This is a genomic window from Phaeobacter sp. JH20_34 (assembly GCF_048056095.1).
Taxonomy (GTDB): Bacteria; Pseudomonadota; Alphaproteobacteria; order Rhodobacterales; family Rhodobacteraceae; genus Phaeobacter; species Phaeobacter bryozoorum.
The window spans coordinates 1-111990 of the sequence record NZ_JAYMWT010000016.1 but is presented as its reverse complement, the minus strand read 5'-3'; the positions used below and the strand labels follow the sequence as shown (position 1 = coordinate 111990).

The following is a 111990-nucleotide window of genomic DNA, read 5'->3' as shown; positions in this document are numbered from 1 at the left end:
GCGGATTTTTCCAAGGTCAGGCCGATATCATCCAGCCCGTTCAGCAGACAGTGCTTGCGGTGAACGTCGACTTCAAATGCGACGACTTCGCCGTCGGAGGTGGTGATTTCCTGTGCTTCCAGATCCACGGTCATACGGGCATTCTCACCCTTCTCCGCGTCCTTCATCAGCAGATCAACCTGCTCCTGCGGCAATACGATGGGCAGGATCCCGTTTTTGAAGCAGTTGTTGTAGAAGATGTCCGCAAAGGAGGTCGAGATCACGCATTTGATACCGAAATCTTTGATCGCCCAGGGCGCATGTTCGCGCGAGGAGCCACATCCAAAGTTGTCGCCTGCAACCAGAATCTCGGCGTTGCGATACTGCGGCTTGTTCAGTACGAAATCCGCAATCTCAGACCCATCGCGGTTGTAGCGCATCTCATCGAAAAGATTCTTGCCAAACCCGGTGCGCTGAATGGACTTCAGAAACACCTTCGGGATGATCATGTCGGTATCGATATTGACGAGCGGCATCGGTGCGGCGACGCCGGTGAGTTTTTGAAACTTATCCATTGGGCGTATTCCTTACATCAGCTCGCGAATATCGGTCAGCTTGCCGGTCAGCGCGGCAGCGGCAGCCATGGCAGGCGACACCAGATGTGTGCGGCCCTTGTAGCCCTGACGCCCCTCGAAGTTGCGGTTCGAAGTGGCGGCGCAACGCTCGCCCTCGGACAGCTGATCGGGGTTCATAGCCAGACACATGGAACAACCCGCAAGGCGCCATTCAAACCCGGCCTCGGCAAAGATCTCGGCCAGGCCTTCCTCCTCGGCCTGAGCGCGCACCAGACCGGAACCCGGTACGATCATCGCCCGCATGCCTTCCTTGATCTTCTTGCCCTTCACCACCTCGGCAACAGCGCGCAGATCTTCGATGCGGCCATTGGTGCAGGAGCCGATGAACACGGTGTCGATTTCGATGTCAGTGAGCTTCTGGCCGGGGGTCAGCCCCATGTATTCGATCGAGCGGCGCGCGGCTTCAACCTTGCCGCCCTCGAAATCCTCGGGGTTCGGCACCACGCCGGTGATCGGCAGCACGTCCTCAGGGCTGGTGCCCCAGGTCACAACCGGCTCGATATCTTCGCCCTTCAGGGTGACGACCTTGTCGAAATGAGCGCCCTCGTCGGTGTAAAGCGTCTTCCACCAGTTCAGCGCCGCTTCCCACTGGGCGCCCTTCGGGGCGTGCGGGCGACCTTTGACATAGTCAAAGGTGGTCTCGTCCGGTGCGATCAGGCCCGCGCGAGCGCCGCCTTCGATTGCCATGTTGCAGACGGTCATGCGGCCTTCCATCGACAGGTCGCGGATCGCTTCACCGCAGTATTCGATGACATAGCCGGTGCCGCCGGCGGTGCCGGTCTCGCCGATCACCGCCAGGGTGATGTCCTTGGCAGTCACACCCGGCTTCAGCTTGCCGGTGATCTCCACCTTCATGTTCTTGGACTTTTTCTGGATCAGCGTCTGGGTGGCCAGCACATGCTCCACCTCGGAGGTGCCGATGCCATGTGCCAGCGCGCCGAAGGCACCGTGGGTGGCGGTGTGGCTGTCGCCGCAGACCACGGTCATGCCGGGCAGGGTCCAACCCTGTTCCGGGCCAACGATATGCACGATGCCCTGGCGAATGTCATCCACCGGGTAGTAATGCACGCCGAATTCGCGGGCGTTCTTGTCGAGCGCCTCGACCTGGATGCGGCTTTCCTCGTTTTCGATGCCTTTGGCACGGTCCAGTGTGGTCGGCACGTTATGGTCCGGCACCGCGATGGTTTTTTCAGGCGCGTGCACCTTGCGACCCGCCATGCGCAGGCCTTCGAACGCCTGCGGGCTGGTCACTTCGTGAACCAGGTGGCGGTCGATATAGAGCAGGCAGGTGCCATCCTCTGCTTCATGCGCGACATGCGCATCCCAGATTTTATCGTAGAGCGTCTTGGGGGACATGAGTCCTCTCCCGTAGTTTTTGGAATGTAGCTGGCAAAAGGGCTTGGCGGCAGCCTTATAGCCGCGCCAGAACCGTGCGGGCGGCGCCAAAGAACCGTTCGCGCAGGCGCGCGCGGTCTTGCAGTTCGATATGATGGGCCAAAACGAGCGTCATGAGCGCTGGGATACCGCGCTACGCCACGGCAATCAAGATTCGTTCTGAGCGGCCAGCCCGTCATGACCGCGCCATTCGCCCGGCGCGCGTCGTGCCAATGGCGGTCAATGAAGCTCCTGTCGCCGGGTGGGCGGACCTACCGCGTTGCAAAAACAACCAAATCTTTGACAGGCCTGGCCGCGACCCCTTGCTTTTGGCAGGTCTCTATCGGCATCCTGAAAAGCAGGAGGCGCGTCATGGAAGAACTGGAACTGCCAGCAACGGTGGTCACGCTTTGGGATCAGATCCTGCATGTCGTGGAGTTGGGGCTGACGCCCGGCTGGCGGCAGTATCAGATCGCCATCATCATATGTCTCTTCATCGTCGCCTATGTTCTGAGGCTCGTGACGCAGCCGGGCTGGGACCGCTGGGCCAGATCCAGAAGCGGCTGGCCCAAGTGGCGCTTGCGGGTTCTGGTGCAGGTACTGCGGCGCATCACCCTGATTTACTTCGTTATTCTTTGCTGGGGCACCTATGTCGTCATGCAGCAGATGACCTGGCCCTCGCGAAGTTACCTGATCGGTGTTGCGGCAACGCTGGGGGTGGCCTGGCTGATGATCGGGTTTCTGGCCCGATTCGTGCATAACCGGACATTGCGCCGCCTGGTGACATGGTCGCTGTGGATCTACGCCACGCTGGTCGCGCTCAACCTTGTCGATGACGTGGCGCAGTTCCTCGATGGGGTCGCGCTGGATATCGGGTCCATGCACCTGTCGTTGCTTGCGGTCCTGAAAGCCTGTGTTCTGGGGGCGGTGCTGCTGACGATGGCGCGGCTCGGGACGCAGGCCGCAGCCGGTGGCTTGCGCCGGAACGAGGATATCTCGCCGTCGATGCAGGTCCTGATGGGCAAGGCTGTGCAGGTTGTGCTCTATGGTTTGGCTTTGCTGTTCAGCATTCGCGCCATCGGATTCGATCTTACCGGGCTCGCAGTCCTGTCCGGCGCGATCGGTGTCGGTATCGGGTTCGGCCTGCAAAAAGTGGTGTCGAACCTGGTCTCGGGAATCATCATCCTGATGGACCGGTCGATCAAACCGGGTGATGTGATTTCGCTGGGCGAGACCTTTGGCTGGATCAATGCGCTTGGCGCCCGTTACGTATCCGTGGTGACCCGCGACGGGCGTGAATATCTGATCCCGAACGAGGATTTTATCACCAGCCAGGTGGTCAACTGGTCCCATTCGGACCGATTCGTACGGCTCGATCTGAATTTTGGCACCGGTTACAATGATGACCCGCATGAGGTGCGCCGCGTCGCCATCGAGGCCACAAAAACGGTGGGTCGGGTGCTCAGCGGTGGCAAGCGTGCCCCCGTCTGCCACATCGTCGGCTTTGGCGACAGCAGCGTGGATTACGTCCTGCGTTTCTGGATCAGCGATCCGACCGGCGGTCTGACGAATATTCGCGGCAATGTCTATCTGGCGCTCTGGGACGCCTTTAAAGGCGCCGGAATCTCCATACCTTTCCCACAACGGGAAGTGCGCGTCCTGAACGACGCACTGCCGGTCGCAATGCAGGATACGGAGGCACGGCGGGGCGGCGGCACAGTGGATGGTTCGGGGGCAGGCCCAGAAGCCGCCGCGCGGCCAATTCAGGACTGACATCACCCGGCCGCCCGACCATGCGTTTCGCGCTGCTTTCACGCCTGCACAAGACGCATAGCCGCCGACCATCAAGCTTCATTGAAAAACCGCTTGTAGCTTGCTACATTAACTCAACCCCAGCGCCGGGGGACCGGCGGCGCGCTACAAGGAGGACAATGTCCTGTCACCCGAACCTCAGGCGGCCCCAGATGCTGGTCGCGGAGTGGCCGTAATGGCTACCACATCACAGCCAACCAGCGACGAGCTGCTGGCGCGTGTTCTTTCCTCGCTGAATGACGACAAGGCCGAAGATGTTGTGCAGATCGACCTGCGCGGCAAAACGGCTATTGGCGACCATATGGTCATCGCCTCGGGTCGCTCGACCCGTCAGGTGGCGTCGATGGCTGAAAAGCTGGCCGACCGCCTGAAGCAAGACTATGGCATGGTCTGCAAGGTCGAAGGCAAGGACACCGGCGACTGGGTGCTGATCGATACCGGCGATATCATCGTCCATCTGTTCCGCCCGGAAGTGCGCGAATTCTATCAGCTCGAAAAAATGTGGTTGCCCGCAGGCACGTCACCAGCCCAGAGCGAGAACTGATCCAGCGACGGGATCCGGTTCCAAGAGATCGGTCCGCGCAGCTCGTCCTTTGCGTCTGGCGCGGACCCGTATCGAAAGTTCCTCATGCGACTCCATTTCTGTGTGGTCGGGCGCCTCAGGGCCAGCCCGGAAAAGCAGCTGATCGACGATTATATCGAGCGTTTTGACCGTACCGGTCGTGCGCTGGGTCTGGGTCCCTGCCGGATCGTTGAAGTTGAGGACAAGAAAAACGCAGGCATGGCCGCTGAGGCGGAACTGCTGCGCAAGGCAATCCCCAAGGGGGCTGTCATCTGCGTGTTGGACGAGCGTGGCAAGCTGCTCAGCTCGCCGGATTTCTCCAAACGTCTGTCTGATTGGCGCGATACCGGCCGTCAGGATGTTGCTTTTGTGATCGGCGGGGCGGACGGCATTGATCCGAGCCTGCGCGCTGAAGCCGATTTTTCAATTTCATTGGGCAAGATGGTCTGGCCGCATATGCTGGTGCGGGTGCTGCTGGCAGAACAGGTCTATCGTGCCGCAACCATACTGGCGGGCAGCCCCTATCACCGGGTTTAGCAGGCGCAGAGCGTCTGGTGCGCAGGCACCGGCCACCGCGCGGTGTTCAGCATGAGGTGCAGGTCAGGCGGAGCGTATATGTCGTCTCAGCCCAGCCGTCGACATTGCAGCGCGCCTGAATGAGGACGCTGTCCAGCCCGTCTGGTATCGCCACCCCGGCCAGTGATCTGGTGAATGGCTGTTCGTTGACATGCGGATGCGCCAGTTCCCTCAGGCCCAGCACATTCCCGTCCATATCGAGCACCCGCCAGCCGTCGGCATAGTGACCCCAGCCGGTATCGGGGTGGCGCAGGGTGACGCTGATGCGCCAGCTGCCAGCTGTCTGCTGCGCGACAGCATCAGTTATTTGCGGATCATCGGCCAGCGCCGCCGCAGGCAGGCTTACCGCCACGAGCAAGGCGAAGAGTTTTGTCATGGCGCGAGCATAGGTCCGAAGCCTGCCGCGGTAATGTCACAACTCTGTGTTGGCAGCGGATCCTGAGGGTTCGTTTAAGGGTGGGGTCGCGTTTGCTGGGACCCGCTGCAGAATCTGGCGGGACTGCGAGGCAAATTCCCGCCGATAAAGCACCGCAAAGGTCACGATTGTCGCCGCAACCAGCGCCCATGGTCCGATCAGCCATGCCACGGCGGCGAGCGCGAAATAGGTGGACCGCATGGCGCGGTTGAAACTGCGCGCGGCCGTGATGCTCAGGTCTGCTGCCTGTCGCGCGCGGGGATAGGCACGGGGGTCGGCGTCGGTATTGGGCACAGCGGCCATCAGCACAAAACAATAGCCGAACAGCCGATGCGCCCAGACATATTTCAGGAACGCATTGGACAACAGCAACAGCACCAAAAGGATTTTGACATCCCAGACAAAGGCAGGCGCGCTCTCCAGACTGAGATCCTGCGCCACACCGGCCAGTTGATCGGTATTGCCGATCAGTGCCAGCCCTCCGCCGATGGCGATCATCGAGGCAGAGGCAAAGAACGCGCTGCCTTGTCGCAGATTTGCGATCAGCTGGGCGTCAAAGATGCGGGGATCACGCTGCACCATCTGAATCATCCAGGCATGGCGGAACTCGGCCATCAGGCCAGAGACCGAGGGATGCTCCGAAGTGGCGTGTTCAATGCGCCAGCCGATGCCGATCCAGCAGAGCATCAACAACAGGCAGGCCGCCAGATCTAGGGGCGAAAACAGGGCGATACGGTCAAGCAGTGTCATGGCTCGACCCTACCTCCGGAACTCGGGGCTTGCCAGATCGGATAATTGGTAATATTAGTTTACCAAATTTAGCAATCCACAGGAGAGCCCCATGGAGATGCCAGCCCCGGATCAGACCGTCCTGTCGCGCAAGGCTGAACTTGTTTCGCGTCTTTCTGCCGTGCTGCCTGCGGATGCTCTGGTCGAAGATCCCGCAGAGACGCGGGCCTACGAATGTGATGCGCTGACCGCCTACAAATGCCCGCCGATGCTGGTGGTGCTGCCGCGGAGCACGCAAGAGGTCTCGGATGTGCTGCGGATCTGCCACGAGGCAGGCGTGCCGGTGGTCCCGCGCGGGGCCGGGACGTCGCTGGCCGGCGGGGCGCTGCCAACGGCCGATTGTGTCCTTCTGGGCGTCGCGCGGATGAACGCGGTGCTGGAAACGGATTACGACAACCGCATTATCCGGGTGCAAACCGGCCGCACCAACCTGAGTGTTTCGGGCGCGGTGGAGGAACAGGATTTCTTTTATGCTCCTGATCCGTCCTCGCAGCTGGCCTGCGCCATCGCCGGCAATATCGCGATGAACTCCGGTGGCGCGCATTGTCTCAAATACGGTGTGACCACCAACAACCTCATGGGTGTCACCATGGTGATGATGGATGGCACGGTGGTCGAGATCGGCGGCGCCCATCTGGATGCGGGCGGGCTGGATCTGCTGGGGGTGATCTGCGGCAGTGAAGGGCAGCTGGGCGTGGTGACCGAGGCGACCCTGCGGATCCTGCGCAAACCCGAAGGCGCGCGCCCGGTGCTGATCGGTTATGACAGCAACGAGGTGGCGGGGGCCTGCGTCAGCGATATCATCAGGGCAGGGGTTCTGCCGGTTGCGATCGAATTCATGGACCGGCCCTGCATCGAGGCCTGCGAGGCCTTTGCCAAGGCGGGTTACCCGATGTGCGAGGCGCTGTTGATCATCGAGGTCGAAGGCAGCGATGCGGAAATTGAACTCCAGCTGAGCCTGATCACCGAGATAGCCCGTTCGCACAATCCGGTGGAGCTGCGCGAGGCGCGTGACAGCGACGAGGCCGCGCGGATCTGGCTGGGCCGAAAATCGGCCTTCGGGGCGATGGGGCAGATCAACGACTATATGTGTCTGGATGGCACGATCCCTGTCACCGCGCTGCCGCTTGTCCTGCGCCGCATTGGGGAAATGAGCCGGGAGTTCGGACTGGACGTTGCCAATGTGTTCCATGCGGGCGATGGCAATATGCACCCGCTGATCCTGTTCGATGCCAACAAGCCCGGCGATCTGGAGACCTGCGAAGCCTTTGGCGCCGAAATCCTGAAGCTCTGTGTGGAGGTGGGCGGATGCCTCACCGGAGAGCATGGCGTGGGGATCGAAAAGCGCGATCTGATGCTGCATCAATACCGGCCCGCCGATATCGAGGCGCAGCTGCGGGTGAAAGATGTGTTCGATCCGAAATGGCTGCTCAACCCGGCGAAAGTGTTCCCGCTGTCCACAACGCAAAGCAGACGCGCGCCCGCAATCGCGGCTCAGTAACAGATGGTAGTCGATAGGCCCCGATGCGGGCCTGTTGCGGGGGCCTTGCCCCCACACCCCCAGAGTATTTTTGAAAAGGTGAAATCATGACACCTCAGAGTGAGGCCGAACTGGCCGAGATTATTGCGGGGGCCAAGGGGCCTTTGAGTATCCGAGGCGGCGGCACCCGCGGTATCGCCGACAACGGCGCGCCGCTGTCGGTCGCGGGGTTGAGCGGTGTCACCCTTTACGAGCCGGGAGCGTTGACGCTTGTTGTGCAGGCGGGCACACCGGTTGGGGAGGTGAAGCAGATCCTGGCAGGTGAAAACCAGCGCCTCGCCTTTGAGCCGATGGACCATCGCGGACTGCTTGGAACCGATGGCGCGCCCACTATGGGTGGTGTGTTTGCCGCCAATATCTCCGGTCCCCGCCGCATCCAATGTGGTGCGGCGCGCGATTTCCTGTTGGGGGTGCGGTTTGTGGACGGCCGCGGTGACGTGCTGAGCAACGGTGGCCGGGTCATGAAGAATGTCACCGGCTATGATCTGGTCAAGCTGATGGCCGGTGCCCATGGCACCCTGGGTGTGTTGAGTGAGCTGTCGTTGAAAGTCTTGCCCAAGGCTGAAGCCTGCGGAACCGTGGCGGTTGACGTCGTCGATCTGGCAACAGCAGTGGCGGCCATGTCGGTTGCGCTGGGCTCTCCTTATGATGTGACCGGGGCCGCCTATGATCCGGATGCGCGAAGGGCCTATATCCGGCTTGAGGGGTTTGAGGCCTCCGTTGCCTACCGTGCCGAAGCCCTGGCGAAGGAGTTGGCTGGATTTGGCGCCCCGGAGATCTCTCTTGGTGAGAGCACCGCATTGTGGGAGGGGGTTCGCGATGTGGCAGCTTTCCACGACAAACCGGGCGATGTCTGGCGTATTTCGGTGAAACCCTCCGACGCGGTGGCGCTGGCGCCCGCGCTGCGGGCGGAGGCTTTGCAGTTTGACTGGGGCGGCGGGCTGATCTGGGCGCTGGTGCCCGAGGGGACTGACCTGCGGGCGCGGATCGGCGTGCCGGGCCATGCAACGCTGGTGCGGGCGTCTGCTCAAACCCGGCAGCAGCTGGGACAATTTCATCCGCAACCTGCCACGCTTGGTGCGATATCTGCGGGGCTGCGCCAGCAGTTCGATCCGCGCGGCATTCTTAATCCGGGACTGATGGGGTAGATCATGCAAACCACGTTTACCGAAGAGCAACTGCGCGATCCCGGCACCCAGCGGGCCAATGAGATTCTGCGGACCTGTGTGCACTGCGGCTTTTGCACGGCGACCTGCCCGACCTATCAGGTTCTCGGCGATGAGTTGGACAGCCCGCGCGGACGGATCTATCTGATCAAGGACATGCTGGAGAACGAGCGCAAGCCCGACGCCAAGACGGTGAAGCACATCGACCGCTGCCTGTCCTGCCTCGCCTGCATGTCGACCTGCCCGTCGGGTGTGCATTACATGCATCTCGTCGATCACGCCCGTGCCTATATCGAAAAACACTATGACCGGCCCTGGAGCGATCGTGCCCTGCGCTGGCTGCTGGCGCGGATCCTGCCCTATCCCGGCCGCTTCCGGCTGGCGCTCGTCGGGGCGAAGCTGGCACGGCCGTTTCGTGCATTGGTGCCCGACGCGCGATTGCGGGCGATGCTGGACATGGCGCCGAAGCGCATTCCGCCGGTCAGCCGCAACGATGATCCGCAGCGATTTGCACCAATTGGACCGCGCAAGAAACGCGTGGCCCTGATGACCGGGTGCGCGCAGAAGGCGCTCAACACCGATATCAATGATGCCACGATACGCCTGTTACGCCGTCTCGGCTGCGAGGTTGTCGTCGCCGAAGGGGCGGGGTGCTGCGGGGCGCTGACACATCACATGGGTCGCGAAGACGAAAGCCATGCCACCGCTGCCAAGAACATCCGCGCCTGGTGCACAGAGATGGACTGGAAGGGCCTCGATGCGATTGTGATCAACACCTCCGGTTGCGGCACGACGGTGAAGGACTACGGGCATATGTTCCGAAATGATCCTCTGGCGGCAGATGCGGCGCGGGTGTCGGCCATTGCCATGGACATATCGGAACTGCTGATGCAGCTGGAACTGCCAGAAGGTGAGGACAAGCAGCTGACCGTGGCCTATCACGCGGCCTGTTCACTGCAACATGGCCAGCAGATCAAAACCCACCCCAAGACCCTTCTGAAACGGGCAGGTTTCTCTATTGTTGAACCTGCGGATCCACATCTGTGCTGCGGGTCGGCCGGAACTTACAATCTGATGCAGCCGGAAATTTCGGCAGAGCTGAAGGCGCGCAAGGTCAAGACGCTTGAGGCGAAGAAACCGGATCTCATCGCGGCCGGGAATATTGGCTGCATGATGCAGATCGGATCGGGTACTGAGCTGCCTATCGTGCACACTGTTGAGCTGTTGGACTGGGCGACAGGCGGGCCCAAGCCGCGCGCGCTCCAGCTGGGCGGTAGCGTCACTGACACACGGGCCGGTGAGATCCCGATCTTGCGCTGACGCGGTCGGCAAGAAGCCGCCGCAGGCGCCAAACTGCCCGGGTGCATTCCAAGTCCGCTTGCCGTAATTTTGCCCCAAGCAGTGCTTACCCTCGGAGGCGAGCGATTGGGACATGGGGCGGCGAAATGATGAGCGCGGGAATACGGATCAGGCAGCTGGTGCTGTCGCTGGCAGCTGCGCTGTCGGGCGTTGCTGTGCCCTCGGCAACGCTTGCCGATGACAGCCGTCTCCAGCGCCTCGAAACCACAGAGGCGGGCCGTGACTGGCAGGCGGTTGGTCGGCTGGACGTCAATGGCGAAGGGTTCTGTACCGGTGCGCTGATCGCGCCGGATCTGGTGCTGACGGCAGCGCATTGCCTATATGATCGCGACAGCCGCACCCGGATCGAGCCACAGACCATCGAATTTCTCGCCGGGTGGCGCAATGGTCGGGCCTCGGCCTACCGCAGCGTGCGTCAGGCGGTGATCCATCCAAGCTACATCTACGATGGCAAGGTGTCGACCGACAGGGTGCGCAACGATATCGCACTCCTGCAGCTGCAACGACCGATCCGCAACACCACAGTGACCCCGTTTGAAACCGACCAGCGCCCGGAGAAAGGCGCCCGGATTGGCGTTGTCTCTTATGCGCATGACCGATCGGAGGCGCCGTCGCTTCAGGATGTCTGTGCCGTCATGGCCCGGCAGGAGGGGGTGCTGGTGATGTCCTGCGATGTGGACTACGGCTCCTCCGGTGCGCCGGTGTTTTCCTTTGATGCCGGTCGGCCCAAGATTGTGTCGGTCGTCTCTGCCAAGGCCGAGGTCTCAGGCCAGCAGGTTGCACTCGGGGCCGCCCTGGCTGAGGAACTGGCGCTGTTGCGCGCGCAGCTGGCCGGAAGCCGGATCGGTGGCCAGATGCCGCCCGGTGTCGGGCGTGTAACTGTGGGCGAACGGGGTACGACCTCAGGGGCCAAGTTCATCAAGCAATGAGATTTCGCGCCGCTGGCCGCAGCCGGTCGGTAGATCGGCGGTTCAGGCGCATTTCGGCGGCTGTCGGCAACCGGATGAAAGCTGAGAAATTTGTGCGCCCCAGAGGGTGGACGCCCTCTTGAACCGGCAATTCCAGTCCTTATCTCAGTGCTGTTCGGATCGCCGATGAACGGGGTCCGACGCTTCAGACGCCCGTCCCGATTGGGAGGGCAGGTTGAAATCGCTCACTGATGAGGATGACACATGCGTAGTTTTGATTTTGCACCGCTGCACCGGGCCACCATTGGCTTTGACCAGATCGCCGACCTGATGGATCGTGCACTCAGCTCTGATGTCGCGCAGCCGAGCTATCCCCCTTACAATATCGAAAAAACCGCCGCTGATGCCTATCGGATCTCGATTGCCGTTGCGGGCTTCTCCGAAGCCGATCTGGGTGTCGAGGTGAAGGAAAACGCGCTCGTCGTTTCGGCCAAGAAATCCGAGGATGACAGCGACCGCACCTACCTGCATCGCGGTATCGCGACCCGCGCGTTTGAGCGCCGGTTCACCTTGGCCGACCACGTGCGCGTCACCGGCGCCAGCCATTCCGACGGGATGCTGCATATCGACCTGCAGCGCGAGGTGCCCGAGGCGCTGAAGCCGCGCCGGATCGAGATCACCTCAAACAAGACCCGCGAATTGGACGCCAAACCGGTCAACTGATCCGCGCTGATCGCTGAGTTCGGTCAATCCAGAAACACAACAGCCCCCCGGATCCGCCGGGGGGCTGTTTGATTTTGTGTCGGGAGTCGGCTCAGTTCACCTTGAGCTGGCTGACCATCCCGATGGAGAAGAACATGGTCTCGCCGGAGGCATCATCGACGCCGTCGTTGTCCGTCACGACAAAGCCTTCTCCCTCGGCAGTGATCGCGAGGCCTTCGACCTTGTCCAGCACGTAGCCACCGGTTGCGGTCAGATCGGGCAGCAGATCGCGGACCAGCTCCTTGCTGACAACCGGCAGATCGCCGCCCAGCGGTGCAGGCTGCATCTCAGCCAGCGGAATGCGGTAGATCTTCTTGGTGATGGCGCGGAAATCATGCTGGTTGTCGCGTTCGATCACATAGACATAATCGCCATGCGCCACGATCTCCGACAGGCCGGTCCAGCCGGTCTGCGGCTCAGCCTTGGGATAATGGACCGCCCCCCATTCCTTGGTTTCCAGATTGTAGGCCACAAGTTTGACGTGGTTCTTGGGATCGTCTTTCCACTCGCGCTGAACCGCCATCCAGAGCGTCTCGCCGATCCTGGTGATGCCTTCAAAGCCAAAGCGTTTTTCAACCGCCATCAGTTCGGCGGGCAGACCGATTTCACCCGTCTTTGCCTTTATCAGACCATCCTTGGAAACGTGATAGATCGCGTGCGGGATGACGCGATCGCTGCGGCCTTCGGAGGCCACGTAAAAGCCGCCTGCGCCGTCAAGCGTAATGCCTTCCAGATCCAGTTTCTGGGCGGGGTTGCCGTCCTGCCGATGGATGCGGATCACATCGACGATGCGGGCCGGTGTCTGGCTGGGGTCAATCTTGAAGATCGAGGGCTGGAAGCCATAGAAACTGTCGTTGACCGCGTAGATCATGCCATCGGCATCCGCGACCATGCCCGATAGCGCGCCCCAGCCGATCAGTTCATCCGCCCCGGCAGAGGTCAGATGCGGATAGACCGGCGCGCCATCCTGTAGCGCGTACATCATCACGTGGGCGCGGGGGCCCTTGTCGTCGATCAGGTCCTTTTCATTGGCGGAGACCAGCAGATTGCGCTCAGGCAGTACAGCGTAGCCTTCCGGGCCGACGCCCGAGGGCAAGAGCTGTGTCAGCACCGGGTTGGCAAGATCGCTGACATCGTAGACGCCGACAACAGACGCCCGCTCAGCCCCGACAAATACATAGGGTGTGCAGTCGAACTCCGCGAAGATCACGCTTTCGGGTTCCACTCCTTTGGCGTCAGAGCGTTTGTCAGGGTAGTGGCCGATCTGCACGATTGCATGTTCGAAGGAAGTGCCACTGTCATAGACGACGGTGCCGTCCTTGTTAAAGATCGTCCAGCCGCGCGATCCGCCCTGATAGTCGCCTTCGTTTGCGGTGGCGAAATGGGCGTCATCAATCCAGGTCACCGCATCCGGTTCGCGCAGGCGACCCTTCTGGTTCTCTTCAAAGATCAGTGCACCGCGTTCGTCCGTGGCGTCGATACCCTCCAGATCGACAGCCCCTGCCGAGAAATTGTTCACGATCTCGCCGTCCCTGGAGACGATCACCAGATGATTGTTCTCCTGAAGGGTGACGACGCTTTCCCCCAGCCCATTCACAGAGACATACTCTGGTTCCGGGTCCTCGCCTGCGATGTCAGCAAGGCCTGTCAGGTTCACCATCTTCATCGACGCGCAATCAAGGCCTCCCTCGGTGGTGTTCACCAGCACCAGATTGCCCGCAGGCATCTGCGGCAGCATGCCATCATTCAGATCCTCGTCCCGCTCGTTTTCGATCGCCACGGCGAGGAAGGCGCCATCTTTGGACTTGGCGAGTGAATCCGGCTGACCACCCAGGTCGCAGGATCCGGTTTCAGCGCCTGTTTCCGTGTCAAAGGATGTCAGAAGGCCCGAGGGCTGCGTGTAGCTCTCAGAGGTGTTCACGCCCACATAGGCCGTGCTGCCAACAACCGCGACCGATGTCGGCTCACCTGGCAGGGCGATATTGCCCTTGGGGGACGGATTGGCCGGGTCGGTGATATCAATCAGCCCCAGCGCGCCCAGCGGGCTGTCGGTATAGACCAGCGTCATGCCATCCGCTGTGGCGTCGATGATCTCGGGCGAGGTCTCGCGCGTCTGATCCTCACCGGCGGCCATATTCTGGACGACGGGAAAGGCGGCGACGCGGTTAAAGGATTTCTCTGCCTGGGCGACACCAGCGGTGAGGGCCAGCACAGAAGTCAGGCACATGAGACGCGGAAACATCGGCTACTCCGAAAGTTGGACAATTGACTGCCCATGCTCCTGCCCGTTCTGCCTAACGGGAATGTGACGGTTCGATGTAGTTTTGATGATGCAAGAAGGCCCCGACAGCGATCTGCCGGGGCCCTATGTCGCGGATCAGACCGACATGCAGATGTATTTCATCTCCAGATAGTCCTCAATGCCATGGTGGCTGCCCTCTCGGCCCAGTCCCGATTGCTTGACGCCGCCAAACGGCGCCACCTCGGTCGAGATGATGCCGGTGTTAACGCCGACAATCCCGTATTCCAGCGCTTCGGCCACCTTGTAGACCCGGCTCAGATCCTTGGCATAGAAATAGGAGGCAAGGCCAAAGATGGTATCATTGGCCATCTCGATCACGTCGTCCTCGGTCTCGAATTTAAACAGAGGTGCCATCGGGCCAAAGGTTTCGTCCTGAGAGAACACCATATCCTGTGTGGCGCCGGTGATGATCGTCGGCTCAAAGAAGGTGCCGCCCAGCTCCGAAGGATTGCCGCCCAGGATCACCTCTGCGCCTTTTTCCTTGGCATCGGCAATATGGGCCTGCACTTTTTCGACAGCTTTCTGGTTGATCAGCGGCCCGAACTGTGTGCCCTCAGTCAGGCCATCACCAACCGTCATCTTGGCCACGGCCTCCTTCAGCTTGGCAGCAAAGGCGTCATAGACACCGGCCTGCACGTAGATCCGGTTGGCACAGACACAGGTCTGGCCGTTGTTGCGGAATTTGCACATGATCGCGCCTTCGACAGCCGCGTCGAGATCGGCATCGTCAAACACGATAAATGGCGCGTTGCCGCCCAGTTCCATCGAACATTTCATGACGGTATCTGCCGCCTGCCGCATCAGGATACGACCAACCTCGGTGGAGCCGGTAAAGGTCAGCTTGCGCACGGCTTTGTTCTCGCAGAACTCCTTGCCGGTCTCAGACGCATTGGAGGAGGGGACGACATTGAACACACCAGCAGGAATGCCGGCGCGCTCCGCCAGAACCGCCAGAGCGGTCGCCGACAGCGGGGTCAGCTCGGCGGGGCGGGAGACAAAGGCGCAGCCAGCCGCCAGCGCCGGGCCCGCCTTGCGGGTAATCATCGCATTGGGAAAATTCCACGGCGTGATGGAGGCTGCAACGCCGATCGGCTGTTTCAGAACGGTGATGCGCTTGTCACGCTGGTGGCCCGGAATAGTCTCGCCATAGATGCGTTTGGCTTCCTCGGCGAAGAACTCGATGAACGATGCGCCATAGGCGATTTCGCCGCGCGATTCCGCCAGAGGCTTGCCCATCTCGGCGGTCAGGATCACCGCCAGATCCTCCTGGTTTGCCATCATCAGGTCGAACCATTTGCGCAGCACGCCCGCGCGCTCCTTGCCGGTCCATTTGGCCCAGTCCTTCTGCGCCGCCTCTGCCTGGGCGATGGCGCCTGCCACCTGGCTGCGGCTGACATCGGCCACCTGCGCGATCACATCGCCACGGGCCGGGTTGATCACGTCAAAGGTGCCGTCGTCGCCATCAACGAACTGGCCGCCGATATAGGCCCGGCTTTCCAGCAGGCTGGGGTCTTTGAGCAGGGATTTCAGATCTGTAGTCGCGTCAAGCATGGCTTGCCTCCCGGATGTCGTTTGCTGGGAATGGAAATCAGCTGTCACTTGATATGTCCAGAAAGAGTGATGAGTCCAGAATTTGATCAAATATACCGGCGGTATGTGGCTCGCTATTGCGCCGCCGGTTGCCGTGGGCCGTTTGACATGTCCGACCCAAGGTAGTCAGGTAGGGCAAATACCAAAAAAGGGGAGGTCCGGCATGGAACTGGACGACGCATATTCCAACGGGGCCTATATTGAGAACGCTGAAAGCTATCCGCCACGCTGGGCGGCCTCGGCCGAGGATTTCCGCAACGCCATGCGGGAGCGGTCGCGTATTGACGTCTCCTATGGGGACAGCGAACGCCAGAAATATGACCTGTTCTTCCCGAAAGGAGAGAGCAGGGGTCTCCTTGTCTTTGTCCATGGCGGCTATTGGCTCGCCTTTGACAAATCCAGCTGGTCCCATCTTGCGGTCGGGGCGCTGGCCCATGGCTACGCTGTCGCCATGCCCTCTTATGACCTCTGCCCCGAGGTGCGCATTGCCGATATCACCCGCCAGATTGCGGCGGCGGTGACGGCCATTGCAGCAGAGGTGCCCGGCCCGATCTCGCTGGCCGGGCATTCGGCTGGGGGGCATCTGGTGGCGCGGATGCTGGACAGGGCGCTGCTGCCCGCCGAGGTGGGGGAGCGCATCCAGACGGTTGTGCCGATTTCGCCTCTTGCGGATCTGAGACCGCTTCTGCGGACCTCGATGAACGACAAGTTCAAGATGGAGGCAGCCAGTGCGGCGGCGGAAAGCCCGGTGGATATGCAGGACCGCTATCCGGCGGAGGTCACCGTCTGGGTTGGCGGTGAAGAACGCCCGGCGTTTCTGGATCAGGCGGTCTGGCTCACCGAAGCCTGGGACGCAGATCACGTGATCGCCTTTGGCAAGCACCATTTCAACGTGGTCGAACCGCTGGCCGATCCTGAAAGCGATCTGGTGAAGCTGCTGACCAGGTAGCCGATCCGAAAGATCGCGATAACCGGGCCGCAGAAATTTGCGGCCCTTATCTTTCCAGGGGGCGTTTCGGCAGCCCGTGTCGAGGTCGCTTTTGGGCGATAGCTGGTGATTTCGAACCAGCGCCGTGGTGGCGCTCGGCCTATCGTGGTGTTACGGGTAAGGCGATGGCGTCGCCGCATGCACAGCATATTGCCCATGATTGATCTCAAAAAACACGTCCTGAACGCCGGGACCTTTCTTGTAAGATGGAAGGGTCGACTATGACTTCACGTCCTGAAATGTATCGTTTTCACAATGGTGAAAAGGCACCGCTGCAATTTGCCGTCTCCGAATATGAGACGCGGATCGCAGGCCTGCGCAAGATCATGGCAGACACCGGTGTGTCCGCCGCGGTCTTCACCTCGATGCACAACATCTCCTACTACTCTGGCTTCACCTATTGCGCCTTTGGCCGCCCCTACGGTCTGGTGGTGACCGCAAGCGAAGCCGTAACCATCTCGGCAGGTATCGACGCGGGCCAGCCCTGGCGTCGTTCGTTCTGCGACAACATCACCTATACCGACTGGCAGCGTGACAATTTCTGGCGTGCCATCAAGTCGGTAAGCGGCGAGGGCGTGGTGGTCGGCTATGAGAGCGACCACCTGACCCTGCTGCAGAAGGCCAAGCTGGAGGGCTTCCTGAAGCCGTCGCAGCTGGTGGACCTTTATGAGCCGACCATGCGCCAGCGGATGGGCAAATCCGCAGCTGAACTGGAGATGATCCGGGCCGGTGCTGCGGTGGCGGACGTCGGCGGCTTTGCCATCCGCGACGCGGTCAGGGAAGGCGCGCGGGAGATTGACGTGGCGATGGCGGGCCGTGACGCGATGGAGCTGGAGATTGCCAAGCGTTACCCGGATGCCGAATACCGCGATACCTGGGTCTGGTTCCAGTCCGGCATCAACACCGATGGCGCCCATAACCCGGTGACCGGTCGCACCCTGCAGCGCGGAGATATCCTTTCCCTGAATACTTTCCCGATGATTTCAGGATATTACACCGCGCTGGAGCGGACCATGTTTGTAAAGGAGGTGGATGCCGACTCGCTGCGCATCTGGGAGGCCAATGTGGCGGCTCATGAGCTGGGCATCTCGCTCTTGAAACCGGGGGCAAGCTGTGCGGAGATCACTCATCAGATCAATGCCTTCTTTGAGGAACAGGACCTGCTGCAATACCGCACCTTCGGCTATGGTCACTCGTTCGGCGTCCTGTCGCACTACTATGGCCGCGAGGCCGGGCTGGAGTTGCGCGAGGACATCGACACGGTGCTGGAGCCGGGCATGGTGATTTCTATGGAGCCGATGCTGACCATCGCCGACGGCCAGCCCGGCGCCGGCGGCTACCGTGAGCATGACATCCTGATCATCCACGAAGATGGCAACGAGAACATCACCAAATACCCCTACGGGCCGGAGTTCAACGTCGTCGGCTGACCCCGGCGCTGGATGGGCTGAAATATTGTCGGCAGGCGAGTGCTCCCGCCTGCTCCCCGCCTCCCGAAGGGAGGCCGTCCCAGTTGGGCGTGGCACCGTGCAAGGCACGGTGCCACATCGCACTTTCGAAGGTCTCCCCCGATCTGCGAGCGGCGGGGTGCCGCGCGTCTTCGCTGCGGGTGTCGGATGATCCTGCCGTCAGACCGGACCGGTGTGTCGCAAAGATTGCGCTGGCGTCCGGCATGAGGCATATGTGCGCTAAGGCGACATCTGATCCAGCGATCACGCCCGGTTCCCGGCTTGTGCGGGGCTGCGGTGGATCCCGGTCGTGAACAAGGACATATCACAGCCATGCACCACCCCCCGGAGAAGCGAAAATCCGAATATGCGCTGATCCAGCTGTTGCCGAACATGATGACCATCGCGGCCATCTGTGCGGGGCTGTCTGCGATCCGCTTTGGGGTGCAGGGCAATTACACGCTGGCGGTTCAGCTGATCCTGGCGGCTGCGATCCTTGACGGGTTTGACGGGCGTCTGGCGCGTATCCTGCGCAGCGACAGCAAGATGGGCGCTGAGCTCGATTCGCTGGCGGATTTCCTCAACTTCGGCGTCGCCTCACCGCTGGTGATCTACTATTGGGCATTGCAGGATATGCGCGGCCTCGGCTGGCTCGCGGTGCTGGTGTTCTCGGTCTGCTGCGTGGTGCGTCTGGCGCGCTTTAATGTCTCCACCAAGTCCGAGCAGAAAGTCACCGCAAAAAGCGTCTATTTCGAAGGCGTCCCATCTCCGGCGGGGGCGCTACTGGCCATGCTGCCGATGTTCATCTCATTTGCCTTCGCCGACGCGCCGGTGGTCCCGGACATTCTGATTTGCCTTCACATGGTTGTCATTGGATTGCTTATGATCAGCCATGTGCCAACCTGGTCGCTGAAGGCTGTCAAAATTTCGCGCGAAAACGTGAAGTACTTTCTGGTCGGTTTTGCCTTTGCGGGGGCAGCCGTCCTGATTTACGCATGGATTACGTTGGTGATCCTGTGCCTTGGGTATGCCGCGATGGTGGCCTGGGGATTGGTTAAGAGGAAAACGCCGGAGACCGGCGCATAAAAGAGTAAGGGTGGAGAATTGGATATAAAGGCTGTTGAAACGTCGTATGCCCGTTGGGCGCCCGTTTATGACAAGACCTTCGGGGCGATCACCAATGTCGGCCGCCGCCGCGCTGTTGGGTACGTCAACGAACATCGCAGCGGTCGGGTTCTGGAGGTGGGCGTTGGCACCGGCCTCTCTCTGCCGCTCTACAAATCCCACCTGAAAGTCACCGGTATCGACTTCAGCGAAGACATGCTGCGCAAGGCGAAAAAACGTGTCGCCGAAAATAAGCTGCATCATGTCGAGGCACTGCGCCAGATGGATGCGCGCGCGCTCGATTTCCCCGATGCCACCTTCGACACCGTTTCTGCCATGCATGTCCTGTCGGTTGTACCCGATCCAGAGAAGGTGATGGGCGAGATTGCCCGTGTCCTCAAGCCCGGGGGCAAGGTTGTCATCACCAATCATTTTCTGCGCGAACAGGGGGTGCTGGCCTTCATTGAACGGGTTTCGGCGCCCTTTGCCAATGTGCTGGGCTGGCATTCGGATTTTGAACTCGACACGATCCTCGGTGAAGATCATTTGTCCGTTGAGCATCATCAGCCCTTGCCGCCCTTTGGCCTGATGACGTTTCTGGTGCTGTCCAAAATTCAGTCCGTCTGAGCCGCCATGCCGCACGGTGGGGGCGTCATCTGACGGCAAAGACCGATCGGGGAGCCGGTCGGTCTTTTCATTGCGGGGTGGCTCTGCAAAACTATCGCCAACCGGCCTGATGTCTGGTGCCTGATGACGGCACGGCAGTCGGGTTTTCTTTATCCGGGGGATGTAAATTCTGTTCACATTCCCCATATGACACATAAGACATTGCAGAAAGGGCACTTTATGAGCCAATCACAATTTGACGAGATGGTACGCGCCTCCCAGGACAAGGTGCGCGAGTCGCAATCCAAGATCGAGGCGCTGACCTCGCGCATCGAGGTGGCGCGTAGCAAGATCGAGGCGGGCGAGGATGCCAGCATCGACATCGAAAACGCGACGCTGGAGGATGTTCACGCCCACACCGAGGTGATGAACGCCAATATCGCCGAGCTGATCATGGGCCTCGACGATGTGACAACAGCCTTCTCCAGAGATTTCGACGAGATGCGCTCGAAAACCGGCTGGGAGAGCTTTGTCGGCTTCTTCTCCAAGGGCAAATCGGACTCGATGCGCCAGGAGCGGATGCGCACCGCCAGTATCGACGACAAGCTTCAGGATCTGATCGCCAAATCCGACGTCATCGTGAAACTCTTGGAGGGCCAGCTGGCCACTCTGGAAGAGCAGCGCGAGAAGGTACAGGTGAACCTCTCGGTCACTCTGGACGACCGCGAGTTGACGGTGCAGGAGTTGGAAGGCGTGCGTGCAGAGATTGTGGCGCTGGACCCGCAGATCATCGAGCTCGAGAACAAAATCTCTGTTGAGCAGGACGCTGCGGCACGCACCAAGCTGGAGACAGAGCTGGCGGAGATCAACGCAAAATACAACGCGATGGTGCAGGACGAGCAGGTAAAACTGGCGAAATCCCAGACGCTGGAGCGCTATATCGAGAAGGGCAAGACCTGGGTCGACTCCCTGCAAAACCAGGCGGCGACGCAGATGGTGCTGATCAACAAGCTGCAGACGGACACCCAGCAGCGGGTGGTGCTGTATGACGCGCTGACCAAATCGCTGAAGACCGCGCAGCAGCAGGATGTGGCGCACCGGATCAACGAGATCGGGGTGCAGACAGATAAAGAAGCCCAGACCGCAATGGCGGCGATCGGCACCGCGACCAACCAGAAGATGGCCGACATGCTGGAAAGCCACGAGGACAACATGGTGTTCGCCCGCGACGTGCTGGAGAAGAAGGCCAAGGCCGATGAACGCTTTGCTCGCCGGTTTGCGACGATTGTCGAGAAGCACGACAAGAACCTGTATGGGGGGTGAAGTTGCGTTTTCCATTGTTACAAAACCCGAAGAACTGGCGTGACTGGTGGTTGGACTTCGGCTGCCTTGTTCTGCTTTTGGTGTTGCTTGGGGTATATACCTCCCTTTCCAAAGCCACACTGTTTGGGGCAGGAGCAGGCAGTATGATCGGCACGGCACTTCATCTGAGGTCACGCTTGAAGAAAGCTCAAAGTGAAAAACCCATTGAGGGGGCAGGCTGAGTCCTTCGCGCCGCTGAACAACCTGAGAAAGCCGGAGCAAGATGCCGCCATTGAAATTGAAGAATTACAGAGGATCGCGCCCGGCCCTGGCGTGGGCGTTCGCGCCCGCCGTTTTGCTGGAGGCAAACCTTCGGTTTGACAGGGGCGGAGCGGGCGCGATCCGGGCTGTTGCGCACCCCGGAGATTTTGCATGACCGACCCCGCCAAGGACCACACAGGCCTCAGCGATACTTTCGCCTCGCGCCGGTATTTCAAGAAGTTCGAGACCATCATCCGGCATCTGACCCGGGTGGCGGCGGCGATGCAGGCGGAGGGGCGGCTGTCGAAATCCGATGTGAAGGTGCTGACCGCCTACCTGATGCGGCTGAACTTCACCTTCCGCGCGCTGTCGATGAAATACCTGATGGCGGGGCGCGACACGGGCCGCTTCTTTGGTAGCCTGGCGATGGACAAGCGCGACAGCGGATTTCCCGTCGCCGCCGAGCTGATGACCATGGCCAATGACGCCCAGCAGGCGGAGCGGCACCTGGCCAATATGGCCAGTGAGGCGCAGCTGAAGGACGATATGGTGCGCACCATCATCTCGGAGCGCACAACGCCATCAAAACTGCAATTCGCGCTGTCGCAACGGCTTTATTATCAGGAGCTCATGAAGGGGCAGCTATTTTGGACCCAAAATGATCCGGTCTGCGAATGGCTGGAAAACCTTGGCCCGCGCCGTCGGCGCTTCCTCTTGCATTGGGCAGCCTACGACAGCCAGGTGAACCTGCCGGTGATCTACCTGATGGAGCTGGAGGACAGCGGCAAGGTGGCGCTACCCAAGGATGAGCGCCGCTGGCCCGAGGTGCAGGCGCATCTGATGGCACAGGCCTTGGCCGGGCTGAAGCTAGTGACCATCGCCAAGGGGTTTGACGAAGATTTCGACGACCTCCACCCCAAACATCTGCGCCGCTACCATGTGGGGCCGATGTATTCCTCCGCCTATACCGATCAGTCCGGCCCGCTGCACCGGGTGCTGGAGGAGGCGGAGGCGCCCGCGGGCCAGGACTGGGCCTTGGCCTGGACGCTGGAGGAGCTGGAGAGCGAAGACGTGCGCGAGGAGCGCGCGGGCTGGTTCGGCACCGTGGAACGGGAGATCTTCGCGCTCGACCCCTTTGGCGGCCGCGGCGCCGATACCGGCGCAACCCGCACCCAGCGCGCTATCATCCTGCCGCAGCGCCCGTTCCAGGTGCTGGCAGAGCTGGACCCGCCGGGGTTCGGCGATGTGCAGAAGTTTGTGGTGAGCGATGCCGGGCAGGTGCTGCGGTATTGAGCGGCTGCGCGAGCCGTGAGTGCGGGAGCCTCCGGCGGGGATATTTTGAGCCAGAAGAAGTTTGGTCGGGATGGAGGGGTAATGCGCATTGAGAGAATGCTTTTGCTGCTGGCTTTGACAGCGGGTTGCAGCGGGTACTTGGCTCAGGACCTGGATGAATTCAAATCGGAGACTTTGAGCCGTTATCCCGTCGGCAGCAATGTTGAGGACCTGCAACGCGGACTTAAGGGGCGCGGTTTCAAAGAAAGTGGCTCTGCTTTCAAGCCAGCGCCGCACCGGCCCAAGCCCTTGCCGCATTGTATGCGAAAGGGGCTGACCTATGGCTTCTGGGCGGGAGGAAGCCGTTTGGTGTGCTACCGTGCCGACGCGGGGATAATTGAAGAAATTGAAATTTATCAGCTGGTCGCGGGCCTCTGAAGGAGAAAGAAATGAGCATTTCAGGCAATCAGATGGAGCTGCGGGAAGAGGATATCCGCAAGCATTACGCGGCTGCGGCGGCGCTGCTGGAGGGGTTTGACCACACCCCGCGTATCGCCAAGGCAGCGGTGGAAGGCAAGGCGCCGGAGCGGTCCACAGGTATTGGCACGCGGCGGCGGTTCCGCTCGACGACGCCGGGGCTGGTGACGCGCTCCACCGCGCGCCCCGAGGGCGTGCATCTGATTGCCAGGATTGAAGCGGCGGATGAGGATGATCCGCTGACCTCGCCGTTGCAGGCGACCTTGCAGCACGCCTTGCGGCGGGCGCTGGCGGTCTCCCTGGCGATGGGGGAGGCTTATGCGGATGTGTCCGGCCTGGGCGACCTGAAGCGGGCCAATCTGGCGGGGTCCTTGGACGCGGCGCGCAAGGGGGAGTTCACCGAACTGCTTGCGGCGGAGGCGCTGATTGCGGCGCATGTGTTTGCCAATGCCGCGGCCTTCCTGCTGGCGCCGCACGGGTCTGAGGTGCAGGCCGAGGTGGGTGAGGCGGAGGAGCTTTTGACCGATAATGCACCGCAGGCTTTGCATGGGGCGCTGTGGGAGCTGGACCAGAAGCTGGCGCTGCACGCGCCCGATGATGCGCATCTGATTGCGGCCACGGCAGCTTATGCCGAGCAGCTGATGGAGAAGGCCGCCCTGCGCGCGCAGAACGCGCCGCGGCTGGGGGCCTTTACCGCTGCCGCCTGGCGGGTGGAGGCGGATGACCTGACCCTCAGCGGCTTTGAGCCGGCGGCCAAGGCGAAATCCACCACGCTCACCATGGCGTTCAAGAAACCTCATGAGGTGGTCGGCAACCATATCGCCAAATACCAGGCACTGCGCCTGTCCAAAATGCTGATGGCCTATGATTTCGACCGCCGTTTGAACCCGTTTGCTGAGATGGGCGGCTTCATCTTCACCTTCATGGGGGATGGCAAGCCCGGGACGGGCAAGACCACTCTCATTCAGATGATGGCCGGCCTCATCCATGATTATTGCCAGAATGCGGGCTATGCCTTCCGCTACCAGAATTTCGGCATCGACAATATCGACAGCTATCAGGGCAAGTCAGGGCAGAACGCCAAATCCTTCATCCAGAATGTGATCGACCCGCATGTCATCGGCTTTGGCACCATCGACGACATCGACCAGATCGCAGGGAAACGCGGCGACCGGCAGTCCAGCGCGGGCCAGCAGGAGGTGACGGCGGTGTTCATGGAGGCCTTTGCCGGCGCCAACACCGTGGTACGCGGCAACTGCACCTTTGGCATGTTCTCCAACTACCCGGAAAATGTGGATGACGCCCTGCGCCAGCGGGCCGGCGCGCGGTTTCTGGTGGACGGGCCGCAGACGCGGGAGGATTACATCGACATCCTGACCCTCCTGATGGGCAAGAACCACAGCATTCCGCTGGGCGACCATGACCTTTACGGCGCGCAGGAGATCAAACAGGCCGTTGCACGGTCGTTCGAGGCGCACAACCGCCCGCAGGAGCCGGGGCTGATGGAGGTCTTTGGCCGGGTGCATGACCAGATCGGCGAATTGGACAGCCTTGCCAAGCTGGGCACCTATCTGAAGGCCATTCAGCAGGCCGATGAGCGGTTCACCGGCCGTGCCATCAAGAACATCACCGATGCGGTCAAGGTGCGGGCGATGGATTTTGAGCTGCCGGACGACTGGATGGAGAATCCGGAGCTGTTCCTGTTCAAGGATTACGAGACCAAATCCGCAATGATTGCGGAGCTGCGGGTGCCCATCACGGTCGACATGGTGGTGCAGGAGATCAACCGCTACGCCGACAGCGAGTTCCGCTATGCTGACAAGTCGGATGAGGTGGCGATTGAGAACATGGTGCGTGACTTTGGGCGGCAGGAAGAGGCCAAGCGGCGGTATCTGGAGGGGCAGGGGTGAATAGTAGGCGTTTCATTATTGAGGCTGAGGGCTTTCCTGATCTCCCGGGGATGATGCTTGCGACTGTAGACGCTTTGAAATCAATGGGCGGTTCTGCCTCAATTCACGAGTTGGACGAAAAAGTCGCTGAACTTGAGGGCGTGTCAGAGGCAGAGCAGTCATTCATGATGACCGGCTCCAATAGTAGTCAGCCGCGATTGAACTATTACCTAGCGTGGTCTCGCACGTTTCTAAAACGTGGAGGTGCCCTTGAAAATTCAGCGCGAGGTGTCTGGGCGTTGACCGAGGCGGGTTACGACATTCATAGTTATGACGAGACCAAGAAGATTGTAGACCTCGTAAATGAAGAGGAGAAAGCGCGTGCTCGCGAACGGCGCCGTCAGTCGAAACCTGCTGCAACTTCAGGAGAAAATCTGGAGCGTTTAAGCTCAGAAAATGATGGAGAGGCTACAGATCCTAGTACCGAAAGCTGGAGAGAAACACTTCTCGAAGTGCTAAAGGCGATGGATCCCGCGGCGTTCGAGCGCCTCGCTCAGCGCCTTTTGCGCGAGGCTGGGTTCACCAAAGTTGAGGTTCGCGGTAAATCGGGCGACGGCGGGATAGATGGCGTCGGCGTCCTACGGGTAAATCTTGTGTCTTTTCAAGTGTTTTTCCAATGCAAGCGTTGGAAAGGAAGTGTGGGGTCCTCAGAAATTCGGGATTTTCGAGGTGCGATGATGGGAAGGGCGGACAAGGGCCTATTTATCACGACAGGTAATTTTACCGCGCAGGCATCGGATGAGGCGACGAGAGATGGCGCAACCGCCATCGATTTGATTGATGGCTCGAGACTGTGCGAGCTCTTGAAAGACAACAAGTTGGGTGTCGCGACTGAGATGATCGAAAGTGTGAAGATTGATCCCAACTGGTTCGGGACAATTTAGTAATGAAACGCCTCATCCAGCATGGCCTGATGTTCGGCAATCTCTTCCATGTGGCCTCGCCCGCGCTGGTGGAGCGCTATAACCGCGCGCTGAAGCATCTGACCGGCAAGACAACGGCTCTGACGGATTTCCACGTCGATATCTCTGGCTACTCGCCGGAGGTGGGCGATGAGCTGGGCGATGATCACTATCTGAACCACGCGGGCGTCAACCGGCAGTTCATCCTGCTCAGCACCGAACAGAAGCGCTGCCCGCTCCTGAATGTGAAATTCTCCACCAGCCGGGACATTCTGCGCCGGTTCATTGCCGCCAATGAAAGCCAGCTTTTTGCACTGACGGCCACGGATGCGGTGGCGGGCGAGCTGGTGAATTCGGTCTTCGAGGTCACGACCCCGGCCAAATTGTTCGATATCCGTCAGGTGCGGATCGAGGCCGACACCACGCGGGCCACGCTGCGGCAGGCGGATCGGCTGGCGGAGCTGGTGGAGCGGTTCAAGAGTGAGGAAGACGGCTGGTTCGATGACGCGCTGATCGCCGAGATGATCGAGACGGCGGAAAAAACCGGCGATGTCACCCGCAACCCGGTGCGGCTGAAGCATGAGGTGTTTGAGCAGCAGAATTTCTGGACCGCGCATTTCGGCGGGCTTTACGTGTTTCAGAAGGTGGAGCACCCGGCGGTGATCGCCAGCGGCGCCAAGCCCGAGGGCGTGCCGCTGGACCATGTGTTCGACCTTGGCCAGAAGAACGCCATTGCCAAGTTTCTGGAGCTGAACGGGCTGGTGGAGCCGATCATCCGTGCACGCGGTGTCGATGGCGCGGCCATCCTGCGCCAGAAGATGGGATTTCTGGCGATCAGTGTTCTGGCGGATAAGGGCATGGACCTCTCCGGCCTGTCGCGCAGCGATCTGCGGCGGCTGGCAGCGCGTCACGCCAGTGATCTGCCGGCGGAGTTCGAGGGTATGGCGGCCATGGTCCGCTGGGCAGATAGCGGCGGCGCATGGCCCCAGATCAAATCGGACCATCCCGCCTATTTCTATTGCCTGCGGGCAACCAATACGCCGGATCGCGATCTGGTCAACATGCTGCTGGCAGAGCTGACCCCGCTGGATTTCCGCCAGCTGTTCATCTGCCACAAGGAGGCGTTCTATCAGCAGTATCGCGGCTGGCCAGAGAACAAGAAGGATCACGTCGTGACCTTCCTTGCGCGGGAATATGCCGTGGACAAGGCCGGCGCGCGGGCTGCTCTCTTTGGCCATGAGCCGGATATGAGCGGTCGCAGCCCTGCGATTGAAGCCCGCCGTCGGGGGGCCGAGCAGGCGCCTTCCCCGGATCGTCTGGTCGAGCGGGTCGGCCCCTGGGGGGCGGTAGGTCGCCGGGGCAACACGCGGGGGCGGCGCTGATGTTTGCCTTCATTCGCCTGATGGCGATCCTTCTTGTGGTGCTGACGGTGATCTATGCCCTGGTGTCGCTCTACTCGCGCGAGGTACGTCGGGCCAAGCTGAAACGCCGCTGGACCGAGAAGGGGTTGACCGGAGACCGTTCCGCCTTCATCCAGCGCGGGCTGCACCAATATGACCGCTCGCTGCGGCGCAGGCTGATCCTGCTGGTCTATATCGTGCCGCTGGGGGCCATTGCGCTTCTGGTTTATGTCATGAATTTCATGTGAGGTCGCTGATGCGTTACGTAAAATGGGTGTTCATTCTCACCTTCTGGCTGCTGGCGGGGGCCTTTCTGCATTACACGCTGCCGCAGAACGACGTGGTGCGCGTGGTCAAGACCGAGGTGCGCCGGGTCGATTTTGGTGAAAACTCGATCTTCTGGGCACAGCAGGATACCGCGCAGGAAAGCGCGACCAGCGTCAACCGCGACGTGCGCTTTGTCGAGGCTTTCTTTCCCAATGGTCGCCCCATCGTCTATCGCAACGAGGACACCGGCTGGGGCTGGCCGCCGTATTTCAAGCTGGACAGCTCCAATCTTCAGGCCGAGCTGACCGATCTCGCGTCCACCAAATCAGACCCGCAGTGGGTGCTGGTCCGCCACTATGGCTGGCGCAATGAATTCCTGTCGATCTTTCCCAACGCGGTTGCGGTCAAACCGGTTGACGGCCCGGATCATACCCAGGTGAACTGGTTCAACATCATCTTCCTCACGCTGCTGGCAGCAGTGGTCTGGGCGATATATGTGCGCTGGCGCCGTTTCCGCCGGGCGCGCATCGACCCGATGGTCGAGAATGTCGAAGACAGTCTCTATGCTGCCGGTGATGCGCTGTCGGAACGCCGTGGCCGGTTGCGCCGCTGGCTGGACAGCTGGAAGCAGAAATAGCGCAGCCCCAGATGGCCCCCTAGTCAGAGAACAGATGCTCGGTCCGGGCAAGGTTCAATGCGGCGTCTTGGTCCAGCGCCAGAAACAGCATCAGCTGTTCGGCTATCTGCTCGTCACTGTCGCTTTCGCGGATCAGGCTGAGGTGATCAAATCCCACATCGCGGATGCGGTCGGATTCATGCTGGATATCGTTGCGGATCGTCGGCAGCAGCCGCTCCAGTGCGGCGGCTGAGGTTTGTTGACCGGCCAGACCAATGCGTTCGGCATGACCGGTGAGATAATCGTCGCTCAGGTTGCATTCGATCTGTAGCAGACGTGTCACCGCCCGGTCCGCGCAGAAATCCTGCATCAGCTCCAACGCCGAAGGGTCAAGGCAGATCACCAGCCGGTCGGTCTCATAATAGTCAAACAGCATCCGAACCAGCGCGCGGCGGTGGCGGGTGCGTTTCCATAACGTCGCCTCGATACCGCCGAGGTCGGGCATCTCGGTGCCTTCTTCGTCAAACAGATAGGCGAGCGCCGGGATGTTGCTGACCTCACGCAGCCGCTCGATCAGACGTTTGGCCACATGCCATTTCTTGCAGGTGATGATCAGCAATTCGCGGTTGCGCCCGAGCGTGCTTTCGGTTTCCCAGAAACGGGGGGCAAAGCGCAGCCCGTTGCGTCCGCGTTTGGTCAGAAACTCATAGAGCTTACGACCCTCGTTGGAGATCTGAAACTCAACCCCCTGTGCGGCATAAAGCGCGCCGAGCCGGGATTTCAGCTCCTGTGCCTCGGGGCTGATCTTGCGGGCAAAGAGAAAATCCTGCCCCATCAGCATGTCGTAATGGTCGTTGTAGAACTGGACCGGCATTCCGTAGTCAGAGAACATCAGCAATGTCAGCGTGCGGCTCTCGATCTCCCTGGCGGGAACCAGATGGCGCACCAGGGTCTGAAAGAAGGTCTCATCCGGGATCCAGGTGGTGCGAAAGAACCGCAGCACATCGCGGCGGTCCTTCAGGAACGCCAGGATCCATTCCACGGTGCGGCGGCGCAGGCACCACCACTGGCTGCCGATCTGGATCTGCATATCCTCGGGCAGGACGCGCGTCAGGCCCAGCCGTTTCTGCACCATGTGGGTCAGATCAAAGAGGCGTTTGTTCCTGCGTTCGTTGAAGATATGGCGATAGATCAGCCGGTCTTCCTTCATGCCGGTCTTGATCCAGTCGCTTTCAAAAAAATCGAAGCTCTCGATGTAATCGCAATCCTGCGCGTCCAGCAGCTGGCGCGCGTATTCGGCCGTCTTGATCGCCATGCAGTCGCCGGACACCATGTAGAAATGCGTCGCCCGAGGGAAGGTGGCGACGGCGCTTTCAAGCGCGTGGAGCGTCGCCTGAACCAGAGACCATTCGCCCCAGCCGCATTTGACCCGCTTGCGGGCAAAGCAGACATTCGGGTTGTCCTTCAGCGCGGCTCGGATCTGCTGGAAATCACGCGCAGGAGACCGGCCATCGAAGTGGATCGCCATGTAATCCCCGGCGGCAGTCAGTTGCTCTGCCTGCTGGATAATCGCCTCTGGGTCCTTATGGCACAGCAGAACATATGCGATTTTTGCCATGACGACGCCCCGGGGTCTTATTTTGATTGATTGTTTCCTTGATACTGACGAATTCTCACTGAATAAACCGCATTATTTAGCTTTTAACGACTAGGCTGGCAGATGGCGCCTATTGCAGCGCATCGGACTGGGAGAGCAAGAATGGGATTTCCGGGCACTTGGATGACAGAGAGCGAAAGCGTGGTCTACCGCGTGGTGCCCAAATGTGCCTGCTCGACCATTGGTCAGATCATGTATTACTCAGATCATGGCCGGTTCTTCGATGGCGATATCCATGATGCCACCAGCGGGCTGCATAAATGGGCTCTGCCGGACAGCCAGCCGCTGATTACCGGCAATGTGCAGTCGCAGAAATCCTATGCGTTCACCTGCGTGCGCAACCCTTACACGCGCGTGCTGAGTTCCTTCTTCGACAAGATTTGCGGCATCCAGCGCAATGGCAAACGCTACCGGGGCAATCTGGTGCCGCGGCTCACCTATGACTACGGGATCGAAGTGGGCGGTGACGATGGCAAGCAGCCCTTTGACCAGATCAAGAGCTTTCGCCGTTTCCTGCTGTTTGTCCGCGACACGGTGAAGTTTCGCCGCCCGATGGATCCCGATATCCACTGGTCCGCAACCTCGGGCCATGTTTCCACCTTCATCTGCAACGGCGGGCGCTACGACAAGGTGATCTGGACCGAAGCCTTCAATGAGGGCATGCAGGATGTACTGGACGCCATCGAGACGCCGCATCAGGTCGATCTGGCGCAGATCCCGCGCTTCAACGAAAGCGAAGGTCACGGTCCCAAGCGGGCGCATCCGGTCGAGGAGTACTTTGACGATCTGTCGATGCATCTGGTCTATGAGATCTACAAGCGCGATTTCGAGGTGTTCAAATACGATTTTGAAAACCCCGCCAACAAGATGCCCATCGGCGAGATCGACCTCGATGAGGTGCATGCCAAACTGGGCGAGTAGGTCACACCCGACCATCAGCTCCCGCCCGGGCTGCAATCATTGACATGATCTTGTCCCGGTTGGGCGTGGCGCCGCTGGCGCGGCGCGCCTCCGGCGGGAGTATTTCGGGAAAGGTGAGGGGTTTTGTGCCCTATACGCGGGTCGGGGACCCCAGATCTTGCAGCTGGGCTTGCAATCCGGTTGGAAACAAATCAATCCCGCCAGTCTCCAGCACATCAGGATGCACCCATCTGGCAATAGATTTCAGGCCGTTGTCTTCGTAGAACTCAATCGTATCGCCTGCCAGATGCGGGGTCTCTGGCCAGGTGACCTGCGCGGCGAAGATGATTTCATGGCCGGTCTGGCCTTCGTGCCGATAGATGTTTTCCAGCACCACCGGCGCGCCGATGATGGTGATTTCCACAGCGAGCTCTTCCTGAAACTCCCGTCGCAGCGCCTGTTGCCAGGTTTCACCAAATTCAACGGTGCCACCCAAGGGGCGGACGCCTTTGGTCCGGCCGCTGTCATCGGGCACCTCCGCCGCGAGGAAACGGCCATCGCGCCAGGGCAGACCAATGGTTTTCACGCGAATGGACTGGGCCGGGCGCCAAATGGTCATGTCGGATCTCCTGCGGTGCCGCGGTGGGTCGAGTAGGGCTGGATCTCTATGAAAGAAAAAGCCCCGACATCCAAGATGCCGGGGTCTTCAAAAGCGGACTCACTGACAGCGCTGATTATTCGTCGTCGGGCAGGGCGCGCACGGCGCCTTTTGCGGCGGAGGTGGCCAGCAGGGCATAGGCCTTGAGCGCGGTGGAGACCTTGCGCTTGCGCGGCTTCACCGGTTTCCAGCCTGCTGCGTCCTGGGCGGCGCGCCGTGTCGCCAGCTCCTCGTCGGAGACCGCCAGGTGGATGGTGCGGTTGGGGATGTCGATCTCGATGGTGTCGCCCTGGTGCACCAGGCCGATGGTGCCGCCTTCAGCTGCCTCAGGCGAGACATGGCCGATCGACAGCCCGGAGGTGCCGCCGGAAAAACGCCCGTCGGTCAGAAGCGCGCAGGCTTTGCCCAGCCCTTTTGATTTCAGATAGGAGGTCGGGTAGAGCATTTCCTGCATCCCCGGACCGCCGCGCGGGCCTTCATAGCGGATCACCACCACGTCGCCTTCCTTGACCTTGCCGGTCAGGATGTCGTTCACCGCCTGATCCTGGCTTTCGCAGACATAGGCCGAACCGGTGAATTTCAGGATGTTTTCATCCACCCCTGCGGTTTTCACGATGCAGCCGTCGCGGGCGATATTGCCAAACAGCACCGCCAGACCGCCGTCCTGGCTGAAGGCATGTTCCTTGGAGCGGATCACCCCGCCTGCACGGTCGGTGTCCAGCTCCTTGTAGCGGTTGGACTGCGAAAACGCTTCGGTGGTGCGCACGCCGCCGGGGGCGGCCTTGAACAGCTCTTCGGCCTCGGGGTTGTTGGCAACCTTGATGTCCCATTTGGCGATTGCCTCGCCCATGGAGCTGGAGTGGACGGTGGCGCAATGGTCATGCAACAGTCCCGCGCGGCTGAGCTCACCCAGGATGGAGAAGATGCCACCGGCGCGGTGGACGTCTTCCATATGAACGTTTTCGGTGTTCGGTGCGACCTTGCACAGGCACGGCACCTTGCGCGACAGGCGGTCCATATCGGTCATGGTGAAATCGACCCTGCCTTCATTGGCGATGGCCAGGAGGTGCAGCACCGTATTGGTCGACCCGCCCATGGCGATATCGAGGCTCATGGCGTTTTCAAACGCATCAAAGGTGGCGATTTCGCGCGGCAGCAGGCCTTTCTCCTCGCCCACGTAGTGGCGCTTGGTGATGTCGACGATCTTGCGGCCCGCCTCAAGGAACAGGTGTTTGCGGTCGGCGTGGGTGGCCAGTGTCGAGCCATTGCCCGGCAGCGCCAGACCCAGCGCCTCGGCCAGACAGTTCATCGAGTTGGCGGTGAACATGCCGGAGCAGGAGCCGCAGGTGGGGCAGGCGTTTTCCTCGATATGCTGCACCTGCTCATCGGTGAGGTTCTCGTTGGCCGCCGCAACCATCGCATCGACGAGGTCGATCTTCTTGGCGTCGAGATCGGCAATGTCGATCTTGCCCGCTTCCATCGGTCCACCGGAAACGAAGATCGCCGGGATATTCAGCCGCATCGCTGCCATCAGCATGCCGGGAGTGATCTTGTCGCAGTTGGAGATGCAGACCATGGCATCGGCACAATGGGCGTTGACCATATATTCGACGGAATCCGCGATCACCTCGCGCGAGGGCAGCGAGTAGAGCATCCCGTCATGGCCCATGGCGATACCGTCATCCACCGCGATGGTGTTGAATTCCTTGGCGACGCCGCCGGCCGCCTCGACCTCGCGGGCGACCATCTGGCCCAGATCCTTGAGGTGGACGTGGCCGGGTACGAACTGGGTAAAGGAGTTGACGATGGCGATGATCGGCTTGCCGAAATCATCGTCCTTCATCCCTGTGGCGCGCCACAATCCGCGTGCGCCCGCCATATTGCGGCCATGGGTGGAAGTTCTGGATCGGTACATTGGCATCTGGCTGGTTCCCTTGTCTTTGCCCTCAGGGACACGATTTGCGCAACAAAGGCAACATGTCGGGGCGGTCTTCGGTAATTATCTGGTGGTTTCTGCCGGTTTTCGCAGGCTTTGGCGGGGCGGAGTGGCGAACCGGGCGGTCAGGATCGGCATCCGGGACATCAGCGACAGGCCGAGGCTGTTGAGCCCTATGCCCACACCCATGCCCATAACCAAGACCAGAATCCAGCTGTCGGCCTGCGCCAGATTGGCGCCGGGGGCGCGGCAGGCCTGAGCGATGATCACGACAGATCCGGTGTAGCCCAGCAGCACGGCAACAGCGCCGGCAACACTATGCGACAGTTTCAAGGGGCTGAGCATCCGGGTTTTCCTGAGCTGGCGGATCCGCTAGAGATCGCAGGCCTGTGCGTTATAGCGCACAGTAGCGTTTGTGCGTTATAACGCACAAGAGGTTTTTGAAGCGCGGCATGAACCAATCCGCATCAGGCGGACCAGAAACGGGCAGCAGGCATGAGCGAAGATAGCATCACTCTGAATTTGCGGGACATTCGCCAGGGCGCAGGGCTAAGCCTGTCACGGGCTGCCGAGGTCACCGGCGTCAGCAAGGCGATGCTGGGCCAGATCGAGCGCGGCGAATCAAGCCCGACGATTGCCACCCTGTGGAAAATTGCCAAGGGGTTTCATCTGCCGCTCAGCGCGCTGATCGGCGAGGCGGCGGCCCCGGATCTGGCCGCCAGCGGCGAGCGGGTGTTCCGCTCGGTCCAGTTTCCCGGTTCGATCGCGGTGAAGATGGTGTTTCCCTTTGATCCTGCGCTTGCGGCCGAGACCTTTCACGTGAGCCTGCGTCCCGGCCAATGCCACCTGTCCCAGCCCCATGACAGCGGCGTGACTGAAGAGGTCTTCGTGCTGGAGGGCGCGATGGAGGTGTTGCGGGGCGACGATTGGGTGGCGCTGGATACCGGGCAGGGGCTGCGCTTTGCGGCGGATCAGCCACATGGCTATCGCTGTGGCGACAGCGGTGCTGCGTTCTTGAACATGCACCACTACCGCCGCGTGGCCTCTCGCGGCTAGCGGCAGCCGGATCAATTGGCCGCAGCGGCGCGGCTTGTCGCCGGGGCAGAGGATGCCTAATGCTGGTGGCATTGATGACGAGGCGCCAGACCCTCCGGGGTGCGCGCGTCTTGCCCCTGTTTCCATTGACCTATTGCCGGAGAGTTTTCCACCGGCCTTATTACGAAAGCGATCTGATCCATGGACACTCTGCGCGGCAGTCTCCTGATGGTGCTCGCTATGGCCGCCTTTGCGCTGGAGGATATGTTCATCAAATCCGCGGCCCGAAGCCTGCCGGTCGGGCAGATCCTGATCCTGTTCGGGGCCGGGGGCATGGTGATCTTTGCCATCATGGCGCGTGCACAGGGGCACCGCCTGTGGACCCCGGTGTTCTGCACGCGCGCGCTTGTGCTGCGCTCTGTCGCCGAGGTTGCAGGGCGGCTGTGCTACACGCTGGCAATTGCGCTGACGCCGCTTTCTTCGGCCTCCGCAATCCTGCAGGCGACGCCGCTGGTGGTTGCTGCCGGCGCGGTGGTCTTCTTTAACGAGCATGTGGGCCTGCGCCGCTGGCTGGCGATTGCGGCGGGTTTTGTCGGCGTCTTGATGATCCTGCGCCCGGGGGCCAGCGGGTTTGAGCTGGCCTCGCTCTTTGCGGTGGCGGGAACGCTTGGCTTTGCAGGCCGCGATCTGGCCACCCGCGCGGCTCCGGCCGGGCTGTCGAACGCGCATCTCGGGCTGGTCGGATTTGCCATGCTGATCGTCGCGGGGGTCTTGGCGCAGCCCTTTGGCGCGCCGATGGTGATGCCGGATCTCGCCACCGGGGCCGGTCTGGTGGCTGCAACCGTGGTGGGGGTGGTGGCCTATCACGCCCTGACCGGCGCCATGCGGAGCGGCGAGATTTCGGTCATCGCTCCCTTCCGCTACACCCGGCTGGTGTTTGCCATGGTGCTTGGGGTGGTGGTCTTCCACGAGCGCCCCGACCTCTGGACCCTGATGGGCAGCACGGTCATCGTGATCAGTGGCGGCTTTACCCTGATGCGCAGCCGTCGCCGTCAGCCTACCTGAATCCGGTCGGTGGGGCGGGGGCCAATCCTCCGCTGCATCACCATCTTGCACCTCTCCCCCCGGCAGCTTACATCTGCGCCCATGGCCAAGCAAAAATCAGACCCGAATTACAAAGTGATCGCAGAGAACCGCCGCGCGCGGTTTGACTATGCGATCGAGGACGATCTGGAATGCGGGATCCTGCTGGAAGGATCCGAGGTCAAATCCCTGCGCGCCGGCGGTACCAATATCGCCGAGAGCTACGCGACGGTGGATGATGGCGAACTCTGGTTGGTGAACTCCTATATCGCGCCTTACGAGCAGGCGAAGATGTTCAAGCATGAGGAGCGTCGTCGCCGCAAGCTGCTGGTGTCGCGCAAGGAGTTGTCGAACCTTTGGAATGCAACCCAGCGCAAGGGGATGACCCTGGTGCCGCTGGTGATGTATTTCAACCATCGCGGTCTGGCCAAGGTGAAGATCGGCATCGCCAAGGGCAAGAAGAACCACGACAAGCGCGAGACCGAGGCCAAACGCGATTGGTCGCGCCAGAAGCAACGCCTGCTGAAAGACCACAGCTGAGTGCGACGCATTGCAGCTGCGGTGGGACAGGGCCACGTCTGGATCTGCCGCCGGGCCTGCGCCCGACCTACGACCGTCGCTTCCCGGCCACCCTATCCTGTCCGGCAGTTGCACCGGGTAACGCGTGGCCATTGCAATAACTGACTAAATAAGTCAGATAAGCCCAACCCAGCAGACACATCCCTCGGTCAGGCCCGGCATCTTCTGTTTTCCTCCCTGTGACAAGGATGATGCCGATGCCTGAGGCCCTTTCTGATTCGCGACCTCTGACCCCTGCGCCCGCCGCTGACATGCCAACTATGCCCGCAGAAACCGCGCTTGCGGGACTGGGGCTTGATCCGTTTGAGGTCGCGCTGCTGCCTCAGCTGCGCCATTTCACCACCTGCCTGCGAGAGCCGCAGAGCCAGGCCTGGCAGCACGCCTGTTGCAGCGCGGCTGAGCGCTGGGGTGAGAGTTTCGGCCTGGGGGTCGCGCATGCGCTGTTCAAGGTGGTGCGCTGCCTGCATGACCTGCGCGGCGAGCTTTATCAGGGGCATGACGCGCTGACCCTCTCGACCCGAGCCAGTGTCACCGCGGATGAAGCGGCTTGTCTGCGGATGCTGCATCACATGCGCCGCGACAACACCCCAGCGGCCCGCGACGCCGTAGCCGATCTGACCGGCGGCTGGATGGACCCGCATGTGATCCGCGCGGCGCTGTCCTTTGCCCATCGCTTCCCGGCGGGCAAGACGGATCCGGCCCCTCGGTCACAACCTGCCACCGAATCCGCGCGCCCTCGGCTGCGGATTGTCCGCTGACAGGGAGTGCAGATGCCCGGCGCAGCGCCTCCGATCCGGCCCGGTGGGACAGATTGTTGCGCCGCAGGCCCGGCCTCCCTTGCGACTCTGTCCGCGCGGTTGTACGGATGCCTCAGCACATATGAGGGGAGGCGGTAACGTTGGATGATCCTAAAACGCTTGTGTCGACAGACTGGCTTGCTGCGCATCTGAAGGACCCTGATCTGCGGCTCCTTGATGCCTCGTGGTACATGCCGCACGAAGGGCGAGACGCCAAGGCGGAGTATGACGCAGCTCATATTCCCGGCGCGCGCTTCTTTGATATCGACGATATCGCCGACAATCGCTCCGAGCTGCCGCATATGGTTCCCCCGGTGGAGAAATTCATGTCCCGCCTGCGCGCGATGGGGGTCGGTGACGGCCATCAGGTTGTGGTCTATGACGGCACTGGGCTGCGGTCGGCGGCGCGGGTGTGGTGGCTGTTCCGCCTGATGGGGCAGACCAATGTTGCGGTGCTGGACGGTGGTCTGCCGAAATGGCAGGCCGAGGGCAACCCGGTCGAAGATCTGCCGCCGGTCATCCGCGACCGCCATATGACCGTGCGGGTGCAGAACCATCTGCTGCGTGATGTGACGCAAGTGTCCTCCGCCGCCAAGCTCGGCGATCACGAGATCATCGACGCCCGTGCGGCCGCGCGGTTTCAGGGCACGGTTGCCGAACCCCGCGAAGGTCTGCGGTCGGGTCATATCCCCGGCTCCAAGAACCTGCCCTATACCGAACTGCTGAACGCTGATCAGACGATGAAAGCGCCGGACGCGCTGCGTGCCGCCTTTGAACGGGCTGGTGTCGATCTCAGCAAGCCTGCCATCACCACCTGTGGGTCAGGCGTGACCGCCGCAGTCCTCAGCCTCGCCATGGAGCGGATCGGCAAGACCGATCATTCGCTTTATGACGGCTCCTGGACTGAGTGGGGCGCCTTCCCAACCCTTCCCGTTGCAACCGGAGAGACCTGATGTTCGAAACCCTGAAACCCCAGCCGGCGGACAAGATCCTGATGCTGATGCAGACGTATCGCGACGACCCACGCGATGACAAGATCGACCTTGGCGTCGGCGTCTACAAGAACGCCGAAGGGGTGACCCCGGTGATGCGCGCCATCAAGGCGGCAGAACATAAACTGTGGGAAGAGCAGACCTCCAAATCCTACGTCGGCCTGGCCGGTGATCCGGCCTATTCCGACGCGATGATCAAGCTGATCCTTGCGGATAGCGTCGAGCGGGGCAATGTCGCGGCAGCCGCCACCCCCGGTGGCACCGGTGCCGTGCGTCAGGCGTTTGAGCTGATCAAGATGGCCAACCCGGGCGCGCGGGTGTTCGTGTCGAACCCGACCTGGCCCAACCACATCTCGATCCTGAACTATCTGCACATCGAAACCGTCGCCTATCGCTATTTCGACCGCGAGACCTGCGGCGTTGATTTCGATGGCATGATTGAAGATCTGAAAACCGCCAACAAAGGCGACGTGGTGCTGCTGCATGGCTGCTGCCACAACCCGACCGGTGCCAACCTCAACATCGTGCAGTGGCAGGAAGTGGTGGCGCTGCTGAACGAACGCGGTCTCATTCCGATGATCGACATTGCCTATCAGGGCTTTGGCGATGGTCTGGAAGAGGACGCGCAGGGCGTTCGCTATGTGGCGGCCAACACGCCGGAATGTCTGATCGCGGCCAGCTGTTCAAAGAACTTCGGCATCTACCGCGAACGCACCGGCCTGCTGATGGCAGTATCGCAGGATGCAGGCGCACAGGGGCTGAACCAGGGCACGCTGGCGTTCCTGAACCGGCAGAACTATTCCTTCCCGCCGGATCATGGCGCGCGTCTGGTGACCATGATCCTGAATGACGACGCGCTGCGCGCCGATTGGGCGGCGGAACTGGAGGAGACCCGCCTTGGCATGCTGAAACTCCGCCAGCAGCTTGCGGATGAGCTGCAGCGCCTGACCGGGTCTGACCGCTTTGCCTTCCTGGCCCAGCATCGCGGCATGTTCTCACTGCTCGGCACCACGCCTGAAATGGTCGAGAAGATGCGCGCCGACAGCGGCATCTACATGGTCGGCGACAGCCGCATGAATATCGCAGGTCTGAACACCCAGACGGTGCCGATCCTCGCCCGGGCGATTGTCGACGCTGGTGTCTGATCCTGCCTGGCTGATCCCGCCTGTCTGATTCAGGCTGTCAGAACCGATGATCACGCCCCGCTTCGGCGGGGCGTTTTTGCGACGGCTCACCAGACTTTCTCAATTCGTCTGGGCAAAAGCCTTCAAAGACTTTTGGCTGCGGCCCGGGGGGCACCCAAATGAAAACGCGGCCCCCGGAGGCACCGGGAACCGCGTTCAGTGTCAAGCCGGGTTCGGATCAGCTGGGGGAAAATTCGGGATAGGCTTCCATACCCAGTTCCGCCATGTCCAGACCGTTGACTTCGTCCTCTTCGCCAACCCGGATACCGGTCACCGCCCGCAGGATCAGCCAGACCACGGCGGAAGAGATAATGACGAAGAGCGCGACAACCACGATCCCGGTCAGCTGTGTGATCAGGCTCGCTTCGGGGTTGGTCAGCACAACCGCGATGGTGCCCCAGATACCGGCCACCAGGTGAACCGGGATGGCGCCGACCACATCGTCGATTTTCAGCTTGTCCAGCAGTGGCACCACAAAGACCACGATGATGCCGCCAGCAGCCCCGATCAGCGTCGCCATGCCCAGACCGGGCGTCAGCGGTTCTGCGGTGATCGACACCAGACCCGCCAGCGCGCCGTTCAGGATCATGGTAAGATCGGGCTTCTTGAACAGCAGCTGCGTCAGGATCAGCGCGGCCACGGCGCCGCCAGCTGCGGCTGCGTTGGTATTGGCAAAGATCCGGCTCACGTCCGCGACATCCCCGACAGTGCCCATCGCCAGCTGCGAGCCACCGTTAAAGCCGAACCAGCCCAGCCACAGGATGAACGTCCCAAGGGTGGCCAGCGCCAGGTTGGATCCGGGCATCGGGACGGTCTTGCCGTTCTTGTACTTGCCAATGCGCGGGCCAAGGATCAGCGCGCCGGTCAGAGCCGCCCAGCCCCCAACGGAATGCACCACGGTGGAGCCTGCAAAGTCGAGGAACCCCATTTCGTCCAGGAAGCCGCCGCCCCATTTCCAGCTGGCCTGCAGCGGGTAGATCACTGCGGTCAGCACGATGGTAAAGGCGAGGAAGGGCCAGAGTTTCACGCGCTCGGCGAGGGTGCCGGAGACAATGGAGGCCGTGGTTGCACAGAACATCAGCTGGAAGAAGAAATCCGATCCGGTGGAGGCATAGGAGTAATCATCCGCCTGCTCGGCGGTGATGCCCACCGCCTCCAGAACGCCCGGACCCCAGACACCGGAGAGGACGCCCTCAATCGACCAGGTGCCCAGCGGATACATCAGGTTATAGCCGATCAGGTAATAGAAGATGGCCGCCAGAGAGAACAGCGCAACGTTTTTTGTCAGCTGCATGGTGACGTTTTTCGACCGCACCAGACCCGCTTCCAGCATGGCAAAACCGGCCGCCATCCAGAACACGAGGAAGCCGCCGACCAGAAACAGCAGCGAGTTGAGGATAAACACCGTGTCGGTGGCTGCCGCTCCGGGCGCCGGGGCCGCAGCGGCGGTCTCCTGGGCGAGGGCGAGGCCGGGCAGGGCCAGCGTCGCCACCGCTGCAAGGGAAAGGGTTGATTTACGCATAACTGATTTCCTTCCTTTGCGCGTTTTCACAGCGCGTCGTGATTGGTTTCGCCGGTGCGCACGCGGATCGCCTGCTCAACGTCGAGAACAAAAATCTTGCCGTCACCGATCTTGCCGGTGCGGGCGGTCTGGGTGATGGTGTCGACGACCTGATCGGCCAGCCCCGAGGGCACCACCAGATCCAGCCGCATCTTGGGCACGAAATTCACCTCATATTCCGCCCCACGATAGATCTCCGTATGGCCAGACTGGGCGCCGAACCCCTTGATTTCCGTGACCATCAGCCCGGACACGCCGATGGATGTCAGCGCCTCGCGGACCTCCTCCAGCTTGAACGGCTTGATGGTTGCTATGATCATTTTCATGCCCGACCCCCTGTGATGATGGCGGCGCGTGGTGACAGCGCCTGAACTGTTTGCAGGTGCAGCAAATCCGCAGAGCCGAGTCGGTGGAACGTTCGGGGCCAGGTTTTGAGGGCGGTTGCGGCAGGACGGCTAAAAAATAGGCGATCTTTTGCCAGTCCGCCTAAAAAACACCCGGCTTTCAGAGGGGAAATGTCGTGAAACTGCCCCTCAACAAACCGTCGTAGACGCGGTATGGTCCGCAAAACGGGCAAACCGGGCAGGATCTGGAAGATGGCACAAGGACCGCGGCGCCGACCTCTGGTCGCAGACAAGCGCTACGCGACAGCGGGGCGCGGCACGCAGGGCAAAGCGCCCGCGCGCAAGGCCAAACCACGGCCGAAATCAACCGCAAGGCCGCGTAAATCGGGCTGGCTTGGCCTGTTCGGCGGCGGTCGCAAAACGGGGGGCACCGGGGGCGGCGGAAGAGGCCCGCGCAAACCGCAGAAACCAAAGACCCTGCTGGGCAAGATCCTCGCGCTGCTGCTGGCACCATTTCGCTGGGCGTTCCGGCTGGCTTGGGGATTTGCCTGGCGGATCGGCATGATCTCGACCGCGCTGGTGGCGCTGGCGGTGGGCTACCACTACATGAAACTGCCCGAGGTTGCTGAACTGTTGGACGGGCGCGCGCGCGGCTCTGTCACGCTCACCGATCGCAACGGCGAGGTCTTTGCCTGGCGGGGGGATCAATTCGGCGGCGTGGTCACCAGCGAAACCGTCTCGCCCTACCTGAAGAACGCCATCGTCGCGACAGAGGATAAACGGTTCTACCGCCACTTCGGTGTATCGCCGCGCGGCGTTGCCAGCGCTGTCCGCATCAACCTGAGCGAAGGGCGCGGCCCGCTGTCCGGCCATGGCGGCTCCACCATCACGCAGCAGACCGCCAAGCTGCTGTGCCTCGGCGTGGTCTATGATCCGACCGAATGGGAGAGCGAGCGCGCTTATGAACGCGACTGCCGCCAGGGGTCGCTGTGGCGCAAGGCCAAGGAAGCCATCTTCGCGATGGCGATGGAGGCCAAATACACCAAGGATGAAATCCTCTCGATCTATATGAACCGCGCCTATCTGGGCGGCGGCGCCTATGGGGCCGAGGCCGCAGCGCAGCGCTATTTCGGCAAATCCGCCAATCAGGTGGATGCCGCAGAGGCGGCGATGCTGGCGGGTCTGCTGACAGCCCCTTCAACGCTGGCACCGACCAATAATCTGCAACGCTCGCAGGATCGCGCCGCCACCGTGCTGCGCCTGATGCAGGAGCAGGGGTATCTGACCACCGCTGAAATGCGCGCGGCGCAGAATACCCCTGCGGTCCTGAGCGAGGCCGCCGCCGCCCGCGCCGGTGGCTATTTCGCCGATTGGGTGATGGACACCATCCCGGATTTCTTTGGCAATGAGACAACCGAGGATGTGGTGATCCGCACTACCATCGACCAGCGCCTGCAACGCGCAGCCGAAGATGCGCTGAACCATGTCTTTGACACCAAGGTCCGCGAAGGCTCCAAGGCGCAGGCCGCCATTGTGGTGATGAGCGCGGATGGCGCGGTCCGGGCCATGGTGGGTGGGCGCAAATCCCGTGTCTCCGGTGTGTTCAACCGCGCGACCCAGGCCAAGCGTCAGACCGGCTCGGCCTTCAAACCCTTTGTCTATGCCACGGCGCTTGAGCTGGGGTATTCGCCGCTCGACCGGGTGCTGGACGCGCAATATTGCCTTGATGTTCCGGGGTCCGGCCAGTGGTGCCCAAAGAACTATACGCGGAAATTCTATGGCGAGGTCACCCTGGCGCAGGCCCTGCGGGATTCGCTGAACGTCCCGGCTGTGAAAGTGTCCGAGGCGGTGGGCCGCGATCTGGTGCGTCGCGTGGCCGGTGATTTCGGACTGGACAGTGAGCTGGCCGCCGGCCCGGCGCTGGCGCTGGGTGCCTCCGAAAGCACGCTGCTTGATATGACCGGAGCCTATGCGGGCATTCTCAATGGTGGCTCCTCGGTGACCCCATATGGCGTGACGGAGCTGACGATCATTGGCGACAACACCCCTCTGATGGGCGCCAGCGGCGGTCTGGGCGAGCGGGTGATCCAGACCAAGGCGGCGCGGGAACTGATCTGGATGATGGAACAGGTGGTGTCGCAGGGCAGCGGTCGGCGGGCGCAGATCCCCGGCTGGCAGGCGGCAGGCAAGACCGGCACGACACAGGCGGCCCGTGATGCCTGGTTTGTGGGCTTCACTGCCGATTATGTCGCGGGCGTCTGGATGGGTTATGATGACAACACGCCGCTCTCCGGCGTGACCGGTGGCGGTCTGCCCGCCGATATCTGGCGCGAGGTCATGGTGCGGGTGCATGACGGTCTGACACCCAAACCGCTGCCGATGATCGCACCGCAGCCCATCGCACCACCGCCACAACCGCAGCAACAGCGTCGCCAGCGGCCCAACGTCGGGCAGGAACTGGGGCGCGCGGTGGACGGTCTGCTGCGTGACATCTTCGGCAACCGATAGCGCATCACGCCGGATCAAGCCGGGCCAATATGGGTCTTATGTCCCGCATGTCTCTGCGCTGTCACCGTGCAGCGTTCCGGCGCGGTCGTCGGCGGTCAGTCACTCCGTTTGGTGACCGCCGGTAGCCCCGTGTGGTGTCGCACCGCGCTGGGGATCATCGCGCGACCTTATGCGCGCTGACCGGGCGCGGCGCACAAACTGCAATCCTGAAATAGAAAAAGGGGCCGCCGGGCCCCTTCTTCGTGATCTGTCTGACGCTGCGGTGGCTGAACTCAGCTCAGCCGCTTCAGCTCGGCGATCAGCTTGTTGATATCACCCTTGTTGCGGTCAAGGATGGCCCCGATCTCGGTGCGTTCGGTCAACAGCAGGTTCACGCCTTCGATGAACATGTTGTAGAATTTGTCGCGACCGGATTTATCGGACACGAGGAAGGTCACCTCAAACGGCGCCTGACCTTTCAGCTTGGCCAGCGATTTGATCTCATAACCCGCCTTGATCTTGCGCGCGGATTGCACCTCGACCGAACCGCCGATGAACTCGCGGAACCGCTTGCCGTATTTGCGGGAGATATAGCCCTGGAACGCATCGGCAAAAGCGTTCATCTGCGCGCCCGAGGCGCGGCGGGCATCCACACCCAGCGCATAGCGCGCCATGATGTTCACATCCGCATAGCGCACGAAAATCTTCTCGAAATCACGGATCATCGCACCTTCGGACTTGCCGGAGGCGATGACCTTGTTGATGTCGCCAACGACGCTGCCGACAAGGCTGCGCGCGGCGGCTTCACTCAGGGCAAGCACTTTACCGGGCAGGGCGGCCAGCCCGAGAAAGGCAACGCCAGTGGCCAGGAAACTGCGGCGGGTCAGAAAATTACTCGGCATAGATGTCCTCATACGGATCTGAATAGGGATCGCCATAGACCCCTTCGTATTCACTTTGATCGCCGCCCAACTCGAAGCGGCGGTTCTGAAGGTAGATCAGCCGCGCCTGCGCGTAGCTGTCGGCGCTCTCATACAAAATCGAGTCGATGGTGTCGGAATATGTGCCACGATCCCCCAGACGACGCACCACCTCGGCATAGATGCCGATGTTGTCGGCTGGATTATGCCGAGCGTAGCTGATCGGATTGGTGAAGAAATCCACGACGATGCCAGCCCCGTCGCGGGCGGTGGAGGGGCCAAAGAACGGCAGCTCGACATAGGCGCCTTCGCCAACACCCCAGACATGCAGCGTCTCGCCGAAATTGGTGTCCACACGCGGCACGTTGAAGTCAGAGGCCGGATCGCCAAGGCCGCCAATGCCAAAGATCGTATTGATCACAAAGCGCGATACAGCGATGCCCGATTCCTTGAAATTGCCCTGCAACAGCGCATTCACCGCCTGACCCGGCATCGACAGGTTCTCGGCAAAGTTGTTGAAACTGGTCACCATATCCGGCGGCACAATCGCGACATAACCCTTGGCAGCGGGGCGAAAGGCAAAGCGGTCAACACCACGGTTGAAATTGTGAATGGACCGATTGGTGTTCTCGTAAGGATCGAACACCTCACCCGACGCGCGCGAGACACTATCTTGGGTTGCGCAGCCTGCCAGTGTCGACGTAACAGTTACCAGGGCCATAATCAAAAAAGGTCGCAGCGGGAAGGTCATTCGCTTCGGTGTCCAATCTGTCTGCTGTGGGCGCGTTGGACCCACTTAGGGTGTTTCTCAGCTCTGCCTAGTCAGAGACTGGGCTTGTTTACACAGTTGTGGCAGATTTGGAACATATGTGGTCCGGTTTTCTGCGCGCGTGGCTGATACATAGGGCATATTGACAGGGAATTGCAGACCTCTCATGACGAAAACTACTAATAAATCCGGCTTCGATGAGCTGCGGGCGCATCGTCGCCGCAGTCGTGGTCTCTATTGGTCGGTCGGTATCTTCAGCTTCTTCGTGAATATGCTGATGCTGACGGGACCGCTATACATGATGCAGGTCTATGACCGGGTGCTGGGCAGCCGGTCGGTGGCGACGCTGATCGCGCTGTCACTGCTGGTGGTGTTTCTCTACGGCACCATGGGTATTCTGGATTATGCGCGCGGTCGCATTCTGTCGCGGGCCGGGGCGCGGTTTCAGGCCGGGCTGGACCAGCGCGTGTTCGATGCCATGATCCGCCGTTCCGCGGTGGCTCAGGATCCGGTGGCGCAGACCGGTCTCAGCGATCTGGAATCGGTGCAACGTCTGATCGCCTCGCCGGTGCTCGGTGCCGCATTCGATCTGCCCTGGACGCCGATCTTCCTGTTTGGCATCGCGCTGTTCCACCCCTGGCTCGGGCTGCTGGCGCTTGGCGGTGGTGCGGTTCTCATCGCCATCGCGGTGCTGAACCAGTTCCTGTCGCGCCGCCCGCAGATGCAGGCAGGCATTTCCGGCCATCGGGCCAATCTGATGTCCGAGGAAATCCGCACCGAAGCGGAGATGATCCAGTCGATGGGTATGCGCCGCGCCGCGTTTCAGCGCTGGAAAGCGGGCCGCGATGCCGCACTGGTGGACAGTGTCGCCGCCAGCGACGTCGGCGGCGGCTTCACCACATTGACCAAAACCCTGCGCCTGTTCCTGCAATCGGCGATGCTGGGTCTGGGCGCGTATCTGGTGCTGCAGAACGAGGTGACCGCCGGCGCGATGATTGCAGGCTCGATCCTGATGGGCCGGGCGCTGGCGCCTATCGAACTGGCGCTTGGTCAATGGGCGATGGTGCAGCGCGCGCTGAAGGGCTGGCGCAATCTCGCCGAGCTGCTGGAGAAAGTCCCGGAAGAGCCGCAGCGCACCGAATTGCCCAAACCCTCCGCCAATCTCGAAGTACAGGCGCTGGCGGTGGTGCCGCCGGGGGACAGCCGTCCGCAGCTGCGCAATGTCAGCTTCCGGGTGCAGCCGGGTCAGGCCATCGGCGTGATCGGTCCTTCAGGCTCCGGCAAATCCACCCTCGCGCGGGCACTGACCGGCGCCTGGCGCCCGGCGGCGGGCACGGTGCGGCTGGATGGCGCCTCGCTGGAGCAATACGCCCCCGAGGTGCTGGGCCAGAACATCGGCTACCTGCCGCAGCGCGTGCAGCTGTTTGAGGGCACCATTGCCCAGAACATCGCCCGGCTGTCGTCCAACCCGGATTCCGAAAAAGTCGTCGCCGCCGCGAAAAAGGCTGCGGCCCATGATATGATCGTGCATCTGCCCGATGGCTATGACACCCGGATCACGGCTGGGGGCGGGCGGCTCTCCGGCGGTCAGATGCAGCGTGTCGCCCTGGCGCGCGCGCTTTATGACGATCCGGTGATCGTCATTCTGGATGAGCCGAATTCGAACCTCGACAACGACGGGTCGGTGGCGCTCAACCGGGCGATCAAACAGCTCAAGGCCGATGGCAGATCGGTGCTGATCATGGCCCATCGCCCGGCGGCCATTCAGGAATGTGACCTTTTGCTGGTCATTGATCAGGGGATCCAGACCGCCTTTGGCCCCAAGGACAAGGTCCTGCGGGAAATGGTTTCGAACCACCAGAGCATTCAACAGGCAGCGCCAGGAGGTGTGCGATGAACCAGACCGATGCCGGGGCCACATCCTGGTCCGCCCGCCGTCCGCTGCTGATCGGCCTGTTCGGCGTTGTGATCCTGCTCGGGGGCTTTGGCACCTGGTCGGTTGCCACCTCCATCGCCGGTGCCATTGTGGCCTCGGGCCGGATTGAGGTCGACCGCAACCGGCAGGTTGTGCAGCACCTCGACGGCGGCATCGTGCAGGACATTCTGGTGGAAGAGGGCGACACCGTGGCCGAGGGCGCGGTGCTGCTGCGGCTGGATGCCAAGGAGCTGTACTCGCAACTGGTCATCACCGAAGGTCAGCTGTTTGAACTGATGGCACGCCGCGCGCGCCTTGATGCCGAGCGGGACAGCGCCGAGACAGTTGAGTTCGACGCCGAGCTCTCCGAACTGGCCGAAACCCGGCCAGAGGTGGCCGATCTGATGCAGGGCCAGCTCCGCCTGTTTCAGGCGCGCAAGGATTCGGTGGCGCGCGAAATCGACCAGCTGGAAAAACGACGCTCGCAGATACAGGATCAGATCAAAGGCGTTCTGGCGCAGCAGGCCTCGCGCCGCACCCAGCTCGAGCTGATCGAGGAGGAACTGGCAAACCAGCAGTCGCTGCTGGATCGCGGGCTGGCGCAGGCCGGCACGGTTTTGAACCTGCGCCGGACCGAGGCCGACCTGCAAGGTTCGCTGGGCGAGCTGATTGCCACCGAGGCCCAAGCCGAGGGGCGCATCACCGAAATCGACATCGAAATCCTCAAACTGGGCACCCAGCAGCGCGAGCAGGCCATCACCCGGCTGCGCGATCTGCGCTATCAGGAGCTGGAACTGGCCGAGACCCGCCGCGCGCTGAAGGAACGTCTGGCGCGGCTCGATATCACTGCACCGGTCTCCGGCATCGTCTATGGTTTGCAGGTCCATACGCCGCGCTCGGTGATCCGGGCGGCGGAGCCGGTGCTTTATCTGGTACCGCAGGACCGGCCGCTGGTGATTGCCGCGCAGGTGGCCCCCACCGATGTCGATCAGATTTATGTCGGTCAGCCGGTAACCCTGCGCTTCCCGGCTCTGGATCAGCGCCTGACGCCGGAACTTTTCGGTACGGTGAAACAGGTCTCTGCCGATGCGTTTGAGGATCAGGCGAGCAAGCTCTCCTACTACCGCACCGAGATCGAACTGGATCCCGGCCAGCTGGAAACCCTGCCCGAGGGCACGGTGCTGATCCCCGGTATGCCGGTCGAAGGATACATCCGCACCGCCGAGCGCACGCCGCTGGCCTATCTCGTGAAACCCCTTGCCGACTACTTCGTCAAAGCCTTCAGGGAAAGCTGACGGGGCCGAGCAGCGCGAAGCCGCGGACACGTCGCAAAACCGCCCCACCCGGGGCGGTTTTTTGCTTTCCGCCCTGCCGCTTCCCGGTTAGCGTTCCGCAAAACCTGATGCAAAGGACTGCACCCATGGATATCGAAGCCAAACTCAAAGAACTGGGCATTCAGCTGCCGAGCGCACCGGCCCCGGCTGCCAATTACGTCCCCTATGTCGTGGTCGGCGATATGGTCTACATCTCCGGCCAGATCTCGGCCGGCCCCGAAGGGCTGATCACCGGCAAACTGGGCGCCGACATGGATGTGGCCGCAGGTCAGAAAGCCGCCCGCCAATGTGCCATCGCGCTGCTGGCGCAGCTGAAAGCCGCCTGTGATGGCGATCTCAATCGCCTGAAGCGCGTCGTCAAACTCGGCGCTTTTGTGAATTCCACCGATAGTTTCACCGACCAGCCGCAGGTGGTGAACGGCGCTTCCGATCTGATGGTCGAAGTGCTGGGCGATGTCGGCCGTCATGCCCGTGCCGCCGTCAGTTCGCCTTCGCTGCCGCTGGGGGTCGCTGTGGAAATCGACGGCGTGTTCCAGATCTCATGAGAGCTGACCTGCCTGCCGCACTCCTGCGCCAGCCCATAACCCATCGCGCGCTGCATGATGTGCGCGATGGCCGCCCGGAAAACAGTCGCGCCGCCATCCGCGCCGCGATCGAGGCTGGCTATGGTATCGAAATGGATTTGCAGCTGTCCTCGGACGGCTGCGCCATGGTGTTTCACGATTACGCCCTGGACCGGCTGGCCGAAGGCACCGGTCTGGTGGCGGATCACACCCGCGATCAGCTGCGCGCGATCCCGCTCAAGGGCGGCGACGGTGAATGTATCCCCGATCTGGCAGAGATCCTTGATTTGGTGGCAGGCCGCGCGCCGCTGCTGATCGAGCTGAAGGATCAGGACGGCGATATGGGCCCCAACATCGGCGCGCTGGAGGCAGACACCCTGCGCCAGTTGCAGGGCTACAAGGGCGATGTCGCCCTGATGTCCTTCAACCCGCATTCCGTGGCAGAGCTGGCACGGCTGGCGCCCGAGGTGCCGCGCGGACTGACCACCAGCGCCTATGATCCGGTCAGCTGGCGCGAATTGAGCACGCCGACCTGCGACCACCTGCGCGCGATCCCCGATTTCGACCGCGTCGAAGCCAGTTTCATCAGTCACGAAGTTCAGGACCTCGGCCGGGATCGCGTCACGCAGCTGCGTGATCAGGGAGTGCCGATCCTGTGCTGGACGGTGACCTCTGCCGCGATGGAAACCGAGGCACGCAAAATTGCGCATAATGTCACCTTCGAGCGCTATCTTTCTGATATTCCGGGTTGAACCCGTCCGCGACGGACACAGATACTGTCTGTCGCGGAGGCATTGAATGGAACAGGCGCAGATCGAAATCGAAGTGCTGGCTGCGCTGTCGCAGCTGGAGGCTGCGGAATGGGACGCCTGCGCCTGTCCCGAGGCCGCTGATGGCGGCCCACCGCTCGACCCCTTTACCACCTACCGGTTCCTGTCCGCGCTGGAGGACAGCGGATCGGTGGGGCGGGGCACCGGCTGGCAGCCGCAGTATCTGACCGCGCGGCGCGACGGCCTGCTGATTGCCTGCGCCCCTATGTATGTGAAATCCCACAGCCAGGGCGAATATATCTTCGACCACAACTGGGCCCATGCCTATGAACGCGCGGGCGGGCATTACTATCCCAAACTTCAGATCGCGGCCCCCTTTACCCCCGCGACAGGCCGCCGCTTTCTGATCAGGCCCGGGTATGAAGGCGTGGGCCAGTCCGCGCTGGTACAGGGCGCCGTGCAGCTTGCCGCCAATAACCGCGTCTCCTCGCTGCATGTCACCTTCTGCACCGAGGATGAGGCCGCCATGGGCGCCGAAATGGGTCTGATGGCGCGGGTCACCCAGCAGTTTCACTGGCTGAACGACGGCTACCGCAGCTTTGACGATTTCCTCGCCGCGCTAGCGTCGCGCAAACGCAAGACCATCCGCAAGGAACGCGCTCAGGCGCAGGGCTTCGGCGGCGAGATCCGCTGTTACCACGGCAGCGATCTGCGCCGCGAACACTGGGATGCCTTCTGGACCTTCTATCAGGACACCGGCGCGCGCAAATGGGGCTCGCCCTATCTCAGCCGCGCGTTCTTCGACATCGCCCATGACACCATGGCCGACGACATGCTGCTGATTCTTGCCGAACGCGACGGGATACCGGTGGCCGGTGCACTGAATTTCCTAGGCCGTGAGACGCTTTACGGTCGCTACTGGGGGTGCACCGAACACCACCCCTGTCTGCACTTCGAACTGTGCTACTATCAGGCTATTGAACACGCGATTGCGCGTGGTCTGACGGCCGTCGAAGCAGGCGCGCAGGGCGAACATAAACTGGCGCGCGGCTATCTGCCCCGGCAGACCCACAGCCTGCATTGGGTGGGCGATCCCGGCTTTGCCGATGCAATTGCCCGCTATCTGGACGCCGAACGCGGCGCCATCGAGGAAGAGATCGAGATCCTGACGGACTACGGTCCGTTCCGCAAACCCCATGTGGAGGAGCAACAATGACCGAGAAACTTTCTGAAGCCACCCGTGGCCCGCTGCTGGACCCGCTGTTCAGCGCCGGATGGGAGGTGGTCGAGGGCCGCGACGCCATCACCAAGACCTTTAAATTCGCCAGCTTCGTCGATGCCTTTGGCTGGATGACGCGGGCTGCAATCTGGGCCGAAAAATGGGACCACCACCCGGAATGGAGCAATGTCTACAATACCGTTACAGTGACCCTGACCACCCATGACGTCGGCGGTATCAGCGCGCTGGACGCCAAGCTGGCGCGCAAGATGGAGAGCCTTGTCTGACAGGCGCCGTCTTCATCCCCGGTAGAATGACAAGAGAGGCACGGGTATCCGCGCCTCTCTTGGTGTTTCTAGCGCCCCGATCTTGGTCTGGGGCAGGGGCTCAGCCCATCGCCTCCAGCAGGGCCTCGCCTGCCGACAGCTCACATTTGCCGGGCGAATCCTCGGCATTCATGATCTCGACCTTGCCGTCGCGGGCCAGCATCGCATAGCGCAGAGAGCGCCCGACCAGCCCCGCCGCAGGCGCGTCCAGCCGCATCCCGATCGCATCGGTAAAGCCGCATTCGGCGTCCGACAGCATGGTAATCCCCGCTGCACCGGCACCGGTCGCCTCTGACCAAGCCTGCATCACAAAGGGATCGTTGCCCGCAATGCAGATGATTTCATCCACGCCCTTGGCCGCCAGCGCCTCGGCGTTGCGCACGAAACTGGGCACATGGGCGGAATGGCAGGTCGGCGTAAACGCACCCGGCACCGCAAAGATCGCCACCGTGCGCCCCTTTGTCAGATCGCTGATCGCGACCTGCTCCGGCCCGTCCTTGCCCATCCGCGTCAATGTCGCCTCCGGCAGGCTGTCCCCTTGTGAAATCATGCTGTGTTCCTCTCCGTGCTGATTGTGTTTTATGTTCCCCCACATATAGGGTTCGGCAACAGCCTGACCAGCACGCAAACTGGCAATGGCATTTCCGAAAGACAGCAGAAGGCACAATAGCAAATGACCCATTTTGTCGTGATCGGGGCAGGCCAGGCGGGGGCCTCGCTGGTGGCGCAGCTGCGCAAGCAGGGTTTTGACGGAGAGATTACGCTGATTGGCAGCGAACCCGTTGTGCCCTATCAGCGCCCGCCTCTGTCAAAGGCCTATCTCCTGGGGGAGATGGAGATGGACCGCCTGTTCCTGCGGCCCGAGAGTTTTTATGCCGAGGCCAATATCACCTTGAAACTTGGCCAGCAGGTGCAGGCCATCGACCCGGCGGCGAAAACCGTGACGCTGGCGGATGAGGTGCTGCACTACGATCAGCTGGCGCTCACCACCGGCTCCACCCCCCGCCGCCTGCCTGCGGCCATCGGCGGCGATCTGGGCGGGGTCTACGTCCTGCGCGATCTGGCGGATGTGGATGCCATGGCCCCGGCGGTCACGGATGGCGCGCGCACGCTTATCGTCGGCGGTGGCTACATCGGGCTGGAGGCCGCAGCGGTCTGCGCCAAACGCGGGGTTGCCGTGACGCTGGTCGAGATGGCGGAGCGCATCCTGCAACGGGTCGCAGCTCCCGAAACCTCGGATTATTTCCGCGCGCTTCACACAGGCCACGGTGTTGATCTGCGCGAAGGCGTGGGTCTTGTGCGGCTGGAAGGTGAGGGCCGCGCCGTCAAACGCGCCGTGCTCAGCGATGGCAGCACGGTCGAGGTGGACTTCGTCATTGTCGGCGTCGGCATCACCCCGGCCACCGATCTGGCAGAGGCGGCAGGCCTCGCGCTGGAGAATGGCATCCGGGTGGATGAACAGGGCCGCACCTCGGATCCGTCGATCTGGGCGGCGGGCGATTGTGCGTCCTTCCCCTATCACGGCAGCCGCATCCGGCTGGAAAGCGTGCCCAACGCCATTGATCAGGCAGAGGTCGCCGCCCGCAATATGCTCGGCGCGAATGAAACCTATGTGGCCAAACCCTGGTTCTGGTCCGATCAATACGACATCAAACTGCAGATCGCGGGCCTCAACACAGGCTACGACAACGTGGTCACCCGCACTGGCAGCGATGGCACCATGTCGTTCTGGTACTATACCGGCGATCAGCTGGTGGCGGTGGACGCAATGAATGATCCGCGCGCCTATATGGTTGCCAAACGTCTGATCGAGGCCGGGCGTACCGCTGACAAATCCGTCGTGGCGGACGCTGACGCGGATCTGAAGCCGCTGCTGCGCACATGAGGATCATCGCCGGCGAGTTTCGTGGCCGCGCGCTCACCAGCCTGGGCAAGGGCGACGCGGGCGCGCATCTGCGCCCCACCACCGACCGTGTGCGCGAAAGCCTGTTCAACGTGCTGGGCCATATCGTCGATTTCGACGGCGCGCGGGTGCTGGATCTTTTTGCAGGCACAGGTGCCCTGGGGCTTGAGGCGCTGTCGCGCGGCGCGGCCGAGGCCGTGTTTGTGGATGATGGCCGGGTGTCGCAGGGGCTGATCACCAAGAACATCGACCTGCTGCGCATCAAGGACCGCGCCCGCCTCATCCGCCGTGATGCCACCCGCCTGCCGGTCAATGACGCTGCGCCTTACGATGTGGTCTTTCTCGATCCGCCTTACGGCAAGTCGCTGGGGCAAAAGGCGCTGGCGGCGGTGACAAAAGGCGGCTGGCTGGCCGAGGAGGCGCTGGTTGTCTGGGAAGAAAGCAGCCCCATGCAGCCCCCCGAAGGATTCACTCTGCACGACAGCCGCAAATACGGGGACACCCATGTCACCCTTCTGTGGCGCGAGAGCTGAGCATCAGCCCAAAAGGACAGCACCATGCCGATTACATATCCCACGCCGAAACTGGTGATTTTTGATTGCGACGGTGTGCTGGTCGATAGTGAAACACTTAGCAATCAGGTGCTGGTCGACAATCTTGGACGGTATGGTCTGCAACTGTCGCTGGCGGAGTGCATGGACCTCTTTGTTGGTGGCACCATGGCGGATGTCCGAACCAAGGCCATCGCGCGCGGTGCGGATCTGCCCGAGAACTGGGTGGCGCAGGTCTATGATGAAACCTACGCAAGGCTGCGGCAGGGTGTGGATCTGGTGCCGGGTATCCCGGATCTGCTGGCGCTGTTACAAGCCCGCGGCATCGCCTTCTGCGTCGCCTCCAACGGCAGCGAGGAAAAGATGCGGATCACCCTTGGTCAGAATGGCCTCTGGGACCTGTTCCATCCCCATGCCATGTTCTCGGCCCAGACGCTGAAGACCGGCAAACCCGATCCCGATCTGTTTCTTGCGGCGGCCTGTCATTTCGACGTGCAGGCGCGCGACTGTCTGGTGATCGAAGACAGCGAAAACGGCGCCCTCGCCGCCGCCCGCGCCGGGATGCGCTGCCTTGGCTTTGACCCGCAGGGCAACGCCAGCCGCCTGACCCGCCACAACGCCGAACATATCACCGCCATGTCAGAGGTTCCGCGCCTGATTGGACATATTCCCTAAAGGCACCCTCAGGTAGAGTGCGACATTTTCACAGCAATCTATACGCTTTGTTCAGCGGAACACCCCACGATCCAACCGCAGGATTTACACCGTTCGATGCAGGCAATATCCGGCCTGTGAAACGGACGATCAATCGTTTCGTTCAGCACTTCATTTCAGATGCTCAAAATTGACGTAGGACACAATATGAAATTCAATCTCCGTATTGGCCTGGCGCTCGCCAGCGCCTTGGCCCTGTCGGCCTGCGTGTCGCCTGATGTTGTCACCAAAACGCAGGTGGGGGATGCCAAGCTGACCTGCACCGAAATCGCGGTGCAGCTGAACCAGCTGGAAGAGATCCGCAAAGAAGCCAAGAAGGGCAAGAGCATGTCCGGCGAGAATATCGCCGCCGCGCTGTTGTTCTGGCCGGCTGTTATCGGCAACCATTCCAACGCCAAGCAGGCGCTAGAAGCCGCGAACGAGCGTCACGAGGTTCTGGTAGCCCTGGCAGAGCGCAAACGCTGCAAGCTCTGATACCGGTACGGGGCAACCCGTATCGCAGAACGACAAAGGGGCGCGCCACAAGGCACGCCCCTTCTTTGTTAAATGATACGGCATCAGCCGTAGGTCGGGTGAAACTTCCCGCCGGGCGACAGGGTAAAGATCTCGGCCCCATCAGCAGTCACCCCAACAGAATGTTCAAACTGCGCCGACAGCGATTTATCGCGGGTAACAGCGGTCCATTCGTCCGCCAGGATCTTGGTTTCCGGTCGGCCAAGGTTCACCATCGGCTCGATGGTGAAGAACATGCCTTCCTCCAGCACCGGGCCGGTGCCCGGGCGGCCATAATGCAGCACATTGGGCGGCGCGTGGAACACCTGACCCAGACCATGGCCGCAGAAATCCCGCACCACGCTCATACGCTGCGCTTCCACATAGGACTGGATCGCATGGCCAATGTCGCCAAAGGTATTGCCGGGTTTCACCGCCTCGATCCCCTTCATCAGGGAGTCATGGGTCACCTGGATCAGCCGCTCGGTCTTGCGCGACAGCTTGCCTGCCACATACATCCGGCTGGTGTCGCCAAACCAGCCATCGACGATGACGGTGACGTCGATATTCAGGATATCGCCATCCTTCAGCTTCTTGTCGCCGGGAATCCCGTGACAGACCACATGGTTCACGCTGATGCAGCTGGCGTGCTGATAGCCCTTGTAGCCGATGGTGGCTGAGGTCGCGCCTGCGTCCTCCACCATCTGGGTGATCAGCCGGTCCAGCTCGCCGGTGGTCTGACCGGGGACGACATGGGCAGCGATATCGTCAAGGATCCGTGCCGCCAGCGCCCCGGCAGCGTGCATTCCGGCAAAATCGCCGGGCTCATAAATGCGAATGCCGTCTTTGGTGGTGCGGCCGTCTTTCGATCTCATCAGATGAGGCTCCATCGGGTGTCTTTGACATAGCTATCTACGCGCTCCGCGCCAAAAGGGCCAGAGCCGGCACCACCGCCTGCCGGGAACTTTTTACCACCCGGATGCGTTCCCCTCCCTGACGAATTGCAATCGCACCACGGAGGAACCCGCAGCCATGGACAGCATGAACGCCCTGATGCAGACCGAAATCTACAACGGAAAAGCGCTGGCCGATCTGATCACGCTAGAATTTCTGGCTCAGGCCATGGGCAGCGTGCTCGCCGCCATGCTGATCCTGATGGCTGGCTTCATCGTCGCGGGCTGGGTCAAACGACGGATCGTTCAGATCGGCGACAGCCATGCCAGCCTTGATGTGACGCTGTTCCACTTCCTCGGCAATCTGGCACGCTATGTGATCCTTGCCTTTGCGGTGCTCTTTGTTCTCAACACCTTCGGGGTCCAGACCACCTCGATCATCGCGGCCATCGGTGCCGCGGGTCTGGCCATCGGTCTGGCCATGCAGGGCGCGCTGTCCAATGTGGCAGCTGGCATCATGCTGATCCTGTTCCGCCCGTTCAAACTGGGTGATTTCATCGAAGTGGACGGCGAAATGGGCACGGTCAAGGAAATCACCCTGAACAACACGGTGATCGCCGACCTGTCGAACCTCAAGGTGATCATCCCCAACTCCGAAGTCTGGGGCAACACGATCACCAATTACTCCGAATATGACACCCGCCGCGCGGAATGGACCTTCGGCGTCGGCTACGGGGCCAACCTTGCCACCGCCGAGCAGGTCATCCGCGACGCCATCATGTCCGACAGCCGCTCGCACGCAGAGCCGGAACCCTTCATCCAGGTCAATAATCTCAACAGCAGCTCGGTGGATTTCCTGGTCCGTGTCTGGGTCGATGCGGCGGAATATTTCCAGTATCAGGCGGATATGAAACGCCGGGTGAAGGAAGCACTGGATGCGGCCGGAATAGATATTCCTTTCCCGACCCGGACGCTGGTGCAGGCCAGCCCCGACAGCTCGGACAGCTCGGATAGCGCCGAGCAGAGCAAAAGTGGCGCCACCGACACGCAGAGCGAAGCAGCCTGACAGGCGACCCGCAGCGCTCAGCCCGCGCCTGCGCCAATCGCGCCCGCAATTGCAACACCCTCCGGGGTGATGCGGGTGGCGATCACCAGCCGCTCCACCCCCGCAGCCGCCGCCGCATCCCAGGCGGCGGCATAGGTCGGGTCGATATCGCCGGCGATCTGAAACCGCTCACAATCACCGCGCTGCACCAGATAGAGCAGCACCGCCCGGTGACCGGACCGGCACATGTCGGCCAGGTTGCCCAGATGCTTGGCCCCGCGCGCGGTCACGCTGTCGGGGAACTCCGCCAGACCGGGCTGGCGTGACAGCGTCACGCTTTTGACCTCAACATAGCAATCGGGCAGGCCGGGCTGGCTCAGCAGGAAATCAATGCGGCTCTTCTCGGCATATTTCACCTCGGCCCGGACCGTTTCATAGGCCGACAGCGCTGCGATCTGGCGTGCCTCCAGCGCCGATTTCAGCGCGCGGTTCGGCACCGATGTATCCACACCCACCAGGGTGCCACCGGCAACCTCGACCAGCCGCCAGCCGTATTTCAGCTTCTTCTTCGGATCGTCATTCGGCTCCAGCCAGACCGTGCTGCCCGGGTCCGCCAGCCCCATCATCGAGCCGGGATTGGCACAATGCGCGGTTATTTCGCGCCCATCCGGCAACTGGCAGTCCGCCAGAAACCTCTTGTAGCGTCGGATCAGCGTGGCGGGCAGCAGAGGGGTTTGAAAGCGCATGTGACAGGGCCTATACCTGCGCTATCATTGGTTCAAGAGGAGGAGCGCAGATGGCCACCCCAACCGGCGCCATGCCAACCGCAGCGATGCTTGTCATCGGTGACGAGATTCTGTCCGGGCGCACCCGCGATGCCAATATGTATTACCTCGCCGGCGAGCTGAGCAAACATGGCATCGACCTGCAGGAAGTGCGCGTCGTCAGCGACAATGAGGCCGCGATCATCGCCGCCGTCAGGGCGCTCTCGGATGGTTTTGACCATGTCTTTACCAGCGGCGGTATCGGCCCCACCCATGACGACATCACCGCCGATTGCATCAGCAAGGCCTTTGATGTGCATCTGGACGTGCGCGAGGATGCGCGCGCGCTGTTGCAGGCCCATTACGACAAATCCGGGCAGGAGCTGAACGCGGCCCGCCTGCGCATGGCCCGGATCCCCGATGGCGCCACGCTGATTGAAAACCCGGTCTCCACCGCGCCCGGTTTCACCCTGCGCAACGTGCATGTGATGGCCGGGGTGCCCAGCGTGTTTCAGGCCATGGTCGCCTCGGTCCTGCCGACGCTCACCGGCGGTGCGCCGCTCTTGTCGCAGACCCTGCGAGTGCAGCGGGGCGAGGGCGACATTGCCCCTATCCTGACCGCCATTGCCGAGGCCTATGATGACCTCTCCATCGGCTGTTACCCGTTCCAGCAGAATGGTGCGTTTGGCGCCAATGTGGTGGTGCGCGGTGCCGATGGCGCGCGGGTGGATGCGGCGATTACCGCGCTGGCGCGGGATCTTGATCTTTGACTGCCACGCCGTCGCTGACCGACCCGAAATACTATGACGTCACCGACCACACCTGGCCTGCCGCCGAGGTCCGCCAGCTGGGTCCGGTCACCCTGCGCCGGGGCGATGGCGGCGGCAGCCGGGTCTCCGCAGCAACCGTCATCACAGGCCACGCAAGCGAGGCAGAAATCACCGCCGCCGAACTGGCGATGTCGGAGATGGGGCAGGATCATCTGTTCATGATCCGCGACGGTCAGGACGCCCTTGATGCGCAGCTGGCGGCACGCGGCTACGTGATCAAGGATCCGGTGGTGCTCTGGACCTGTCCTGTCGAACAGCTCTGCCATGTTGAAATCCCGCCCGTGACCGCCTTCTGCGTCTGGGAACCCCTTGCGATCCAGCATGAAATCTGGGCCGCCGGTGGCATCGGTCCCGAGCGCTTTGCGGTCATGCAGCGCACGGCGGGGGCCAAGACCTCGCTGCTGGGCCGCTGCGATGATTCCCCCGCGGGCACCGGTTTTGTGGCGATCCACGACGGCACCGCCATGGTGCACGCGCTGGAAATCCTGCCGCACCAGCGGCGCAAGGGCATGGGCGTCTGGCTGATGCACCGCGCTGCGCAATGGGCCGCCGATCAGGGCGCGCGCGAACTGGCGGTTCTCTGCACCGAAGCCAACGCCGGGGCAAACGGTCTATATGCCTCACTTGGCATGCTGCGCGCCGGGCGTTACCACTATCGCCACAACCCAGAGGGAGTGTAACCGATGACCCGCGACGCTGATGCCCCAACCGCATTGGACCTGCCGATGGTGGACCCGCTGCCGCCGGAGACGCAGAAATATTTCGACATCTGCCAGGACAAACTCGGCATGGTGCCCAACGTGTTGCGGGCCAATGCCTTCGACATCGACAAGCTCAACGCCTTTACCGCGATGTATAACGACCTGATGCTGGCGGACAGCGGCCTGTCAAAGCTGGAGCGCGAGATGATCGCGGTGGTGGTCTCCGCCATCAACAGCTGTTTCTACTGCCTCGCAGCCCATGGCGCGGCCGTGCGTCAGCTGTCGGGCGATCCCAAGCTGGGCGAAATGCTGGTGATGAACTACCGGGTTGCTCCGTTGGAGCCCCGCCAGCGCGCCATGCTGGATTTCGCGGCCAAGGCGACCAAGGCCAGCGCCGAGATCGAAGAGGCCGACCGCCAGACCCTGCGCGACCACGGCTTCAGCGACCGCGATATCTGGGATATCGCCAATGTCACCGGCTTCTTTAACATGTCCAATCGGGTTGCCAGTGCCACCGGCATGGTCCCCAACGACGCCTATCACGCGCAGCACCGGTGATCCGTCGCGCTGTCCTTGCCGCCCGGCGGCTGACGCCTGCGGTGGCGGGGCTGCTCTGTGCGGCCCTGCCGTCCCTTGTGGCAGCCCAGGGTATCGAGCTGCCGCCCGGCGCGCGCCAGCTGGCCGAACGGCCAACCGCCCTTGGCAGCTACGCGGTACCGCTAGGTGCGGCCAGCGACGACGGCGTGCCCGAACGCCAGGTTGAAGGTCAGATTCTGCGCCGCAGCTGGCGGATTTCCGGCGATTCCACGGTTTTACAGGTGCTGGCGCCATTGCGCGCGCAGCTGGTCGATGCCGGCTATGACCTGCTGTTTCAATGTCCGGCGCGCAGCTGCGGCGGCTTTGATTTCCGCTTTGATATCGAGGTGATCCCGGCGCCGGATATGACGGTGGATGTCAGCAACTTCAGCTTCCTCTCTGCCGAACATCCCGACGGGCGGATCGTCACCCTGCTGGTTTCCCGCTCCGGCAATGCAACCTTTGTGCAGATGATCGAAGTCCGCCCCGCGGAAACCGCCAGCGCGGCACCGCGCGACGACACCGCCACCACCGCCAGCCAGCCAGAGGAGGCGCCGATCGTGGCACCGCCGCTGGTCGGCGCGGCAGAGCTGATCGAGCGCCTGCGCCGCAATGGGCGCGCGGTTCTGGCGGATCTCGAATTTGAAACCGGCGCGGTGGCGCTTGGGGCCAAACCCTATGCCAGTCTGGCGGCGCTGGCAGAGTTCCTCAGCCAGAACCCCGACTATTCCGTGCTCTTGGTGGGCCATACCGATACCGTCGGCAGTCTTAGCCAGAATATCGCGCTCTCCGAACGGCGCGCCGATGCGGTGCGGACCCGCCTGCTGGAGGAGGGCGATCTGGAGCCTGGTCGCGTGTCGGTGGCAGGTGCGGGCTTCATGGCGCCGCTGACCAGTAACCTCAGCCCCGAGGGGCGCGAGGCCAACCGCCGGGTCGAGGTGGTTCTGATCGCCCGCTGACAGGCCGCTGACAGGACGCTCACAGGAAGCCCGCAGATCTCCCATGGCTACCGCCCTGAGGCCCGGAACGGGAAAACCCGGCACAATGGCCGGGTCCTCTCCAGTTCCAACGGGGCGCGCGGCTCACCAGGTGATGCCATCCTTATCGGCAAAGGCCTCAGCGAGAAAGTCGATGAACGCCCGCACCTTGGGCTGGGTAAAGCGGCCAGGAGGGTAGACCGCATAGATGCCTTGGGTTTCCATCGGCAGCGAGGGCATGACGTCCTCGACCAGGCCCTCGGCCATGGCATCTGAATAGAGATAGCTTGGCAGATAGGCGATCCCGAGGCCGGAAATGGCCGCATTCAGCAGCGACTGCCCGTCATTCACCGACAGCCAGCCAGAGGTCCGCACCTGCCGTTTTTCGCCCGACGGCGCGGTGATTTTCCACATGCTGCCGCTGGACTGGTTCGAATAATGCAGCAGCTTGTGCATGTTGAGATCGTCGATCTTCTGTGGACGACCGAATTTCTCCAGATAGGCGGGGGAGGCGATCATCCGCTTGGTGGTTTCGGTCAGCTTGCGCGCACGCAGAGAGCTGTCTTCTAGCTCGCCGATCCGCAGCGCCATATCAAACCCTTCGGAGATCAGCTCCACATAGCGGTTGTTCAGCACCATGTTGACGGTGATATCGGGATAGTCGCGCAGGAAGTCCGACAGCACCGGCGACAGGTGATTGACGCCGAAATCCGTCGCCACTGAAATCCGCAGCAGCCCCGATGGCGCCGATTGCATGGAGGTGACCAGCGCATCCGCCTCACCGGCATCATTCAGGACACGGCGGGCGCGGTCATAATAGGCCAGCCCAATTTCTGTGGGCGATACCCGCCGCGTGGTCCGGTTCAGCAGCCGCGCGCCCAGACGGGCCTCAAGGCTTGAGACATGTTTGGACACCGCCGATTTGGAGATCCCCATCTTCTTTGCCGCATCGGTGAATCCGCCCTGGTCCACCACATTGGCAAAGGCCTCCATTTCGGTCAGTCGGTCCATAGCACTCGCGTCCTTGTTTACCCGTGTTGCCTCAAATGTCGCGGGCAAATCGGGCAAGAACGGGGCGAGGGTGGGATAATTGCAGGGTTATTCACCCATAGTTTACCAGCTGGAAACACCTGCGGCTCGGCCCGAAGATCGCAATAGCAGTCAAAGCCACTATGTTGAGAAGGGCTTACATCAATGGGAGGACAACTTATGACTGCGATCATCAGGTCCACGATGAGAACCACGCTGGCGGCCCTCGTCGCCTGTGCCCTGCCGGTTTCCGCGGCCCTGGCCGGCGGCGAAACCCCGTCGCCGGAGGGGGCGGAGGTCTACTTCGTGATGCCCAGGGATGGCGATACCGTCTCATCCCTGGTCACCGTGGTCTTTGGCCTGCGCGGCATGGGGGTGGCTCCGGCGGGCACCGAAAAGGAAAACACCGGTCACCATCACCTGCTGATCGACCGCCCGCCGCTGGGCGAGGGCGAGGATGGCGCGGATGAGCTGTCCTACGGTCTGCCATCGGATGAAAACCACATCCATTTTGGCGGCGGCCAGACCGAAACGACACTGGATCTGGCACCGGGCGAACATACGCTGCAACTGGTGATGGGCGATTACGGCCATGTGCCGCATTCCACCCCGGTGGTATCGCAGGTGATCACCATCACGGTCGAATAGGCGAGGCAACGGGCGGCGATACTTCGGCGCAGGGCGAAGCATCGCCGTCGGGCCGGCTGCTAGATCAGGGGCGTATTTCTCAACGAAGGACGCCCCATATGCTCACCTGTGTCATCCGCTACCATATCGACCCCACCAAACGTGAGGATTTCGCCACCTACGCCCGCAACTGGGGGCAGGCGATCCCCCGCTGCGGCGCCGATCTGATCGGCTATTATGCCCCGCATGAAGGCTCATCAACGCTGGCCTATGGCATCTATGATGTGGCAAACCTTGCCGAATACGAAGCCTACCGCGCGCGTCTCGCAGCCGACCCACTGGGCCGCGAAAACTACGCCTTCGCCCAGGAGCGCCGCTTCATCCTGCGCGAGGATCGCACCTGGCTGAAAAAAGTTTCCGACCAAGAAGGATCCACAGGATGATCGCAGTCATATTCGAGGTTGAAATCAAGGATGGCGCCAAGGACCGCTATCTTGAGATCGCAGCCAGTCTGAAGCCGCTTCTGGAACAGATCGAAGGCTTCATCTCCGTCGAACGGTTCCAGAGCCTCACCACGCCGGGCAAACTCCTGTCGCTGTCCTTCTGGGAGAGCGAGGACGCCGTGGCCAACTGGCGCCAGCTCAGCGCCCACCGCGCGGGGCAGAAAGAGGGCAGGGACCATGTGTTCAGGGATTACCGCCTGCGGGTGGCAGGCGTGCTGCGCGACTACGGCATGGATCGGCGCGACGAAGCCCCCGCCGATGCCCGCGCGGCCCACGACCCTGTTGCCACGTGAAACACGAGGGACGCAGGCTACACCTCTGGGGCTTTGCCGTGATCGGTATGGCCCTCTTCACCTCTCTTGTTGGGGCGGAAGAGGCGCGAATACCCGGCGCGGCGATCCTGTCGCCCCGAGATGGCGATATCGTCGCGTCGCCCATCACTGTTGGTATCCGCGTACCCGCAAAGGGCGCATATCACCTCTATGTCGATGGCGACCCTGTCGGTTCCGATGGGTTGCCCATGGGCGACATCCGCCTGACATTGGATGTGCCAACAGGGGTCCACGAACTCGACGTGCGCCAGATGGGCGCCGCCGTCAGCGGTCAGGCTATAACCGTGCTTGTTGACCGGATCACCTTGCCGGACGACAAAAACTGCCTCGCCTGTGGCGGTTTGCGCCGCCCTTGATCGTTACGTCAAAGACCCCGGTTGCGAACCGGGGCCGTTGTGGAAATAGACACATTAACCGGTCGCAGCTTCAGCGCGGGTGGCGGCCTTCTTCGATCTCTTCCACGATCTTGCCGACAAATGCCTTCAGATCATCGGGGTTGCGGCTGGTCACGATCCCGTTGTCCGCGACGACCTCCGCATCCTGCCAATCGGCCCCCGCGTTGATCATGTCGGTCTTGATCGACTGAAACGAGGTCATGGTGCGGCCCTTGACCAGACCGGCCTCGATCAGCAGCCAGGGCGCATGGCAGATTGCGGCGACAACCTTGCCCTGATCGTAGAAACCGTTGATCAGCTCGATCACATCGTCATTGATGCGCAGCAGATCCGGGTTGATCTGGCCGCCGGGCAGGACCAGTGCGTCGTACTCCTCGACACGGACCGCCTCCAGCGCCAGATCCGCCTTGGCCTCACGGCCCCAGTCATCGCCTTCCCAGCCCTTGATCGCCTTGCCATCGAGGCTGGCGACAGAGACCTCAGCGCCCTTGACCCGCAGCTGATCGCGCGGGAATTCCAGTTCGGACTGCTCGAACCCATGGGTGGCAATCATCAGGATCTTGGCGTCGGTGATACGGGGCATGAAACTCTCCTGTCTGTCGTGGCGGTAATCGCGCCACCGGGGCGGCGCCGTTCACAGACAAAACGCCACTGGGCGCCGGAGGTTCCACAACCGCAAACGACCCCCGCCACCACAGGCGGCGAGGGTCGCAAGATTTACATAGCGGCGGGACGGTGCCGGATCAGAGGCTGGCCGCCAGCCGTGTACCCTGATTGATGGCCCGTTTGGCGTCCAGTTCGGCCGCCAGATCGGCGCCGCCGATCACGTGGCAGGATGTGCCCTGTGCCTCCAGCGCATCCGCCAGCGACCGCTCCGACAGCTGGCCAGAGCACAGCACAACGGTATCCGCCGCGATCACGGTTGGATTCTCGCGCGCCTCGCCAAAGCTGACATGCAGCCCGTCGTCGTCGATCTTCTCATAGTTCACGCCGCCGACGAAATTCACATCCTTCATCTTCAGCGTGGCGCGGTGGATCCAGCCGGTGGTCTTGCCCAGCCGCTTGCCGTGGCGCTCCGCCTTGCGCTGCAACAGCGTCACCTCGCGGGCCGGGGCCTCGGGCTGCGGGCCTTCGGGGGCCAGACCGGCGCGATGCTCGGCCGGGTCCGCAACGCCCCATTCCTTCATCCACAGGGGCAGGTTCTCGGTGGCGCTTTCACCTTCGTGCAGCAGGAATTCCGACACATCAAAGCCGATGCCGCCTGCGCCGATCACCGCCACCCGCTTGCCCACCTTGGCCTTGTGGCGCAGCACGTCGATGTAATCGACCACATTGTCACGGTCCTGACCGGGGATCTGCGGATCGCGCGGCACCACACCGGTGGCAATCACCACCTCGTCAAAGCCCTTGAGATCGCCCGCCGACACCTCGCGGTTCAGCTCCAGCGTCACATCGCTCTGGGCCAGCATGGTGCGATACCAATCGACCAGCCCCCAGAATTCTTCCTTGCCCGGCACCTGCTTGGCCATGTTCAGCTGGCCGCCGATCTCGCTTGCGCGATCAAACAGCGTCACCTTGTGGCCACGTTCCGAGGCCGCCAGCGCGGTGGACAGACCCGCAGGACCCGCGCCGACAATGGCGACGGTCTTCACGCTCTCCGCAGGCGTCAGCACCAGTTCGGTCTCATGGCAGGCGCGCGGATTCACCAGGCAGGAGGTCAGCTTGCCGCTGAACGTATGGTCCAGACAGGCCTGATTGCAGGCGATGCAGGGTGCGATCTGATCGGCCTTGCCCTCCGCCGCCTTGGCGACAAAATCCGCATCCGCCAGCATTGGCCGCGCCATCGACACCATATCGGCGCAGCCCTCGGACAGCACCTGCTCGGCGACCTCCGGCGTGTTGATCCGGTTCGATGTGATCACCGGAATGCCAACCTTGCCCATCAGCTTTTTGGTGACCCAGGCAAAGGCCGCGCGGGGAACAGATGTGGCAATCGTCGGAATGCGCGCCTCATGCCAGCCAATACCGGTGTTCAGGATGGTGGCACCGGCCTTCTCGATCTCCTGCGCCAGTTCGACCACCTCGTCATAGGTGGAGCCATTGGGCACAAGGTCGATCATCGACAGGCGGTAGATGATGATGAAATCCGTCCCCACCGCCTCACGCGTGCGGCGCACCACCTCGATCGGCAGGCGCATCCGGTTCTCATAGGACCCGCCCCAGCGGTCCTCGCGCTTGTTGGTATGGGTGACGAGGAACTGGTTCAGGAAATAGCCCTCCGACCCCATGATCTCAACGCCATCATAGCCCGCCTGCTGTGCCAGCACTGCGGCATTCACGATGTCGGAAATCTGCTTCTCGATACCCTCTTCATCCAGCTCCTGCGGCGGGAAGGGCGAGATCGGCGATTTTATCGGGCTTGGCGCCACGCATTTCGGACCATAGGCATAACGCCCGGCATGCAGGATCTGCATCGCGATCTTGCCCCCGGCCTCATGCACGCGGTTTGTGACGATGCTGTGGTTGGCCACATCCTGCTCGCTCGCCATCATCGCCGCCCCCGGCAGAACCGATCCTTCAAGGTTCGGACCAATGCCACCGGTGACCATCAGCGCCACGCCACCGCGCGCCCGGTCGGCATAGAATTCGGCCACCCGGTTCCAGTCCTTGGTTTCCTCAAGCCCGGTGTGCATGGATCCCATCAGCACGCGGTTTTTCAACGTGGTAAAGCCGAGATCCAGCGGCGCCAACATTTTCGGGTACGCAGTCATGACACTCTCCCTGGTAGTTCTCTGATAAGTCTTTGGTCTTCGTTTGCGCGAAAATGGCCCGGCCTGAAAGGGATTGTCACTTTGGACGCGGCGTCAACCTCTTGCACGACGCTGGGGCACAGGTGCACAAGGGGTGCATCCAACCAAGGAGAGACTGGATGACCCCCGAAGATATCGCAACCCTGCCGTACCGGCCCAATGTCGGCGTGATGCTGGTCAATGCAGCGGGTGAGGTCTGGGTCGGCCAGCGCATGGACCGGCACAAGGACGCCTGGCAGATGCCCCAGGGTGGTATCGACGCAGACGAAGATCCCAGGCTGGCGGCGCTGCGCGAACTGGAGGAAGAAACCGGCGTCACCGCCGATCTGGTCGAGATCATCGCCGAAAGCAACGGCTGGCTGCCCTATGATCTGCCCGCCGAGGTGGTGCCGCATTTCTGGGGCGGCAAATATCGCGGGCAGGAACAGAAATGGTATCTGATGCGCTTTCTCGGGCGCGACGATCAGATCAATATCGCCACCGACCACCCGGAATTCTCCGCCTGGTGCTGGCAGCCGGTCGATCAGCTGGTCGGCAAGATCGTGCCATTCAAACGCGAGGTCTACGAACGGGTTATTCAGGAGTTTCAGGACCATCTATGATGGTTCGGACTGCCCCCCGTCTGACAAAGGATGTCCTGATGTCGCCGCTTTGCACGCTTTTTCTGCCCGTTGCCCTCCTGTCTGCGCTGGCCGGTCCCGCATCCGCCCTCAGCTGCCTGCCTTGGGGACCGTCGGACGCCTATCTGGAGGCGGTGAAATCCGACAAAAACTACGTCGTGGTCGAGGGTAAGCTCAGCTTTGATGAAACCGCCCTGCCGAAACCGCCGCAGGACAATCCCAATGATGCGCCGCCGCGCAGCCTGATCCCCGCGCGGATCAACGGCAAGGTGATGACCCCGGACGGCTTTTCAAAAGACGTCGATCTGGACATCACGCTGGAACTCCTCTGCTTTGGGCCGTGGTGTGCTGGCGCTGCGGATGGCGTGGACTATCTGGCCTTTCTGGAGCAGCGCGCAGGCGATTACGTGCTGCGCATGGATCCCTGTGGCGGCTTTGGCTTCGGGGGCACCGACGGTGCCGCCCGAGAGGAGGTGCTGGCCTGCCACGCGGGCACATCCTGCACCCCTTGGTCCGAACGCTAACCCGGACCCGGTTTGGGAGACTAGATGCTAGCCACCCGCCGCCTCCGCCAGCGCAATCCGCTTTGCCCCAGCCACAGGCTGAACAGCGCAAGGCCCGCGCCAATCGCCTGTTTCGCCGTCAGCGCCTCGCCGAGGAACACCCAGCCGAGCACCACCGCTGACAGCGGGCTGAGCACCCCGAGAAGCGACACCACCGATGGTTCCAGCCGGGCGATGCCGCGAAACCACAACACATAGGTCGCAGCGCCGCCGATCAGGCTCATGTACGCCAACCCCAACAGGTTCTCGGCACTCAGCTGCGGCAGCGATGGCAGCGACCACAGGGTGACCGGGATCAGCAGCAGCCCGCCCGCCGTCAGCTGCCAGGCGGTGAAGGTCAGCAGCGACACAGGCGGCTGCCACTTGCGGCTCAGCACCACGCCGGCTGCCATCGCAATGGCCCCGGCGAGCCCTGCCAGAACACCGATCCCGTCCAGCTGCGCACTCGGCGTCAGCACCAGCAGCGCCACGCCCAGAATGCTCAGGGCCGCCGCCAGCACTGCCGCCGTGCGCACCGGCGTCTTCAGCATCAGCGCCGACAGGAACACCACCACCAGCGGCTGCACCGCGCCAAGGGTCGCAGCAACCCCGCCGGGCAGGCGATAGGCGGCCACAAACAGCAGGCTCCAGAAGATCGAGAAGTTCAGCGCCCCCAGCACCAACAACCGCGGCACCCAGCTCAGCGGCGGCAGTTGCCGCACCATCAACATCAGCAACAGCCCCGCAGGCAGCGCGCGCAGCAGTGCCACCAGCAGCGGCGACTGCCCCGGCAGCAGGGTGGTGGTGACAATATAGCTGCTGCCCCAGATCACGGGGGCCAGCGCGGTAAGGATCAGATCGCGGCTTTGCATGGCAGAGATTCCTTTATTTCTCGACATCAAGATATATCGGTTTTTCTTGACGTCAAGATATCATGCGATAATACCTTCCCACATGGACCATGTGGATTTTGTGACCCAGCAATGGGAGCGAGAGCGCCCCGACCTTGATGTATCGGCGATGGCCGTCATCGGGCGGGTCGGACGATTGGCGCAAGCCTATCAGAAAGAAATGCAGAAAACCTGGGCGCGCTATGATCTGAACGCGGCCAAGTTCGATGTGCTGGCCACCCTGCGCCGGGCAGGCGCGCCTTATCGGCTGTCACCGGGGGATCTGTTGCAGGCCACCATGGTCGCCTCCGGCACCATGACCAACCGCATCGACCGGCTGGTGGACGCCGGTCTGGTGGCGCGCAGCGTCAACCCCGAGGACAGCCGCGGCTTCCTGATTGAGCTGACGCCAGAGGGGCTGAAGCTGATCAACGAGGTGGTCGAGGCCCATGTCGCCACTCAGGCCCGCCTGCTCGGCGATCTGTCGGATACCGAACAGCGCAGCCTGACACAGCTTCTGTCCAAGGCGCTGAACGCGGCAGAAACCGCCTGAAGCCCCCCACGACCGTCAGGGCCGATCACCGATGAAAAAAGCCGCCCCCGATTGCTCGGGGGCGGCTGTGCAATAGTGGCTGCGGGCACGGCCCCGGCTCAGATCAGCCCTTCGCGGCGCAGCACCTGATTCATCACCGCCTTGGGGCGGGGGCCGATATGGCTGATCACCTCGGCGGCGCAGACATTGCCGATCCTGGCGCAGGTCTCGATATCCAGCCCCTTGGCCATGCCGAACAGGAACCCGGCCGCAAATTGATCGCCGGCCCCGGTGGCATCCACCGGCACCACCCGCTCAACCGGCACTGTCACGCGGGTGTCGCCCTCAACCACGGTGACGCCATCGCCGGAGCGGGTGCAGACCACCAGCGGGCAGATGGCGGCTGTCTTGGCCAGCGCCTCTTCCAGATCGTCGGTTTCAAACAGCGATTTGATCTCGGCCTCATTGCCGATCACGAAATCGAGGTCGTGTTCGATCAGCGACAGGAAGTCGGCCCGGTGGCGTTCCACACAGAAGGGATCGGAAATCGCGATGCCGCATTTGCCGCCGCCGTTGCGGCAGTCCCGCGCCGCTTCCATAAAGGCGCTCTTGCCCTTGTCTTTGTCGAACAGATAGCCCTCAAGGAACATCAGCTGCGCCTTGCCGGCCACCGTATCCGGCACATCCGACGAGGACAGCTCGGAGGAGATGCCCAGATAGGTGTTCATCGACCGCTCGCCATCGCCGGAGACAAAGATCATCGACCGCGAGGTCGGCAGCTCGCCGCCCGCAACCGGCGGGTTCACAAAATCCACGCCGTCATCCGCCATCGCCTTGGCGTAGAACCGCCCCAGCGCATCGTCATGCACCCGCCCGATAAAGGCCGCATTCAGCCCCAGTGCACCCGCGCCCGCAATGGTATTCGCCACCGAACCGCCGGGCGTCTGCACCCGTTCCTGCATCGCCGCATAGAGCACCTCGCCGCGATCACGTTCGATCAGCTGCATAATGCCTTTCTCGATGCCCATATGCTCCAGAAAGCTGTCGTCACATTGGCTGATCACGTCCACAACGGCATTGCCGATCCCGACGAGCTGGTAGGTTTTCATAGAGTCTTGTCCTCAAACTGGCAGAGATCGCGGATGATGCAGGTGGGGCACATCGGCTTGCGAGCCTTGCAATGGTATCGTCCGTGCAGGATCAGCCAATGATGGGCATGAAGCTGGAAATCTGCCGGAATATTGTCTTCGATGGCACGTTCGACCGCATCGACATCCTTGCCCGGCGCAATGCCCGCCCGGTTGCCAACGCGAAAGATATGGGTGTCCACCGCCTGTGCGGGCTGGCGCCACCACATGTTCAGCACCACATTTGCGGTCTTGCGCCCGACACCGGGCAGGGATTGCAGCGCCGCGCGGGAATTGGGCACGATGCCGTCATACTCCTCGACCAGAATCCGCGACATCTTGATCACGTTCTTGGCCTTCTGGCGATATAATCCGATGGTCTTGATATGCTCGATCAGACCTTCTTCGCCCAGATCCAGCATCTTCTGCGGGGTGTCGGCAATCTTGAACAGCTCGCGTGTTGCCCGGTTCACGCCCGCATCGGTGGCCTGCGCCGACAGCGCCACCGCCACCACAAGCGTATAGACGTTGACGTGATCCAGTTCGCCCTTCGGCTCTGGATCCGCTGCCTGAAACCGCGTGAAGATCTCACGCAGCGTGTGATAATCGAGTTGCTTTGCCATCGCGGCCCTTAATGCCGCGCAGGAACAGTCGGCGCAAACAGAAAAGCGGGTCAGGGTGAGCGAAGCGTTACACTGCGGCTTGCCGGTCTCGCGCAGGCCCTTCGCGCAAGATCCGGGTCGCACTGCCCGGCCAGCGCCATATACTGAAGCACAGGACCACAGGCGGGAGTGCGACCCATGACATTGCAGACGCGCGAGGAGAGCTATCATTACGGCGTCATGCGCCGGGCGATTGCGCTGATTGACGATGGCGGCGAGGATCTGACGCTGGCCGAACTCTCTGCCGCGATGGGGATGAGCCCCTCGCATTTCCAGCGGCTGTTTTCGGCCTGGGTCGGCGTCTCCCCCAAACGCTACCAGCAATATCTGCGGCTGGGCCATGCCAAGAGCCTGCTGGAGGATCGCTTCACCACGCTGGAGGCCGCCCATGCCGTGGGTCTTTCGGGCAGTGGCCGGCTGCACGATCTGTTCCTGCGCTGGGAGGCGATGAGCCCCGGTGAATACGCCCGCAAGGGGGCCGGTCTGACAATCCACTGGGGCTGGTTTGACAGCCCTTTCGGTCTGGCGCTGGTGATGGGCACGCAGAAAGGCATCTGCGGGCTGGCCTTCGCGGCGGAAACCGGGCCGGAGGCGGCGATGGCGGATATGCGGTCACGCTGGCCTCAGGCCGCGTTTGCCGAAACCCCGGAGCTGTTGCGGCCGCAGGCGGAGGCGATCTTTGCACAGCGCGGCGAGGCGACCCTGCATATGATCGGCGCCCCCTTGCAGATCAAGGTCTGGGAGGCGCTGCTGCGCATCCCGTCCGGGCAGGTCACCACCTATTCCGAGATCGCCCAATCCATCGGCGCGCCGCGTGCGGTGCGCGCCGTCGGCACGGCGGTGGGGCGCAACCCGGTCAGCTGGCTGATCCCCTGCCACCGCGCCCTGCGCAAATCCGGCGCTCTTGGCGGCTACCACTGGGGGCTGCCGGTCAAACGCGCGATGCTGGCCTATGAGGCGGCGCGGGAGGAGGGGCAGCAGGACGGCGCGGCCTGATCCGCGCACACCCTGTCCTGACTCGCGCGCCGCGCAAACAGCCGCCGCAGCAGGGCGGGGCGCTTGCCACCCGGCGCGATCTCGGCCTCGGCCCGCGCTGCGGCCATTGCGGCGGCCTTTGCCGCGCCCCGGATCTGAGCGACCTCCCGCTCTACTTCGTAGGATTTGGAAAACTGGCGCTGCGCCTCCCATTTGTCTTTGCCCAGCGTGATCAGAACAATCCAGTCATAGGTCAGCATGGTGTTTCTCCTTCTGTCTGAAGTCAGAACACCACAACGCTGCTGACACGCTTTGTCAGCGGCCTGTGCTAAGATGTCAGCAGCCTGTCAGCGGAGAGAGATCATGGAGCGCACCGGCCGCCTGTTCGAAGTCATCCAAATCCTGCGCGCCGCCTCCGCCCCGATCCGGGCGGAGGATCTGGCGGAAAAGCTGGAGGTCTCAAAACGCACCGTCTACCGCGATATCGCCGCGCTTCAGGGGATGCGCACCCCGATCGAGGGGGAGGCGGGCATCGGCTATGTGCTGCGCAAGGGCTATGATCTGCCGCCGCTCAACTTCGACGAAGAAGAGCTGGAGGCGCTTTATGTCGGCCTGTCCCTGTTGATGCGAACCGGCGACGGCGCCTTGCAGGAGGCGGCCAAAAGGGTCTGTCGCAAAGTCATGGAATGCCGCTCGCCCGGAGATCGGTTGCAGGTGGCCCCCTGGGGCGGCGCGCCGCTGGATGATCCCGAGCGGGGCTGTGTCAAAGGGGCTGCTGCGACAGGCGGTCCGGGAAAGCCGCAAACTGCGGCTCACCTATCTCTGTCCCGACAGCGGCGAAACCCTGCGGGTCCTGCGCCCGCTGGCGCTGATCTACAACGTCGAAACCACGCTGCTGGCGGCCTGGTGCGAATTGCGCGGCGGCTTTCGCCATTTTCGCGCCGACCGGATGCTCTGCGCCGATCTGCTGGCGGACAGCTTTGCGGCAGAGGCCGATCTGCTGCGCAAACTCTGGATGGAACAGGGCGGCGGACTTGAGGAGGATGCGGCCCGGATCACCTCAGCCTAAAGCAGAGCTTGGGCAGGTTTTCGCCGAGCCAAAAAGACGTTACCTTGTGATGACGGCACCGCAACACGATATTCTCCGCAGCACGGGCCCCGCCCGGATTGAGCAAGCAAAAGGCAGATTTTTGATGATGCAGATGAAACTTACCACCGCAGCCATCCTGGCCGCAGGCCTGGGCCTGACCGCCTGTACCGATCCCGCAACCGTCGGCACCCCCGGCAGCAAGACCCAGAGCGGCGCTCTGATCGGGGGCCTGATCGGCGCGGGCGTTGGCGCTGCTGCCAATGATTCCGACCGGGGTCTGGGTGCTGTCACCGGCGCGCTGGTCGGTGCCGCCGCCGGCAGCGTCATCGGCAACCAGCTGGACGCGCAAGAGCGCGAGCTGCGCCAGTCGATCTCCAATGATGGCATCTCCATCGTCAACACCGGCGACCGTCTGATCGTGTCGCTGCCCAATGACCTCACCTTTGCCACCGACAGCGCGGCGATCTCGCCCGCGGTGCGCTCTGACCTGAACAAGGTTGCCGCCAGCCTGGTGCGCTACCCCAACAGTCAGGTTCAGGTGATTGGCCATACCGACAGCGATGGTGATGCCGCCTATAACCAGGGCCTGTCGGAGCGTCGCGCCAATGCGGTTGCCGATCAGATCCAGGCCGGTGGCGTGCCCTACAACCGCGTGCAGATCATCGGTCGCGGCGAAAGCCAGCCGGTGGCGTCGAACCTCACACCCGATGGCAAGGCGCGCAACCGCCGCGTGGAAATCGTCGTGATCCCGCAGGGCGCCTGAGCCTCCTGACGCAGCCATATCCGGGGTGTTGCCCCGTCCGAGCAGAAAGACCGCGCCGCAGGGTGCGGTCTTTTTTCTGCGCAGTTATGTAACTATTCCAGACTGCGTGGCGTTGTGTGGATGACTGCACATCGGCTGCGCAGGCGTCGGGGTTTTCTCACCGGCCTGACGGCATAGGTTTGTCCGAGACAGAAATTCAAAACCGAAAGAGGCATCACACCATGTCCGACCCCAAAATCCTGACCATCTCCGGTTCGCTGCGTGCGGGCGCCACCAACCGTAAACTGCTGGCCGAGGCCCTGCGCCTGTTCGGTCCCGCCGAGGTGAGCGAGGCCGATCTCAATCTGCCGCTTTATGACGGTGACGACGAACAGGCCAATGGCATTCCCGCAGCGGTTCAGACACTTGCGGATCAGATCGAGGCGGCGGATGCGGTGATCATCTCCACCCCGGAATATAACGGCGCGCCCTCTGGCGTGTTGAAGAACGCTCTCGACTGGGTCAGCCGCACCAGCAACAAACCGTTTCAGGACAAACCGGTGGCCGTCATGTCCGCCGCTGCGGGCCGCGCCGGCGGGGAGAAGTCGCAGATGCTGCTGCGCACATTCCTGGTGCCGTTTCAGCCCCGCGTGCTGACCGCACCGCAGGTGCATGTGGCGGCATCGCAGTCCGAATTCGACGAAGGCGGCCGCCTGAAAGGCGAGATGTATGTCAAAACGCTGGAAACGCTGATGACGGCGCTGCGGGCCGAAATCGCGCGCTGAGCGGACCCAGACCAGAGATCAACCAGACCAGAGATCAACCAGCCTCGCAGCGCAACCACCGCTTCGGGGCTGTCTTTGTGTCGGCGTCTGCCGCGTTGATCACCCGTCGCGGCCCGGCTCGTCGGGAGAGTTGGAAAACAGCGCGATCTTATTGCCGTCAGGGTCGCGCAGATAGCCGACATAAAACCCGGCGCTATAGGCCGCGCGAAACCCCGGCTGGCCGTCATCAGATCCGCCCGCCGCAACCGCCGCCGCGTGCAGGTCGCGCACCTGCTGCTGATCGCGGGCCTGAAACGCCACCATCACGCCATTCCCAGCCGAGGCGGCAGCGCCATCAAACGGCGGCTTCACATAGAAATCGGGCAGGGTCGGCAGCTCTCCCTCCGGCACTGGCAGGGCAAAGCTCAGCCCTTCCGGCCCCTCGCTGAGACCATAGCCAAGCACCGGCAGAAATGCGGTGTAAAAGGCCTTTGCCTTTGCCATGTCATTGGCACCGATGGTGATATAGGCGATCATTGCTCTTCCCCTTCGCCTGACATTCAGAAGTTATCTTCGACCCGGAACCCGTCCGGGATATCGTCGTTTCCGTCCAGAACCAGATCTGCCATTGTCCCGGCCACCTTTGGCGCCATGCCAAAGCCGATCTTGAAGCCGCCATTGGCAATGAAATGACCATTCCTGCCGGGCCAGCCGCCCAGCATCGGCGCGCGTGAGCGGGCGCGGGGCCGCACCCCGGCCCAGCGTTCGATCACCTCGGCACCATGCAGCACCGGCAAGGCGGCGCAGGCGCGCGCGATCACATCGTCCAGCTGCGCATCGGTGCTGCTGGGATCCTCAAACTCACGTTCACTGGTGGAGCCAATCGCGAGGGTGCCATCGGCATGGGGAATGATGTGCAGCCCGTCGGCATATAGCTGCGGCACATCCCCCTCGGCAAAGCGCAGCAGCGCCGCCTGACCCTTGACCCCATTGCCCAGCGTCTTGCCCTCGGCCGGGCCGCCGGGGCCTGCCAGCCTGTCGTTCAGCTCCAGCAGTCCTGCATAGCCCTTGGCATGGATCACCTGTCCCTGATCGGCGCCCTCTGCCTGCACCTCGATCCCCATGACGGACAACCCTGCCACCAGCGCGGCACAGGCGCGGCGCGGGTGCATCCGGGCGCTCAGCGTATCGTGGATGACATATCCGCTGGCGCTGGGCGGCACCCATGGCCCTGCGTCGGCGGCGGCGATGACGGACCAGTCCGCCAGTCCCCGCCACAGCGATCGGGCGCTTTCTGCGCGGTCATGGGCCAGATCCAATGTCCGCTGATCATTGATCGGTTGCAGCCGCCCGGTGCGCCCATAGCCGGGAGACACCCCGCCGGTTGCCTCAACCTCGGCCCAGAAGGCGTCGGCCATCAGCAGGCTTTCCAGCTGATATTGTTTCTTTGGGTTCCAGTTCTCCGGCACATGCGGCGCCAGCGCGCCGACCAGACCGCCGCTGGAGCCTGACCCGGCGCCAAAGGGATCAATGATCTGGACCTTGGCGCCGCGCCGTGCGCAGGCCCAGGCAATCGACAGGCCAAAGATCCCGGCCCCGCGTATGGTGATATCCGCCATTGCCATTTCTGCACCCTTTCGCCAGTGTCGCGTCGTTCACCACATCACTTAGGGGATTATAGCATGGCAGACCAGCAGGCCCGGCTCAGCTGGCGGGATGGCAGCCTTCCGGTGTCGGATCAGTTCGACGATCCCTATTTCTCCATCCATGATGGGCTGGCCGAGACGGAGCATGTGTTTCTGGGCGGCAATGATCTTTCTGATCGCTTTGCCGCTGCGGCGGAGGCGGGTGCGGATTTCCATATTGCCGAACTCGGCTTTGGCACCGGTCTGAACCTGCTGGCCGCCTGGCGGGCCTGGGAGACGGCGCAGGCTGAACATGACACCGCAGCGGTGCTGCATTTCACCAGTTTCGAGGCCTTCCCCATGGCCACGGATGATATGGCCCGTGCGCTTCAGGCCTTTCCCGAGGTGGCGCCCTGGGCCGAACGGTTTCTGGCGGTCTGGGGCGGGGCGGGCGTCTGCGATCTCGGCAACCTGCGTGTCACTGTCCTCACCGGCGACGCCCGCGTGTCGCTGCCGGAGTGGACAGGCAAGGCGGATGCCTGGTTCTTGGACGGGTTCTCCCCGGCAAAGAACCCGGAGCTGTGGCAGGACGACCTGCTGGAAGAGGTTGCCCGTCACACGGCGGCAGGCGGCACGGCGGCGACCTACACGGCGGCGGGATTTGTCCGCCGCGGGCTGGAGGCTGCCGGATTTGACGTAACACGCACGCCCGGTTTCGGGCGCAAGCGGCATATGACAAAGGCAATATTGCGATGACCATGCGCCCCGACGCCAAGATGCTGGAGCCTCATCCGCCCCGGATTATCCAGCAGAACAACGTCACCGCCGGCGTGCTTCTGATGATTGCGGCAACCATTGTGTTTGCCTTGCAGGATGGCATCTCGCGGCATCTGGCGGGGCAGTACAACACCTTCATGGTGATCATGGTGCGTTACTGGTTCTTTGCGCTGTTTGTGATTGCACTTGCGGCGCGCGCACCGGGAGGTATTCGCGCCACGGCCCGCACCGATCAGCTGGGGTTGCAGGTCTTTCGCGGTGTGCTGCTGGTGGCGGAAATCTGCGTGGCTGTCTATGCCTTTACCGTGCTTGGGCTGGTCGAAAGCGTGGCGGTGTTTATCTGCTATCCGCTGCTGGTGGCGGCCCTGAGCGGGCCGGTGCTGGGCGAGAAGGTCGGCTGGCGGCGCTGGGCGGCGATCTCGGTGGGGCTGATTGGCGTGCTGATCATCCTGCAACCGGGCGTCGGTGTCTTTGATCCGCTGGCGATCATCCCGTTTGTTTCGGCGCTGATGTTTGCGCTTTATGGTCTGATCACCCGCTATGCAGCGCGGCGCGACAGCACGGCGACCAGTTTCTTCTGGACCGGGGTTGCGGGCATGGTGGCGATGACCCTTGTCGGCATCTGGTACTGGGAGCCGATGAGCCAGGGCGACTGGATGTGGATGGCCGTCCTGTGCCTCACGGGTGTGACCGGGCATTGGCTGCTGATCAAATGCTATGAGATGGCCGAGGCCAGCGCGGTGCAGCCCTTTGCCTATTTCCACCTGATCTGGGCCGCGGCACTTGGGGTGGTTGTCTTTGGCGAGGTGATCCGCACCAATGTCGCCATCGGTGCGTCCATTATCGTGGCGGCCGGCCTGTTCACCCTATGGCGCGAACGCGTCAAGAGTTGATCCGGCCAGTTCCTTGGAAAACGGCACCGGCAGCGGCGGTTTGCCAAGGCGCGCGCGATAGATCGGCAGGCTCTCGGTGACGCGCATCACGTAGTTGCGGGTCTCGTTGAAGGGGATGTGTTCGATCCAGTCGACAATCCCCGGCGTGCCATCGCGCGGATCGCCGTAGCGTTCCATCCAGGCCTTTGGGCGATGGGGGCCTGCGTTATAACCTGCCGCCATCATCACTACATTGCCTTTGAACTCGCCCGCCAGATCGGCCAGGTAATTGCTCCCCAGAAGCGCGTTATAGGACCAGTCGGAGATCAGCCGCCCGGTGGTGTGATCGGCCAGAAGACCCATGTTCGAGGCCACCAGCTTGGCGGTGGCGGGCATCACCTGCATCAATCCGCGCGCGCCGGCATGGCTGATCACGATGGGGTCGAATTCGCTCTCGCGGCGGGCAATGGCAAGGGTCATCTCCCGCGCCATTGGCAGATCTTTCTCGGCCACGGGATGCAGCGGAAAATAGGCCGCTTCCAGCTCTTCGCCGGTCTGCGCGGCGCGTTTGGCGATCATCACTGCCAGATGCGGTTCGTTCATGGCCACCGCCATCTCGCCCAGCTGCCGCGCCTCGACCGGGCCCAGCCCCTCAACCAGATGGGTGAGGAAGCGTTCCGCCAGGGCCAGATCGCCAGCCTGCAACAGCAGCAGGCCGGCCTCTGCGACGGTGGAGTTCAAAAAGCTGGCCGCGCGCCAGTCGGGCAGCTGCGGCGGGGTGATCAGATCGGGATCAAAGGGGCGGCCCAGAACCTCTGCCGCCAGCAACCCGTAGAAAGACGTCTGATAATCTGCCGCCTTGGCATAGGCGGCATGGGCTTTTTCGATATCGCCGTGGGCACCATAGGCCTGACCCAGCCAATAGCCGCCGCGTCCGATGGAGATCGGGCTTTCGACCGAAGCGAGGAAGCGTTCGAAGTGATAGGCGGCCAGCTCGGGGTCGTTGAGCTTGCGCAGGGCGATATAGCCGGCCAGCCATTCGCAGTCGGAATAGCCATAGCCTGCATCCGCCGTGGCAAAGTGATGGGCGGCCAGCTGATAGGCGCGTTCGTGGTTGCCGTCGCGCATGTCCTGCCGCGCCAGATCCCGGCGGCGGCGCAGCCATTTTTCGGGCTGTCCCAGTTTCTTGGCCGAGGTGCTGCGGTCCATCATCAGGCTGATGGCATCCTCCTGCCGCCGCTTGCGGTCGCGCCAGGCAAAGCGGTCATAGGCGAGACCCGCGTCATCCTTCAGCGCGTCGGGGACGGCGGCGATTTTGCCGTCAACGCCCGGCTCGGCGTCTTGCAGGGCGAGGCGCGCCTCCGCCAGCCTGCGCTGATCGGCGCTGACCAGGGACAGCATCTGCCGCGCGCTGACCTTGTGATTGTCCCACAACATCTGGTCGAGCCGGGCCGCGTGATGCGCTGAGAGCAGCTTGGCGTGGTCTTTCAGATAGTTGTCCTGGATCACCGACCCCATCGGCATTGTACGCCAGGCCAGCACCAGCTCGGCCTCGCCTTCGCCCTTTTGCCCGGCCCCGATCAGCGCACGCCCATAGCTCAGCGCGCCCTCGGCGGTTTGCGGGCGATGGTCGCGGTAAAAGGCCAGAATGGTGTCGCGGCTGGCTTCGGCGATCTGCGGCTCGTGCTTGCGCCGCAGAAGGTCCAGCCCCGGCCAGTCGGCACGCCGCGCCAGAAAGGCCACAACATCAGAGACCGACCCCATGCCCTCCCGCAGGCGGTGCCATTCGATGACGTCGCGGGCCACGGTGGTTTCGCGCCCGGCACTGCGCCCCGCCTCGCTCCATTTTTCCGAGCGCATCAGCTCCAGCGCGCGACCAAGGTCGGCCGCCATGGCAGGTTGGCCGCTCAGGCTGGCGGAAATGAGGGCAATGAGGGCCAGAATGCGTGTCATCTCTTGCATTTTCCAACGTTCCGGGGATAGAGCCAATGACGATAATCCGTGACCTGCCGGTATCAACTCAAATCCCCGGCATGTCCATCACCCAAGGCGGCGCAATCGCGCCTGCACGAACAGCAAAGGGAGCGTGCCCATGTTCAAAGGCTCTATGCCAGCCCTCGTCACCCCGTTTTCCAACGGCGAGCTGGATCTGGATACGCTCAAACGCTTGGTCGAATGGCACATTGACCAGGGTTCCACGGCGCTGGTCCCGGTCGGGACCACCGGTGAAAGCCCGACGCTGACCCATGAAGAGCATGAAACCGTGATTGCCGAGGTGGTGAAAACCGCCGCTGGCCGGGTGCCGGTGATTGCCGGTGCGGGCTCCAACAACACGGTTGAGGGCAAGCGGTTTGTGCAGTTTGCAGCCGAGGTTGGTGCCGATGCCGCGCTGGTGGTGACGCCGTACTACAACAGGCCGACTCAGCTCGGGTTGATTGCGCATTTCACCGAGCTGCATGACTGCGCCGATATTCCGATCGTGATCTACAATATCCCCGGTCGCTCGGTTGTCGATATGACCCCCGCCACCATGGGGGAACTGGCCAAGCTGGAGCGCATCATCGGCGTGAAGGATGCAACCGGCGATATCGCCCGTGTGTCGCAGCAGCGCGCCTCCTGTGGTGCGGATTTTGTGCAGCTGTCCGGCGAGGATGCCTCGGCGCTGGGGTTCAACGCCCATGGCGGCGTCGGCTGCATCTCGGTGACGGCCAATGTGGCGCCGAAGCTCTGCGCGGAATTCCAGGCGGCGACGCTGGCGGGTGATTACGCATTGGCGCTGGAGTATCAGGACAAACTGATGCCGCTGCATGAGGCGATTTTCATTGAGCCGGGTTTGGTTGGGGCGAAATACGGCCTGTCGAAACTGGGTCTGTGCAGCGAGGAGATCCGCCTGCCGCTGACCGGTCTGACCGACAGCACCAAGGCCGCGATTGATGCCGCGATGGTACACGCGGGCCTGCTGTAAGCGCAGAACACCGACCATAGACATGGTTTTTCGGACCGGGACGCTGCTGCGTTCCGGTCTGTTTCGTTTGGGCTGTCTTCTGTCTCTAACTGGCGGTTCAGGGTCACATCCCCAGCGCCAGATCCGTCGAGAATAAAAAGGCGGCGCCGCCCCGAGGAAGGATCCCGGGAAAGGCTGGAAGCTGCGGGGCGCGTCACTGCCCCGGTGCTAAACTGTTTTGCACGGACCCCGGCGGCATCACTGCCAACAGGGTCGGTTTCCATGGTGTCCGGGGTCGTAAATCCCGGAGCAGATCGCGATCCCCAGCAGCTTAGCCAATCGGCGTGCAGGCCCCGTAAACGCTGCGCGCGCCGCCGGGCAACGGGGGGCTGCCCATCACGGCAGAGCCGCCGCCAGATGCCGGGTCTTGTCCGGGTTGCGGGTGACATAGATGCGGGCAATCCGGCCGTCGCGAATATCCAGAGAGGTGGCTTGCAGGATGCCGTCCTCGGCCCGGGTCAGCATCGCAGGCAACCCGTTCAGCTGGCACAACCGCCATTGTTCGGGGGCTGTCTGATTGCTCTTGCGGGCAAGCCCCGCCAGCAGCCGCAGCACCTTGTCGCGCCCGTAGATCGGGTTGAGCGCCGCAGTCGCCTTGCCACCGCCATCAGAAATCAGCTGCACATCTTCGGTCAGCAGCCGGGTCAGGGCGGCGGTGTCACCGGTCTTGGAGGCGCGAAAGAACGCCTCGGTCAGCGCGCGCCCCTCATCCGGGTTGCCGGGGCGCTGGGGGCGCAGCGCCTGCACCTTGCGGCGGGCGCGGGTGGCGAGCTGGCGGCAGGCCTCGGGCGAGCGGTTCAGGGCGGCGGCCACATCCCCGTAAGAGCTGTCGAAGATATCATGCAGCAAAAAGGCCGCGCGTTCGAGCGGCGACAGCGCGTCCAGCGCCAGGAGCAGCGCAACCGAGACGTCATGGTCCAGCTGCTCTGTGGCGTCATCGGTGAGCACCGGTTCCGGCAGCCATTCACCGGGGTAGGTCTCGCGCCGTTTGCGGGCCGATTTCAGCTGATCAAGGCACAGCCGCGTGGTGATCCGCATCAGATAGCCGGTGGTATCCAGAATCTCGCCCTGGGGTGCGGATTGCCAGCGCAGATAGGCATCCTGCAAGACGTCCTCGGCGTCCGTCACACTGCCGAGCATCCTGTAGGCGGCCGCAAACAATCGCGGCCGCGCGGTCAGGAACGCATCGGTTCCTGTGTCTTTCATCTGTGCTGTCACGCGGCGTTGGCCCCTGTGGTCTGGTCCTCGCTCACAGGGTGGGCGCTGCGAAAGCCGATTGCAATGCGGTTCCAGCTGTTGATGGCGCCAATCAGCAGCGTCAGCAGCACCTGTTCGCGTGGCTCAAACAGGTCTGCCATGCCGTCATAATCGGCGTCCGGTGCGGCGGTGGCCTCCACCCGCGTCAGTGCCTCGCACCACGCCAGGGCGGCGCGTTCGCGGGGCGTGTAGAGCGGCGATTCACGCCAGGCGTTCAGCAGATGCATCCGATCCTCGCTCTCGCCGTGGGCGCGCATCTCATGGGTGTGCATGTGGATGCAGAAGGCGCAGCCGTTGATCTGCGAGGCGCGCAGCTTCACCAGCTCCACAACGCTGTATTCCAATGTGCTGTTCTTGAACAGTTTCTCCTGCTCCAGCATCGGTTTGAAGAGATCACCGGCGACGGAGAAATAATCGAGACGTTGGGTCATGGGTTTGGTCCTTTCTGATGGGTTCAGAAACAGGACGAGGCAGCGGGCGGGTTTGTGACATGACCGGCGCGATTTTTTGAAAAAGGATGCGCATTCAACGAAAAAAGGGCGCCTCTGGGGCGCCCTGATTGTGGTCTTTGGTGGTGATCAGCGTTTGCCGTAATAAAGCCCGACCACATGTTCGGCCTGGGCAAAGAACAGCCAGCGCGACACGGCAATACCGGCGATATGCAGCAGCACGGCGACGCCTGCGAGCAGGTGTTTGAGCATCAGCCCCTCAACTGGCAGGATCAGGCAGATCAAGGGCAGCGCAAAGCCAAGGGCAAAGGCAATGACCCGCAGTTTCTGCGCGTGTTTGCGCCCGACCACATGCACGAATTCGCGCAGCAGATAATTGGAGCCGGTATGGGGCGGCTCAAACGCGCGGACGGTGCCGCGATCGCCAAGGCCGGTGGCGGTGCCCATATTGGTGCCAGAGGTGGCAAAGGCCTGATCGCCCTTGGCCCAATAGGCCAGCTGCACCGAGCCTGCGATGGCCAGAAGCCAGGGCGCCAGCGCCTCGGCCCCCGCCAGCAGCGATCCGCCCGCAAGGCTGAAGGACAGGAACATCACCGGCGTCAGGGACATGTTCCAGCGCGGGATGGTCTTCAGCTGGGTGTAGATCATCGAGGTGGTAAAGACCGTTGCCAGCGACAGCGCCGCACCGAGCCAGCCAAGCGCCCACCAATGGGTGTCCAGAAACACCGCGCCAAAGGCAAAAAGCCCCATCACGATGAGGGCTGCAACCGCGCAGATGCCCTCACGGCTGAGCCAGCTGGTTTTCCACTGGGTGAAGGCGCGCCAGGCCCGTTCCGGTCGGCCGAGGTGAAACGTCGAAGCCAGTAGCCCGCCCACCGCAAAGCCAAAGGCGATGGCATAGAACACACAGGCAACCCAGCCGGTGACCTCGGGCTTGCCGAGGCCAAGGAAGGTTAGAAGCCCAAAGCCCAGACCGGAGAGAGTGGTGAAGATGATAACGGATGGTGCCGGATGCATCAGCTCGCCCCCCCTGTGGTCTGTCCCGGAAGCTTATCAAGCGCCTTGTCCAGCCAGCCAAGGAAGCCTTTGGGATCTTCGGCGACGGGGGCCAGCAGCGGGGCGAGGATGTCGATCTGGTCCTCGATCTGGTCCTTGGGGCGGGGCGGCAGGTATTTGTTCACCGGTTTGGTGCCCATTTCCGGCATCAGATCCATGCCGCCGCGTGCGGCCACCAGTTTGGAGACATCGCTGTCGGGATCCCCCAGATCGCCAAAATGGCGCGCGCCTGCGGGGCAGGTCCGCACGCAAGACGGCACACGGTCCACCTCCGGCAGGTTCTCATTGTAGATCCGGTCGACGCAGAGGGTGCATTTCTTCATCACCCCTTCGGCCAGATCCAGCTCCCGCGCGCCATAGGGGCAGGACCAGGCACATAGGCCACAGCCGATGCAATTGTCCTCGTTCACCAGCACGATACCGTCTTCCACCCGCTTGTAGCTGGCGCCGGTGGGGCAGACGGTGACGCAGGGGGCGTCTTCACAGTGCAGGCAGGATTTCGGGAAATGCACCAGTTGGGCTGCTGGGTTGGGCTGGCTGGCACAGGGGGAGGGCTGCACCTCATAGGAATGCACACGGTTAAGGAAGGTGCCGGAGGGATCAGCGCCATAGGCGTTCTGATCGCTGAGCGGCGCGCCATAGTTTTCGGTGTTCCAGCCCTTGCAGGAGATCACACAGGCATGGCAGCCGACGCAGGTATCAAGGTCAATGACCAGACCCATCTTGCGGTCGGTCCTGGTGGGAAGCTCGGTCATTGCATACCCTCAGTACAAGTTGCGGAACCAAGAAGACGGGTATTTTCTTGGCAATTTTCCTCGAAGAAAATTGGGTCGATCATTTGCCCACCTTCCATGTGAGGTCTTTGGGGCCGGTGCCCACCGGTGAGGCCTGCGCCGGGATGGCGGGTTGGCTTTCGCTCAGATCTTCCGGCGCGGCGGCTTTCTCGATCTTCACCTTGAGGTCGAACCATGCGGCCTGACCGGTGATCGGGTCGGAGTTGGCCCAGCGGAGGCCGTCGCCCTTGGGCGGCAGCAGCTCGTGGATCAGATGGTTCAGCAGGAAGCCCTTGGTGGCTTCGGGGGCGTTTTCCTCCAGCGCCCAGGCACCCTTGCGCTTGCCGATGGCGTTCCAGGTCCAGACGGTGTTTTCATTGAGCGCGGCCATCTCCATCACCGGAACGGTGATTTCGCCATGGGGGGAGGTGACCTTGGCCCAGTCGCCATCGCTGAGATTGTTTTGCCGCATCAGTTTGGTCGGCACATAAAGCGGGTTGCGCCCGTGGATCTGGCGCAGCCAGGCGTTCTGCGTGCCCCAGGAGTGATACATCGCCATCGGGCGCTGGGTCAGGGCGTTGACGGTGAAGCCTTCGTTGCCCTGCTGATCGGTCTCGTACCAGATCGGCAGCGGGTCCATGGTCTGGCGAATGCGGTCGCGCAGATGGTCGGGCGGCTGACGGTCGCCGTGGCCTTCGGCGGCCAGCTGGAATTTGCGCAGCGGTTCGACATAGAGCTGGAACAGATAGGGCTGCGGGCTGTCGAACAGACCGAGGTTCACCGCCCAGTCCTGATAGGCCATGTTCCAGGGTTTGAAATAGCTGGCCTCTGCCGGGATATGTTCGACAAAGAAGCCGCCGTTTTCGATGTATTTGTTCAGCTGTTCGGGGTTCACCTCGCCCCGGCCAACCTTGTCGCCATTTTCACCGCGAAAGCCAGCCAGCGGACCGATGCCGGGTTTGCGTTCGTGGTTCACGATATAATCGGCATAGTCCTGCCATTTGGCGGTGCCATCCTCATGGGTGAAGCCGGGCAGCTTCATCTTGTTGGCAAGCTGCACCAGCACGGTCTGGAAACCCCGCACATCGCGGTCGGGTTCGACCACAGGCCAGCGGATCGCATCCGCTGCGCCATCGGCTTCGCAGATCGGGCGGTCCAGCAGGGAAATACAGTCGTGGCGCTCCAGATAGGTGGTGTCGGGCAGGATCAGATCGGCATAGGCCACCATCTCCGAGGAGTAGGCGTCCGAATAGATGATCCGGGGGATCACATAGTCGCCGTTGTCGTCGGTATCGGTCAGCATCTCCATCACGCCGCGCGTGTTCATCGAGGAGTTCCACGACATATTCGCCATATACATGAACAGCGTGTCGATCTTGTAGGGATCGCCGGCATGGGCGTTGGAAATCACCATATGCATCAGCCCGTGGCTGGACATCGGGTTTTCCCAGGTAAAGGCCTTGTCGATGCGCGCCGGGCTGCCGTCGGTTTTCAGCGCCAGATGTTCCGGCCCATGGACAAAGCCCAGATGCGGGCCATCCAGCGGTTTGTTCGGGGTGACGCGGCAATGGGGGGCGGGATGCGCCTCTACCGGTTTGGGGTAGGGTGGTTTGAAACGGAAGCCGCCGGGGGCCTCGACCGTGCCCAGAAGGATCTGCAACACATGCAGGGCGCGGCAGGTCTGGAACCCGTTGGCATGGGCCGAGACACCGCGCATGGAGTGCATGGCAACCGGGCGGCCCTTCATGGTTTTATGGGTTTCGCCGCGGAAATCGGTCCATTCCTGATCCAGCTCAAACGCCTCGTCAAAGGCGACGCGGGCCAGTTCGGCGGCGATGGCACGGATGCGTTTGGCGGGGATGCCGCAGCGATCAGCCACCGCTTCGGGGGCGTAATCGTCGCTGAGATAGCGCTGGGCCATCAGCTGGAACACCGACACATGGGTGATGCCATCGAGTTCGAACGAGCCGCCCAGATCGGGGCGCACGCCGCGCATGTCAAAGGGCGCCAGCTTGCCGGTGGTGCGATTGATCACCAGCGGCGCGCCATGATCGTCGCGCAGGAACAAGCCATAGTCGGGGCTGGCGGGATCCTGATTGACCAGCACCGGCGCATTGGTGAACTGGCCGAGGTAGTCGAGGTCGATCTTGCCGGCCTTCATCAGCACATGCACCAGCGACAGGATGAACAGCCCGTCGGTGCCCGGCGTGATGCCGACCCAATCATCCGCCACCGCGTTATAGCCTGAGCGGATCGGGTTTACCCCGATGACCCGCGCGCCACGCGCTTTGATCTTGCCGATGCCCATCTTGATGGGGTTGCTGTCGTGATCCTCGGCGACGCCGAACAGCAGGAACAGCTTGGTATGGTCCCAGTCGGGCTGGCCGAATTCCCAGAACGCGCCGCCCATGGTGTAGATGCCGGCGGTGGCCATATTGACCGAGCAGAAACCGCCATGGGCTGCATAGTTGCAGGTGCCGAAGTTCTGCGCCCAAAAGCTGGTGAAGCTCTGGGACTGGTCGCGGCCGGTGAAAAACGCGAGCTTTTCGGGGTTATCCTCGCGGATCGGTTCCAGCCAGCCCGCAGCGATGTCCAGCGCCTCGTCCCAGGAGATTTCCTCGAACTTGCCGGAGCCGCGCGGGCCGACGCGTTTCATCGGCGCACGCAGACGCGAGGGCGCGTTGTGCTGCATGATGCCGGCGGAGCCTTTGGCGCAGAGCACGCCCTTGTTCACCGGGTGATCGCGGTTGCCTTCGATATAGGCGACTTTCTTCTGGCCATCCTCATCCGTTTTCATGTGGACGTTGATGCCGCAGCGGCAGGCGCACATGTAGCAGGTGGTCTGGCGGATCTCGTCCGACACGGGCGGCGAGGTGTCTAGCTGGGGCTGGGTATGTGCCATGGTGTCCCTGTTTGATGATGCGCCGGGCCTGCATGGGCCGGGCGGCGTTATGTGATATGGCGCGGAGTGCGTGGGATCAGCGCGTATTTATCGGAATATAGGCGCGGGGTTCCGGCCCGTTGTAAAGGGTCAGCGGGCGGATCAGGATATTGCCGCGCTGCTGTTCGATGCACTGGATGATCCAGCCGGGCATCCGCCCGATGGCAAAGATCGGCACGTAGAGATCCATCGCGATGCCATGCAATTGGTAGATCACGCCGGAGTAGAAATCGACATTCACGTTGAGACCATGGCGGGCGTAGGGTTGCATCGCCTCGACCACGGCTTGCAGGATTTCGTACCATTCCGGCGCGCCCATTTCCGCACCCAGCTGGCGCACGCCGTCGCGCATATGCCGCGCGCGCGGGTCTTCCTTGCGGTAGACGCGGTGGCCAAATCCGGTGACGGCCTCCTTGGCGGCGCGTTTGGCCTTCACATAGGCGGCGGCTTTGTCGGGGGTGCCGATCTCATGCACCATCTTCATCACGTCTTCGGCAGCGCCGCCATGGGCCGGACCTGCAAGGGTGGAGAGCGCGGTGACAATGCCGCCGTGCAGATTGGTTTCGGTCCCGATGGTGACGCGCGCGGCAAAGCTGGAGGCGTTGGCGCCATGTTCGGCGTGCAGGATGAAATCCACATCCGCCAGCCGGGTGGCCTCGGCTGTGGGTTTTTCACCCTTCAGCATCCACAGCCAGTTGCCGGCATGGCTGAGATCCATGTCGGGAGCGACAACCTCGCGGTCATTTCGGATCGCGTCATGGGCGGCGATGATGATCGGCACCTGCGAAATCAGCCGGATGCCGTTTGCGACGAAGGCGTCTTCGCCCACCTGCTGGCTGTCTGGTTCGAGCGCGGCGAGGGCGGAGACGGCAGTGCGCAGCACATCCATCGGATGGCCATCCTTGGTGGCGCGGATGATATCGAGCACCGCCGACGGCAGCACCCGCGCGGATTTCAGCGCGGCGTCAAAACCGGCCAGTTCCTCGGTAGTGGGCAGCTCGCCGTGGATCAGCAGGTAGGAGACTTCTTCAAAGGTCGAGTGCGTCGCCAGATCGTGAATCGAATAGCCGCGATAGCTCAGCTCGCCCTTGGCGCCATCAATGTCGGAGACCCCGGAGCGTTCGAAGTAGATCCCCTTGAGGCCGCGGTTGATCTTGACGTCATCGCTCATTGCTGGCTCCTTTCCCCGCAAGGGAGATAAAAATGACTGTACTTGAAAAGGCATATGCGCAGGCCCGCAACCGCAAGGCGCGGGTGGTGTTCCCCGAAATGGACGATCCCAGAGTGGCGGCCGCCGTCGACCAGCTGACCCGCGCGGGGCTGGTGGAGGCGGTGCCTTTGGCGCCGCTGTCTGACGCGCATGTGGAGGTGCTGGTGGCCGCGCGCGGCATGAAAGAGGGGATTGCCAAGCGGATGCTCGCAAAACCCTTGTACCGTGCGGCCGCGATGGTTTCTGCGGGCGAAGCGGATGCGATGGTGGCGGGTGCGGATGTGCCCACGCGTCGGGTGATCGAAGCGGCGAGTATCGGCATCGGGCTGGATGCAGGGGTCAGCACCGCCTCGTCGTTTTTCCTGATGATCTTTCCCGATGGGCGCGAATTGGTGTTTGCCGACTGTGCCGTCAACGTGGCGCCGGATGCCGCGCAACTGGCTGATATTGCACGGGCTTCTGCGCGCTCTGCCGAGGCGCTCTTGGGGGCTGCGCGGGTTGCGATGCTGTCGTTTTCCACCGGCACTTCGGGCGATGGCGACAGTGTGGCGCTGGTGCGCGCGGCGGCAGAGGCCAGCGGATTTGCAGGTCCGGTGCAGGCGGATGCGGCGCTCAATCCTGCGATTGCCGAGAAGAAGGGCATCGCCCCGGTTAAGGCCAATGTGCTGATCTTCCCGACGCTGGATGCGGGCAATATCGGATACAAACTCTGCCAGGAATTGGGCGGCGCGCAGGCGCTGGGGCCGTTCTTGCAGGGCTTTGCCAAGCCGGTCTGCGATCTGAGCCGGGGCGCCTCGGTCGAGGATATCGTGGCGGCGACCGTTCTGACGGTGGCGCAGATCTGATCCGGCGCGTGAGATGGCAGGAGGGCGGGGGCGGCGATCATGGCGTCCCCATCAGGGTCTGGGCATCCATGGCGATCTGGCGCTCTTCCTCGGCCTCGACCACCCAGATCGCCACCTTGGAGCTGGCCGCATGTAGGCGCGATTTGCGGGCGTGGTTGGCATCCACATCCATCCGCGCGCCGATCCATTCCAGACCGCGCAGGATGCGGGCGCGCACACCCACCGCGTTTTCGCCGATGCCGCCGGTGAAGGCGATGGCATCAAGCCCCTCCATTGCGGCAATCAGACTGCCCGCATGACGCAGGCTCCAATAGCAGAAATGTTCGATGGCAAAGGCGCTGTCAGCACTGGGGTCGAGCATCAGGTTGCGCATGTCGGATTTGCCACCTGACAGGCCGAGAAGGCCACTTTCGTTGTTGAGGATCGCTTTGGTGCGGTCGAGGCCGTTGTCCTCGACCAGGCGCAGTACCGCATTGGCGTCGATCCCGCCTGACCGCGTGCCCATGGTGAGGCCATCCAGGGGCGAGTAGCCCATGGTGGTAGCAACGGACTGGCCATTGCGGATCGCACAAAGCGAGGCGCCGTTGCCAAGGTGGAAGGCCAGCAGGCGCGAGGGCAGGGCGGCGCCGGAAATCTCCGGCAGGCGCCGCACCAGCGAGGCGTAGGACAGACCGTGAAACCCGTAGCGGCGGATGCCCTTGGTCTCTTCCACGCGGGGGATCGCATAGCGCGTTGCGACCTCGGGGTTGGTGGCGTGAAACGAGGTGTCAAAGCTGGCAAACTGCGGCAGATCGGGCGCGGTGGCGGCCATGGTGTCGATCGCGGCAAGGCTGTGGGGGTTATGCAGCGGGGCAAGCGGCGTGCAGTCGGCGATCTCGGCCCGGATATCGGGGGTGATCCGCACCGGCTTGGTCAGCTTGCGCCCGCCATGCACCACCCGGTGGCCCACGGCGGCCAGATCTGCGGGATCAATGCCGTGGTCCGGCAGCGCCGCCAGAATGGCCGCCAGCGCCTCGGCATGGGTGGGGAACTGGCTGTCCCGGCTGTCGCCCGCGATGCGCAGGCGCGATTGCGGCGTGCCGATCCCCTCGGCCAGACCGGCGAGCCGCTGAGTGAGGTCGGCGTCGAAGATCGCGAATTTGATCGAGGAGGATCCTGCATTGAGGATCAGGATATCGGCGGCGGATCGGGGGCTCATAGCGCAACCTTCGCGATATTGAGGGCGGCCAGAGCCGCCAGCAGGGTGACGACATAGCGACGAAACAGATGCGGCGCGGCGAGCGCAAAGCCGCGTGAACCAACCCAGACGCCCGCGCCAAGGATCGGAAAGGCAAGGAGAACCCCCCAGAGCGTGTCCGGCCCGGTCAACCCATGGGCGGACATCACCGGCAGGGCCATCAGGTCGATGCCGGTGAGAAACACGATCATCGTGGCGCGAAACACCGCAGGCGGGATCGGCTGCGCGGTCATGAAGGCGGCGGCGGGCAGACCGCCGACACCTGCGCTATTGGCCATGCCGGAGGCCATGCCCACGGCGACATGACCGGTGGTGCCGATGGGCCGCGCGAGGCTCCAGCCACTGAGCAGGAGCAGGCTGAGCGCAAAGATCAGCACCGAGATCACCAGCCGGGCCTGATCCGGGCCAAGGCGCGCCATCACGGCCACGGCGGGCAGGGTGGCAACGGCGGCACCTGCCAAGAGGGCCGCCGATCTGCGCCAGTCGATATGGGGGCGGATGCCACGCGCCTGAAAGACGGTCATCGCAATCTCGCAGGCAAAGACCACAGGGATCAGCGGCAGCGGGTTGGTGATGAGAGCGGCAAGGATGATGAAGATCGCGGAAAAGCCAAAGCCGGAGTAACCGCGGATAAAGGCCGCCGCAAACAATGCGGCGGCCAGAAAGGCGCCCGCGCCCATTGAGAGATCAAAAGGCAGGGGCATTTGCGTCAGACCTGCTGTTCGCGCATGTCGGCCTTGTCGATGCCTGCCACGCGGACCGGCTTCTTCATGGCGTCACGGCGGAACGGTTCCCCCAGTTCCTGGTTGATCATGGCTTCGATCAGGGTGGTCTTGCCGTTTTTCTGGTCCTCGATGGCCTGCGCCAGTGCCGAGGTCAGCTCGTCCATGGTGCGGGCCACAACGCCGTTGAGACCACAGGCCTTGGCGATGCCTGCATAAGAGACCTGCTCGTCCAGCTCGGTGCCGACGAAGTTGTCGTCAAACCACAGGGTGGAGTTCCGTTTCTCCGCGCCCCACTGGTAGTTGCGGAACACGACATGGGTGATGGCGGGCCATTCCTCGCGGCCGATGGCGGTCAGCTCGGTCACGGCGATGCCGAATGCGCCGTCGCCGGAGAAGCCGACGACAGGGGTGTCCGGGCAGCCGATCTTGGCGCCGATGACAGCGGGCAGACCATAGCCGCAGGGGCCGAACAGGCCGGGGGCGAGGTATTTGCGGCCTTCGTCAAAGGAGGGGTAGGCGTTGCCGATGGCACAGTTGTTGCCGATGTCGGAGGAGATGATCGCCTCACGGGGGAGGGCCTGCTGGATGGCGCGCCATGCCATGCGCGGGCTCATCCAGTCGGGTTTGTCGTCGCGGGCGCGCTGGTTCCAGGTGGTGCCCGGATCGTCGTCCTCGTGGGTCATTTCAGTCAGCTGCTGGGCCCAGCGGGATTTGGTTTCCGCAATGCGGTTCCTGCGTTCGTCGCGGCCCGCGTCACCGGCGGTGTCGCTCAGCTGCGCCAGAATGCCATTGGCCACTTTGGCGGCATCGCCGATGATGCCGACGGAGACTTTCTTGGTCAGGCCGATGCGGTCGGGATTGATATCGACCTGAATGATCTTGGCATTGGCCGGCCAGTATTCCATGCCGTACCCCGGCAGGGTGGAGAACGGGTTCAGACGGGTGCCGAGGCAGAGGACGACGTCGGCGTCCTTGATCAGCTCCATGCCGGCCTTGGACCCGTTGTAGCCCAGCGGACCTGCAAACAGCGGGTGGTTGCCGGGGAAGGCATCGTTGTGCTGGTAGCCCACGCAGACCGGAGCATCCAGACGCTCGGCCAGTGCTTTCGACGCGGCGATGCCGCCCTTGGACAGGACAACACCGGCACCGTTCAGGATCACCGGGTTCTTGGCTTCGGAGAGCAGTTTGGCCGCATCGCTGACAGCGGTTTCGCCACCGGAGGGGCGTTCGAATTCGACGATGGCGGGCAGTTCGATGTCGATGACCTGGGTCCACATGTCGCGCGGGATGTTCAGCTGCGCAGGTGCTGAGGCGCGTTTGGCGTTCATGATCACACGGTTCAGCACTTCGGCCACGCGGGAGGGGTCGCGGACCTCTTCCTGATAGGCCACGCAGTCGGCGAACATGCGCATTTGTTCCATTTCCTGGAAACCGCCCTGACCGATGGTCTTGTTCGCGGCCTGCGGGGTGACCAGCAGCAGCGGCGTGTGGTTCCAGTAGGCGGTTTTGACGGCAGTTACGAAGTTGGTGATGCCGGGGCCGTTCTGAGCGATCATCATCGACATCTTGCCGGTGGCGCGGGTGTAGCCATCGGCCATCATCCCGCCGGAGCCTTCATGGGCGCAGTCCCAGAAAGTGATGCCGGCTTCGGGGAAGATGTCGGAAATCGGCATCATGGCCGAGCCGATGATGCCAAACGCATGTTGGATGCCGTGCATTTGCAGTGTTTTTACAAATGCTTCCTCGGTGGTCATTTTCATCGCGTGTTCTCCTGATGAGACGCCAATAGGGCCGGCACAGAGGCCGGGATGACTCTGGTGTATTCCGCCGCGCGAGGGGCGGTTAGGGCCAGTTCGCGGGCTGGATTAAGACCAGTATTCCGGGGCGTGCTGAATGCTGCGCTGCGGCGGCAAACGGGGCGCAGGCACGGCGCGTCCCGAGCGCGTTCTGATCGCGGCCTGATGGCGCTTCAGGCACGCTTGAGGCAGGCACCGGGCACGCTTTGGGGGCGGTCCGGGTGGGATTGCCTTGCAGGGCTAGCCTGCCTTTGCGCGGCAGGGGCGCAGGGCATCGGCCAGCAGCGCCAGACCCGGCTCGATCCGGCTGGACGGGATCGAGGAATAGCCCAGCCGGTAATAGTTCTGTTTGCGGTGTTCGGCGGCAAAGAAGGGCGCGCCGGGTTCGATCAGGACGCTTTTTTCAACCAGCGATCGGGCAACAACCGCAGTATCCACGTGATCCTCGGCCCGCATCCAGAGGGAAGAGCCGCCGTAGACGCCGACCCCGGCGACGCTGAGCCCGTGATCGGTCACCGCCGTTTCGATCACGCAGCGGCGGTCATGCAGCACTTTGGCCATGCGGCGGATCTGGGCGTCGTAATGGCCGAGCGACAGGAAATAGGCCACGGTGCGCTGCACATGGCCGGGCGGGTGGCGCAGCACATTGGCGCGCAGCGCGCGGGCCTGACGGATAAATGGCTCGGAGCCGACCAGATAGCCAAGGCGCAGCCCCGGAAAGAGCGATTTGGAGAAGCTGCCGACATAGACCACCCGGCCATCGGCATCGAGCGACTTCAGCGCGGGGGAGGGCGCGCCGAGGAAGGACATTTCAAACTCATAATCGTCTTCGACAATCACCGCGTCGATCTCGCGGGCGCGTTCCAGCAGCTGCTTGCGCCGCGCCATCGGCATGGTGGCGGTTGTCGGGCTCTGGTGGCTGGGGGTGGTGAAGATGACATCGGTGTCATCGCGAATGGCATCCGGGGGCAGCCCGTCGTGATCCACCGGCAGGCAGTCGATCTGACAGCCGCGATAGACCAGCTGATCGCGCAAGGTGTAATAGGTCGGATCCTCAAGCGCGGCCTTGCGGCCCGGTCCCAGCAGCAGCTGGGTCACCAGCCAGAGCGCGTTCTGGGCGCCAAGGGTGATCAGGATCTCCTCGGGCCGGGCAGAGATGCCGCGCCGGGGCAGGGTATGGCGGGCGATATATTCCACCAGAAGCGGGTCGTCCTGATCGAAATAGTCGTTGGTCAGGGCCGCAAAATCCTTTTGCCCCAGCGCGCGCAGGGCACAGAGCCGCCAGTTGGCGTGGTCAAACAGCGTGGCATCGGCCTGCCCGTAGATGAAGGGATAGCGGTAGTCGCGCCAGTTCTGCGGTTTGCGGGGCGTATCGCCGCCGCAGTAGTTGCCGACGATGGTGGAGGCCCAGTCGACCGTATCGGCCGATTTCTGCGAGGGCGCATAGCTGGGCGGCACCGGGGCATTCTCGGAGACATAATAGCCCGACCGCCCTCTGGAGATCAGGTAATCATTGGCCAGCAGCTCTGTGTAGGCCAGCGTCACGGTGATGCGGCTGATGCCCAGATGCGCGGCGAGTTTGCGCGAGGACGGCAGTTTTTCCCCGACCCGCAGGCGGCCGGAGAGAATGCCCTCGGCAATCATTTCTTGGATCTGCGCCTGCAGGGTGCCTTGCGCGTCGGGGTTCAGAAAGAAGGTGTCGACAGAGATAGCCATGAATCACTGTAGGCTGGACATAAATGGGGTGCAATCTGGACTTACGTGTTTTTTGCACGCTTGCGGAGGAAAACCCAGCCGCCGCGTCAGGCCCGTGATGCCGCATCTTGCCCGTGATGATGGTGATGGTGAGAAAGCGGATCCGCCGTACCGGGCCGGGTTACCTGTCTGACAGATGTTGCAGGTGGGCGCGGATCGTGGGCCATTCGGCGGCGGTGATGGAATAGACGGCGGTGTCGCGCAGGGTGCCATTGGCCAGTATCATATGCGCCCGAAGGATCCCGTCGAGCTGCGCGCCGAGCCGTTCGATGGCGGCCCGGCTCTGGCGGTTGAGACGATGGGTGCGGAACTCCACTGCGATGGCCCCGAGCGTTTCAAACGCATGGGTGAGCAGCAGCCGTTTGCATTCGGTGTTGATCCCGCTGCGCTGCACCGATCTGCGATACCAGGTGGAGCCGATTTCCAGCCTGCGGTTGGCGGCGTCGATGTTCATATAGGTGGTCATGCCGACCGCGCGACCTGTCTGATCCAGCACGGCGAAGGGGGCCATTTTGCCGCTCTGTTGCAGGGCAAGACGACGGCTGATTTCGGCCCCGATATCCTGCGGTGCGGGCACTGTCGTGTACCACAGCCGGTGCAGGTCACCCTCGGCGGCGGCTTCGGCCAGATCGCTGGCGTGATCGGGCAGAAGCGGGGTGAGGCTGACGGTCTTGCCCGTCAGCGGCAGGGGAGACGCCCACATGGTTGCGCACCTTTGATCTGAAACATCCGACCCAGAGATGCAGAAAAGGTGGCCCTGTGGTAAGGGCCACCTTTGGATTTTTCGATCAGGCCAGATTGGACCGGTCTGTCAGGCCTGACTTATCAGGCCTGCTGGGGGGGTGATCAGCCAAACACCTTGGTCAGGGCCACATCCACCGCGTCGGTGATCTTGTCCACGTCTTCCGGCGTGACGATCAGCGCGGGGCTGAAGCACAGGGTGTTGTTCTTGCCCGGAATGGAGCGGTTGGTCACGCCGATGATGACGTTCTGATTGCCACATTCAGCCACAACCGCCTGCGCCAGTTTCTCGTCCACCGGTTCCTTGGTCTCGCGGTCAGCGACCAGTTCGGCGCCGAGGAACAGACCCTTGCCGCGGACATCGCCGATGACCTGATGTTTCTCCATCAACGCCTCGAGGTTGGCCTTCATCCGCGCGCCCATGGCGGTGCAATTGTCGAGCAGGTTCTCGTCTTCGATGATCTGCATATTGACCAGCGCGGCCGCTGGGCCGGCGGTGCAGCCGCCAAAGGTGGAGATATCGCGGAAGTAGTTCATCGGATCACTGGCGTCATCCTTGAACATGTTGAAGACCTCCTCGGTGGTGACAAGGCAGGCAATCGCGGCATAGCCGGAGGCCACACCTTTGGCCATGGTCACGAAATCAGGCTGGATGCCGTAGTGCTGATAGCCGAACCAGGTGCCGGTGCGGCCAACGCCGCAGACCACTTCGTCGATGTGCAAGAGGATGTCGTACTGTTTGCAGATCTCCTGCACGCGCGGCCAGTAGCCTTCGGGCGCCTCAATGACGCCGCCGCCTGCGGTCACCGGTTCAAGGCAGAGCGCGCCGACGGTGTCGGGGCCTTCGCGCAGGATGACCTCTTCGATCAGGTTGGCGGCGGCAATGCCGAACTCCTTGCCGGAGAGATGCTCCAGACCCAGCTCGTGCTTGCGGTATTCCATGCAGTGGGGAACCTTCACGAAATCTGGCGCGAAGGGGCCGTATTGCATATTGCGCTCTTCCTGACCGCCTGCGGACATCGTCGCGAGGGTCGAGCCGTGGTAGTCGCGGTCGCGGTAGAGGATCTTGGTTTTCTTGCCGCCGTATTTCTTGTGCGCGATCTGGCGCACCATCTTGAAGGCTTTCTCATTCGCCTCGGAGCCGGAGTTGTTGTAATAAACCCGGCTCATCCCCGGCATTTTCGAGATCAGCTTCTCGGCGAACAGTGCACCGGGGATGGACCCTGCCGACTGGGCAAAATAGCAGAGTTTCATCAGCTGATCGTAGACCGCCTTGGCGATCTCCTCGCGGCCATAGCCGACGTTGACGGTCCAGACACCGCCGGAGACGGCATCGAGCCATTCCTTGCCGTTCTGGTCCCAGACCCGCATACCCTTGCCCTCGACGATGATGCGGGGGTCGTTTTCCTCAAACGGTTTGTGCTGGATCAGGTGATGCCAGACGTTGGCCTTGTCGGCGGCGATGACCCGGCTCAGGTCGTTTTCATTGAACGTGCCATCCATGACATGCCCTTTCCAAGTTGTTCGAAAATGCGATCCGCCACCGGTCGGCTGGCCAGACTCGCCCTGTCACTACGAAACGCTATAATTACGTTTTGCTCTAGGTCCAGTTGTCGGCGCAATTTAGCTCCAGACGCGGAGCTGGCGGATGAGTTCTGTAAAAAACATATGTTCTGGAATTGCCGGATTGAGAACGTGTGTTGTTCTGCGCCAGATCGGTGCAGGACACAGGCGGAGCGACGCGTTGACGACATATCATCTGATGGTGGCCCCCAATGGGGCACGGCGGCAGCAGGCGGATCATGCAGCGCTGCCACTGCGTACGGCGGAGATTGCCGCGACGGCGGCGGCCTGTCAGCGCGCCGGGGCGGATGCGCTGCATCTGCATGTGCGCGACCGGGACGGGGGGCATTCGCTGGATGCCGGGCGCTACCGGGAGGCGATGGCGGCGGTGGCCGAGGCCGCGCCGGGCATGGCGATCCAGATTACCACCGAGAGTGCCGGGATTTTTGACGTGGCCGATCAGCTGGCCTGTCTGGAGGCGCTGCGTCCGGCGGCGGCCTCGATCTCGGTGCGGGAGCTGGCACGCGATGCGGATCTGGCGGCGCGGGCCTATGCGATCTGCGCCGAGGCCGGGACACAGGTGCAGCATATCCTTTATGACCTGAACTGTGTGGCCCTGCTGCGGGCGGGCTATGCTGCGGGGCGGATTCCCGCAGCGATGCGGTCAGCGATATTCGTTCTGGGCCGCTACGCGCCGCCGCGTCTGGCCCATCCGTCGGAGCTGCGCCCGTTTCTGGCGGCAACTGCGGATCTGGATCTGGACTGGGGACTCTGCGCTTTTGGCCATAGGGAACATGATTGCCTGCTGGCGGGGCTTGAGGCCGGGGGGCGGCTGCGGATCGGGTTTGAAAACAATACCCAGGCTGCGGACGGTTCGGAGTATTCTGACAACGCGGCCTCTGTCGCGGCTTTTGTCGAACGTGCCGGTGCGGCGGGGCATCTGCCTTGTGCGCGCTCTGTTTTCAATGATCAAGGAGCTCAGCCATGAGCCATGTTTTTCCGCGCCATACCAAGGCCAATCTGCCCACTGCCGTTGGGGGCGATGGCTGTTATCTGATTGATGCCAATGGCAAACGCTATTTCGATGGCTCCGGCGGCGCGGCGGTGTCCTGTCTGGGGCATTCCGATGCCGAGGTGATTTCAGCCGTGCAGGCGCAGGTGGGCCAGCTGGCCTTTGCCCATACCGGGTTCATGACCTCGGAACCGGCCGAGGCGCTGGCGGATCTGTTGATTTCACAGGCGCCGGGGGATCTGGACCGTGTCTATTTCGTCTCTGGCGGATCCGAGGCGACCGAGGCCGCGATCAAGCTGGCGCGGCAATATCATCTGGAGCGCGGCGACAGCGCGCGGCGTCATGTGATCGCGCGCAGGCAGAGCTATCACGGCAACACGCTGGGGGCGCTGGCGGCGGGCGGCAATGAATGGCGACGCCAGCAGTTTGCGCCGCTGCTGATTGATATTTCGCATATCGCGCCCTGCTATGAATATGTTGACCGGGGCGACGGCGAGAGCCGCTATGACTATGGCCAGCGTGTCGCCAATGAGCTGGAGGCGGAGATCCTGCGGCTTGGGCCTGAGACGGTCATGGCCTTCATGGCGGAGCCCGTGGTGGGGGCGACATCCGGCGCGGTGCCTGCGGTTGAGGGCTATTTCAAGCGTATCCGCGAAATCTGCGACCAATATGGCGTGTTGCTCATTCTGGATGAGGTGATGTGCGGCATGGGGCGCACCGGGCATCTGTTTGCCTGCGAGGCGGATGGTGTTGCGCCCGATATCCTCTGTATCGCCAAGGGTCTGGGCGCTGGCTATCAGCCGATTGGCGCGATGCTGTGCAGCCGCCGGATCTATGACGCCATTGAAGGCGGCAGCGGGTTTTTCCAGCATGGCCACACCTATATCGGGCACCCGGTGGCAACGGCGGCGGGGCTGGCGGTGGTGCGGGCGCTCCTGGATCGCGGGCTGGTGCAGCGCAGCGCCGAGATGGGCGAGACATTGCATGGCGCATTGGTCGAGGCCTTTGGCCAGCATCCTCATGTTGGCGATCTGCGCGGGCGCGGGTTGTTCCGCGGGATCGAGCTGGTGGCCGACCGGGAGAGCAAGACGCCCTTTGATCCCGGCCTAGGTATTGCGGGCAAGCTGAAGAAGGCCGCGTTCGAGGCCGGGCTGATCTGCTATCCGATGGCGGGCACGCGGGATGGGCGCAACGGCGATCATATCCTGCTCGCGCCGCCCTTCATCCTGACGCAGGATCAGATCGGCGAGATCACTGACAAGCTGAAGATTGCGCTGGCGCAGGTTCTGCCTGCTTCGGGCTCTGGAACCGGGTGAGATCGCGGGCGACTCGGGCGTTTGGCGATCACGTTGGTGGGCCGTAGCCGGATTGTGCAGGTTTTGATCGGCGGACTGGCAGGTTTTGAGATCATTCTGTGAAAAGAATGATGGGCTCACGCAGTATATGAGTGATGTTTCTTCATATCTTCTTGGTAGTATCTCTGCATAACTCCAAGAGGACCGATCAAATGACCACAGATATCGCCCCTGCCAACCTTCTTGATCGCTTTCGCGCATCACTTGCCGGGGCGGATTGTCTGGAGCGCCTGCGTGCGGGTGTCATTGGTGAGGGGGCCGAGCTGCCGGGGCCAAATGGGCCGGTCAAGATGATCTACGCCGATTATGTCGCCTCTGGCCGCGCCCTGCGGCAGGTTGAGGACTTCGTTCTGACGGAGGTGCTGCCGTTCTATGCCAACAGTCACACCGAGGCGTCTTATTGCGGCAGCTTCATGACCCGGCTGCGTGGCGCGGCACGGCAGACGATTGCGCGGATCTGCGGCGCCGATGATCGCTTTGCCACGGTGTTTACCGGATCGGGCGCAACGGCGGGTCTGAACCGGCTGGTGCATCTGCTGGGGGTGTCCGGCGCGGTGGCGGCGGGGCAGCGGCCGCTGGTGATCCTTGGCCCTTATGAGCATCACTCAAACATCCTGCCCTGGCGCGAAAGCGGCGCCGAGGTGGTGGAGATTGCCGAAGCGGCCGAGGGTGGGCCGGACATGGCGGAGCTGGAGGCGGTCTTGCAGGGGGCGGCAGGCGGCGACCGCCTGATCGTGGGGGCGTTTTCAGCGGCCTCCAACGTGACGGGGATTGTCACCGACACCGATGCGGTCAGCCGGTTGCTGCGCCGGTACGGCGCGCGGGTGGTCTGGGATTATGCGGGCGGTGGCCCCTATCTGCCGATGGATATGGCGGCGGGCACCGATGCCGAGAAGGATGCGATTGTATTTTCCGCCCATAAATTTCTGGGCGGGCCGGGGGCATCCGGCGTGATGATCCTGCGCAAGGCGGCAGTGGCCAGCACACGCCCGACGCTGCCCGGTGGCGGCACGGTGAAATTCGTCTCGCCCTGGCAGCATGACTACGCCGAGGATCTTGCCGCCCGAGAAGAGGCCGGCACGCCCAATGTGGTGGGCGATATCCGCGTCGCGCTCTGCCTGCTGGTCAAGGAGGCGATGGGTCAGGCGTTTATGGACCGGCGGCAGGAAGAGCTGCGCCAGCGGGCGCTGGCGGCCTGGCAGGGTCTGCCCAATCTGCAAATCCTTGGCAATCCGAACGCCAAGCAGAAGCTGCCGATCTTTTCGTTTCAGGTGCAGGATCCCGAGACCGGCGCGCCGATCCACCAGCAGCTGTTCACCCGGATGCTGTCGGATCACTATGGCGTTCAGGCCCGCGGCGGCTGCGCCTGTGCCGGACCTTATGCGCATCGGCTGCTGAACATCGGGCAGGTGCAGTCCCGCGCCATGCGGGCGGCCATTCTGGGTGGCAAGGAGATCGAGAAGCCCGGTTGGACGCGGCTCAACTTCTCCGCCACGCTGAGCGATGAGAAAGCCGATGCGATCATCCATGCGGTGCGGGACCTGGCGCAGGATCCGCAGCGGTTCTGCGAGGGCTATAACGTCGATGTCTCTACCGCGCGATTTGCGCCGAAGGTGGCATAATGTGCCGTCTGCTCGCCTGGAACGGGGCCCCGCGCTATCTTGAGGATCTGGTGTTCGTACCGGAACATTCGCTGGTGCATCAGTGCCGTAACGCGCTGATCTGCAAGACGCCGATCAATGCTGATGGGTTTGGTATGGCCTGGTATTCGGACCGGCCCGAACCCTGTCTGTACAAGGATACGCATCCGGCCTGGTCCGATCCAAATCTGGCGCAGATTTCGCGCCACACCAAGACCGGGCTGTTTCTGGCGCATGTGCGCGCCTCGACCGGGACGGCGACCTCGCGCAACAATTGCCATCCGTTTGCCAGTGGCAAATGGAGCTTCATGCACAATGGTCAGGCCGGCGGGCATATGATGTTCCGCAAGCGGCTGGACACGATGATCCCGGATGCTTTCTACGATCACCGTCTGGGCGGCACCGAGAGTGAGGCGATTTTCCTGATCGCGCTTGGGCTTGGGCTTGATGAGGATCCGATTGGCGCGGTGGCGGCGGCGGTACAGCAGGTCGAAGCGGTGTCGCGCGATCATGGCACCACGCCGCATATGCGGTTTGGCGCCTGCTGGTCCGATGGTACCCGGCTTTTTGCGGCGCGCTATGCCTCTGATCAATACGCACCGAGCCTCTATTACCGGATCTACGATGAGGGGGTGATTGTCACCTCCGAGCCGCTGGACAGCGACACCCGGAACTGGATCGAGGTGCAGCCGAACCGTGCGCTGGTCGTCGAAGGGGGGCGGGTTGTCGAGCTGCCGTTCACGGCGGCGCTGGCGGCGTAGCCATCCGGGCGGGTCAGAGCGGGGGCTCTGACGGGTCTCAGATCTTGCCTGTAACTGAGCCTTTGACCGGGCTTTTGACTGGCCCCTAAACTGGGCCTCTGCCCGCCCTCCCATATATCAGGGGGATCGCGGGAAGAGGCCGGTTGACTATCCCTACGATGCAGCGCAACCCTGTGGCGAAAATGGACGGGGATAGCTGAGCCGCCCGGCAGGGGTGGTCCGGCGCCCGGACCTGTGTCGGAGGAACCATGTCGCGTGAGGGATCACCCACCTACCCGTTGATCCGAAATGTCGGGCTGTCCGGTATGCTGGTCAGCTTTGGCGATCAGCTGGATGAGGCCACCAATCGCGCCACGCTGGCCTTTCGCGGTGCGGTCGACGATCTGGCGCTGAGCGGCGTGGTGGAAACCGCGACATCGCTGGCCTCGGTCTTTGTGCGGTTTGACCCGGCAGAGCTGCCGCATGAGCGTTTGCACGCGGCACTGGCGGATCTGTTGCAGACACGGGACTGGCGCCAAGCGCCCTTGCCGCAGGGGCGGCGGTTCTGGCGGGTGCCCACGGTCTATGGGACCGAGCTTGCGCCGCAGCTGGCCGAGGCGGCGGATCTGGCGGGCCTGAGCGAACAGGCGGCAATTGACGAGCTGGGCGCGGCGCGGGTCAGGGTGCTGACCATCGGATTTGCCCCCGGGCAGCCCTATCTGGGCACTTTGGGCGAACACTGGGACATCCCGCGCCAGAGCGAAGTCACCCCTCAGGTGCCGGTCGGGGCGCTGGTGCTTGCGATCCGCCAGTTCGTCCTGTTTTCAACCGCGTCACCGACCGGCTGGCGCCATGTCGGGCAGACTGGTCTGACGCTGTTTCAACCCGAAGCCGCCGATCCATTTGCGCTGCGGGCGGGGGATGAGTTGCAGTTCGAGCCGGTCGGAACGGCCGAGTTCCTGCGTCTGCGCGAGACCGGTGCGCCGCAGGGCGGGGCCATTGTCAGCGAGGTTTCGGCATGAGAGCGCTGCGGGTTCTGCGGATCGGTCCCTCCTGCACGGTGCAGGACGGCGGACGGGTTGGCTATATCGGGCAGGGGCTGTCGCAGGGCGGCGCGGCGGATCGGCTGGCGCTCGCCGAGGGCGCGGCGCTGCTGCGGCAGGATGCCGGGTTGGCGGCGCTTGAGATGGCCGGCATGGGCGGGCTGTTCGAGGCAACCGAACCCATGCGGATTGCTCTGACCGGCGCCGAGATGCAGGCTACGCTGGATGGTGCGCCGCTGGTCTGGAACGGCTCGCACAGGATTGAACCGGGGCAGCGGCTGGAGATTGGCGCGGCCCGGCGCGGCGTCTATGGCTATCTGCATCTGGGCGGCGGATTGGCCACACCACAGCGGTTGGGCGGACGGTCGACGCATCTGGTGGCAGCCCTTGGCGCGCCGCTGGCCGAGGGCGATATCCTGCCGGTTGGCGAGGAGACGACGCCGGCGGCGCGGCGGGTGACCGGGCTTTGCCTTGATGTGGCGGATCGGTTCTCCGGCGGCGAGCTGCGGCTGGTCGAGAGTTTCCAGTCCGATCTTTTTGACCCGGCGGTGCGTCGGCGGTTTGCCGAGACGCCGTTCACGCCGGGGCGGCGCGCCAGCCGCATGGCGCTGCAACTGATGTCCGACGGCGAGGGATTTGCCGCAGCGGGGCAGCTGAACGTGCTGTCGGAGGTCATCGTGCCGGGCGATGTGCAGATGACCGGCGATGGCCGCCCGTTCCTGCTGCTGCGCGAGGCGCAGACCACCGGCGGCTATCCCCGGATCGGTACGGTTCTGCCCTGCGATCTGTCGCGGGCGGTTCAGGCGGCGGCTGGGGCTGTGCTGCGGTTTCGCTGGGTCTCGCTGGCCGAAGGGCTGGCGCAGCAGGCGGCGCATGACGCGGCGCTGGCGCGGCTTCCCTCTGCCTGCCGACCGTTGCTGCGCGATCCGGCTGATATGGCTGACCTTCTGTCCTATCAGTTGATTGGTGGCGTGGTTTCCGCCGCAGCGGATCCTTTTGAACCCCGAGATGAGCCTGGAGCCGAGACATGAGCAAAACCGTCGATCTGAACGCCGATATGGGCGAAAGCTTTGGACCTTGGACGATGGGCGATGATGCAGCCCTGCTTGACGTGGTCTCCTCGGCCAATATTGCCTGCGGGTTTCATGCGGGCGACCCGGATGTGATGGCCGCGACCATGGCACTGGCGCGGGATCATGGCGTCGGGATCGGCGCGCATCCCGGTTTCGATGATTTGCAGGGGTTTGGCCGCCGCAAGATGCAGGTGCCGCAGGATACGCTGGCCAATCTGATCCGCTACCAGCTGGGCGCAGCGCAGGGCATGGCGCGGGCAGCGGGCACCGAGGTGCGCCATCTGAAGCTGCATGGCGCCCTGTCGAATATGGCCTGCGTCGATCACGGCATGGCGCGGACCTGCTATGAGGCGGCGCTGGATCTGGACCCGGATCTGATCATCATGGTGCTGGCCGCCACCGCCATGGAGGAGGTGGTGCGCGAGCTGGGCTGCAACTGGTGCGGTGAGATCTTTGCCGACCGGGCCTATAATGACGATGGCACGCTGGTGGACCGGTCGCTGCCCGGCGCTGTGATCCATGACCCGGAGATTGCGGGACCGCGGATCCTGAAGATGGTCGCGGAAGGCGCGATCATCACGGAGAGTGGCGCCCGCATTCCCACGGCCATCGACACCATCTGCCTGCATGGCGACACGCCCACGGCGGTGCAGCTGGCCCGTTCGGTGCGCCAGTCGCTCTCTGATGGTGGAATCGCTATCCGTGCCTTTGAGGGCCGACGCGGTTAGGCAGGGTGATGTGAAATTGGATGTGAATAATTTTGATGTATATCAATAGCTTGTATCGCTAAGTATTTAAATTGGATGTTGGAGCCTATTCCAATCTCCGATTTCTGGAGTAAACCTGTGGCAGCCCATCCCTGTATCAGGTCTCTGCCATGCCTCTTCGTCTGTTCTCGACCCGCTCACGCCCCATACATCTGGGCCCCTTTCCGATGGAGCGGTTGCAGCCCGGGGTGATGCCGGATCTGACGGCGGTGCCGCCATTTCAACGGCTGAGTTTTGCCCGGCCCGATATGCCTGCCTCTATCGTCAATGCGATGGGCGAATATCAGGCGATGATGGATGCGATCTGCGACGGGCTGGTCAACAAGGCGCAAGCTGACTGCCCGAGCGATCCGCAGGAGCGGGCCGATCATATCAAGGCCTTTGGCTATTTCAGCGATGCGGCGATGGTGGGGATCGGGCCGATGCCTGCCTCTGCCCGGCTGCACGTGCCTTATCGCAACCCCGATATCGACCGTCTGGCCCACGACCTGAAGACCCGCCAGACCAAGACGCTGGCCTCTGGCATCGACATGATCATGGCGGATCTGCGCGATGCGATGGAGGCGCCGCCGACCACCATCGGCGATCACACCCATTCGATTGTGTTCCTGTACGACATGCCGCGCGACCCGCGCCCGGAGGAGGCGGGCTGCGACTGGCTGGAGGGGGCCGAGCGGCACCGCGCCTGTCTGCGGGCCTCGGAGACGGCGGTGGTGCTGGCGAATTACATCCGTCTGCTGGGCTGGGACGCAAAGGCGCATACCGGGACGTCGGCGGATGTGGATCTCAATCAGCTGACCGTTGCGGCGGGGCTTGCGACGGTTGAGGATGGCAAGCTGGTGAACCCCTATCTGGGGACACGGTTTGGCGTTGCGGTTGTAACCACCGATTTCGACATGGCGCAGGACAAGCCGCTGTTGCCGCAGGATCTGCAACCGGTGATGCAGGTGAAGGGGCCGAAATGGTGGCTGGGGATCGGGTCGGAACGCTCAGCGCTGAATGGCGACCCCTTTGCCCGCCGCGATTTCCGCGATGGCCCGCATCCGTTTGAAACGCTGAAGCGGGTGGAGGATCCCACCACCTATATTGACGAGGCGCGGGTGGCGCGGGTGCCCAAACGCGCCGACATGTTTGCCCGCAGCCAGTTCGGCGATATGGGCAAGACCAATCAGCAGGCCGCAACTGGCGGGTTCTACGTGCGCAAGGCCGCGCCTTCGATGGCGCAGCGGCGGATGCTGGGGGCCTTTGTGCTGTTGCAGGATGGTGCGCCGGCCACGCAGGCACCGCGCCCCACGGATGCGGAGCGCAATGCGGCCAACATCAAGGCGGCGAGCTATTGGCTGGGGATTGATGCGGTGGGGATCAGCCGCTGCCCGGAGTGGACCTGGTACAGCCATGACGCCACCGGAGCCGAGATCCACCCGGAACATGATCAGGCGATTTCGATGATTGTCGATCAAGGCTTTGACACCACCGAGGGCACCTCGGGGGACGACTGGATTGCAGTGGCGCAGTCGATGCGGGCCTATCTGCGGTTTTCGTTGCTGGGCGGTGTGATTGCGCGCCAGATCCGCAACCTTGGCTACAAGGCGAAGGCCCATACGGTGATGGATGGTGAGGTGTTGCAACCGCCGCTGCTGCTGTTGTCGGGGCTGGGGGAGGTGAGCCGGATTGGTGAGGTGATCCTGAATCCCTTCCTCGGACCGCGTCTGAAGTCCGGTGTGGTCACTACCGATATGCCAATGGTCCATGACAAGCCGATCGATTTTGGCCTTCAGGCGTTTTGCGAGGCTTGCAACAAATGTGCGCGCGAATGCCCGTCGGGGGCGATCACGGCCGGGCCGAAGCTGATGTTCAATGGCTATGAAATCTGGAAGTCGGACAGTCAGAAATGCACCACCTACCGGATCACCACGCCCGGCGGGGCGATGTGCGGGCGGTGTATGAAAACCTGCCCCTGGAATCTGGAGGGGATATTCAAGGAAAAACCCTTCCGCTGGGCGGCGATGAATATGCCAGCGGCGGCGCCTGCGCTGGCGCGGCTGGATGACATGGTCGGCAATGGCGAGATGAACCCGGCCAAGAAATGGTGGTGGGATCTGGAGCTGGAAGAGGACGGCGGCTATCGCCCGACGCGCCACCCGGTCAATGCGCGCGCGCTGCAAAAGGAACTGGATCTGCGCTATGAGGATCAGACGCTGGCGGTGTACCCCGCGCATCTGGCGCCGCATCCCTGGCCCTATCCGTTTCCTATGGACCGGGAGGCGGGGATCGAGGCCTATCAGGCGATGATCACCGCCGAAGAGTACAAAGCCCTCCGGGCGCGGGGCGAGACCGGCGATTGGGATCACATTTATACCAATGACAGCGACAGCCCGGTTCTGCGGGTGGAGGTGTCGAATGTCGATGTGATGAGCGATGGCGTCACCAAGTACGAGTTCCAGAGCCTCGACGGCAGCCCCTTGCCCGAATGGACGGCGGGGGCGCATCTGGACATCGTGGTGGCACCGGAGTTCCTGCGCCAGTATTCCATGTCCGGTGACCCGGCGGATCGGTCGAAATATCAGATCGGGGTGTTGCGTGAGGATGTGGGGCGAGGGGGATCGAAGCTGCTCCACCGGATTTTCACTAAGGGACGGCGGGTCTTTATCTCCAAACCGATCAACCATTTCCCACTGGTGGAGGAGGCCAGCCGCAGTTTCCTGATGGGGGGCGGCATCGGGGTGACGCCGATGATTGCGATGGCGCATCGTCTGCATGCGTTGGGACAGCCGTTTGAGCTGCATTACTCCGTCCCCTCGCGCAAGGATGCAGGCTATCTCGACGATCTTGCAGCGATGCGCTGGGCGGACAATGTGCGGGTGCATGTCTCGGATGAGGGCAGCCGCGCCGATCTGGACCAGCTGCTGGCAGGGTATCAGGACGGCTGGCATGTCTACAGCTGCGGGCCGGATCGCTACATGAATGGGGTGATGGAGGCGGCAGAGCGTCAGGGCTTCCCTGAGGAGGCGCGCCATCTTGAGTATTTCTCGGTGCCGGAGGTGCCGGAGTATGAAAACCACGACTTCACGCTGAAGCTGGCGCGCTCGGGGCGTGAGGTGTTGGTGCCTGCGGAGAAAACTGCCACCGATGTGCTGGCGGAGAACGGCATTCATATTGATGTGAAATGTTCCGACGGCATCTGTGGTGTTTGCAAATGCGGGCTGGTTTCAGGCGAGGTGGAACACCGCGATTTCGTGCTGTCCAAGGCGCAGCGCAAGGGCGCGGTGATCCTGTGCCAGTCACGGGCCGCAGAAAAGGGCGGCGTGATCGAGGTGGATCTCTGAGCGCTGCGCGGAGGCGTCAGCCGGCCGCAAATAAAACGGGCCGCGCGTGACGTCGCGCGGCCCGTATCGTGCTGGTAGGTCGCGGTTTAGCTGTCCCTTGCGGCCTTCATCTCGCCTGCGCGGATCAGGGCTGTGGCCAGCGCGCTTTCGGAGATCGGTTTTTGCACAATCGGGCAGGGCGGGTAGATATCGACGATATCCTGCACCTCGCCATAGCCGGTGGTCAGTACAAAGGGGATGCCCTGCCGGGCCAGCTCCTCGGCCACCGGCACCGATTGTTCGGAGCCGAGATTGACGTCCAGCACCGCATATTCAAAGCCGCCCTCCGCCAGTGCGTCCAGCGCCTTGCCGACGGAGGAGGCGCTGGCGACCTCGAAGAAACCCATATCTTCGAGCATTGCGGTAAGATCCATGGCGATGATGAAACTGTCCTCAACCACCAGCGCCTTGCCCTGAAGCTGCGCGGCCTGTTGGGCCGGATCCACCGTGATGGTGGTCTTGGCGACAGTTGTCTCATCGACGATCTTGTGCAGGTAGAGGGTGGGAATGCGGAACGATGCCTCAAGACCTGTGGTCTTGTACTGGATCTTGGCATCGCCCTTCAGCTCATGCGGGATGGAATTCTCCACGATCGAGGAGCCAAATCCGCGCCGCGAGGGAGGGGCAACCGGTGGCCCGCCCCGTTCGACCCAGTCGATCAGAAGCGCGCCGCTGTCTTCTTCCTTCAGGGTGATGATGACCCGGCCCACCCCGTTGCTGAGCGCGCCGTGCTTGACGGAGTTTGTGGTCAGCTCATGCAGGACAAGCGCCAGCGTGGTGAACGCCGTCGGCAAGATCAGCGCGTCAGGACCGTTGATCACCACCTCATCAGGACGCCCGGTGGTATAGGCCTCCAGTTCGCAGGTTATAAGGGCGCGCAGAGAGGCGGGCTCCCATTGTTCGCTGGTCAGCTGGTCATGGGCGCGTGCCAGCGAATGGATGCGGCCATCAAGATTGTCGGTAAATTCGGTCAGCGTGCGCGCCGTTCCCTTGGTCTGGGTGACCAGCCCGCGCATCAGGTTGAGGATATTGCGGACCCGGTGGTTGAGTTCGGAGATCAGCAATTGCTGCTGTTCCTCGGCCCGCGCCCGTTCGGCATTGGCGGCCTCGGTCACCTTGAGGAAGATTTCCAGCAGCACGGTGCGCAGCAGATTGGCACTGTGAAGGGCTTCCTCTGCCCAGGGGACACTGCGCCATTCCACGGTTTCCTGCCAGGCCTCAAAGCTCTTGCGCGGGGTAAGGCGCACGCCATTGGGGCCGACCTCCATCGGTTTGGTCGGATCCCCCGCCCATTCCACGGTCTGCGAGATCTTGCGCCGACACAGGATCAGATAGTCGCGCGGGCGTTTGGAGATCGGGATCGCCAGAATGCCTGCGCAGCGGTCGATGTAGTCGCGTGCGGGTTCGTGAAGGCTCTCCAGCTGGTTGGTGGAAAAGGCGGTGGTGCCGATGGTCACATCCAGCATCCGCGCCAGCGACCGGGTTTCCTCGGCGGTCGGGGTGAGGCCGGTGGCCTGGAAGTCGCCATCTGAGTAGAGCACCAGCCCGTCATGCGGGATCACGTCCTGAATATCCTCGGACACCGATATCAGGCTGTCCTTGAACGGGCGGCCATCCGCCAGCATCGCCATCAGCTGCGTTTGCAGCCGGTTCATGTTCTTTTCTTCGCGGCTGCGCTGCTTGGTCTCGAACTGGCTCAGCTCATAGGAGAAGACATGGGCAAACATCTCGATCGCGGTGCGGCGCTCATAATCAATGTAGCGCGGGCGATTGTGGTGGCAGGCAAACAGCCCCCAAAGCTCGCCATCCTTCATGATCGACACCGACATCGAGGCGCGCACGCCCATGTTGCGCAGATATTCCAGATGGATCGGCGACACGGCGCGCGTCACCGCCAGCGACAGGTCCAGCGGGGCGCCGTCGATCTTGAAGGCGGGGGTGATCGGTGATCCGGCATCATCCACATCCGCAATCAGCCGCAGCAGCGAGCGTTTGTAGAGCGCGCGTGCCTGAACCGGGATATCGGAGGCGGGAAAGAACATGTTTTCGTATTTCTTGGTCCGGTCGCTGCGCACCTCGGCAATGACCTGGCCGGACTGATCGGGCTGGAACTGATAGACCATCACGCTGTCGAAACCGGAAAGCGCCTGCAGGCCCCGTGCCGCCCCCTGCGCCAGTCGGGCGATGCCCTCATCGCGGCGCAGCTGCGAGAAATGCGGATAGATCTCCGACATCACATCGCGCTCGCTGCGGTCGAACTTCGGTTCGAACTCCACCACCAGATGGCGCCCGCTCTGATGGATGCTGATATCAAAGGCCTGAACGCCGGTCTTCAGCGGGATGTTGAAAAAGCGCAGGCTGCTGTCCGGAGCTTCCAAGGCGCCCAGATTGCGGCGAATGCGGCTGAAGGCCGCCTCGGTGATCAGCCCTGCCAGCGACTGGCCGATGGCCTCCTCAGCCGCGATGCCCAGGATTTCCTGCAGGTTCTCCGAAGCATGCTGCACGATCCAATCGGTCGATAAGGCGATCAGCCCGCCATAGGATTGCACCCGGCCCAGTTGATGAATGGGTTCGCGATCGCAGTTGGTCAGGGTCGTGGTGGAAACGGTTTGTTCCAAAGCCATTATACAGGCCCTTTTTATTGGGATGTTATCAATATCATGCGCGCTGTCCGATCCACGCAGTCTTCTCAGCAGTCTTATATATCAAGCGGGTAATTCAATCGGTGTGGTGCCGAACGGTGTAAGCCGGGCGGCGGTCTGGAAAAGGTCAAACCCCTTGCGGGTATCCGCCACGATCCGATGCGCCAGCGCGCCATCGGGGGGGAGGTGATCCAGATCATCGCATGTTGCCCGCCATGGCGCCAGATGGTCGCGCGGTCTGAAATAGTCAGGCAGCTCCCCCGGTCCTGCGGCATCGCTCAGGCGGCGGCGCAGCACCTCATTGCCCATGCGCGAGCCAAGCACCAGATAGTCGACGGCTGTGGGGTGCAGCTCTGGCGTATCCGCTGCAATGACGGCCGGCTGTCGCCCCATGGCGGCGCAATCCGCGCGCAGGGCGTCGATCAGCGCTGCCAGCAGCGGGCTGGCGCGACCGGTCTGGCCGCCGCTGGTCCGCGATAGCGCGTAGAGCGCAGTATGCTGACAGCTGAGAAACCAGGCGAGATGGGGCAGGGGGCTTTCGTGAAACGGGGCAAAGGCCCGCTCTGCCGCGTCATGTTCCACACGGGTGATCCGGCGCAGCATGTGGCGGAAACCGTCATTCGTAGCGCGCGCTCCGTCTTGGCCGGGGGCAGGTGCCGGGGGGGCTGCTGACGCACGGCTCTCCGCCGCTCGCTGCGCGGACTGGGATAGGGGAAGGTCTCTCATCGTCTTTTGTCTTGGTTCCGCGATTGCGCTGTTGATTCCGTGGCAGCCCAGGCATCAGCGGGCCCGGGCGGGTCGTGCCTTCCATCGCAGTCGGCGGGCGATGAGGAGGACATTGACCAGTGTTCTGACCGATGCCGCCCCGCCCCGGCTGCGGCTCCACCAAAGCCTATGATGGTGCGACGACACAAGCCATAGCCTTTATAGTGACCTCGCGGCGCGGGTCGATTTTGCGAGCCGGGGGCCGCGGCGTGGACTTTTTACGCTGAGAGTCCCGTGCTCGGGGCGCGTGACGCGCTGAGACACCGAGTCGGATGAGCGCGAGTCGGCAGGCGTTTAGTGGTCCCGGGCGTGCGTACCTCTATATATAGATTTGAGCGGGGGGATCTTTGGAGATCGCGCCTGCGGTTGCGGGCCGAATGGATCACGGAAGCTGGGTTAATCTGTCGAATATGGATGTGTAATAGTCTGATATTGCTTGATAATATGACTTTTTGCCGGAAACTTCATGAAAATGTCAAAAAACCG

At 62.6% G+C, this 111990-nt stretch carries 106 protein-coding genes and 2 pseudogenes (1 of these 108 only partly in view); 66 read left to right on the top strand and 42 right to left on the bottom strand.

Features of this window, described 5'->3' with window-relative positions:
* The 3 genes in view from leuD to VWZ81_RS12155 are tightly spaced (at most 55 nt apart) and all read right to left on the bottom strand, a layout consistent with a single transcriptional unit that may run on beyond the window.
* A protein-coding gene (gene leuD, locus VWZ81_RS12165; RefSeq protein ID WP_416534594.1) for a 3-isopropylmalate dehydratase small subunit crosses the window boundary here: on the bottom strand, positions 1-554 show its 5' portion. Its footprint begins 52 nt before the window's first position; the window shows 554 of its 606 coding nt (coding positions 1-554); its start codon is at positions 552-554; the stop codon falls past the left edge of the window.
* Between the two features lie 12 nt (positions 555-566).
* The gene (leuC, locus tag VWZ81_RS12160; RefSeq protein WP_416534593.1) at positions 567-1970 is read right to left on the bottom strand and encodes a 3-isopropylmalate dehydratase large subunit; all 1404 of its coding nucleotides are present in this window, start codon (positions 1968-1970) and stop codon (positions 567-569) included.
* Positions 1971-2025: 55 nt separating this feature from the next.
* Positions 2026-2124 (bottom strand): isopropylmalate isomerase, encoded by a 99-nt coding sequence (locus VWZ81_RS12155; protein WP_241770621.1) that lies wholly within the window; start codon positions 2122-2124, stop codon positions 2026-2028.
* A 236-nt stretch (positions 2125-2360) separates the two neighbouring features.
* Between VWZ81_RS12155 and VWZ81_RS12150 the strand changes: the two genes are divergently transcribed.
* The 3 genes from VWZ81_RS12150 to rlmH all read left to right on the top strand — a co-directional run bounded on the left by VWZ81_RS12150 (position 2361) and on the right by rlmH (position 4899).
* Entirely contained in the window at positions 2361-3761 is a 1401-nt protein-coding gene (locus VWZ81_RS12150; protein WP_340546749.1) for a mechanosensitive ion channel family protein, read from the top strand.
* A gap of 214 nt (positions 3762-3975) precedes the next feature.
* Positions 3976-4344, top strand: a complete 369-nt coding sequence (rsfS, locus tag VWZ81_RS12145; RefSeq protein ID WP_340546750.1) for a ribosome silencing factor — start codon at positions 3976-3978, stop codon at positions 4342-4344.
* A gap of 84 nt (positions 4345-4428) precedes the next feature.
* Positions 4429-4899, top strand: a complete 471-nt coding sequence (gene rlmH, locus VWZ81_RS12140; protein ID WP_416538235.1) for a 23S rRNA (pseudouridine(1915)-N(3))-methyltransferase RlmH — start codon at positions 4429-4431, stop codon at positions 4897-4899.
* Positions 4900-4945: 46 nt separating this feature from the next.
* On the opposite strand, the gene VWZ81_RS12135 is transcribed toward rlmH, so the two are convergent.
* Entirely contained in the window at positions 4946-5314 is a 369-nt protein-coding gene (locus VWZ81_RS12135; protein ID WP_416543247.1) for a hypothetical protein, read from the bottom strand.
* Positions 5315-5350: 36 nt separating this feature from the next.
* The gene (locus tag VWZ81_RS12130) at positions 5351-6103 is read right to left on the bottom strand and encodes a DUF599 domain-containing protein (RefSeq protein ID WP_416541176.1); all 753 of its coding nucleotides are present in this window, start codon (positions 6101-6103) and stop codon (positions 5351-5353) included.
* Between the two features lie 91 nt (positions 6104-6194).
* Between VWZ81_RS12130 and VWZ81_RS12125 the strand changes: the two genes are divergently transcribed.
* The 5 genes from VWZ81_RS12125 to VWZ81_RS12105 all read left to right on the top strand — a co-directional run bounded on the left by VWZ81_RS12125 (position 6195) and on the right by VWZ81_RS12105 (position 11838).
* Positions 6195-7643, top strand: a complete 1449-nt coding sequence (locus tag VWZ81_RS12125; protein ID WP_416543248.1) for an FAD-linked oxidase C-terminal domain-containing protein — start codon at positions 6195-6197, stop codon at positions 7641-7643.
* Between the two features lie 86 nt (positions 7644-7729).
* Complete coding sequence (locus VWZ81_RS12120; RefSeq protein WP_416543249.1) at positions 7730-8830, top strand: FAD-binding protein; 1101 nt, start codon at positions 7730-7732, stop codon at positions 8828-8830.
* A 3-nt stretch (positions 8831-8833) separates the two neighbouring features.
* On the top strand, positions 8834-10168 hold the full coding sequence (gene glcF, locus VWZ81_RS12115; protein WP_416543250.1) for a glycolate oxidase subunit GlcF: 1335 nt from the start codon (positions 8834-8836) through the stop codon (positions 10166-10168).
* Positions 10169-10296: 128 nt separating this feature from the next.
* A complete protein-coding gene (locus VWZ81_RS12110; RefSeq protein ID WP_416541178.1) occupies positions 10297-11136 on the top strand; it encodes a trypsin-like serine peptidase in 840 nt (279 codons plus the stop codon).
* 243 nt (positions 11137-11379) lie between these two features.
* Positions 11380-11838, top strand: coding sequence for an Hsp20 family protein (locus VWZ81_RS12105; protein ID WP_340546757.1), 459 nt, complete (start codon positions 11380-11382; stop codon positions 11836-11838).
* A 91-nt stretch (positions 11839-11929) separates the two neighbouring features.
* Here VWZ81_RS12105 and VWZ81_RS12100 read toward each other — a convergent pair whose 3' ends face one another.
* Both VWZ81_RS12100 and VWZ81_RS12095 read right to left on the bottom strand, forming a co-directional pair.
* Positions 11930-14119, bottom strand: a complete 2190-nt coding sequence (locus VWZ81_RS12100) for an esterase-like activity of phytase family protein (protein ID WP_416543251.1) — start codon at positions 14117-14119, stop codon at positions 11930-11932.
* Between the two features lie 135 nt (positions 14120-14254).
* Positions 14255-15730 (bottom strand): NAD-dependent succinate-semialdehyde dehydrogenase, encoded by a 1476-nt coding sequence (locus tag VWZ81_RS12095; protein WP_340546759.1) that lies wholly within the window; start codon positions 15728-15730, stop codon positions 14255-14257.
* A 202-nt stretch (positions 15731-15932) separates the two neighbouring features.
* Here VWZ81_RS12095 and VWZ81_RS12090 point away from each other — a divergent pair, with 202 nt between their 5' ends.
* The 12 genes from VWZ81_RS12090 (at position 15933) to VWZ81_RS12035 (ending at position 28382) form a co-directional block, all read left to right on the top strand.
* Positions 15933-16718: an alpha/beta hydrolase gene (locus VWZ81_RS12090; RefSeq protein WP_416541181.1), complete on the top strand. Its 786-nt coding sequence runs from the start codon at positions 15933-15935 to the stop codon at positions 16716-16718.
* 260 nt (positions 16719-16978) lie between these two features.
* Positions 16979-18187 carry an aminopeptidase P family protein gene (locus VWZ81_RS12085; RefSeq protein ID WP_416543252.1) on the top strand — a complete coding sequence of 403 codons (1209 nt, stop codon included), beginning with the start codon at positions 16979-16981 and terminating at the stop codon, positions 18185-18187.
* A 351-nt stretch (positions 18188-18538) separates the two neighbouring features.
* Positions 18539-19291 (top strand): CDP-alcohol phosphatidyltransferase family protein, encoded by a 753-nt coding sequence (locus tag VWZ81_RS12080; protein ID WP_260079953.1) that lies wholly within the window; start codon positions 18539-18541, stop codon positions 19289-19291.
* 18 nt (positions 19292-19309) lie between these two features.
* Entirely contained in the window at positions 19310-19936 is a 627-nt protein-coding gene (locus VWZ81_RS12075; protein WP_340546762.1) for a class I SAM-dependent methyltransferase, read from the top strand.
* A 219-nt stretch (positions 19937-20155) separates the two neighbouring features.
* Positions 20156-21238, top strand: coding sequence for a hypothetical protein (locus VWZ81_RS12070; protein WP_416543253.1), 1083 nt, complete (start codon positions 20156-20158; stop codon positions 21236-21238).
* Positions 21239-21649: 411 nt separating this feature from the next.
* Complete coding sequence (locus VWZ81_RS12065) at positions 21650-22771, top strand: hypothetical protein (RefSeq protein WP_416543254.1); 1122 nt, start codon at positions 21650-21652, stop codon at positions 22769-22771.
* A gap of 81 nt (positions 22772-22852) precedes the next feature.
* Positions 22853-23188: a hypothetical protein gene (locus VWZ81_RS12060; RefSeq protein WP_260074537.1), complete on the top strand. Its 336-nt coding sequence runs from the start codon at positions 22853-22855 to the stop codon at positions 23186-23188.
* An 11-nt stretch (positions 23189-23199) separates the two neighbouring features.
* Complete coding sequence (locus VWZ81_RS12055; RefSeq protein ID WP_416543255.1) at positions 23200-25137, top strand: ATP-binding protein; 1938 nt, start codon at positions 23200-23202, stop codon at positions 25135-25137.
* Positions 25134-26060, top strand: coding sequence for a restriction endonuclease (locus VWZ81_RS12050; protein WP_217621346.1), 927 nt, complete (start codon positions 25134-25136; stop codon positions 26058-26060). The genes VWZ81_RS12055 and VWZ81_RS12050 overlap by 4 nt, the downstream gene beginning before the upstream one ends.
* A gap of 2 nt (positions 26061-26062) precedes the next feature.
* A complete protein-coding gene (locus VWZ81_RS12045; protein WP_416543256.1) occupies positions 26063-27460 on the top strand; it encodes a DUF6638 family protein in 1398 nt (465 codons plus the stop codon).
* Entirely contained in the window at positions 27460-27726 is a 267-nt protein-coding gene (locus tag VWZ81_RS12040) for a hypothetical protein (protein ID WP_416535291.1), read from the top strand. The genes VWZ81_RS12045 and VWZ81_RS12040 overlap by 1 nt, the downstream gene beginning before the upstream one ends.
* Positions 27727-27734: 8 nt before the next feature.
* A complete protein-coding gene (locus tag VWZ81_RS12035; RefSeq protein WP_340546769.1) occupies positions 27735-28382 on the top strand; it encodes a DUF1523 family protein in 648 nt (215 codons plus the stop codon).
* A 19-nt stretch (positions 28383-28401) separates the two neighbouring features.
* On the opposite strand, the gene VWZ81_RS12030 is transcribed toward VWZ81_RS12035, so the two are convergent.
* A complete protein-coding gene (locus tag VWZ81_RS12030) occupies positions 28402-29979 on the bottom strand; it encodes a DUF5928 domain-containing protein (protein ID WP_416543257.1) in 1578 nt (525 codons plus the stop codon).
* 141 nt (positions 29980-30120) lie between these two features.
* On the opposite strand from VWZ81_RS12030, the gene VWZ81_RS12025 reads away from it, so the two are divergent.
* A complete protein-coding gene (locus VWZ81_RS12025) occupies positions 30121-30939 on the top strand; it encodes a sulfotransferase family protein (protein WP_416535289.1) in 819 nt (272 codons plus the stop codon).
* A 130-nt stretch (positions 30940-31069) separates the two neighbouring features.
* On the opposite strand, the gene VWZ81_RS12020 is transcribed toward VWZ81_RS12025, so the two are convergent.
* The 3 genes and pseudogenes from VWZ81_RS12020 to VWZ81_RS12010 all read right to left on the bottom strand — a co-directional run.
* Complete coding sequence (locus VWZ81_RS12020; RefSeq protein WP_416543258.1) at positions 31070-31537, bottom strand: NUDIX hydrolase; 468 nt, start codon at positions 31535-31537, stop codon at positions 31070-31072.
* 115 nt (positions 31538-31652) lie between these two features.
* Positions 31653-33497, bottom strand: a complete 1845-nt coding sequence (ilvD, locus tag VWZ81_RS12015) for a dihydroxy-acid dehydratase (protein WP_416541190.1) — start codon at positions 33495-33497, stop codon at positions 31653-31655.
* 120 nt (positions 33498-33617) lie between these two features.
* Positions 33618-33857 (bottom strand): annotated as a pseudogene (locus VWZ81_RS12010) (benzoate/H(+) symporter BenE family transporter); the annotation flags it as partial.
* A gap of 150 nt (positions 33858-34007) precedes the next feature.
* Between VWZ81_RS12010 and VWZ81_RS12005 the strand changes: the two are divergent.
* The 6 genes from VWZ81_RS12005 (at position 34008) to VWZ81_RS11980 (ending at position 39143) form a co-directional block, all read left to right on the top strand.
* Positions 34008-34568, top strand: a complete 561-nt coding sequence (locus VWZ81_RS12005) for a helix-turn-helix domain-containing protein (protein ID WP_416535285.1) — start codon at positions 34008-34010, stop codon at positions 34566-34568.
* Between the two features lie 180 nt (positions 34569-34748).
* Positions 34749-35612, top strand: coding sequence for a DMT family transporter (locus tag VWZ81_RS12000; RefSeq protein WP_416537424.1), 864 nt, complete (start codon positions 34749-34751; stop codon positions 35610-35612).
* 81 nt (positions 35613-35693) lie between these two features.
* A complete protein-coding gene (gene smpB, locus VWZ81_RS11995; RefSeq protein ID WP_340546776.1) occupies positions 35694-36170 on the top strand; it encodes an SsrA-binding protein SmpB in 477 nt (158 codons plus the stop codon).
* Between the two features lie 236 nt (positions 36171-36406).
* A complete protein-coding gene (locus VWZ81_RS11990; RefSeq protein WP_416543259.1) occupies positions 36407-36967 on the top strand; it encodes a hypothetical protein in 561 nt (186 codons plus the stop codon).
* Positions 36968-37107: 140 nt separating this feature from the next.
* On the top strand, positions 37108-37959 hold the full coding sequence (gene sseA, locus VWZ81_RS11985) for a 3-mercaptopyruvate sulfurtransferase (protein WP_340546778.1): 852 nt from the start codon (positions 37108-37110) through the stop codon (positions 37957-37959).
* On the top strand, positions 37959-39143 hold the full coding sequence (locus VWZ81_RS11980; RefSeq protein WP_340546779.1) for an amino acid aminotransferase: 1185 nt from the start codon (positions 37959-37961) through the stop codon (positions 39141-39143). The genes sseA and VWZ81_RS11980 overlap by 1 nt, the downstream gene beginning before the upstream one ends.
* A 217-nt stretch (positions 39144-39360) precedes the next feature.
* Here VWZ81_RS11980 and VWZ81_RS11975 read toward each other — a convergent pair whose 3' ends face one another.
* Complete coding sequence (locus tag VWZ81_RS11975; protein WP_340546780.1) at positions 39361-40704, bottom strand: ammonium transporter; 1344 nt, start codon at positions 40702-40704, stop codon at positions 39361-39363.
* Positions 40705-40730: 26 nt separating this feature from the next.
* On the bottom strand, positions 40731-41069 hold the full coding sequence (locus VWZ81_RS11970) for a P-II family nitrogen regulator (protein ID WP_024095995.1): 339 nt from the start codon (positions 41067-41069) through the stop codon (positions 40731-40733).
* A gap of 270 nt (positions 41070-41339) precedes the next feature.
* Here VWZ81_RS11970 and VWZ81_RS11965 point away from each other — a divergent pair, with 270 nt between their 5' ends.
* Positions 41340-43595, top strand: coding sequence for a transglycosylase domain-containing protein (locus VWZ81_RS11965; RefSeq protein ID WP_416543260.1), 2256 nt, complete (start codon positions 41340-41342; stop codon positions 43593-43595).
* A gap of 272 nt (positions 43596-43867) precedes the next feature.
* On the opposite strand, the gene VWZ81_RS11960 is transcribed toward VWZ81_RS11965, so the two are convergent.
* Together VWZ81_RS11960 and VWZ81_RS11955 are read right to left on the bottom strand one after the other, a co-directional pair.
* A complete protein-coding gene (locus tag VWZ81_RS11960) occupies positions 43868-44476 on the bottom strand; it encodes an MlaC/ttg2D family ABC transporter substrate-binding protein (protein ID WP_340546782.1) in 609 nt (202 codons plus the stop codon).
* Positions 44466-45245: a VacJ family lipoprotein gene (locus tag VWZ81_RS11955; RefSeq protein WP_374015516.1), complete on the bottom strand. Its 780-nt coding sequence runs from the start codon at positions 45243-45245 to the stop codon at positions 44466-44468. Before VWZ81_RS11955 ends, VWZ81_RS11960 begins: the two co-directional genes overlap by 11 nt.
* A gap of 184 nt (positions 45246-45429) precedes the next feature.
* Between VWZ81_RS11955 and VWZ81_RS11950 the strand changes: the two genes are divergently transcribed.
* The 6 genes from VWZ81_RS11950 (at position 45430) to VWZ81_RS11925 (ending at position 51351) form a co-directional block, all read left to right on the top strand.
* Positions 45430-47160 carry a type I secretion system permease/ATPase gene (locus VWZ81_RS11950; protein ID WP_416535282.1) on the top strand — a complete coding sequence of 577 codons (1731 nt, stop codon included), beginning with the start codon at positions 45430-45432 and terminating at the stop codon, positions 47158-47160.
* On the top strand, positions 47157-48473 hold the full coding sequence (locus VWZ81_RS11945) for an HlyD family type I secretion periplasmic adaptor subunit (protein WP_416543261.1): 1317 nt from the start codon (positions 47157-47159) through the stop codon (positions 48471-48473). Before VWZ81_RS11950 ends, VWZ81_RS11945 begins: the two co-directional genes overlap by 4 nt.
* 125 nt (positions 48474-48598) lie before the next feature.
* Positions 48599-49057 carry a RidA family protein gene (locus tag VWZ81_RS11940; protein WP_416535280.1) on the top strand — a complete coding sequence of 153 codons (459 nt, stop codon included), beginning with the start codon at positions 48599-48601 and terminating at the stop codon, positions 49055-49057.
* The gene (locus tag VWZ81_RS11935; RefSeq protein ID WP_416543262.1) at positions 49054-49827 is read left to right on the top strand and encodes a glycerophosphodiester phosphodiesterase family protein; all 774 of its coding nucleotides are present in this window, start codon (positions 49054-49056) and stop codon (positions 49825-49827) included. Before VWZ81_RS11940 ends, VWZ81_RS11935 begins: the two co-directional genes overlap by 4 nt.
* Before the next feature lie 46 nt (positions 49828-49873).
* A complete protein-coding gene (locus VWZ81_RS11930) occupies positions 49874-51061 on the top strand; it encodes a GNAT family N-acetyltransferase (RefSeq protein ID WP_416537420.1) in 1188 nt (395 codons plus the stop codon).
* Complete coding sequence (locus tag VWZ81_RS11925; RefSeq protein WP_416537419.1) at positions 51058-51351, top strand: 4a-hydroxytetrahydrobiopterin dehydratase; 294 nt, start codon at positions 51058-51060, stop codon at positions 51349-51351. The genes VWZ81_RS11930 and VWZ81_RS11925 overlap by 4 nt, the downstream gene beginning before the upstream one ends.
* 100 nt (positions 51352-51451) lie before the next feature.
* Here VWZ81_RS11925 and VWZ81_RS11920 read toward each other — a convergent pair whose 3' ends face one another.
* Positions 51452-51940 carry a peroxiredoxin gene (locus VWZ81_RS11920; RefSeq protein ID WP_340546790.1) on the bottom strand — a complete coding sequence of 163 codons (489 nt, stop codon included), beginning with the start codon at positions 51938-51940 and terminating at the stop codon, positions 51452-51454.
* Positions 51941-52063: 123 nt separating this feature from the next.
* Here VWZ81_RS11920 and VWZ81_RS11915 point away from each other — a divergent pair, with 123 nt between their 5' ends.
* The 4 genes from VWZ81_RS11915 to VWZ81_RS11900 all read left to right on the top strand — a co-directional run bounded on the left by VWZ81_RS11915 (position 52064) and on the right by VWZ81_RS11900 (position 55032).
* Positions 52064-53275: an NAD(P)/FAD-dependent oxidoreductase gene (locus VWZ81_RS11915; RefSeq protein WP_416543263.1), complete on the top strand. Its 1212-nt coding sequence runs from the start codon at positions 52064-52066 to the stop codon at positions 53273-53275.
* The gene (gene rsmD / locus VWZ81_RS11910) at positions 53272-53826 is read left to right on the top strand and encodes a 16S rRNA (guanine(966)-N(2))-methyltransferase RsmD (RefSeq protein ID WP_340546792.1); all 555 of its coding nucleotides are present in this window, start codon (positions 53272-53274) and stop codon (positions 53824-53826) included. Before VWZ81_RS11915 ends, rsmD begins: the two co-directional genes overlap by 4 nt.
* Positions 53827-53850: 24 nt before the next feature.
* Positions 53851-54519, top strand: coding sequence for an HAD family hydrolase (locus tag VWZ81_RS11905; RefSeq protein ID WP_416535274.1), 669 nt, complete (start codon positions 53851-53853; stop codon positions 54517-54519).
* 186 nt (positions 54520-54705) lie between these two features.
* The gene (locus tag VWZ81_RS11900) at positions 54706-55032 is read left to right on the top strand and encodes a hypothetical protein (protein WP_040181163.1); all 327 of its coding nucleotides are present in this window, start codon (positions 54706-54708) and stop codon (positions 55030-55032) included.
* Between the two features lie 83 nt (positions 55033-55115).
* On the opposite strand, the gene map is transcribed toward VWZ81_RS11900, so the two are convergent.
* Positions 55116-55925, bottom strand: a complete 810-nt coding sequence (gene map, locus VWZ81_RS11895; RefSeq protein WP_340546794.1) for a type I methionyl aminopeptidase — start codon at positions 55923-55925, stop codon at positions 55116-55118.
* 157 nt (positions 55926-56082) lie between these two features.
* On the opposite strand from map, the gene VWZ81_RS11890 reads away from it, so the two are divergent.
* Positions 56083-57009, top strand: a complete 927-nt coding sequence (locus VWZ81_RS11890) for a mechanosensitive ion channel family protein (protein ID WP_340546795.1) — start codon at positions 56083-56085, stop codon at positions 57007-57009.
* Positions 57010-57026: 17 nt separating this feature from the next.
* On the opposite strand, the gene sfsA is transcribed toward VWZ81_RS11890, so the two are convergent.
* Complete coding sequence (sfsA, locus tag VWZ81_RS11885) at positions 57027-57734, bottom strand: DNA/RNA nuclease SfsA (protein WP_340546796.1); 708 nt, start codon at positions 57732-57734, stop codon at positions 57027-57029.
* 50 nt (positions 57735-57784) lie between these two features.
* Between sfsA and VWZ81_RS11880 the strand changes: the two genes are divergently transcribed.
* From VWZ81_RS11880 to VWZ81_RS11865, 4 genes are read left to right on the top strand one after another with little or no spacing between them, the layout of a single operon-like run.
* Positions 57785-58522, top strand: coding sequence for a competence/damage-inducible protein A (locus VWZ81_RS11880; protein WP_340546797.1), 738 nt, complete (start codon positions 57785-57787; stop codon positions 58520-58522).
* A complete protein-coding gene (locus VWZ81_RS11875; RefSeq protein ID WP_416543264.1) occupies positions 58519-59262 on the top strand; it encodes a GNAT family N-acetyltransferase in 744 nt (247 codons plus the stop codon). The genes VWZ81_RS11880 and VWZ81_RS11875 overlap by 4 nt, the downstream gene beginning before the upstream one ends.
* Positions 59263-59265: 3 nt before the next feature.
* Complete coding sequence (locus VWZ81_RS11870) at positions 59266-59841, top strand: peroxidase-related enzyme (protein WP_340546799.1); 576 nt, start codon at positions 59266-59268, stop codon at positions 59839-59841.
* Positions 59838-60818 (top strand): OmpA family protein, encoded by a 981-nt coding sequence (locus VWZ81_RS11865; RefSeq protein ID WP_416543265.1) that lies wholly within the window; start codon positions 59838-59840, stop codon positions 60816-60818. The genes VWZ81_RS11870 and VWZ81_RS11865 overlap by 4 nt, the downstream gene beginning before the upstream one ends.
* A gap of 123 nt (positions 60819-60941) precedes the next feature.
* On the opposite strand, the gene VWZ81_RS11860 is transcribed toward VWZ81_RS11865, so the two are convergent.
* Complete coding sequence (locus VWZ81_RS11860; RefSeq protein ID WP_340546801.1) at positions 60942-61847, bottom strand: LysR family transcriptional regulator; 906 nt, start codon at positions 61845-61847, stop codon at positions 60942-60944.
* A gap of 222 nt (positions 61848-62069) precedes the next feature.
* Between VWZ81_RS11860 and VWZ81_RS11855 the strand changes: the two genes are divergently transcribed.
* From VWZ81_RS11855 to VWZ81_RS11840, 4 genes are all read left to right on the top strand, one after another.
* A complete protein-coding gene (locus VWZ81_RS11855; protein ID WP_416543293.1) occupies positions 62070-62513 on the top strand; it encodes a DUF4399 domain-containing protein in 444 nt (147 codons plus the stop codon).
* Positions 62514-62611: 98 nt separating this feature from the next.
* The gene (locus tag VWZ81_RS11850; RefSeq protein ID WP_416543266.1) at positions 62612-62935 is read left to right on the top strand and encodes an NIPSNAP family protein; all 324 of its coding nucleotides are present in this window, start codon (positions 62612-62614) and stop codon (positions 62933-62935) included.
* Positions 62932-63288, top strand: coding sequence for an antibiotic biosynthesis monooxygenase family protein (locus tag VWZ81_RS11845; RefSeq protein WP_416543267.1), 357 nt, complete (start codon positions 62932-62934; stop codon positions 63286-63288). The genes VWZ81_RS11850 and VWZ81_RS11845 overlap by 4 nt, the downstream gene beginning before the upstream one ends.
* The gene (locus tag VWZ81_RS11840) at positions 63285-63683 is read left to right on the top strand and encodes a hypothetical protein (protein ID WP_416543268.1); all 399 of its coding nucleotides are present in this window, start codon (positions 63285-63287) and stop codon (positions 63681-63683) included. The genes VWZ81_RS11845 and VWZ81_RS11840 overlap by 4 nt, the downstream gene beginning before the upstream one ends.
* Positions 63684-63753: 70 nt before the next feature.
* Here the strand turns inward: VWZ81_RS11840 and VWZ81_RS11835 are convergent, their stop codons facing one another.
* Positions 63754-64305, bottom strand: coding sequence for a type 1 glutamine amidotransferase domain-containing protein (locus VWZ81_RS11835; protein ID WP_416535264.1), 552 nt, complete (start codon positions 64303-64305; stop codon positions 63754-63756).
* Between the two features lie 160 nt (positions 64306-64465).
* Positions 64466-66493: an FAD-dependent oxidoreductase gene (locus VWZ81_RS11830; protein WP_416543269.1), complete on the bottom strand. Its 2028-nt coding sequence runs from the start codon at positions 66491-66493 to the stop codon at positions 64466-64468.
* A gap of 158 nt (positions 66494-66651) precedes the next feature.
* Between VWZ81_RS11830 and VWZ81_RS11825 the strand changes: the two genes are divergently transcribed.
* Entirely contained in the window at positions 66652-67134 is a 483-nt protein-coding gene (locus tag VWZ81_RS11825) for an RNA pyrophosphohydrolase (protein WP_340546806.1), read from the top strand.
* Positions 67131-67676, top strand: coding sequence for a hypothetical protein (locus VWZ81_RS11820; RefSeq protein WP_416543270.1), 546 nt, complete (start codon positions 67131-67133; stop codon positions 67674-67676). The genes VWZ81_RS11825 and VWZ81_RS11820 overlap by 4 nt, the downstream gene beginning before the upstream one ends.
* A gap of 20 nt (positions 67677-67696) precedes the next feature.
* On the opposite strand, the gene VWZ81_RS11815 is transcribed toward VWZ81_RS11820, so the two are convergent.
* Complete coding sequence (locus VWZ81_RS11815) at positions 67697-68566, bottom strand: EamA family transporter (RefSeq protein ID WP_416543271.1); 870 nt, start codon at positions 68564-68566, stop codon at positions 67697-67699.
* 82 nt (positions 68567-68648) lie between these two features.
* Between VWZ81_RS11815 and VWZ81_RS11810 the strand changes: the two genes are divergently transcribed.
* On the top strand, positions 68649-69137 hold the full coding sequence (locus tag VWZ81_RS11810) for a MarR family winged helix-turn-helix transcriptional regulator (protein WP_260082048.1): 489 nt from the start codon (positions 68649-68651) through the stop codon (positions 69135-69137).
* Positions 69138-69235: 98 nt separating this feature from the next.
* Here VWZ81_RS11810 and VWZ81_RS11805 read toward each other — a convergent pair whose 3' ends face one another.
* Together VWZ81_RS11805 and nth are read right to left on the bottom strand one after the other, a co-directional pair.
* Positions 69236-70225: an adenosine kinase gene (locus VWZ81_RS11805; protein ID WP_416543272.1), complete on the bottom strand. Its 990-nt coding sequence runs from the start codon at positions 70223-70225 to the stop codon at positions 69236-69238.
* Entirely contained in the window at positions 70222-70866 is a 645-nt protein-coding gene (gene nth / locus VWZ81_RS11800) for an endonuclease III (protein WP_416541203.1), read from the bottom strand. The genes VWZ81_RS11805 and nth overlap by 4 nt, the downstream gene beginning before the upstream one ends.
* A gap of 177 nt (positions 70867-71043) precedes the next feature.
* Between nth and VWZ81_RS11795 the strand changes: the two genes are divergently transcribed.
* Entirely contained in the window at positions 71044-71901 is an 858-nt protein-coding gene (locus tag VWZ81_RS11795) for a methylated-DNA--[protein]-cysteine S-methyltransferase (protein ID WP_416543273.1), read from the top strand.
* Here VWZ81_RS11795 and VWZ81_RS11790 read toward each other — a convergent pair.
* On the bottom strand, positions 71856-72140 hold the full coding sequence (locus VWZ81_RS11790) for a hypothetical protein (RefSeq protein WP_416543274.1): 285 nt from the start codon (positions 72138-72140) through the stop codon (positions 71856-71858). The genes VWZ81_RS11795 and VWZ81_RS11790 overlap by 46 nt on opposite strands.
* Before the next feature lie 103 nt (positions 72141-72243).
* Between VWZ81_RS11790 and VWZ81_RS11785 the strand changes: the two are divergent.
* The 3 genes and pseudogenes from VWZ81_RS11785 to VWZ81_RS11775 all read left to right on the top strand — a co-directional run bounded on the left by VWZ81_RS11785 (position 72244) and on the right by VWZ81_RS11775 (position 74497).
* A pseudogene (locus VWZ81_RS11785) lies at positions 72244-72949 on the top strand (helix-turn-helix transcriptional regulator).
* 124 nt (positions 72950-73073) lie between these two features.
* Positions 73074-73733 (top strand): OmpA family protein, encoded by a 660-nt coding sequence (locus VWZ81_RS11780; protein WP_340546814.1) that lies wholly within the window; start codon positions 73074-73076, stop codon positions 73731-73733.
* Positions 73734-73954: 221 nt separating this feature from the next.
* Entirely contained in the window at positions 73955-74497 is a 543-nt protein-coding gene (locus VWZ81_RS11775; RefSeq protein ID WP_260101076.1) for an NADPH-dependent FMN reductase, read from the top strand.
* Between the two features lie 99 nt (positions 74498-74596).
* Here VWZ81_RS11775 and VWZ81_RS11770 read toward each other — a convergent pair whose 3' ends face one another.
* Entirely contained in the window at positions 74597-75013 is a 417-nt protein-coding gene (locus VWZ81_RS11770) for a VOC family protein (RefSeq protein WP_260101075.1), read from the bottom strand.
* Positions 75014-75036: 23 nt separating this feature from the next.
* Positions 75037-76101: an NAD(P)/FAD-dependent oxidoreductase gene (locus VWZ81_RS11765; RefSeq protein ID WP_416543275.1), complete on the bottom strand. Its 1065-nt coding sequence runs from the start codon at positions 76099-76101 to the stop codon at positions 75037-75039.
* Positions 76102-76158: 57 nt separating this feature from the next.
* On the opposite strand from VWZ81_RS11765, the gene mnmD reads away from it, so the two are divergent.
* A complete protein-coding gene (gene mnmD / locus VWZ81_RS11760; RefSeq protein WP_416543276.1) occupies positions 76159-76857 on the top strand; it encodes a tRNA (5-methylaminomethyl-2-thiouridine)(34)-methyltransferase MnmD in 699 nt (232 codons plus the stop codon).
* Positions 76854-77771, top strand: coding sequence for a DMT family transporter (locus tag VWZ81_RS11755; RefSeq protein WP_260093550.1), 918 nt, complete (start codon positions 76854-76856; stop codon positions 77769-77771). Before mnmD ends, VWZ81_RS11755 begins: the two co-directional genes overlap by 4 nt.
* Here VWZ81_RS11755 and VWZ81_RS11750 read toward each other — a convergent pair.
* Entirely contained in the window at positions 77745-79703 is a 1959-nt protein-coding gene (locus tag VWZ81_RS11750) for a lytic transglycosylase domain-containing protein (protein ID WP_416543277.1), read from the bottom strand. The two genes, VWZ81_RS11755 and VWZ81_RS11750, sit on opposite strands and share 27 nt — an antisense overlap.
* A 139-nt stretch (positions 79704-79842) precedes the next feature.
* Between VWZ81_RS11750 and dapA the strand changes: the two genes are divergently transcribed.
* Complete coding sequence (gene dapA, locus VWZ81_RS11745; protein ID WP_416543278.1) at positions 79843-80715, top strand: 4-hydroxy-tetrahydrodipicolinate synthase; 873 nt, start codon at positions 79843-79845, stop codon at positions 80713-80715.
* A 375-nt stretch (positions 80716-81090) separates the two neighbouring features.
* Here dapA and sigJ read toward each other — a convergent pair whose 3' ends face one another.
* From sigJ to VWZ81_RS11715, 6 genes are all read right to left on the bottom strand, one after another.
* Positions 81091-81960 carry an RNA polymerase sigma factor SigJ gene (gene sigJ, locus VWZ81_RS11740; RefSeq protein WP_416541210.1) on the bottom strand — a complete coding sequence of 290 codons (870 nt, stop codon included), beginning with the start codon at positions 81958-81960 and terminating at the stop codon, positions 81091-81093.
* An 8-nt stretch (positions 81961-81968) separates the two neighbouring features.
* On the bottom strand, positions 81969-82442 hold the full coding sequence (locus VWZ81_RS11735) for a carboxymuconolactone decarboxylase family protein (RefSeq protein WP_416543279.1): 474 nt from the start codon (positions 82440-82442) through the stop codon (positions 81969-81971).
* Positions 82443-82589: 147 nt separating this feature from the next.
* Positions 82590-83477, bottom strand: a complete 888-nt coding sequence (locus tag VWZ81_RS11730; protein WP_416543280.1) for a dimethyl sulfoxide reductase anchor subunit family protein — start codon at positions 83475-83477, stop codon at positions 82590-82592.
* Positions 83477-84271 (bottom strand): 4Fe-4S dicluster domain-containing protein, encoded by a 795-nt coding sequence (locus VWZ81_RS11725; protein ID WP_260099133.1) that lies wholly within the window; start codon positions 84269-84271, stop codon positions 83477-83479. Before VWZ81_RS11725 ends, VWZ81_RS11730 begins: the two co-directional genes overlap by 1 nt.
* Positions 84272-84350: 79 nt before the next feature.
* The gene (locus tag VWZ81_RS11720; protein WP_416543281.1) at positions 84351-87191 is read right to left on the bottom strand and encodes a molybdopterin oxidoreductase family protein; all 2841 of its coding nucleotides are present in this window, start codon (positions 87189-87191) and stop codon (positions 84351-84353) included.
* A 76-nt stretch (positions 87192-87267) separates the two neighbouring features.
* Positions 87268-88401: a citrate synthase gene (locus tag VWZ81_RS11715; protein ID WP_416543282.1), complete on the bottom strand. Its 1134-nt coding sequence runs from the start codon at positions 88399-88401 to the stop codon at positions 87268-87270.
* A gap of 32 nt (positions 88402-88433) precedes the next feature.
* On the opposite strand from VWZ81_RS11715, the gene VWZ81_RS11710 reads away from it, so the two are divergent.
* Positions 88434-89285, top strand: a complete 852-nt coding sequence (locus VWZ81_RS11710; RefSeq protein ID WP_416543283.1) for a phosphate acyltransferase — start codon at positions 88434-88436, stop codon at positions 89283-89285.
* Positions 89286-89322: 37 nt separating this feature from the next.
* On the opposite strand, the gene VWZ81_RS11705 is transcribed toward VWZ81_RS11710, so the two are convergent.
* From VWZ81_RS11705 to VWZ81_RS11680, 6 genes are all read right to left on the bottom strand, one after another.
* Positions 89323-90483, bottom strand: a complete 1161-nt coding sequence (locus VWZ81_RS11705; RefSeq protein WP_416543284.1) for an acetate/propionate family kinase — start codon at positions 90481-90483, stop codon at positions 89323-89325.
* Positions 90480-91226: a TSUP family transporter gene (locus VWZ81_RS11700; protein ID WP_416535248.1), complete on the bottom strand. Its 747-nt coding sequence runs from the start codon at positions 91224-91226 to the stop codon at positions 90480-90482. The genes VWZ81_RS11705 and VWZ81_RS11700 overlap by 4 nt, the downstream gene beginning before the upstream one ends.
* 5 nt (positions 91227-91231) lie before the next feature.
* The gene (gene xsc / locus VWZ81_RS11695) at positions 91232-93007 is read right to left on the bottom strand and encodes a sulfoacetaldehyde acetyltransferase (RefSeq protein ID WP_340546827.1); all 1776 of its coding nucleotides are present in this window, start codon (positions 93005-93007) and stop codon (positions 91232-91234) included.
* Positions 93008-93283: 276 nt separating this feature from the next.
* The gene (locus tag VWZ81_RS11690; protein WP_340546828.1) at positions 93284-94759 is read right to left on the bottom strand and encodes a PLP-dependent aminotransferase family protein; all 1476 of its coding nucleotides are present in this window, start codon (positions 94757-94759) and stop codon (positions 93284-93286) included.
* 160 nt (positions 94760-94919) lie between these two features.
* Entirely contained in the window at positions 94920-95501 is a 582-nt protein-coding gene (locus VWZ81_RS11685; protein WP_416543285.1) for a GNAT family N-acetyltransferase, read from the bottom strand.
* 143 nt (positions 95502-95644) lie between these two features.
* Entirely contained in the window at positions 95645-97042 is a 1398-nt protein-coding gene (locus tag VWZ81_RS11680) for an aspartate aminotransferase family protein (RefSeq protein ID WP_340546830.1), read from the bottom strand.
* A 241-nt stretch (positions 97043-97283) separates the two neighbouring features.
* Between VWZ81_RS11680 and VWZ81_RS11675 the strand changes: the two genes are divergently transcribed.
* The 8 genes from VWZ81_RS11675 to VWZ81_RS11640 all read left to right on the top strand — a co-directional run bounded on the left by VWZ81_RS11675 (position 97284) and on the right by VWZ81_RS11640 (position 108058).
* A complete protein-coding gene (locus VWZ81_RS11675; protein WP_416543286.1) occupies positions 97284-98090 on the top strand; it encodes a 3-keto-5-aminohexanoate cleavage protein in 807 nt (268 codons plus the stop codon).
* Entirely contained in the window at positions 98087-99430 is a 1344-nt protein-coding gene (locus VWZ81_RS11670; protein ID WP_416543287.1) for an aspartate aminotransferase family protein, read from the top strand. The genes VWZ81_RS11675 and VWZ81_RS11670 overlap by 4 nt, the downstream gene beginning before the upstream one ends.
* 191 nt (positions 99431-99621) lie before the next feature.
* On the top strand, positions 99622-101091 hold the full coding sequence (locus VWZ81_RS11665) for an aminotransferase class V-fold PLP-dependent enzyme (RefSeq protein ID WP_416537387.1): 1470 nt from the start codon (positions 99622-99624) through the stop codon (positions 101089-101091).
* The gene (locus tag VWZ81_RS11660) at positions 101091-101870 is read left to right on the top strand and encodes a class II glutamine amidotransferase (protein ID WP_340546834.1); all 780 of its coding nucleotides are present in this window, start codon (positions 101091-101093) and stop codon (positions 101868-101870) included. Before VWZ81_RS11665 ends, VWZ81_RS11660 begins: the two co-directional genes overlap by 1 nt.
* Positions 101871-102118: 248 nt before the next feature.
* A complete protein-coding gene (locus VWZ81_RS11655) occupies positions 102119-102871 on the top strand; it encodes a 5-oxoprolinase subunit B family protein (RefSeq protein ID WP_416535243.1) in 753 nt (250 codons plus the stop codon).
* Positions 102868-103923 carry a biotin-dependent carboxyltransferase family protein gene (locus VWZ81_RS11650; RefSeq protein WP_416543288.1) on the top strand — a complete coding sequence of 352 codons (1056 nt, stop codon included), beginning with the start codon at positions 102868-102870 and terminating at the stop codon, positions 103921-103923. Before VWZ81_RS11655 ends, VWZ81_RS11650 begins: the two co-directional genes overlap by 4 nt.
* Positions 103920-104693 carry a LamB/YcsF family protein gene (locus VWZ81_RS11645; protein WP_416543289.1) on the top strand — a complete coding sequence of 258 codons (774 nt, stop codon included), beginning with the start codon at positions 103920-103922 and terminating at the stop codon, positions 104691-104693. Before VWZ81_RS11650 ends, VWZ81_RS11645 begins: the two co-directional genes overlap by 4 nt.
* Positions 104694-104842: 149 nt before the next feature.
* The gene (locus VWZ81_RS11640; protein ID WP_416543290.1) at positions 104843-108058 is read left to right on the top strand and encodes a 2Fe-2S iron-sulfur cluster-binding protein; all 3216 of its coding nucleotides are present in this window, start codon (positions 104843-104845) and stop codon (positions 108056-108058) included.
* A gap of 86 nt (positions 108059-108144) precedes the next feature.
* Here the strand turns inward: VWZ81_RS11640 and VWZ81_RS11635 are convergent, their stop codons facing one another.
* Positions 108145-110721 carry an HWE histidine kinase domain-containing protein gene (locus VWZ81_RS11635; protein ID WP_416543291.1) on the bottom strand — a complete coding sequence of 859 codons (2577 nt, stop codon included), beginning with the start codon at positions 110719-110721 and terminating at the stop codon, positions 108145-108147.
* Positions 110722-110802: 81 nt separating this feature from the next.
* Complete coding sequence (locus VWZ81_RS11630; RefSeq protein WP_416543292.1) at positions 110803-111342, bottom strand: hypothetical protein; 540 nt, start codon at positions 111340-111342, stop codon at positions 110803-110805.
* Positions 111343-111990: the final 648 nt, after the last annotated feature.

What these genes read in the sequence shown, in the direction of transcription:
- leuC (WP_416534593.1), bottom strand. Translation starts at nt 1,970, where the DNA reads ATGTCCCCCAAGACGCTCTACGATAAAATCTGGGATGCGCATGTCGCG.
- VWZ81_RS12155 (WP_241770621.1), bottom strand. Translation starts at nt 2,124, where the DNA reads ATGACGCTCGTTTTGGCCCATCATATCGAACTGCAAGACCGCGCGCGC.
- VWZ81_RS12150 (WP_340546749.1), top strand. Translation starts at nt 2,361, where the DNA reads ATGGAAGAACTGGAACTGCCAGCAACGGTGGTCACGCTTTGGGATCAG.
- rsfS (WP_340546750.1), top strand. Translation starts at nt 3,976, where the DNA reads ATGGCTACCACATCACAGCCAACCAGCGACGAGCTGCTGGCGCGTGTT.
- rlmH (WP_416538235.1), top strand. Translation starts at nt 4,429, where the DNA reads ATGCGACTCCATTTCTGTGTGGTCGGGCGCCTCAGGGCCAGCCCGGAA.
- VWZ81_RS12135 (WP_416543247.1), bottom strand. Translation starts at nt 5,314, where the DNA reads ATGACAAAACTCTTCGCCTTGCTCGTGGCGGTAAGCCTGCCTGCGGCG.
- VWZ81_RS12130 (WP_416541176.1), bottom strand. Translation starts at nt 6,103, where the DNA reads ATGACACTGCTTGACCGTATCGCCCTGTTTTCGCCCCTAGATCTGGCG.
- VWZ81_RS12125 (WP_416543248.1), top strand. Translation starts at nt 6,195, where the DNA reads ATGGAGATGCCAGCCCCGGATCAGACCGTCCTGTCGCGCAAGGCTGAA.
- VWZ81_RS12120 (WP_416543249.1), top strand. Translation starts at nt 7,730, where the DNA reads ATGACACCTCAGAGTGAGGCCGAACTGGCCGAGATTATTGCGGGGGCC.
- glcF (WP_416543250.1), top strand. Translation starts at nt 8,834, where the DNA reads ATGCAAACCACGTTTACCGAAGAGCAACTGCGCGATCCCGGCACCCAG.
- VWZ81_RS12110 (WP_416541178.1), top strand. Translation starts at nt 10,297, where the DNA reads ATGAGCGCGGGAATACGGATCAGGCAGCTGGTGCTGTCGCTGGCAGCT.
- VWZ81_RS12105 (WP_340546757.1), top strand. Translation starts at nt 11,380, where the DNA reads ATGCGTAGTTTTGATTTTGCACCGCTGCACCGGGCCACCATTGGCTTT.
- VWZ81_RS12100 (WP_416543251.1), bottom strand. Translation starts at nt 14,119, where the DNA reads ATGTTTCCGCGTCTCATGTGCCTGACTTCTGTGCTGGCCCTCACCGCT.
- VWZ81_RS12095 (WP_340546759.1), bottom strand. Translation starts at nt 15,730, where the DNA reads ATGCTTGACGCGACTACAGATCTGAAATCCCTGCTCAAAGACCCCAGC.
- VWZ81_RS12090 (WP_416541181.1), top strand. Translation starts at nt 15,933, where the DNA reads ATGGAACTGGACGACGCATATTCCAACGGGGCCTATATTGAGAACGCT.
- VWZ81_RS12085 (WP_416543252.1), top strand. Translation starts at nt 16,979, where the DNA reads ATGACTTCACGTCCTGAAATGTATCGTTTTCACAATGGTGAAAAGGCA.
- VWZ81_RS12080 (WP_260079953.1), top strand. Translation starts at nt 18,539, where the DNA reads ATGCACCACCCCCCGGAGAAGCGAAAATCCGAATATGCGCTGATCCAG.
- VWZ81_RS12070 (WP_416543253.1), top strand. Translation starts at nt 20,156, where the DNA reads ATGAGCCAATCACAATTTGACGAGATGGTACGCGCCTCCCAGGACAAG.
- VWZ81_RS12065 (WP_416543254.1), top strand. Translation starts at nt 21,650, where the DNA reads ATGACCGACCCCGCCAAGGACCACACAGGCCTCAGCGATACTTTCGCC.
- VWZ81_RS12060 (WP_260074537.1), top strand. Translation starts at nt 22,853, where the DNA reads ATGCGCATTGAGAGAATGCTTTTGCTGCTGGCTTTGACAGCGGGTTGC.
- VWZ81_RS12055 (WP_416543255.1), top strand. Translation starts at nt 23,200, where the DNA reads ATGAGCATTTCAGGCAATCAGATGGAGCTGCGGGAAGAGGATATCCGC.
- VWZ81_RS12045 (WP_416543256.1), top strand. Translation starts at nt 26,063, where the DNA reads ATGAAACGCCTCATCCAGCATGGCCTGATGTTCGGCAATCTCTTCCAT.
- VWZ81_RS12040 (WP_416535291.1), top strand. Translation starts at nt 27,460, where the DNA reads ATGTTTGCCTTCATTCGCCTGATGGCGATCCTTCTTGTGGTGCTGACG.
- VWZ81_RS12035 (WP_340546769.1), top strand. Translation starts at nt 27,735, where the DNA reads ATGCGTTACGTAAAATGGGTGTTCATTCTCACCTTCTGGCTGCTGGCG.
- VWZ81_RS12030 (WP_416543257.1), bottom strand. Translation starts at nt 29,979, where the DNA reads ATGGCAAAAATCGCATATGTTCTGCTGTGCCATAAGGACCCAGAGGCG.
- VWZ81_RS12025 (WP_416535289.1), top strand. Translation starts at nt 30,121, where the DNA reads ATGGGATTTCCGGGCACTTGGATGACAGAGAGCGAAAGCGTGGTCTAC.
- VWZ81_RS12020 (WP_416543258.1), bottom strand. Translation starts at nt 31,537, where the DNA reads ATGACCATTTGGCGCCCGGCCCAGTCCATTCGCGTGAAAACCATTGGT.
- ilvD (WP_416541190.1), bottom strand. Translation starts at nt 33,497, where the DNA reads ATGCCAATGTACCGATCCAGAACTTCCACCCATGGCCGCAATATGGCG.
- VWZ81_RS12005 (WP_416535285.1), top strand. Translation starts at nt 34,008, where the DNA reads ATGAGCGAAGATAGCATCACTCTGAATTTGCGGGACATTCGCCAGGGC.
- VWZ81_RS12000 (WP_416537424.1), top strand. Translation starts at nt 34,749, where the DNA reads ATGGACACTCTGCGCGGCAGTCTCCTGATGGTGCTCGCTATGGCCGCC.
- smpB (WP_340546776.1), top strand. Translation starts at nt 35,694, where the DNA reads ATGGCCAAGCAAAAATCAGACCCGAATTACAAAGTGATCGCAGAGAAC.
- VWZ81_RS11990 (WP_416543259.1), top strand. Translation starts at nt 36,407, where the DNA reads ATGCCTGAGGCCCTTTCTGATTCGCGACCTCTGACCCCTGCGCCCGCC.
- VWZ81_RS11980 (WP_340546779.1), top strand. Translation starts at nt 37,959, where the DNA reads ATGTTCGAAACCCTGAAACCCCAGCCGGCGGACAAGATCCTGATGCTG.
- VWZ81_RS11975 (WP_340546780.1), bottom strand. Translation starts at nt 40,704, where the DNA reads ATGCGTAAATCAACCCTTTCCCTTGCAGCGGTGGCGACGCTGGCCCTG.
- VWZ81_RS11970 (WP_024095995.1), bottom strand. Translation starts at nt 41,069, where the DNA reads ATGAAAATGATCATAGCAACCATCAAGCCGTTCAAGCTGGAGGAGGTC.
- VWZ81_RS11965 (WP_416543260.1), top strand. Translation starts at nt 41,340, where the DNA reads ATGGCACAAGGACCGCGGCGCCGACCTCTGGTCGCAGACAAGCGCTAC.
- VWZ81_RS11960 (WP_340546782.1), bottom strand. Translation starts at nt 44,476, where the DNA reads ATGCCGAGTAATTTTCTGACCCGCCGCAGTTTCCTGGCCACTGGCGTT.
- VWZ81_RS11955 (WP_374015516.1), bottom strand. Translation starts at nt 45,245, where the DNA reads ATGACCTTCCCGCTGCGACCTTTTTTGATTATGGCCCTGGTAACTGTT.
- VWZ81_RS11950 (WP_416535282.1), top strand. Translation starts at nt 45,430, where the DNA reads ATGACGAAAACTACTAATAAATCCGGCTTCGATGAGCTGCGGGCGCAT.
- VWZ81_RS11945 (WP_416543261.1), top strand. Translation starts at nt 47,157, where the DNA reads ATGAACCAGACCGATGCCGGGGCCACATCCTGGTCCGCCCGCCGTCCG.
- VWZ81_RS11940 (WP_416535280.1), top strand. Translation starts at nt 48,599, where the DNA reads ATGGATATCGAAGCCAAACTCAAAGAACTGGGCATTCAGCTGCCGAGC.
- VWZ81_RS11935 (WP_416543262.1), top strand. Translation starts at nt 49,054, where the DNA reads ATGAGAGCTGACCTGCCTGCCGCACTCCTGCGCCAGCCCATAACCCAT.
- VWZ81_RS11930 (WP_416537420.1), top strand. Translation starts at nt 49,874, where the DNA reads ATGGAACAGGCGCAGATCGAAATCGAAGTGCTGGCTGCGCTGTCGCAG.
- VWZ81_RS11925 (WP_416537419.1), top strand. Translation starts at nt 51,058, where the DNA reads ATGACCGAGAAACTTTCTGAAGCCACCCGTGGCCCGCTGCTGGACCCG.
- VWZ81_RS11920 (WP_340546790.1), bottom strand. Translation starts at nt 51,940, where the DNA reads ATGATTTCACAAGGGGACAGCCTGCCGGAGGCGACATTGACGCGGATG.
- VWZ81_RS11915 (WP_416543263.1), top strand. Translation starts at nt 52,064, where the DNA reads ATGACCCATTTTGTCGTGATCGGGGCAGGCCAGGCGGGGGCCTCGCTG.
- rsmD (WP_340546792.1), top strand. Translation starts at nt 53,272, where the DNA reads ATGAGGATCATCGCCGGCGAGTTTCGTGGCCGCGCGCTCACCAGCCTG.
- VWZ81_RS11905 (WP_416535274.1), top strand. Translation starts at nt 53,851, where the DNA reads ATGCCGATTACATATCCCACGCCGAAACTGGTGATTTTTGATTGCGAC.
- VWZ81_RS11900 (WP_040181163.1), top strand. Translation starts at nt 54,706, where the DNA reads ATGAAATTCAATCTCCGTATTGGCCTGGCGCTCGCCAGCGCCTTGGCC.
- map (WP_340546794.1), bottom strand. Translation starts at nt 55,925, where the DNA reads ATGAGATCGAAAGACGGCCGCACCACCAAAGACGGCATTCGCATTTAT.
- VWZ81_RS11890 (WP_340546795.1), top strand. Translation starts at nt 56,083, where the DNA reads ATGGACAGCATGAACGCCCTGATGCAGACCGAAATCTACAACGGAAAA.
- sfsA (WP_340546796.1), bottom strand. Translation starts at nt 57,734, where the DNA reads ATGCGCTTTCAAACCCCTCTGCTGCCCGCCACGCTGATCCGACGCTAC.
- VWZ81_RS11880 (WP_340546797.1), top strand. Translation starts at nt 57,785, where the DNA reads ATGGCCACCCCAACCGGCGCCATGCCAACCGCAGCGATGCTTGTCATC.
- VWZ81_RS11870 (WP_340546799.1), top strand. Translation starts at nt 59,266, where the DNA reads ATGACCCGCGACGCTGATGCCCCAACCGCATTGGACCTGCCGATGGTG.
- VWZ81_RS11860 (WP_340546801.1), bottom strand. Translation starts at nt 61,847, where the DNA reads ATGGACCGACTGACCGAAATGGAGGCCTTTGCCAATGTGGTGGACCAG.
- VWZ81_RS11855 (WP_416543293.1), top strand. Translation starts at nt 62,070, where the DNA reads ATGAGAACCACGCTGGCGGCCCTCGTCGCCTGTGCCCTGCCGGTTTCC.
- VWZ81_RS11850 (WP_416543266.1), top strand. Translation starts at nt 62,612, where the DNA reads ATGCTCACCTGTGTCATCCGCTACCATATCGACCCCACCAAACGTGAG.
- VWZ81_RS11845 (WP_416543267.1), top strand. Translation starts at nt 62,932, where the DNA reads ATGATCGCAGTCATATTCGAGGTTGAAATCAAGGATGGCGCCAAGGAC.
- VWZ81_RS11835 (WP_416535264.1), bottom strand. Translation starts at nt 64,305, where the DNA reads ATGCCCCGTATCACCGACGCCAAGATCCTGATGATTGCCACCCATGGG.
- VWZ81_RS11830 (WP_416543269.1), bottom strand. Translation starts at nt 66,493, where the DNA reads ATGACTGCGTACCCGAAAATGTTGGCGCCGCTGGATCTCGGCTTTACC.
- VWZ81_RS11825 (WP_340546806.1), top strand. Translation starts at nt 66,652, where the DNA reads ATGACCCCCGAAGATATCGCAACCCTGCCGTACCGGCCCAATGTCGGC.
- VWZ81_RS11820 (WP_416543270.1), top strand. Translation starts at nt 67,131, where the DNA reads ATGATGGTTCGGACTGCCCCCCGTCTGACAAAGGATGTCCTGATGTCG.
- VWZ81_RS11815 (WP_416543271.1), bottom strand. Translation starts at nt 68,566, where the DNA reads ATGCAAAGCCGCGATCTGATCCTTACCGCGCTGGCCCCCGTGATCTGG.
- VWZ81_RS11810 (WP_260082048.1), top strand. Translation starts at nt 68,649, where the DNA reads ATGGACCATGTGGATTTTGTGACCCAGCAATGGGAGCGAGAGCGCCCC.
- VWZ81_RS11805 (WP_416543272.1), bottom strand. Translation starts at nt 70,225, where the DNA reads ATGAAAACCTACCAGCTCGTCGGGATCGGCAATGCCGTTGTGGACGTG.
- nth (WP_416541203.1), bottom strand. Translation starts at nt 70,866, where the DNA reads ATGGCAAAGCAACTCGATTATCACACGCTGCGTGAGATCTTCACGCGG.
- VWZ81_RS11795 (WP_416543273.1), top strand. Translation starts at nt 71,044, where the DNA reads ATGACATTGCAGACGCGCGAGGAGAGCTATCATTACGGCGTCATGCGC.
- VWZ81_RS11790 (WP_416543274.1), bottom strand. Translation starts at nt 72,140, where the DNA reads ATGCTGACCTATGACTGGATTGTTCTGATCACGCTGGGCAAAGACAAA.
- VWZ81_RS11780 (WP_340546814.1), top strand. Translation starts at nt 73,074, where the DNA reads ATGATGCAGATGAAACTTACCACCGCAGCCATCCTGGCCGCAGGCCTG.
- VWZ81_RS11775 (WP_260101076.1), top strand. Translation starts at nt 73,955, where the DNA reads ATGTCCGACCCCAAAATCCTGACCATCTCCGGTTCGCTGCGTGCGGGC.
- VWZ81_RS11770 (WP_260101075.1), bottom strand. Translation starts at nt 75,013, where the DNA reads ATGATCGCCTATATCACCATCGGTGCCAATGACATGGCAAAGGCAAAG.
- VWZ81_RS11765 (WP_416543275.1), bottom strand. Translation starts at nt 76,101, where the DNA reads ATGGCAATGGCGGATATCACCATACGCGGGGCCGGGATCTTTGGCCTG.
- mnmD (WP_416543276.1), top strand. Translation starts at nt 76,159, where the DNA reads ATGGCAGACCAGCAGGCCCGGCTCAGCTGGCGGGATGGCAGCCTTCCG.
- VWZ81_RS11755 (WP_260093550.1), top strand. Translation starts at nt 76,854, where the DNA reads ATGACCATGCGCCCCGACGCCAAGATGCTGGAGCCTCATCCGCCCCGG.
- VWZ81_RS11750 (WP_416543277.1), bottom strand. Translation starts at nt 79,703, where the DNA reads ATGACACGCATTCTGGCCCTCATTGCCCTCATTTCCGCCAGCCTGAGC.
- dapA (WP_416543278.1), top strand. Translation starts at nt 79,843, where the DNA reads ATGTTCAAAGGCTCTATGCCAGCCCTCGTCACCCCGTTTTCCAACGGC.
- sigJ (WP_416541210.1), bottom strand. Translation starts at nt 81,960, where the DNA reads ATGAAAGACACAGGAACCGATGCGTTCCTGACCGCGCGGCCGCGATTG.
- VWZ81_RS11735 (WP_416543279.1), bottom strand. Translation starts at nt 82,442, where the DNA reads ATGACCCAACGTCTCGATTATTTCTCCGTCGCCGGTGATCTCTTCAAA.
- VWZ81_RS11730 (WP_416543280.1), bottom strand. Translation starts at nt 83,477, where the DNA reads ATGCATCCGGCACCATCCGTTATCATCTTCACCACTCTCTCCGGTCTG.
- VWZ81_RS11725 (WP_260099133.1), bottom strand. Translation starts at nt 84,271, where the DNA reads ATGACCGAGCTTCCCACCAGGACCGACCGCAAGATGGGTCTGGTCATT.
- VWZ81_RS11720 (WP_416543281.1), bottom strand. Translation starts at nt 87,191, where the DNA reads ATGGCACATACCCAGCCCCAGCTAGACACCTCGCCGCCCGTGTCGGAC.
- VWZ81_RS11715 (WP_416543282.1), bottom strand. Translation starts at nt 88,401, where the DNA reads ATGAGCGATGACGTCAAGATCAACCGCGGCCTCAAGGGGATCTACTTC.
- VWZ81_RS11710 (WP_416543283.1), top strand. Translation starts at nt 88,434, where the DNA reads ATGACTGTACTTGAAAAGGCATATGCGCAGGCCCGCAACCGCAAGGCG.
- VWZ81_RS11705 (WP_416543284.1), bottom strand. Translation starts at nt 90,483, where the DNA reads ATGAGCCCCCGATCCGCCGCCGATATCCTGATCCTCAATGCAGGATCC.
- VWZ81_RS11700 (WP_416535248.1), bottom strand. Translation starts at nt 91,226, where the DNA reads ATGCCCCTGCCTTTTGATCTCTCAATGGGCGCGGGCGCCTTTCTGGCC.
- xsc (WP_340546827.1), bottom strand. Translation starts at nt 93,007, where the DNA reads ATGAAAATGACCACCGAGGAAGCATTTGTAAAAACACTGCAAATGCAC.
- VWZ81_RS11690 (WP_340546828.1), bottom strand. Translation starts at nt 94,759, where the DNA reads ATGGCTATCTCTGTCGACACCTTCTTTCTGAACCCCGACGCGCAAGGC.
- VWZ81_RS11685 (WP_416543285.1), bottom strand. Translation starts at nt 95,501, where the DNA reads ATGTGGGCGTCTCCCCTGCCGCTGACGGGCAAGACCGTCAGCCTCACC.
- VWZ81_RS11680 (WP_340546830.1), bottom strand. Translation starts at nt 97,042, where the DNA reads ATGGATGGCACGTTCAATGAAAACGACCTGAGCCGGGTCATCGCCGCC.
- VWZ81_RS11670 (WP_416543287.1), top strand. Translation starts at nt 98,087, where the DNA reads ATGAGCCATGTTTTTCCGCGCCATACCAAGGCCAATCTGCCCACTGCC.
- VWZ81_RS11665 (WP_416537387.1), top strand. Translation starts at nt 99,622, where the DNA reads ATGACCACAGATATCGCCCCTGCCAACCTTCTTGATCGCTTTCGCGCA.
- VWZ81_RS11660 (WP_340546834.1), top strand. Translation starts at nt 101,091, where the DNA reads ATGTGCCGTCTGCTCGCCTGGAACGGGGCCCCGCGCTATCTTGAGGAT.
- VWZ81_RS11655 (WP_416535243.1), top strand. Translation starts at nt 102,119, where the DNA reads ATGTCGCGTGAGGGATCACCCACCTACCCGTTGATCCGAAATGTCGGG.
- VWZ81_RS11650 (WP_416543288.1), top strand. Translation starts at nt 102,868, where the DNA reads ATGAGAGCGCTGCGGGTTCTGCGGATCGGTCCCTCCTGCACGGTGCAG.
- VWZ81_RS11645 (WP_416543289.1), top strand. Translation starts at nt 103,920, where the DNA reads ATGAGCAAAACCGTCGATCTGAACGCCGATATGGGCGAAAGCTTTGGA.
- VWZ81_RS11640 (WP_416543290.1), top strand. Translation starts at nt 104,843, where the DNA reads ATGCCTCTTCGTCTGTTCTCGACCCGCTCACGCCCCATACATCTGGGC.
- VWZ81_RS11635 (WP_416543291.1), bottom strand. Translation starts at nt 110,721, where the DNA reads ATGGCTTTGGAACAAACCGTTTCCACCACGACCCTGACCAACTGCGAT.
- VWZ81_RS11630 (WP_416543292.1), bottom strand. Translation starts at nt 111,342, where the DNA reads ATGCTGCGCCGGATCACCCGTGTGGAACATGACGCGGCAGAGCGGGCC.